This is a genomic window from Dictyobacter aurantiacus (genome assembly GCF_003967515.1).
GTDB lineage: Bacteria > Chloroflexota > Ktedonobacteria > Ktedonobacterales > Ktedonobacteraceae > Dictyobacter > Dictyobacter aurantiacus.
The window spans coordinates 1,441,791-1,557,133 of sequence record NZ_BIFQ01000001.1; the positions used below are offsets into that span (position 1 = coordinate 1,441,791).

90 protein-coding genes, 4 tRNA genes, 3 rRNA genes and 1 other annotated feature (1 of these 98 only partly in view) are annotated in these 115,343 nt (G+C 54.9%); of the genes, 52 read left to right on the forward strand and 45 right to left on the reverse strand.

Annotated elements, in window-relative coordinates; all coding sequences use genetic code 11:
- Positions 1-381: the beginning of an FAD binding domain-containing protein gene (locus KTT_RS05835; protein ID WP_160145671.1), read on the reverse strand. 588 nt of this gene lie to the left of the window's left edge; only the first 381 of its 969 coding nucleotides appear in the window; its start codon is at positions 379-381; its stop codon lies beyond the left edge, outside the window.
- Between the two features lie 5 nt (positions 382-386).
- Positions 387-2,132 (reverse strand): adenine deaminase, encoded by a 1,746-nt coding sequence (ade, locus tag KTT_RS05840; RefSeq protein WP_126595085.1) that lies wholly within the window; start codon positions 2,130-2,132, stop codon positions 387-389.
- A 345-nt stretch (positions 2,133-2,477) separates the two neighbouring features.
- On the opposite strand from ade, the gene KTT_RS36050 reads away from it, so the two are divergent.
- Both KTT_RS36050 and KTT_RS05845 read left to right on the forward strand, forming a co-directional pair.
- Entirely contained in the window at positions 2,478-2,750 is a 273-nt protein-coding gene (locus KTT_RS36050) for a hypothetical protein (RefSeq protein WP_160145672.1), read from the forward strand.
- Positions 2,751-2,754: 4 nt separating this feature from the next.
- The gene (locus tag KTT_RS05845; protein ID WP_160145673.1) at positions 2,755-3,726 is read left to right on the forward strand and encodes a uroporphyrinogen decarboxylase family protein; all 972 of its coding nucleotides are present in this window, start codon (positions 2,755-2,757) and stop codon (positions 3,724-3,726) included.
- A 195-nt stretch (positions 3,727-3,921) separates the two neighbouring features.
- On the opposite strand, the gene KTT_RS05850 is transcribed toward KTT_RS05845, so the two are convergent.
- Together KTT_RS05850 and KTT_RS05855 are read right to left on the reverse strand one after the other, a co-directional pair.
- Entirely contained in the window at positions 3,922-5,343 is a 1,422-nt protein-coding gene (locus tag KTT_RS05850; protein WP_126595087.1) for a putrescine aminotransferase, read from the reverse strand.
- A 604-nt stretch (positions 5,344-5,947) separates the two neighbouring features.
- Entirely contained in the window at positions 5,948-6,178 is a 231-nt protein-coding gene (locus KTT_RS05855; protein ID WP_126595088.1) for a hypothetical protein, read from the reverse strand.
- Between the two features lie 207 nt (positions 6,179-6,385).
- Here KTT_RS05855 and KTT_RS05860 point away from each other — a divergent pair, with 207 nt between their 5' ends.
- On the forward strand, positions 6,386-7,123 hold the full coding sequence (locus KTT_RS05860; RefSeq protein WP_160145674.1) for an alpha/beta hydrolase: 738 nt from the start codon (positions 6,386-6,388) through the stop codon (positions 7,121-7,123).
- Between the two features lie 261 nt (positions 7,124-7,384).
- Here KTT_RS05860 and argJ read toward each other — a convergent pair whose 3' ends face one another.
- Genes argJ through proS form a run of 4 tightly spaced genes read right to left on the reverse strand, consistent with a single transcriptional unit; the run spans position 7,385 to position 12,328 of the window.
- Positions 7,385-8,548 (reverse strand): bifunctional glutamate N-acetyltransferase/amino-acid acetyltransferase ArgJ, encoded by a 1,164-nt coding sequence (gene argJ / locus KTT_RS05865; RefSeq protein WP_126595090.1) that lies wholly within the window; start codon positions 8,546-8,548, stop codon positions 7,385-7,387.
- Between the two features lie 36 nt (positions 8,549-8,584).
- Positions 8,585-9,061: a GNAT family N-acetyltransferase gene (locus KTT_RS05870; protein WP_126595091.1), complete on the reverse strand. Its 477-nt coding sequence runs from the start codon at positions 9,059-9,061 to the stop codon at positions 8,585-8,587.
- 51 nt (positions 9,062-9,112) lie between these two features.
- Positions 9,113-10,858, reverse strand: a complete 1,746-nt coding sequence (locus tag KTT_RS05875) for a proline--tRNA ligase (RefSeq protein WP_126595092.1) — start codon at positions 10,856-10,858, stop codon at positions 9,113-9,115.
- 18 nt (positions 10,859-10,876) lie between these two features.
- Positions 10,877-12,328 (reverse strand): proline--tRNA ligase, encoded by a 1,452-nt coding sequence (gene proS, locus KTT_RS05880; protein ID WP_126595093.1) that lies wholly within the window; start codon positions 12,326-12,328, stop codon positions 10,877-10,879.
- A gap of 47 nt (positions 12,329-12,375) precedes the next feature.
- Positions 12,376-12,620: a binding site (T-box leader), on the reverse strand.
- Positions 12,621-12,749: 129 nt separating this feature from the next.
- On the opposite strand from proS, the gene KTT_RS05885 reads away from it, so the two are divergent.
- Entirely contained in the window at positions 12,750-13,208 is a 459-nt protein-coding gene (locus KTT_RS05885) for a cupin domain-containing protein (protein WP_126595094.1), read from the forward strand.
- Between the two features lie 18 nt (positions 13,209-13,226).
- On the opposite strand, the gene KTT_RS05890 is transcribed toward KTT_RS05885, so the two are convergent.
- Positions 13,227-13,544, reverse strand: coding sequence for a winged helix-turn-helix transcriptional regulator (locus tag KTT_RS05890; protein ID WP_126595095.1), 318 nt, complete (start codon positions 13,542-13,544; stop codon positions 13,227-13,229).
- 167 nt (positions 13,545-13,711) lie between these two features.
- On the opposite strand from KTT_RS05890, the gene KTT_RS05895 reads away from it, so the two are divergent.
- Positions 13,712-14,344, forward strand: coding sequence for a class I SAM-dependent methyltransferase (locus KTT_RS05895; RefSeq protein WP_218030839.1), 633 nt, complete (start codon positions 13,712-13,714; stop codon positions 14,342-14,344).
- Between the two features lie 190 nt (positions 14,345-14,534).
- Positions 14,535-14,915 carry a cupredoxin domain-containing protein gene (locus tag KTT_RS05900; RefSeq protein WP_126595096.1) on the forward strand — a complete coding sequence of 127 codons (381 nt, stop codon included), beginning with the start codon at positions 14,535-14,537 and terminating at the stop codon, positions 14,913-14,915.
- An 83-nt stretch (positions 14,916-14,998) separates the two neighbouring features.
- Here the strand turns inward: KTT_RS05900 and KTT_RS05905 are convergent, their stop codons facing one another.
- Positions 14,999-16,822 carry a S53 family peptidase gene (locus tag KTT_RS05905; protein WP_126595097.1) on the reverse strand — a complete coding sequence of 608 codons (1,824 nt, stop codon included), beginning with the start codon at positions 16,820-16,822 and terminating at the stop codon, positions 14,999-15,001.
- Between the two features lie 418 nt (positions 16,823-17,240).
- Between KTT_RS05905 and KTT_RS05910 the strand changes: the two genes are divergently transcribed.
- From KTT_RS05910 to KTT_RS05970, 13 genes are all read left to right on the forward strand, one after another.
- Entirely contained in the window at positions 17,241-18,251 is a 1,011-nt protein-coding gene (locus tag KTT_RS05910; protein ID WP_126595098.1) for an ABC transporter ATP-binding protein, read from the forward strand.
- Positions 18,252-18,284: 33 nt separating this feature from the next.
- Positions 18,285-18,947: an ABC transporter permease gene (locus KTT_RS05915; protein WP_126595099.1), complete on the forward strand. Its 663-nt coding sequence runs from the start codon at positions 18,285-18,287 to the stop codon at positions 18,945-18,947.
- A 12-nt stretch (positions 18,948-18,959) separates the two neighbouring features.
- Positions 18,960-19,616, forward strand: a complete 657-nt coding sequence (locus tag KTT_RS05920; RefSeq protein WP_126595100.1) for an ABC transporter permease — start codon at positions 18,960-18,962, stop codon at positions 19,614-19,616.
- 101 nt (positions 19,617-19,717) lie between these two features.
- Positions 19,718-20,695 (forward strand): glycine betaine ABC transporter substrate-binding protein, encoded by a 978-nt coding sequence (locus tag KTT_RS05925; RefSeq protein ID WP_126595101.1) that lies wholly within the window; start codon positions 19,718-19,720, stop codon positions 20,693-20,695.
- Positions 20,696-20,849: 154 nt separating this feature from the next.
- The gene (locus KTT_RS05930) at positions 20,850-21,599 is read left to right on the forward strand and encodes a sulfite exporter TauE/SafE family protein (RefSeq protein WP_126595102.1); all 750 of its coding nucleotides are present in this window, start codon (positions 20,850-20,852) and stop codon (positions 21,597-21,599) included.
- Between the two features lie 172 nt (positions 21,600-21,771).
- Positions 21,772-22,680: an LLM class F420-dependent oxidoreductase gene (locus tag KTT_RS05935; RefSeq protein WP_126595103.1), complete on the forward strand. Its 909-nt coding sequence runs from the start codon at positions 21,772-21,774 to the stop codon at positions 22,678-22,680.
- Positions 22,681-22,715: 35 nt separating this feature from the next.
- Positions 22,716-23,162 carry a TIGR03668 family PPOX class F420-dependent oxidoreductase gene (locus KTT_RS05940; RefSeq protein WP_126595104.1) on the forward strand — a complete coding sequence of 149 codons (447 nt, stop codon included), beginning with the start codon at positions 22,716-22,718 and terminating at the stop codon, positions 23,160-23,162.
- A 160-nt stretch (positions 23,163-23,322) separates the two neighbouring features.
- Positions 23,323-24,120, forward strand: coding sequence for an RNA ligase family protein (locus KTT_RS05945; RefSeq protein WP_126595105.1), 798 nt, complete (start codon positions 23,323-23,325; stop codon positions 24,118-24,120).
- 141 nt (positions 24,121-24,261) lie between these two features.
- Positions 24,262-25,443, forward strand: a complete 1,182-nt coding sequence (locus KTT_RS05950) for an AAA family ATPase (RefSeq protein ID WP_235845613.1) — start codon at positions 24,262-24,264, stop codon at positions 25,441-25,443.
- Between the two features lie 211 nt (positions 25,444-25,654).
- The gene (locus KTT_RS05955) at positions 25,655-27,361 is read left to right on the forward strand and encodes an ABC transporter substrate-binding protein (protein ID WP_126595106.1); all 1,707 of its coding nucleotides are present in this window, start codon (positions 25,655-25,657) and stop codon (positions 27,359-27,361) included.
- Positions 27,362-27,431: 70 nt separating this feature from the next.
- The gene (locus KTT_RS05960) at positions 27,432-28,394 is read left to right on the forward strand and encodes an ABC transporter permease (RefSeq protein WP_126595107.1); all 963 of its coding nucleotides are present in this window, start codon (positions 27,432-27,434) and stop codon (positions 28,392-28,394) included.
- Positions 28,395-28,412: 18 nt separating this feature from the next.
- Positions 28,413-29,345: an ABC transporter permease gene (locus tag KTT_RS05965; protein WP_126595108.1), complete on the forward strand. Its 933-nt coding sequence runs from the start codon at positions 28,413-28,415 to the stop codon at positions 29,343-29,345.
- 453 nt (positions 29,346-29,798) lie between these two features.
- Positions 29,799-31,511, forward strand: a complete 1,713-nt coding sequence (locus KTT_RS05970; protein WP_126595109.1) for a M3 family oligoendopeptidase — start codon at positions 29,799-29,801, stop codon at positions 31,509-31,511.
- Positions 31,512-31,549: 38 nt separating this feature from the next.
- Here the strand turns inward: KTT_RS05970 and KTT_RS05975 are convergent, their stop codons facing one another.
- Entirely contained in the window at positions 31,550-32,467 is a 918-nt protein-coding gene (locus KTT_RS05975) for a protein DA1 (RefSeq protein WP_126595110.1), read from the reverse strand.
- A 52-nt stretch (positions 32,468-32,519) separates the two neighbouring features.
- Positions 32,520-33,392, reverse strand: coding sequence for a GNAT family N-acetyltransferase (locus tag KTT_RS05980; RefSeq protein ID WP_126595111.1), 873 nt, complete (start codon positions 33,390-33,392; stop codon positions 32,520-32,522).
- Between the two features lie 235 nt (positions 33,393-33,627).
- Between KTT_RS05980 and KTT_RS05985 the strand changes: the two genes are divergently transcribed.
- From KTT_RS05985 to KTT_RS06000, 4 genes are all read left to right on the forward strand, one after another.
- A complete protein-coding gene (locus tag KTT_RS05985) occupies positions 33,628-34,254 on the forward strand; it encodes an IS607 family transposase (protein WP_160145675.1) in 627 nt (208 codons plus the stop codon).
- Positions 34,224-35,993: a zinc ribbon domain-containing protein gene (locus KTT_RS05990; protein ID WP_126595113.1), complete on the forward strand. Its 1,770-nt coding sequence runs from the start codon at positions 34,224-34,226 to the stop codon at positions 35,991-35,993. The genes KTT_RS05985 and KTT_RS05990 overlap by 31 nt, the downstream gene beginning before the upstream one ends.
- A gap of 52 nt (positions 35,994-36,045) precedes the next feature.
- The gene (locus tag KTT_RS05995) at positions 36,046-36,309 is read left to right on the forward strand and encodes a hypothetical protein (RefSeq protein WP_126595114.1); all 264 of its coding nucleotides are present in this window, start codon (positions 36,046-36,048) and stop codon (positions 36,307-36,309) included.
- 198 nt (positions 36,310-36,507) lie between these two features.
- Positions 36,508-37,788: an alkaline phosphatase family protein gene (locus KTT_RS06000; RefSeq protein ID WP_126595115.1), complete on the forward strand. Its 1,281-nt coding sequence runs from the start codon at positions 36,508-36,510 to the stop codon at positions 37,786-37,788.
- Between the two features lie 131 nt (positions 37,789-37,919).
- Here the strand turns inward: KTT_RS06000 and KTT_RS06005 are convergent, their stop codons facing one another.
- From KTT_RS06005 to KTT_RS06015, 3 genes are all read right to left on the reverse strand, one after another.
- A complete protein-coding gene (locus KTT_RS06005) occupies positions 37,920-40,658 on the reverse strand; it encodes an ABC transporter permease (RefSeq protein WP_126595116.1) in 2,739 nt (912 codons plus the stop codon).
- Positions 40,658-41,347 carry an ABC transporter ATP-binding protein gene (locus KTT_RS06010; protein WP_371864895.1) on the reverse strand — a complete coding sequence of 230 codons (690 nt, stop codon included), beginning with the start codon at positions 41,345-41,347 and terminating at the stop codon, positions 40,658-40,660. Before KTT_RS06010 ends, KTT_RS06005 begins: the two co-directional genes overlap by 1 nt.
- 504 nt (positions 41,348-41,851) lie before the next feature.
- Complete coding sequence (locus tag KTT_RS06015) at positions 41,852-42,418, reverse strand: RNA polymerase sigma factor (protein WP_126595118.1); 567 nt, start codon at positions 42,416-42,418, stop codon at positions 41,852-41,854.
- A gap of 304 nt (positions 42,419-42,722) precedes the next feature.
- On the opposite strand from KTT_RS06015, the gene secD reads away from it, so the two are divergent.
- The 3 genes from secD to KTT_RS06030 all read left to right on the forward strand — a co-directional run bounded on the left by secD (position 42,723) and on the right by KTT_RS06030 (position 46,502).
- On the forward strand, positions 42,723-44,117 hold the full coding sequence (secD, locus tag KTT_RS06020; RefSeq protein WP_126595119.1) for a protein translocase subunit SecD: 1,395 nt from the start codon (positions 42,723-42,725) through the stop codon (positions 44,115-44,117).
- 11 nt (positions 44,118-44,128) lie between these two features.
- Positions 44,129-45,493 carry a protein translocase subunit SecF gene (gene secF, locus KTT_RS06025; protein ID WP_126595120.1) on the forward strand — a complete coding sequence of 455 codons (1,365 nt, stop codon included), beginning with the start codon at positions 44,129-44,131 and terminating at the stop codon, positions 45,491-45,493.
- A 103-nt stretch (positions 45,494-45,596) separates the two neighbouring features.
- Positions 45,597-46,502 (forward strand): VOC family protein, encoded by a 906-nt coding sequence (locus KTT_RS06030; RefSeq protein WP_126595121.1) that lies wholly within the window; start codon positions 45,597-45,599, stop codon positions 46,500-46,502.
- Between the two features lie 38 nt (positions 46,503-46,540).
- Here the strand turns inward: KTT_RS06030 and KTT_RS06035 are convergent, their stop codons facing one another.
- The 3 genes from KTT_RS06035 to KTT_RS06045 all read right to left on the reverse strand — a co-directional run bounded on the left by KTT_RS06035 (position 46,541) and on the right by KTT_RS06045 (position 49,786).
- Complete coding sequence (locus tag KTT_RS06035; protein ID WP_160145676.1) at positions 46,541-47,182, reverse strand: HD domain-containing protein; 642 nt, start codon at positions 47,180-47,182, stop codon at positions 46,541-46,543.
- Positions 47,183-47,727: 545 nt separating this feature from the next.
- A complete protein-coding gene (locus KTT_RS37380) occupies positions 47,728-48,315 on the reverse strand; it encodes a CHAD domain-containing protein (RefSeq protein ID WP_126595123.1) in 588 nt (195 codons plus the stop codon).
- The gene (locus KTT_RS06045) at positions 48,302-49,786 is read right to left on the reverse strand and encodes a Ppx/GppA phosphatase family protein (protein WP_126595124.1); all 1,485 of its coding nucleotides are present in this window, start codon (positions 49,784-49,786) and stop codon (positions 48,302-48,304) included. The genes KTT_RS37380 and KTT_RS06045 overlap by 14 nt, the downstream gene beginning before the upstream one ends.
- A gap of 266 nt (positions 49,787-50,052) precedes the next feature.
- Here KTT_RS06045 and KTT_RS06050 point away from each other — a divergent pair.
- A tRNA-Leu gene (locus KTT_RS06050) sits at positions 50,053-50,139 on the forward strand.
- Positions 50,140-50,350: 211 nt separating this feature from the next.
- Positions 50,351-50,437 (forward strand) — tRNA-Leu (locus KTT_RS06055).
- Positions 50,438-50,517: 80 nt separating this feature from the next.
- Here the strand turns inward: KTT_RS06055 and KTT_RS06060 are convergent.
- The 3 genes from KTT_RS06060 to KTT_RS06070 form a co-directional block, all read right to left on the reverse strand.
- On the reverse strand, positions 50,518-52,050 hold the full coding sequence (locus KTT_RS06060; protein WP_126595125.1) for a serine/threonine protein kinase: 1,533 nt from the start codon (positions 52,048-52,050) through the stop codon (positions 50,518-50,520).
- Between the two features lie 419 nt (positions 52,051-52,469).
- Positions 52,470-55,434: ribosomal RNA gene (locus KTT_RS06065) — 23S ribosomal RNA — on the reverse strand.
- A gap of 419 nt (positions 55,435-55,853) precedes the next feature.
- A 16S ribosomal RNA gene (locus tag KTT_RS06070) occupies positions 55,854-57,332 on the reverse strand.
- 742 nt (positions 57,333-58,074) lie between these two features.
- Here KTT_RS06070 and rrf point away from each other — a divergent pair.
- Together rrf and KTT_RS06080 are read left to right on the forward strand one after the other, a co-directional pair.
- Positions 58,075-58,191: ribosomal RNA gene (gene rrf, locus KTT_RS06075) — 5S ribosomal RNA — on the forward strand.
- Between the two features lie 228 nt (positions 58,192-58,419).
- Positions 58,420-61,335: an ATP-dependent DNA helicase gene (locus KTT_RS06080; protein ID WP_126595126.1), complete on the forward strand. Its 2,916-nt coding sequence runs from the start codon at positions 58,420-58,422 to the stop codon at positions 61,333-61,335.
- 106 nt (positions 61,336-61,441) lie between these two features.
- On the opposite strand, the gene KTT_RS06085 is transcribed toward KTT_RS06080, so the two are convergent.
- Positions 61,442-61,900, reverse strand: a complete 459-nt coding sequence (locus KTT_RS06085) for a lipocalin-like domain-containing protein (protein WP_126595127.1) — start codon at positions 61,898-61,900, stop codon at positions 61,442-61,444.
- Between the two features lie 371 nt (positions 61,901-62,271).
- On the opposite strand from KTT_RS06085, the gene KTT_RS06090 reads away from it, so the two are divergent.
- A complete protein-coding gene (locus KTT_RS06090) occupies positions 62,272-62,796 on the forward strand; it encodes a hypothetical protein (RefSeq protein WP_126595128.1) in 525 nt (174 codons plus the stop codon).
- Positions 62,797-62,868: 72 nt separating this feature from the next.
- Here the strand turns inward: KTT_RS06090 and KTT_RS06095 are convergent, their stop codons facing one another.
- Entirely contained in the window at positions 62,869-64,224 is a 1,356-nt protein-coding gene (locus tag KTT_RS06095; RefSeq protein ID WP_235845616.1) for an MFS transporter, read from the reverse strand.
- An 850-nt stretch (positions 64,225-65,074) separates the two neighbouring features.
- Between KTT_RS06095 and KTT_RS06100 the strand changes: the two genes are divergently transcribed.
- The 3 genes from KTT_RS06100 (at position 65,075) to KTT_RS06110 (ending at position 67,341) form a co-directional block, all read left to right on the forward strand.
- Positions 65,075-65,686 carry a hypothetical protein gene (locus KTT_RS06100; protein WP_126595129.1) on the forward strand — a complete coding sequence of 204 codons (612 nt, stop codon included), beginning with the start codon at positions 65,075-65,077 and terminating at the stop codon, positions 65,684-65,686.
- 129 nt (positions 65,687-65,815) lie between these two features.
- Positions 65,816-66,226, forward strand: coding sequence for a GntR family transcriptional regulator (locus KTT_RS06105; protein WP_126595130.1), 411 nt, complete (start codon positions 65,816-65,818; stop codon positions 66,224-66,226).
- A 2-nt stretch (positions 66,227-66,228) separates the two neighbouring features.
- Positions 66,229-67,341, forward strand: coding sequence for a DUF1648 domain-containing protein (locus KTT_RS06110; protein WP_126595131.1), 1,113 nt, complete (start codon positions 66,229-66,231; stop codon positions 67,339-67,341).
- Positions 67,342-67,432: 91 nt separating this feature from the next.
- On the opposite strand, the gene KTT_RS37505 is transcribed toward KTT_RS06110, so the two are convergent.
- Complete coding sequence (locus tag KTT_RS37505) at positions 67,433-69,856, reverse strand: BclA C-terminal domain-containing protein (RefSeq protein ID WP_167838168.1); 2,424 nt, start codon at positions 69,854-69,856, stop codon at positions 67,433-67,435.
- Between the two features lie 399 nt (positions 69,857-70,255).
- Entirely contained in the window at positions 70,256-70,543 is a 288-nt protein-coding gene (locus tag KTT_RS37005; protein ID WP_503826466.1) for a hypothetical protein, read from the reverse strand.
- Between the two features lie 74 nt (positions 70,544-70,617).
- On the opposite strand from KTT_RS37005, the gene KTT_RS37390 reads away from it, so the two are divergent.
- The 6 genes from KTT_RS37390 to menB all read left to right on the forward strand — a co-directional run bounded on the left by KTT_RS37390 (position 70,618) and on the right by menB (position 78,081).
- Positions 70,618-71,142 (forward strand): hypothetical protein, encoded by a 525-nt coding sequence (locus KTT_RS37390; protein WP_268904541.1) that lies wholly within the window; start codon positions 70,618-70,620, stop codon positions 71,140-71,142.
- Positions 71,143-71,247: 105 nt separating this feature from the next.
- A complete protein-coding gene (locus KTT_RS37015) occupies positions 71,248-71,430 on the forward strand; it encodes a hypothetical protein (protein WP_235845857.1) in 183 nt (60 codons plus the stop codon).
- Positions 71,431-73,009: 1,579 nt separating this feature from the next.
- On the forward strand, positions 73,010-74,491 hold the full coding sequence (locus KTT_RS06125) for an isochorismate synthase (protein ID WP_126595132.1): 1,482 nt from the start codon (positions 73,010-73,012) through the stop codon (positions 74,489-74,491).
- A 9-nt stretch (positions 74,492-74,500) separates the two neighbouring features.
- Positions 74,501-76,339, forward strand: a complete 1,839-nt coding sequence (gene menD / locus KTT_RS06130) for a 2-succinyl-5-enolpyruvyl-6-hydroxy-3-cyclohexene-1-carboxylic-acid synthase (protein ID WP_126595133.1) — start codon at positions 74,501-74,503, stop codon at positions 76,337-76,339.
- Positions 76,340-76,346: 7 nt separating this feature from the next.
- A complete protein-coding gene (gene menH, locus KTT_RS06135; RefSeq protein ID WP_218030841.1) occupies positions 76,347-77,222 on the forward strand; it encodes a 2-succinyl-6-hydroxy-2,4-cyclohexadiene-1-carboxylate synthase in 876 nt (291 codons plus the stop codon).
- A gap of 40 nt (positions 77,223-77,262) precedes the next feature.
- On the forward strand, positions 77,263-78,081 hold the full coding sequence (menB, locus tag KTT_RS06140; protein ID WP_126595134.1) for a 1,4-dihydroxy-2-naphthoyl-CoA synthase: 819 nt from the start codon (positions 77,263-77,265) through the stop codon (positions 78,079-78,081).
- A 52-nt stretch (positions 78,082-78,133) separates the two neighbouring features.
- Here menB and KTT_RS36080 read toward each other — a convergent pair whose 3' ends face one another.
- Positions 78,134-78,298 carry a hypothetical protein gene (locus tag KTT_RS36080; protein WP_160145677.1) on the reverse strand — a complete coding sequence of 55 codons (165 nt, stop codon included), beginning with the start codon at positions 78,296-78,298 and terminating at the stop codon, positions 78,134-78,136.
- 613 nt (positions 78,299-78,911) lie between these two features.
- On the opposite strand from KTT_RS36080, the gene menC reads away from it, so the two are divergent.
- A complete protein-coding gene (gene menC / locus KTT_RS06145; RefSeq protein WP_160145678.1) occupies positions 78,912-80,075 on the forward strand; it encodes an o-succinylbenzoate synthase in 1,164 nt (387 codons plus the stop codon).
- A gap of 25 nt (positions 80,076-80,100) precedes the next feature.
- Complete coding sequence (locus KTT_RS06150) at positions 80,101-81,639, forward strand: o-succinylbenzoate--CoA ligase (RefSeq protein WP_235845618.1); 1,539 nt, start codon at positions 80,101-80,103, stop codon at positions 81,637-81,639.
- Positions 81,640-82,069: 430 nt separating this feature from the next.
- Here the strand turns inward: KTT_RS06150 and KTT_RS06155 are convergent, their stop codons facing one another.
- The gene (locus KTT_RS06155; RefSeq protein ID WP_218030842.1) at positions 82,070-82,990 is read right to left on the reverse strand and encodes an AraC family transcriptional regulator; all 921 of its coding nucleotides are present in this window, start codon (positions 82,988-82,990) and stop codon (positions 82,070-82,072) included.
- A 168-nt stretch (positions 82,991-83,158) separates the two neighbouring features.
- Between KTT_RS06155 and KTT_RS06160 the strand changes: the two genes are divergently transcribed.
- The 4 genes from KTT_RS06160 to KTT_RS06175 all read left to right on the forward strand — a co-directional run bounded on the left by KTT_RS06160 (position 83,159) and on the right by KTT_RS06175 (position 85,645).
- Positions 83,159-83,902, forward strand: a complete 744-nt coding sequence (locus KTT_RS06160) for an SDR family oxidoreductase (RefSeq protein ID WP_126595138.1) — start codon at positions 83,159-83,161, stop codon at positions 83,900-83,902.
- Between the two features lie 188 nt (positions 83,903-84,090).
- Positions 84,091-84,885, forward strand: coding sequence for an aldo/keto reductase (locus tag KTT_RS06165; protein WP_126599462.1), 795 nt, complete (start codon positions 84,091-84,093; stop codon positions 84,883-84,885).
- A 590-nt stretch (positions 84,886-85,475) separates the two neighbouring features.
- A tRNA-Ser gene (locus KTT_RS06170) sits at positions 85,476-85,565 on the forward strand.
- An 8-nt stretch (positions 85,566-85,573) separates the two neighbouring features.
- Positions 85,574-85,645, forward strand: a tRNA-Trp gene (locus KTT_RS06175).
- Positions 85,646-85,898: 253 nt separating this feature from the next.
- On the opposite strand, the gene KTT_RS06180 is transcribed toward KTT_RS06175, so the two are convergent.
- Together KTT_RS06180 and KTT_RS06185 are read right to left on the reverse strand one after the other, a co-directional pair.
- Positions 85,899-86,537: a class F sortase gene (locus tag KTT_RS06180; RefSeq protein ID WP_160145679.1), complete on the reverse strand. Its 639-nt coding sequence runs from the start codon at positions 86,535-86,537 to the stop codon at positions 85,899-85,901.
- An 88-nt stretch (positions 86,538-86,625) separates the two neighbouring features.
- The gene (locus KTT_RS06185) at positions 86,626-87,453 is read right to left on the reverse strand and encodes a DUF4397 domain-containing protein (RefSeq protein ID WP_126595140.1); all 828 of its coding nucleotides are present in this window, start codon (positions 87,451-87,453) and stop codon (positions 86,626-86,628) included.
- 410 nt (positions 87,454-87,863) lie between these two features.
- Between KTT_RS06185 and KTT_RS06190 the strand changes: the two genes are divergently transcribed.
- Complete coding sequence (locus tag KTT_RS06190; RefSeq protein ID WP_174844780.1) at positions 87,864-90,317, forward strand: DNA polymerase domain-containing protein; 2,454 nt, start codon at positions 87,864-87,866, stop codon at positions 90,315-90,317.
- A gap of 47 nt (positions 90,318-90,364) precedes the next feature.
- Here KTT_RS06190 and rbsK read toward each other — a convergent pair whose 3' ends face one another.
- From rbsK to KTT_RS06210, 4 genes are all read right to left on the reverse strand, one after another.
- Positions 90,365-91,300, reverse strand: a complete 936-nt coding sequence (rbsK, locus tag KTT_RS06195) for a ribokinase (protein WP_160145680.1) — start codon at positions 91,298-91,300, stop codon at positions 90,365-90,367.
- A gap of 302 nt (positions 91,301-91,602) precedes the next feature.
- Positions 91,603-92,145 (reverse strand): hypothetical protein, encoded by a 543-nt coding sequence (locus tag KTT_RS06200; RefSeq protein WP_174844781.1) that lies wholly within the window; start codon positions 92,143-92,145, stop codon positions 91,603-91,605.
- Positions 92,123-92,422 carry a hypothetical protein gene (locus KTT_RS06205; RefSeq protein WP_126595142.1) on the reverse strand — a complete coding sequence of 100 codons (300 nt, stop codon included), beginning with the start codon at positions 92,420-92,422 and terminating at the stop codon, positions 92,123-92,125. The genes KTT_RS06200 and KTT_RS06205 overlap by 23 nt, the downstream gene beginning before the upstream one ends.
- Before the next feature lie 8 nt (positions 92,423-92,430).
- The gene (locus KTT_RS06210; protein WP_126595143.1) at positions 92,431-93,438 is read right to left on the reverse strand and encodes a hypothetical protein; all 1,008 of its coding nucleotides are present in this window, start codon (positions 93,436-93,438) and stop codon (positions 92,431-92,433) included.
- A 567-nt stretch (positions 93,439-94,005) separates the two neighbouring features.
- Here KTT_RS06210 and KTT_RS06215 point away from each other — a divergent pair.
- Positions 94,006-96,621, forward strand: a complete 2,616-nt coding sequence (locus KTT_RS06215) for a tetratricopeptide repeat protein (protein WP_126595144.1) — start codon at positions 94,006-94,008, stop codon at positions 96,619-96,621.
- Positions 96,622-96,654: 33 nt separating this feature from the next.
- Here the strand turns inward: KTT_RS06215 and KTT_RS06220 are convergent, their stop codons facing one another.
- Entirely contained in the window at positions 96,655-96,837 is a 183-nt protein-coding gene (locus KTT_RS06220; RefSeq protein ID WP_126595145.1) for a hypothetical protein, read from the reverse strand.
- Positions 96,838-96,991: 154 nt separating this feature from the next.
- Positions 96,992-97,147, reverse strand: coding sequence for a hypothetical protein (locus tag KTT_RS36085; protein ID WP_160145681.1), 156 nt, complete (start codon positions 97,145-97,147; stop codon positions 96,992-96,994).
- A gap of 608 nt (positions 97,148-97,755) precedes the next feature.
- Here KTT_RS36085 and KTT_RS06225 point away from each other — a divergent pair.
- The gene (locus tag KTT_RS06225) at positions 97,756-98,328 is read left to right on the forward strand and encodes a dihydrofolate reductase family protein (RefSeq protein ID WP_126595146.1); all 573 of its coding nucleotides are present in this window, start codon (positions 97,756-97,758) and stop codon (positions 98,326-98,328) included.
- Between the two features lie 3 nt (positions 98,329-98,331).
- Here the strand turns inward: KTT_RS06225 and KTT_RS06230 are convergent, their stop codons facing one another.
- The 5 genes from KTT_RS06230 to KTT_RS06250 all read right to left on the reverse strand — a co-directional run bounded on the left by KTT_RS06230 (position 98,332) and on the right by KTT_RS06250 (position 106,249).
- Positions 98,332-99,402, reverse strand: coding sequence for an SGNH/GDSL hydrolase family protein (locus tag KTT_RS06230; RefSeq protein ID WP_126595147.1), 1,071 nt, complete (start codon positions 99,400-99,402; stop codon positions 98,332-98,334).
- Between the two features lie 253 nt (positions 99,403-99,655).
- Positions 99,656-100,876, reverse strand: a complete 1,221-nt coding sequence (locus KTT_RS06235) for a sensor histidine kinase (protein WP_126595148.1) — start codon at positions 100,874-100,876, stop codon at positions 99,656-99,658.
- Positions 100,877-101,016: 140 nt separating this feature from the next.
- A complete protein-coding gene (locus tag KTT_RS06240) occupies positions 101,017-102,003 on the reverse strand; it encodes an MBL fold metallo-hydrolase (protein ID WP_126595149.1) in 987 nt (328 codons plus the stop codon).
- 21 nt (positions 102,004-102,024) lie between these two features.
- Positions 102,025-103,545: a sensor histidine kinase gene (locus tag KTT_RS06245; RefSeq protein ID WP_160145682.1), complete on the reverse strand. Its 1,521-nt coding sequence runs from the start codon at positions 103,543-103,545 to the stop codon at positions 102,025-102,027.
- Between the two features lie 457 nt (positions 103,546-104,002).
- A complete protein-coding gene (locus KTT_RS06250) occupies positions 104,003-106,249 on the reverse strand; it encodes an ATP-dependent Clp protease ATP-binding subunit (RefSeq protein ID WP_126595151.1) in 2,247 nt (748 codons plus the stop codon).
- 756 nt (positions 106,250-107,005) lie between these two features.
- Here KTT_RS06250 and prfA point away from each other — a divergent pair.
- Positions 107,006-108,082 (forward strand): peptide chain release factor 1, encoded by a 1,077-nt coding sequence (gene prfA, locus KTT_RS06255; RefSeq protein ID WP_126595152.1) that lies wholly within the window; start codon positions 107,006-107,008, stop codon positions 108,080-108,082.
- A gap of 129 nt (positions 108,083-108,211) precedes the next feature.
- Here the strand turns inward: prfA and KTT_RS06260 are convergent, their stop codons facing one another.
- The 3 genes from KTT_RS06260 to KTT_RS06270 form a co-directional block, all read right to left on the reverse strand.
- Positions 108,212-109,108: a carbohydrate ABC transporter permease gene (locus KTT_RS06260; RefSeq protein ID WP_126595153.1), complete on the reverse strand. Its 897-nt coding sequence runs from the start codon at positions 109,106-109,108 to the stop codon at positions 108,212-108,214.
- Between the two features lie 104 nt (positions 109,109-109,212).
- Positions 109,213-110,148, reverse strand: a complete 936-nt coding sequence (locus tag KTT_RS06265; RefSeq protein WP_126595154.1) for a carbohydrate ABC transporter permease — start codon at positions 110,146-110,148, stop codon at positions 109,213-109,215.
- Between the two features lie 31 nt (positions 110,149-110,179).
- Positions 110,180-111,496, reverse strand: a complete 1,317-nt coding sequence (locus KTT_RS06270; protein WP_126595155.1) for an ABC transporter substrate-binding protein — start codon at positions 111,494-111,496, stop codon at positions 110,180-110,182.
- Between the two features lie 645 nt (positions 111,497-112,141).
- Between KTT_RS06270 and KTT_RS06275 the strand changes: the two genes are divergently transcribed.
- Both KTT_RS06275 and KTT_RS06280 read left to right on the forward strand, forming a co-directional pair.
- On the forward strand, positions 112,142-112,900 hold the full coding sequence (locus KTT_RS06275; protein WP_126595156.1) for an HAD family hydrolase: 759 nt from the start codon (positions 112,142-112,144) through the stop codon (positions 112,898-112,900).
- Entirely contained in the window at positions 112,887-113,573 is a 687-nt protein-coding gene (locus KTT_RS06280) for a hypothetical protein (protein ID WP_126595157.1), read from the forward strand. The genes KTT_RS06275 and KTT_RS06280 overlap by 14 nt, the downstream gene beginning before the upstream one ends.
- Here the strand turns inward: KTT_RS06280 and KTT_RS06285 are convergent, their stop codons facing one another.
- Both KTT_RS06285 and KTT_RS06290 read right to left on the reverse strand, forming a co-directional pair.
- The gene (locus KTT_RS06285; RefSeq protein WP_160145683.1) at positions 113,574-114,305 is read right to left on the reverse strand and encodes a cysteine hydrolase family protein; all 732 of its coding nucleotides are present in this window, start codon (positions 114,303-114,305) and stop codon (positions 113,574-113,576) included.
- A gap of 66 nt (positions 114,306-114,371) precedes the next feature.
- On the reverse strand, positions 114,372-115,157 hold the full coding sequence (locus KTT_RS06290) for an NUDIX hydrolase (RefSeq protein ID WP_235845620.1): 786 nt from the start codon (positions 115,155-115,157) through the stop codon (positions 114,372-114,374).
- Between the last annotated feature and the right edge of the window lie 186 nt (positions 115,158-115,343).

Here is a 115,343-nt window from a genome sequence, read left to right on the forward strand (position 1 = left end):
GGCCGTCAACAGATCAGCCTGCGAGGCTCCACCGGTCGCGATGGTCCCCCCAATGGTTGCGCTATTGCGTATCAAGCGCGAAGAGGAAGAGGCGTAGGCGGAACGAGCCAGCAGGCCGGTGGCGAAATCCCTCAACAGGGGCTCATCCACCATCTGCTGCAGCGTCGTCATGGCACCGATATGGATTCCACGGGCATCTTCAGAAATAGAGGCAAGCTCCAGGTCCCGCAGATCTACTACAGCCTCGATACTATCATCCTGTAGACCCAGCAGATAGGTTCCACCAGCCAGGGGTACCGTCTTGACATCAAGACGACCCAGTAACAGAAGAACATCGTCGATGTTCTCCGCCCAATGATATTCAATCAGCTCGGATAGCATAGGCATTACCTTTGTAGGGGGATACGAGTGAATGTTTCAACGTCAATTAACCCTTGATCTGTCAGCTTGAGCGATGGGATCACCGAAAGAGAGAGAAAGCTCAGGGTCATGCAGGGATGCTCCAATGAGCAACCGAGCTCGGCGGCCACAGCGTCCAGTGCGCGTAGTTGCTGGACCACTTCGGCGGCGGGTAGCGGCGAGACCAGGCCAGCGATCGGTAGCGGCACGCGTGCGCGCACCTGGCCATCGACGACGCATACGAAGCCTCCACCCATCTCTTCTAATGCGTACGCCGCCTGCACAATATCGTCATCGCTCGCGCCCGCAATTACAATGTTGTGAGCATCGTGCGCCACACTGGAAGCGATGGCGCCCTTGCGCAAGCCAAAGCCCTTGACGAGTCCCAGTCCAATCCTTCCACTGGCATGATGGCGCTCGATGACCGCCAGCTTCAACAGATCGCGCGCGGGATCGGCCACGATTTCACCGGCGCGCAGAGGCGCCTCCTCCCGCAGATGCGTGGTGGTGATCTGTCCCGGCTCAATGCCGATCACCTCTACCAGTCCAGGCCTGCCCGCGATGCGCAGGTCGGCCTCGCTGATGGTACCGATATGAATTGTTCCAGTGACGCCAGCAATAGCCGCGCCATCCTGAACGATCTCAGTGGCTAGTTGACCATGCTGAGCCACCAGCACGCCGCCTTTATAGACCTCAGCCACCTTGAAGGTCCGCAGGTCATCCAGCACCAGCAGGTCCGCTACGAAGCCAGGGGCGATGGCGCCCCGGTTCTGTAAACCAAAATATTGGGCCGTATTATAGGAGGCAAGGCGAATCGCTTCTACCGGCTCCAGGCCCAGTTCGATGGCACGTCGCACCATCGAATCGATGTGCCCTCGCGTCATGATATCTAAAGGATCGCGATCATCGGTAACGAAAAATACGCGCGGCGGATGCAACTCTTGCACCAGGGGCAGCAGGGCATCCAGGTTCTGGGCGGCCGAACCCTCGCGAATCATCAGCCAGAATCCCAATCGGATGCGTTGACGCGCCTCCTCGGCCGTCGTACATTCGTGATCCGATTGGATGCCGGCGGCCGCGTAGGCGTTCAGGTCGTGACCAGCGACGCCGGGGGCGTGTCCATCAACGACCAGGCGCCGCTGACGCGTAGCCTGGATCTTCGCCAGCACCTGGGGATCAGCCGCCAGCACGCCCGGGACATTCATCATCTCAGCCAGTCCCAGAACCTGCTCCTCTTCTAGCAACTGTAAGAGATCCTCGGCTAGCAACGTTCGATAGGGGCTCTCAAAGCTTGATGCGGGCACGCAGGATGAGAGCATTACATAGGAATTGAGCGGCAAGCCCCGACCCGACTCCAGCACGTAGCGAATGCCATCCAGACCCAGCACGTTTGCGAACTCATGGGGGTCCAGCATCACCGACGTTACGCCGCGTGGCACCACCTGGCGCGCGAACTCAGCCAGGGTCAACATCGTGCTCTCAATATGCATATGGCCATCGATCAAAGCGGGGGCCAGCCAGCGCCCCCCAAGATCACGCACCTCGCGCGCGGTCAGGGTTGGGAACGATCCATTCTGATGGGGCATAACACTGATAACAATATCATCCATAATCGCCACATCGGCCCGATAATATTCCCCACTACAAACATTCACCAGTTGAGCATTGCGTAGCAATAGATCCGCCGGTTCCGCGCCACGTGCCACCTGAATACGCCTTCGCAATTCATCCATTCATGTCCTCACTTTTGACTCGAAAAAAAGAGCAGCTTCAGAAATCCCAATCCTGATTATGGCATCCATTCTACGTCCCCCACACAAACGCTACAATATATTCTAACGATTGGTATGCTATCGAACTCAGTAGCAGATTTTAACACATAGATGTACTTTTCCTATAATTTCTATAGATCTGGTAACCATTATGGGTCTCTTCGGGTACTAGATCGTGTAACAGAGACATCACAAAATGCCTGTGCGCAACCCCCGCTTTCATCCTTCATACCCTCTCTAACGTATACTTGTATAGCAAATGATTGAGAGCATCGCTGTGCATGCACATGATGAAAGGAAACCTGGATGGAAAATAATAATTCTGTTGGTGGTGCAATCGTAAAGATTATGGCTTTAACCGGAGGCGCGATCGCGGGTGCCATGCTTGCTAACTGGTGCGACAAAATATTAACCAACATGATACATGAACGCGCCGAATTTGATAAGACGCGTTACTCGCAGGGTCTGGCCTCAAGAGAGTTCTCCAGCCAGGGGAAACGTTTGCCAGATACCGAGCCGCGCATCATTCGCATCGAACACGTGGAGACTCAGGAATATCCAGGGGAAGGAGACCTCTAAGACGATGCCTATAACGATGACCACCGCGCAACGGGTACGCGCCGCGTTGCGCGGAGAGCCCGTTGATCGGGTCCCCCTGTGCTTCTGGCATCACTTCCGCCCACAGGGATCGGGTGAACGACTGGCGGAAGAGACGTTTGAGTTCTTTAAGAGCAAGTTCGATCTGGATATTGTCAAAATTATGCCAGATCTACCGTATCCAGAACCAGAGGAGGCGATCAGCGATGTCTCTCAATTCCAATCGCTGCCACAGCTGGATCTGGATACGCCGGTCTTTCAAGAGCAGTTACGCTGCATTCGTACCCTACGCATGCAATTGGGCCCCGATTATCCGCTCATCCTGACCCTATTTAGCCCCTTGACCTACCTCTTCAATTTCATGGGAGAGAACTTTAGCGGCAAGCAGCGCGTCATCGAGGGAGCGCGCCAGCAGCCAGCAGCCATAGAGAAGGGGCTGGCCATCGTGGCCGCCAATTTACAGAACCTGATGCGGGCCGCCATAGAGGCAGGTGCCAGCGGTATCTTCTTCTCATGCATGGGCGCGACTAGCGCGGACTTTACTCCTGAAGAATACCGGCGCATTGCGCGCCCATACGACCTGGAAGCCCTCAAGGGAGCACAAGGGGGCTGGCTCAATATCGTCCACATCCATGCCGCTCCCAGCCAGGACGGCGATGACATCCACTTTGAACAGTTCACCGACTATCCGGTTTCAGTGCTCAGTTGGAGCGATCGCGTGACGGGTCCAGAGCTGAGCGAGGCCATGGAGCTTACGAGCAAATGCCTGATGGGCGGCTTATGGGAGCGTGGTCCCCTGACCCACGGCAGCGAAACAGAAATTGAAAATGAGATCCTCTCGGCCATTACCCAGACAAAAGGGCACCGTCTGATCCTGGCTAACGGCTGCTCGATTCCCGATGATACATCCGAAGAACCATTACATATCGTTCGCAGACTGGTCGATCAACTGAGCTAAGTGGGTTTAGCTGTGCGCCTGGTGCCTTCGGCCATGACACTACGCGCCTACAGCGCTCAGAAGATTTAAGAGAGGCGATGATGCAAACAACACGCGTGAGCGCGTGTTGTTTGCATCATCGCCTCTCTTAAAGATGAATGCGGTTGCGGATGCGCCCCCGCACGGGCGTCCGCGCCCGCAAGGGAACATCTATCCTCAGGCGACCACGTGGTCTGCGCTGGAAGCGGGAAGAGCATGCAGCGGTAGCTCTGCACCTGGGCCGGAGACGGAGGAGTGCAGGCTCTGAATGGTGTCTTCCAGTCGATTGAGAACGGTGTCGATCTCATCCCTGGTCATCACCAGTGGCGGCTCAACCCGAATGACACGCGAGTTGTTCAGGGTACCAGAGATCAGGACGCCACGCTTGAACAGGCCCGAAGCGATCTCGTAGCCGATATCGTCATTCACAAAATGCTGTCCTATTAGCAGCCCTTTACCGGTAATATCGGTGTAGATGTCGGGATGGAGAGCCGCGATACCTCTGAGATGCCGCATGAAGTACTCACCCTTCTCAGCCGCCTGCTCGACCAGGTTCTCTTCGAGCGTGACGTTGATGGCAGCGATGGCGGCGGCACAGGCCAGCGGATTGCCTCCGGTTGTCGAGGTATGGATGAATGGATTGCTGTTGAAGACGCTCCAGATTTTGGGAGTGGCCATGAAAGCTCCAACGGGCATGACACCACCGCCAAGCGCTTTGGCCGACGTAATAATATCGGGCGCCACATCCCAGTGCTCAACGCCCCACAGCTTACCGGTGCGTCCCAATCCGGTCTGCACCTCGTCGGCGATCAAAAGAACCTCGTACTCATCGCACAACTGCCGTAATCGGGGCCAGAAATCCTCTGAAGGCACTATAGCGCCGGCCTCACCCTGAATCGGCTCCATGACCACGGCCGCGATATCGTTACCCACCTCGCGCGCGATGCGCAGTTGCTGCTCGACCGCGTCGGCATCGCCAAAGGGGACATGGTAGATATTGTTATGCAGCGGCATGGCTGGACGACGGAAGACAGATTTGCCAGTCAGAGAGAGGGAGCCGGTCGTCTTGCCGTGAAAGCCGCGTACGGCCGCGATAAAGCCGCTCTTGCGCGTATAAAGCTTGGCGATCTTCATCGCGCCCTCCACCGCCTCGGTACCACTGGCGACAAAGAAACTATACTGAATATCACCAGGGGTAATCTCCGCCAGCAGGTGCGCCAGCATACCCCGCAAGGGGTCCAGCAGTTCCTGAGTTGGCAGGGGACTCTTCTGTAGTTGCGCCTGCACGGCCCCAATGACCTTTGGATGGGCCCAGCCTAAATTGAATAGGCCAAAGCCACCCAGGCAGTCTATATACTCCTTACCCATCACATCTCTGAAGGTCGCGCCACGTCCCGTCCACTCGACGGAAGCAAAATCACCCGCCTCGGACACAGACTTACGATATTCGATAAAACCACTATTATAATATTTGGCAAAATTCTCAACCGTGGTCTCGACCAACCATTCGGCTTCACTCTTCCCGAGTTGGGGTTTGTGGACAATGTCCAGATAGCGCTGGGAGTCATTAAGGGCCTTTAGTAAACCATCGGAACTCATAAAAATCCTTTCCGGCAATGCGGCATAAGCGTACTATTCCACCGGCGATCCGCATACATCGACAACACATTGATGCCCGCATATAAAGCAAGCTAGCAGTGCTTGTGGATATAGTGATACCTATCCTCATGGATAGGTGCCATGAGATTCTTCACCAATGGGCCTGACCCATCAGAAGCAAAGAAAAAAGACAGTCTGTTCCCGCGCTAATTATCAGCACTAAGCATGCAAAACAATACAAGCAACAGGTAAACAGGCGAGAGGAACGTAAAGAAGTCGGCATGTCAACAGAGCCCAGGAGCGTTGACCCTGCCAGGAGAGGGGCTCAGGGATAGCAGGTAGATAGGTGAAAGCCACGGAAGACATAGAACTTCGGGATGTAGCGGCCTTTTTGTGTGCCTGGAATCAATGTTTCTTTCATAGGACACCGTTCTTGAAGTAGAAGTCAAGTGAAGGTTTCTTCTTTCAAGTATAGCTGACAGGCTGAAATAAAGCAAGCTCTTTTTGATCAATGAGTGCCATTCAATTTTTGCGGAGAGAACGCGGCAAGGAAATATGAATGGCACCCTTGATCAATTGGATATGTTCGATGCAGATCCTATGCTCAGATGGGCTTTTTGCGCATAGCGATCCCACGCTGCGAACGCACCAATAACCAGCAACACGTCATCAAAGAGACCAGGCCAACCACAACTAAAGAGACCTCATAGGCCGGCTGTCCAGTTACAATCGCATCGAAATCGCTGGCAAATAAGACAACGGCTTCGAGAAATAAGAGCGCGGTTAGCAGTATTAATGTAAGCGAGAACCAATGGTTTTTTAATTTTGCCTGCATGGCTTACAGATACCTCTCTTCTGATTTTGGGATCACTAAAAAATGCGGGATAGAAAGGCATGCGGAGTCCTATATCGCATTTCATTATAACATAATTTCTATAAAATAACAGCCGCTTGCTTATCAATATAGATGTATGATAATGTACATACTGACGAGGTTCTCACGTTCATTTCTTTTGTCCCCGAATATATAAAAGGTACGATTATGCGCAAAGTATGGAGCAATGCTGGACGCGTGCTTCTCATTTTACTCATCCTGGGCGTCGGTTATCTGCTCTCTTATTTTAAACCTATGCCAGCAACAGAGCCCGCGTTGAGCGCGATGAAAAGTAGAAACGCGGTTACAGTCACAACGACCAGCGATGTCATCGCCTTCCAACCCGCGCAAAAAGCCACCCTCGGTTATATCTTTTATCCCGGTGCCCTGGTCGATCCGCGCGCCTATGCCTACTATATGCATAGCCTGGCCGAGCATGGGATCGCGACGTACATCGTCAAGATGCCATTTAGCTTTGCTTTCTTTGGTAACGATCGCGCTGCTAATGTGATCGCGGCCCATCCCGACATCCACAACTGGGTGCTGGGCGGTCATTCGCTGGGAGGTGTAAGCGCCAGCATCTACACCGCTACCCATCCCAATCAAATTAAAGGACTGGTGCTCTATGCCTCCTATCCGGCGGCCGATATCTCGAAGCAGATCGCCAGCATCCCGGTCCTCTCGATCTCCGGTAGCAACGACGGTCTGGCCACGCCCGCCAGCATCAGGGCTAGCAAGCCGCTGCTGCCAGCTGACACTCGATACGTGGTCATCCAGGGCGGCATCCATAGCTACTTCGGCGAATATGGCCATCAGCCCGGGGATGGAGAAGCTGGTATCTCACGCGAGAACGCCCGCGCCCAGATCCTGTCCCAGACGCTACAATTTCTCCAGAGCATCCATTGATGTTGCATGCGCACTTCCCTATAGTGTGGAATACGCATTATGCGTATGCGTATTCCACACTATAGGGAAGTGCGTCATATTTTTGCAAGGAGATAAGGCAAAAGGAAACCCTGAACCTACGGGGGACATAGGTGTACGTGGAGAGGAAATCGCCGCAAGGGCCGAACCTACGGTAGCATTTTCGTTTTATGAAGGGGGGACGCGCCCGATATATGAGCGGGCGCGTCCAGGCCTGTTTCGAGAGGTTGTGTGATAGAGGATCTATGTGGTGTATTCGCCGTTGATGCGGACGTATTCGTAGGAGAGGTCGCAGCCCCAGACGGTAGCGCGCTCGCTGCCAGTGTGCAGGGAGACGCGAATGACCACTTCTGATCCTTTGAGATAGGCCTGAAGCTGGGGCAGATTTTCCTGTCCCAGGGCGCGACCATCGTAGACCACGAGATCCCCAAAGGCGATTCTGACCTTTTCGGGCTGGATGTCGGTGTATTCGTAGCATTTGCCGATCGCCATGGCGACGCGGCCCCAGTTGGGATCGTTGCCGAAGATGGCCGCTTTGAGCAGGGGGGAGTTGACGATTGACTTGGCGACGCGTTTGGCCTGCGTGAAGGAGGCGGCGTCCTCAACGGTGACTTCGAGCAGTTTGGTGGCGCCTTCGCCGTCGCGGGCGATATCCTGGGCCAGTTCGATGGCCATCTCCTGCAAGGCGCGCTGGAAATCGACGAGGGGAACTTCACCGGCCATGCCGTTAGCCATGATGGCGACGGTATCGCTGGTGCTAGTATCGGTATCCACGCTGACCATATTAAAAGAGTGGTTGACGGCCTGGTGCAGACACTGTTTGAGCTGATCGGCAGGGACAGCCGCGTCGGTCACGAAGTAGGCCAGCATGGTAGCCATGTCCGGCTCGATCATTCCGACCCCTTTGCACATGCCGACCAGGACGGCATCGCCGATCTTACTGGCCCGCATCTTGGGTCGCGTATCGGTGGTCATGATGGCGTGGGCCGAGACATGCAGTTGTCCCTCACGCAATTCGGAGCGAACGCCCCGTATGCCATTGCGCAACTTATCCATTGGGAGCTGCCAACCGATGACGCCGGTGGAGGAAGGGAGGACGTCTCCCGGCTGGATCTCCAATTCCTCGGCCACCAGGCGCGCCACTTCACGGATGTTGGCCAGGCCCTCCTCGCCGGTAGCGACATTGGCGTTCTTGCTGTTGATGACAAATGCCTGCAATTGTCCATTGGCAACGTTCTCACGGCCAACGGTGATAGCGGCCCCACAGAAACGGCTCTGCGTAAACATGGCCGCCGCCGCCGCCGGCACATCAGAGGCGATAACTGTAAAGTCGAGCGTGTTATCTCGAATGCCAACATTTTTCGCGCACGAGCGAAATCCTCGTGGATAGAAAGGGAGTGATTGCATGGGCACCTTTCCTCTCGTTTCGGATGCTTCTCACTGCTATCTGGAGGTAGCAGGTAGGGTGAGGGAGAAGAAAGCAGCGTCGCCTAGTTCTTCCCAGCCGTGCTTGATGTAAAATTGGCGCGCATATGATTCGCGAATGCGGCGATTCATCAATATAAGACGTGTGCAGCCACGTCGGCGCGCCTCCTCTTCTATAGTGGCGAGGAGTTGACTTCCTATCCCATGTCCCGTCTGATCGGGATGGATGAACAGTTCTGAGACGTAGCCGTCACTGCCACGCATCAGATGGAAGTACCAGTGAACCGCGAGATAGCCCACAACCTGGCCCTGCTGTTCCGCCACTAAAATGGTGTGTGTCTGTTCGTTTTCTAAGCGGGCAAACCACTCTTCGATCTGCGCCTGCGTCTCCGCAAATGTCTGTTGCTGGATATGTTCTGACCAACCCAAGGCTCGCAGGATAGTGGTGATGGCGCCGCTATCCTCCAGGCGTGCTTCACGAATGGTTACCGCCATCTGTGATCGTTCCTTGATAATGTCAATGCTCCCACGAATATACTGGACAATCTACGAATAATTGAGACCGGCCGCGATCTCCTGCTGAATCACCTGAACAGCTTCAACCAGGGGCACGATGCGGCTCTCCTTCTGGCTGCGCCGTTTGAGCTCAATGCCACCATTTTTCAATGAGCGCTTGCTGACCACGGCGCGCAAGGGCAGACCGATCAGGTCGGCATCGTTAAACTTGACGCCCGCGCTCTCAAGGCGATCGTCGAAAAGCACCTCGACGCCGGCGGCCTGCAGGTCACGGTAGAGTTGCTCCGCGATCTCCCTGTTCTCCCCTTTGTCGAGATCGAGCCCGAGCAGCGAGAGGTTATAGGGGGCCATGCCAAAGGGCCAGATGATCCCCTTCTCGTCGTGGCTCTGCTCAACGGCGATGGCCATCACGCGTCCCAGGCCGATGCCGTAGCAGCCCATCAACAAGGGCTGCTCATTGCCCTGGGCATCCAGGAAGGTAGCGCCAAAGGGCACGCTGTAGCGGGTACCGAGCTTAAAGATATGGCCCAGTTCGCTGCCGTGGATCACGTGCAGATTGCCGCCGCAGTGGACACATTGCGCGCCTTCGTAGGCCGAGGCGATATCTTCCCAGGCATCCACGCGGAAGTCGCGCGGATAATTGACGTTCATTATATGATAGTCAACGCGATTGGCTCCGCCGACAAAATTGCTGCCGGTCTTGAGCGAGGTGTCGGCCAGAATAAAGATGTCCGGACTCTTCCCGATCGGCGAGGTGAAGCCGGCGACGACACCCGCCTGCTGCAGCTCCTCGGGTGTGGACATGTGCAGATCAGTGGTATTGATGCCGGCCCGGCGCAGAGCGTTGATCAGCTTGACCTCGTTGACCTCCAGGTCGCCGCGTACAGAGCCCAGGATCAGTCGGCCGCCCGAGCTGTAGAGGACCGCCTTCATGGTCTGGGAGGTCGGGATGTGCAGGAACTCGGCCAGGTCGGCGATAGTGGTGCAGCCCGGCGTGTAGACCTCTTCAAGAGGGGCCTCGGGCTGACGCTCCAGTTCGCTGCGCACAAATGTGGCCTTCTCGGTGTTGGCGGCGTAGCCGCAGCGATCACATTGAACCGCGTCGTCCTCGCCGGCGTCGGTCAGAGCGATGAACTCCTGCGAATCTTTGCCGCCGATGGCGCCACTATCGGCATCGATGACGATGAAGCGCAGGCCGCAGCGGGTAAAGATGGCCTGGTAGGCCTCGCGGACGGCGCGATAGCTCTTATCCATCGATGCTTCATCGGCATCAAAGCTGTAGAGATCCTTCATCAGGAACTCGCGGGTACGCAGCAGACCACCACGGGGACGTGGCTCGTCGCGCAGCTTGACCTGGATCTGATAGATCAACTGTGGCAGATCCCGGTAGCTGCGCACGAACTCTCTGGCCAGCAGGGTCACAATCTCCTCATGGGTTGGACCCAGCACCATATCGCGTCCCCTGCGATCCTTCAACTGGAAAAGGATATCGACGGCCTCGGCACGCGAGGGACCGCCATCGGCCGGCTTGACCTCCCAGAGGTCTCTGGGCTGAATGACGGGCATCGTCACCTCCTGCCCGCCGATCCGATTCATCTCTTCCCGGATAATGGTCGCGATCTTTTGCAAGACGCGGTTGCCCAGGGGCAGGAAGCTATAGACGCCAGAGGTCAGCTGGCGTACAAAGCCGGCCCGCACCAATAGTTCCTGATTGACCCCCTCGGCCTCGCGCGGGGCTTCACGCAAGGTGGTGGTTAAAAGCTGCGAACTGCGCATAGTTACTCCTGCATGAGACTAGTAGGCACGCGCGAAGATGGCCTCGCAGGTGGCCGGCTTGCCGGTGTAGATACACTTGCCCTGCACGCCGCCCTCTGGTTGATCAAATGGAATCACGCGCAGCGTTGCCTTGGTCTCTTCTTTGATCGCCAGCTCGGCCGCGCTATCCTCGGCCCACTTCACACGCACAAAGCCGCGCTTCTCTGCGATGATCTGCTTGAACTCGTCATAGCTGTCGGTGGTGTAGGTATTCTGCTCGCGGAACTCCAGCGCGCGCTGATAGAGGGCCTTCTGGATCTCTTCCAGCAGTTCCGGCAGGCGCTGCTCCAGGGCATCGACCGAGACCGGCTCTTTGACGCGGTTGTCGCGCCGCACCAGCATGACGTTGTTGTTCTGCACGTCACGAGGACCGATCTCCATGCGCAGCGGCACACCGCGCATCTCCCACTCGTTGTACTTCCAGCCTGGCGTGTTCTCGCTGCGATCAACCTTGACGCGCACCTTGCCCTTGAACATCTTCTCGACCCGGTTGACCAGCTCGTTAACGGCTTCCTTCTCTTTCTCTTTGCGCCAGATCGGCACGATCACAACCTGGTATGGAGCCAGGCGCGGCGGCAGGATCAGGCCCGACTTGTCGCCGTGGACCATGATCAGGGCGCCGATCATGCGTGTGCTCATGCCCCAGCTGGTGGTGTGGCAGTATTTGCGCTGGCTATCAGCATCCAGGAATTGGATATCGAAGCCACGAGCGAAGTTGTCACCCAGGTTATGGCTAGTGGCGGACTGCAGGGCCTTGCCGTCACCCATCATAGCCTCGATCGAATAGGTGCGCAGGGCGCCGGCGAACTTCTCGTTCTCGCTCTTGCGACCTGGGATGACCGGGATGGCGGCATCCTCTTCGGCGAAGGAGCGATAGACCTCAAGCATCAAACGGGTACGCTCTTCGGCCTCCTCCGGCGTACGGTGGGCGGTATGTCCCTCTTGCCACAGGAACTCCGATGTACGCAGGAAGAGCGCGGTACGCTTCTCCCAGCGCATCACGTTGGCCCACTGGTTGATCAGCAGTGGCAGATCGCGGTAGCTCTGAATCCATTTGGAGAAGCTATTGCCGATAATCGTCTCGCTGGTCGGACGGATGGCCAGTGGCTCCTCCAGTTCCTCACCGCCGCCGCGCGTCACCCAGGCTACCTCGGGCGCGAAGCCCTCAACGTGCTCGGCCTCTTTCTGCAAAAAGCTCTGCGGAATCAACAGCGGGAAGTAGGCGTTCTGCACGTCGGTCTCTTTAAAGCGTGCATCCACCTTCTGCTGCAGATTCTCCCACAGCGCGTAGCCATATGGCCGAATAATCATGCAGCCGCGCACCGGCGCATAATCGGCCAGCTCGGCCTTACGCACCACCTGGTTGTACCACTGTGAAAAATTATCGTCCTGATCGACGATATCTTCCACAAATTTCTCATCGTTGACCATATAAGTCCTTTCTATCTATAAACGAGCATAAAAAAACTCGTCCTTCTCACAAGGACGAGCAGATAACCCGTGGTACCACCTCAATTGAGCCGCGGACGCAAACGCGCACAACAGCTCCACTCATGCGGTCAACTATGAACCGCGCCTTCTGATAACGGCGAAGGGGGCCCGGTCAGGTTTTTTATACCGACGCTCTCAGGTGGGTTCAATGCCGGTTCATCGGCCGACTTGCACTATCTCGGCTCGCTGTGCGATCCCCAGAGCATTTACTGGTCCTGATCAGCGCGTTAAGGTTGTTCTTTTTAATTAAACAAAGCATACACCATCCCCCCTGGTGTGTCAAGCAATTATTTTCCCTTGACGCTCGATCATCCCGGTGCTATAATCCTGCGTCCGTCTCATTCAGGAAAGGAGCATATTCATGGGTTCTAACAATCTGGAGCAAATGCCACCAACAGGGGGAGTGCGCGTGATCAAGCCTTCCCAGTTTGATAGCAATACACCCCAGACGCCGGGGATGCAGCGCGTGGCGGCCGTTTCACGAGAGCTGGCGGGTTCACAGGGAATCTGGGCAGGCGTCACCAATGTGGGGCCTCATGTAGCCAGCGCCAAGCACCACCACGGCGAACTGGAGACCGTCATCTACGTCGTCTCTGGCCACGCACAGATCCGCTGGGGAGAGCAGCTGGAGTTCAGCGCCGATGTTGAGCCGGGCGACTTTATCTATGTACCGCCCTTTGTGCCCCATCAGGAGCTCAATCCCGGCAACGAACCGTCCCAGTGGGTCATCGTGCGCAACTCACAGGACCCGATCGTGGTCAACCTGGAACCGACCTCAACAGAGCAACAGCAGGCCAATGATACCACCCACGGCTCATAAATCGGCAAGGTCCTGAAATTAAAATTCCAGATTCCACTGCTCGCCCCAGGCATTGAACTGGCGCAGCATGGATTCGAAGCCGCGGCCCAGGTCGGTCAGCGAATATTCAACCTTTGGGGGCACCTGGTCATATACCTGCCGGTGAACCCATCCCATCTGCTCTAAATCTCGCAGCTGCAGAGTGAGCATCTGCCTACTGGCTTCTGGAAGCAGGCGCTGCAATTCACCGAAGCGCCTGCTTCCATCAAGCAAATAGTAGCAGATGCGCAGCTTTAGCCTCCCACCGACGCTGATAATGCCGGCCGGACACCTGGTAGCTTTCTTTGGCTGGATCATCTGGTTTCCTCCTTGAGGAGAACATTACGCTCTCCCTGGTCAAAATATTTTGCGTACTTGTTCGCTTTCCCACGGTCAGCTACATTGATTGTATCTAATGATATACGAGGGAAGAGACGAAATGTTCTGTTTTTCGTCTCTCTTCCAGTTCAATCAGGAGCAATACGATGCACAGTCATAAGATCGGAAACCATGAGCAGTCACGCCACTTAAGCCACCTGAACTTTCTGTTTACCGGCTGGGGGAGCCGTGTCTATGAGCACACGATGGTCCACCTGACCAGGCCCCTGTATCAACGAGTGATCAAAGATCTGGCCGCGCTTCAGCTCGATGGAGGAAAAGTGCTGGATGTAGGAACAGGACCAGGCGTGTTAGTTAGAGACATTGCCCGCGCTTTTCCCCGGCTTCAGGTTTACGGGGTCGATCTATCAACGGATATGATCCAGCTGGCGCGTGAACGAACCACACTAGAGCAGCTCAATGAACGCGTGCAATTTGATACTGGCGATGTCAGACAGTTGCCTTATCCCGATCACAGCTTTGATGTGATCGTCTCAACGATCAGCCTGCATCACTGGCAAGAGCTTGAGCAGCCTCTGCGCGAGCTCTATCGTGTGCTAAAACCAGGAGGTCGATTGTGGATCTATGATGCCCGCTTTATCAAGCCAGAAATGATAGAGAAGGCGCAGGCCAGCACGCCCCTGGTGGGCACACGCATGGAGCATCAGCTGATAAGAACCGGACGCTGGCCATTGGCGATTTACAGGCGGTTCGCATGGCACCTACATAGTTTCCCCTAGAGAAAAATCAGGTAGCCTTTTGATGTGGTTGAGCCTTATAATAGGGGGCAGCGATACCCATACCCTATAGAGTTTAATCGATAGATAAGGATACGCTGTCTTCCTGACATACAGGCAACCACGATGGTAGCGGGTGCGGCAGGGAAAACAGACCATCATCCTTACCAGCTTCAGGAGCAACCTACCGGCAATGAAAAAATTGTTTGGCGCCTTTATATTGTTCAGCCTCTTTACGGTGTTCATCTCGGCCTGCGCGATGGGTGGCAATACCGCGACCGGCCCGAATCCCGTTCATATGGATAGCACCAGCTTCACGCAATCTTCAATTACGATCAAAAAGGGTGAGATCATCACGCTGATTAATGATGATGCTCCGCCCCACGTCATAGCTAACGGCACCTGGGATGATAGTACGCCAAAACCCGCCATCGAGCCTGGCGCGCCTAAAGTCAATAATATGCAGGTTGATGGCTTCGGCAGCGGCAAACTAGGACCATTTAATACGGCTGGCACCTTCAAGCTCTATTGCACGGTCCACCCTGGCATGAAGATGACAGTAATTGTGAAATAACCTACCTGAACATTTCTATACAAACAAGAGCTCCCAACCTCTGATGAGGTTAGGAGCTCTTGTTTGTATTCAGACAGGCCGCTTCAGGGTTGGACGCTGGTAGCCGGGGATTGCACCGGCGTGGCGGTCGGCTGAGGCGTATCTGTAGGCGTGGCGGCAACGGTTGGGGTGGGAGATGGCATGGTACCGCCGGTCGCGGTGCCATTGATGCCATCGCGGGCAATGTTATAGATATCAGGCGAACCCAGGCCCGTGGTCAGGTCATAGTTGGGTCCGGCCATGTAGTGCAGATTGTTGCCGGTGGTAACGTCATGGAAGGGCGCGTAGGTCTGCTGATTACTGGCGAGCTGGTAGAGCATAGGATTGATCCAGCCGACGCGCTGCTGACCATGCTGCTGCAGGAAATCGTTGAGCAGCGCCGCGCTACCAGCCCACAGGGGCGCGGCCGCGCTGGTGCCACCCACGGTTACATCACCCGAAGTGGGGCATCCGGAAGCGGCGACGGTACAGTAGACCGCGTAGCCCGAGGCTGGATCGGCATCGGCTGCCACGTCGGGTACCTCGCGCATACCGTTGCTACTCTGGTTGTCGACGCCGGGTCCCGTCTGCCAGTCCGGCTTGCTGAAGGTATTGCTGAGTCCACCGCCGCCGCCGGCGCCATTGGGACTACGCTGGGTATCGGTCGGGCTGCTCCAGGCGGACTCGCTGCCATAGTCGCCGCCGTTGGCTAGCTGCAGATGGGTGCCACCCACACCGGTCACGTAGGGATCGCTGGCGGGCGAATCAACGGCCAGGTTCAGATCATTGCAATCATAGGCGCCCGAATCGCCCGCGGCCGCGAAGACCGAGATGCCCTGCGCGGCCGCCTGCTTGAAGATGCCATCCAGCGTCTGCAGCTCAGCCGAACCCGACTGCGCCTCGCATTCGCCCCAACTGACGGAGACGACCTGCGCCTGATTGTCGGTGACGATGCGATTATAGGTATCGTTAACGCCCTGCGTCGAGTTTGGTCCCTCATAGATTAGCTGGTGCGCCTGGGGCGCGATCTCGTTAATAACCTCGATGTCGAGCTCCGCCTCGATCGCTCCCGCGCCGGCTGCGCCATTAGCTCCATCCACCAGCACATTGGTCAGATTGGGCTGGCTAAGATGGTGCTCGGTGGCGAACTGGCTAATATCGGCGGGCTGATAGCCATCTAATTCAAACACAGCCACCGCCTGGCCGTTTCCCTGCACGCCCGCCTGGTAGAGCGGATTGATATCATAGGCACCAGCCAGCTCATTCTGGGCGTAACCAGCGCGCGGGGTCGGAACTAGAGAGGATAACGGATGGAGCTTCACGCTGTCATCCAGACCTCCGATTGAAAGGATGACGGTAGATAAAGCGGCAGGGATCATAGGCGCGCTGGCATTGGCATAGAACGTGCGCGAGCCGAGCTGGTACTTCTGCATCTGAACCTGGAAGGCTGATTCCGCCTGAGACGCCGTACCATGCGCGTTGATCAGCAAACCGTTAGATGATACGCTATCCACCGTCAGACCCTGGCTGCGCAGATAATCAACCACCTGCTGACGCTGATCGGCCGTCGGACTGAACTGGGCCTCGAATTGTTGTGGCGTCAAAAAATGATGATACTGGGTGGAATGGGGATCAGATATGTTGCGCAACAACTGTGTCAGGACATCTTGATGCTGCAGGCGCAGCCCAATCGACAGATTGAGCATCTGTCCGGCATCGATCTCCCCTGCTTTCCTGGCCTGCTTCAATAGCGGCACGGACTGTCCCGCCATCGGGACGCGCTGCTCCGCCTGAGCATGGACCGCGATCGATATACCAGCAATAGCCATTCCTATAACCACAGCAGCTACCACCCACAACCACAGGATCTGTACGAGACGATGTTTCATGCAATTCTCCCGCTAAAAACCAACTGTACATGACATGGCTACAAATAACGTCTATAGGTGTAAGCCACTGGATAAAATGGAGTACGAGTGGCTACTTATGAGAGTAAACGGGAATTGTGGTCAGGCTTCGAGTTTTCGAGGTTACCGTAGCCAAAAAGACTAGTAATTGGCTGAGTTTTAACGTACACTTGGGGTAACAATTGTTACATAGATATGGCCAGAGCGGGATAGGAGTCGGTGGTGATATGGTCGATATATACATAGAAGCGAGACGATTCATGCTAGCCCTGCGTATCATAATTATGCCATAATTGTTAAGTTAAAAGCTATGGCATGTGAGCAAAAACTTTTGCCATAACGTATAATAAAAGCTCATTGGAAGCTCATTATTTTTAATTGCGAGAGGAAAAACGGCTGCATGACAACCATCGCATTTAACAACATAACCAAACGCTACAAGGGAATGGATGCCCCGGCAGTGGATGGGGTCACCTTTGTGGTTCCCGAAGGAAGCACATGCATGCTGGTAGGCACCTCTGGTTCGGGAAAAACCACCCTGTTGCGCATGGTGAATCGCTTAATCGAGCCAACATCAGGAGAAATTCTCTTCGATAATAAAAATGTGCTGCAGGAAAACCCTATCCAGTTGCGGCGTCGCATCGGGTATGTAATTCAGCAGGTCGGCCTGTTTCCGCATATGACGATCGCGGAAAACGTGCGCGTGACCGCCGACATCGCGGGGGGCTGGAACAAGCAAAAGATCAACCAGCGGGTAGATGAACTGCTGGACCTGGTAGGATTGGACCCGGCTGATTATCGCAAGCGCTTCCCTCGTCAGCTCTCCGGAGGTCAGCAGCAGCGCGTGGGCCTGGCCCGCGCCCTGGCTACAGATCCCGCGATCCTGTTGATGGACGAACCATTTGGCGCGCTGGACGCGATTACGCGCGCGCGTATGCAGGATGAGCTCCTGCGTATTCAGCGCGATGTGCATAAAACCATTCTATTTGTCTCACACGATATTGAAGAGGCTTTCAAGCTGGGCGACCAGGTTGCCGTGATGTCACAGGGCAAACTGATTCAGATGGGATCTCCGGTTGAACTGCTGGCGAAACCTGCCGATGAGTTTGTCAGTCAACTGGTGGGAGCGGATAATATCGTGCGCCAGCTACAGTATCTACCCATTGGCAGCACACTCGACAATCGACCAGAGGCCGTATCTTCAGCGCACTGGGGAGATGTTCCCGCGATTTCAAATCAGGCAACGTTATTCGACGCCCTCTTGAAACTCCTCGAAACCAATGCTCCCGCCCTTGCCACTGAAGATCCCCAGAACCAGGAAAAAACCAGATACATCACCCTTCCCGATATTAACCAGGCGATCACGCATTTGCGCAACGATGAAAAGTCGCGTGCCGCGTCAAGCATTTAGCTATGCCTGTGGTTGATGTATTAAAGGAGATCTATGAAATACTTGCTGAGTCCCTATAACTATGATCTGACCGATCCAACAAGCATTCCATACCTGCTGCTACAGCATCTCTACCTGGTTGGATTGACGATGTTGATTTCGCTGATCATCGCTATACCGGTGGGGATCTATGTGGCGCGCAACCGCTGGCTCTATACGCCGGTCATTACCTTTACCGGCGTGCTCTATAGCATTCCAGGCATCGCCCTGCTGGCCCTGCTGATCACGATCCCGGCGATTGGTCTGAGTCTGGCGACGATCATGATTCCGCTGGTCGCCTATACCCAGCTGGTATTGATTCGCAATACAGCGGCGGCCATCAATGGCATTGATCCGCTGCTGCTGGAGGTGGGACGCGCCATGGGGATGAGCCGCTGGCAGCTTCTGCGGCGTGTGACGCTGCCGCTGGCTCTACCGGTGATTATCGCTGGCGTACGCATCGCCACCGTGACCACGGTGGGAACGGCCTCGCTGGCTTCGCTGGTGGACCAGGGAGGACTGGGGGACCTGATCTTCAAAAATCTCACCAGCGGCGATCAGCAAGCTATCATCGCGGGTGCGATCCTCATGAGCCTGTTCGCCGTTGTTGCTGATATCCTGCTGCTCGGCGTCCAGATGCTCCTGAGCCGGGGCCGTAGCGCGACCGCCGTCGCATAGAAGGGGAGAAGTATGGGCGATTTAATCAATTTTATTCAGGATCCCGGCAATGCGTTTGCCGAACATACAATCGCATATCTGCAGATCTGCGCCGTCTCTATCCTCTTTGCGATCATCATCGGGGTGGTGCTCGGTGTGGCCGTCTCGCGCAGCGCCATCCTATCATTTATCGCCGTCAATCTCAGTGGTCTGATGCGCGCCATTCCGGTGATCGCGTTCTTGATCGCGGCGCTCCCCTATCTGGGAGTCGGCTTCAAGCCAACGGTGGTAGCCTTGATCGTGCTGGGCATTCCACCGATCCTGCTCAATACCTATACGGGCATTCGCGGCATCGATCCCTCGATCATCGACGCGGCCCGTGGCATGGGCATGACGCAGTGGCAGATCATCAGCCGCATTCAGACACCATTGGTGCTGCCGATCATCGCCGCTGGCATCCGTACCGCGTCGGTACAGATCGTCGCCACCGCCACCCTGGCTGCGATTATCGGAGCTGGTGGCTATGGTGAATACATCATCGATGGATTGAATAGATTAAATAATGTCGCTATTCTGGCCGGCGCTATTCCGGTAGCGATACTGGCCATTGCCGTAGAATTATTCATGAGCTGGCTGCAGCGCGCCCTGACCCCGCAGGGTCTGCGTGCTCAGGCTCAGACAAACTCATAAATAACCCACACGAGACACAGGCCGCCTCATACAATGGGGGCACGTTCAATGTGTCTTGTATCGACCTTATACTGTAATTGTTTGATTTTTCAGGAGGAAAAATGCCTTCAGTATTCCGCTCACTACGAGCAAAGACCCTTTTCGCGTTAGCCTGCGTACCTCTGTTACTGCTCACCGCCTGCGGCGGCTCCGGCGGTAGCAGCACAACAACAGGTGGCGGCGACACTAATAAGAACGCCAATATTTCCATCACCGTTGGTGGAAAGCTTGATACAGAGTCCAAACTGCTGACCAAGCTCTACACCCTGGTGCTCAGAGACGCGGGCTTCAAGGTGAACGAGAAGCCCGCCTTTGGTAACAATACCATCGTTTTCCAGGGCATCAAGAGCGGCGCCATCGACCTGTATCCTGAGTTCACGGCCACTGGCCTGGATGCCTTGAAAAAGACATCATCGCTGAACGATCAGCAGGATTACCAGACCGTGAAGGATGGCTTCAAGCAGCAGTTCCAGATCGACTGGCTGGACTATTCGCCGCTGAACGACACCTATGCCATCTGCACCAAATCGGGCAATTCCATGGGCCTGAAAAACATCTCGGACCTGGCATCGAAAGCCAAGCAGATTACCTTTGACCTGCCCAGCGATAGCAGCTATGTGTTCGACTACCTGAAACCAAAGTATGGCCTGACCCTGGAAAGCTTCAAGGCTGTGCATAAAGTCGACTACACCATCGGTTTCAAAGAGGTTGGCGGCGGTCAGTCGGATGCCAACTTCTGCTACTCCAGCGACAACGGCATCAACGCCAACAACCTGATCGCGCTGGATGACGACAAGCACGCATTCCCGGCCTACCATCCAGCCCCTATCGTTCGCGATAGCGTGCTGCAGAAGTCTCCGGACATCGCCACTGCTCTGAACGCGCTGGCGCCAAAGATCACCACCGACGTCAGCCTGCAGCTGCAGAAAGCTGTCGCCGACAACGTCAACTCTGGCATGTCACAGTCCAAAGCCATCACCGAGGCCGCGACCAAGTGGCTGAAGGATCAGGGCTTCTGTAAGAAGAACGGTTGCCAGTAAGCCTGTCAACGCCAGTTTTCTGACCACCAACCAGGGACCGCCATCCAGCATATGCTGGGCGACGGTCCTTCTCTCATTCAGAGGAGAGATATGGTGGCATCCTTTATTCATTATTTCAAGAGTTTAGCAGCACAGCCGGAAAGGATTCTTAGTGATGACGACAGCAATCATTGTCCTGGTGGTCGCGGTGGTTTTCGCGGGGGCACTGATGCGAGCCACCTTTGGATTTGGGGAAGCGGTCATCAGCATGCCGTTGCTGGCATTACTGCCGGTCAGTCTCCATACATCGATCGCGCTGATCGGACTGGCCGGTCTCACGGTGGCCGGAATGACCATCTCTTCTGGCTGGCGCCACATCGACCGCTCCGCCTTACTCATGCTGAGCATCGCCACGATCCTGGGCATTCCAGTTGGGCTGGCGCTGGTGAAGTTCGCTCCGGCGGCTATTATCACCAAAGCGCTGGGAGTTTTTCTGATTGGCTATAGCATCTATTCATTGATACGCGATGCCATCACCCAGACGGCTACGTCCCTGTTGCCGGAAAATAGATACTGGATTCTTCCATTTGGCTTCGCCGCCGGTGCCCTGGGTAGCGCCTATAATGTGACGGGCATCCCGGTCGTTGTGTATGGCACACTGCGCCGCTGGAATCAATCCCGCTTCCATGGCACGCTGCAGGCGCACTTCCTGATTGCCGGCATCTTTGTGGTCATTGGCCAGGCCCTCGGCGGCCTCTGGACCGGCAACCTGTTTCTGCTCTACGGACTCTCGCTCCCCGCCATCATCATCGCTACCTTGCTGGGCATGTTTCTCCACCGACGCATTCCAACCGAGAAGTTCAAACAATACGTATTCGTAATCATCCTGGTCCTGGGTGCTCTACTCTTGATCAATCCGAGCTAATCGCAATATGCGTAAGTCAGGGCATCGAGCAGGCCAGCGGTACAGGTTATCCATATGCAAGAACCTGCATATCAGCATCCAGCGGTTGTATACTGATTACGAATAACGAAACAAACAACAACTGATCAGTTTATCAAAAATAGTCGAATCATGTGACATTTAAGGAGTAGCTATGCGTTTAGGAGTACAGGTGCCCAGCTTTACCTGGTCGCAGGATCAGGGATTGATTGGGGATACATTTGCTACCATCGCCGCGCGCGCCGAACGCGCCGGCCTCTATAGTCTGTGGGTAATGGACCATTTCTTTCAGATCAGCATGGTCGGCCCAGCTGAGAATGAGATGCTGGAAGGCTGGAGCGCACTGGCCTTCGCCGCCGGACACACCAACCGCATCAAACTGGGTACGATGGTGACCGGCGTTACCTATCGCCATCCAGGCTTGCTGGTCAAGACCGCCACGACGTTGGATGTGCTCTCGCACGGTCGCGCCTACTTCGGCATCGGCGCCGCCTGGAATGAAGAGGAGCACAAGGGTCTGGGCGTCCCCTTCCCTCCCCTGGCCGAGCGCTTCGAGCGGCTGGAAGAGACCCTACGGCTCGCGCACCAGATGTGGTCCGGAGATGAGAAGCCATTCAATGGCACCCATTATCACCTGGAGCGGCCCCTCAACTCACCACTATCAGTACAGAAGCCGCATCCACCAATCCTGGTTGGCGGCAGCGGCGAAAAGAAGACACTGCGCCTGGTGGCTCAATATGGTGACGCCTGCAACCTGTTCGCCCGCATGGGCAAGGATGAATTACGGCGCAAGCTCGGTATCCTGCAGGACCACTGCCAGACCCTTGGTCGTCCCTATACCGACATTGAGAAGACCACCCTGGATACGCTGCACATTACAAAAGATGGACGCAATAATACGCTCTCACCCAACGCCGCCATCGATCTCTTCGGCAACCTGGCTGAGATGGGAATCGACCAGGCGATCTTCAACATGCCCAACGTATCCGACCCGGAACCCTTCGATCTGCTGGCCACACGCATCGTGCCCGAGGTAGAGAAGATCAAAGTAGCCGGCCGCTAACCAACCGGTAGCAAGAAAGAAAGGACCATCGATCCATGGCGCCACGGACGCAATTGAGCCTGGTTGAGAAGGATTTTGTGCTGCGCCTGCGCGTGGCGCGCCTGGCCACCTCCAATGAGCAGGGGAGCCCGACGCTGGTGCCGGTCTGCTATGCCTTCGATGGTACCCATTTCTTTACGCCACTGGACGAGAAGCCGAAACGTGTACCCGGCACGCAGCTGCGCCGGGTACACAACATCGAGGCGCGCCACGAGGCCAGCCTGCTCATCGACCAGTACAGCGACGATTGGAGCCAGCTCGGCTACGTACAGGTTTACGGCCATGCCGAACTAATCTATCCTGACCATCCGCTTCACACCCCGGCTATGAAACTCCTGCGCGAACGCTACAGCCAGTATCGCGATATGGCCCTTGAACAGGCCCCATTCATTATGCTCACGCCTCGGCGCATCCGCTCCTGGGGACCCGCGCTCCAGCCATAGAGTAGCGCCAGTCCATATCGCTTTTCTGTGAAATTCCCCATATCCTCACAACTACCTCACAACAGAACGCTTTTTGCCTATTGACAGTTTAAATATATTGATGCATGATATGGAAGCTTACCGGCCAGAAGATGCTGCATTTGGAGGAGGAGGAAATGTTATGTCCGCTATCTATAAATACCCTCGTACACCCCATATTGAAGGTTCTGGCATCCAGACAGGCGATGAGGATCTATCCATCCTGCCCTTTCGTGAGCTACGCGGCAAGCGGCTGGTGGTTGAAGAGAAGGTCGATGGGGCCAATAGCGCCATTAGCTGTGACGAAACGGGTCAGGTGCTCCTGCAGAGTCGCGGGCACTATTTAACCGGCGGTCCGCGCGAAGCTCAGTTCCAGCTGTTCAAAACCTGGGCCTATAGCTATAGCTCAGAGTTTCAGCGTGTGCTGACCGACCGCTATATCCTTTACGGCGAATGGCTCTACGCCAAACATACCGTCTTCTATACTGACCTGCCACACTACTTTCTGGAGTTTGATATCTATGACAAACACACGGCGACATTTTTAAGCACCGAACGACGCCAGAGCTTCCTGCGGCAGTTACCATTTGTGGTCTCGACCAGGGTGCTCTATCAGGGCCGGCTCCAAAGGATTCAGCAGCTCCAGGCAATGCTGACACGCTCTCCCTATATCGCTGATGATCATCTGGACCGCCTGCGCGCCCTCTGCGAGGAAAAGCAACTGCGCAGCGAGCAGGCCATCAAAGAAACCGATCCCAGCAACCTGATGGAAGGTCTCTACATCAAAGTCGAAGAGGATGGCTGTGTGCGGGAACGCTGGAAGTACGTGCGTAACAGCTTCAGACAGGCTATCCAGAGCTCAGACACCCATTGGATGAATCGCCCAATCATCCCCAATCTCTTACAGCCAGGGACCTCTCTATTTTCAGAGAGTGCCTGACCCTCGTCATATAGAGAGGGGCTCGTGAGCGCCCCCACACGCGCGTCCGCTGCGCGGCCGCGCCTTTTTGGTGTGGTGGTGCAGCAGGGGCGCATTTGCGCTCCTGCTGCACCACCACACCAAGGAAGAATGAGGTGTTGAATGATATATACGCCTTATATGCAGCCGCCCGTTCAATCAGGTGAAAGTCTCTTTCCGTATTGTCCACGGCCAGACAACCAGTGGCATCTGAATTGGAAGGCCCTACAACAACAATTTTCGTGGCTACAGGCAATGGATGGCGTACCACAATATCCAGCCTACCATGCCGAGGGTGATGTGCTGATCCATACGCATATGGTCGCGGACGCGCTGGTCCAGCATGAACAGTGGCGTTCATTGCCAGTGGATGAACGCCAGCAGTTGTTTGCGGCCGCTCTCTTGCACGACGTAGGCAAACCTGCCTGCACAAAAATCGAGTCGGACGGTATGATCAGTTCGCGCGGTCATGCGCGCCGTGGCGAGTTTCTCAGTCGGCGCATCCTCTGGACCGGCAAGGAACTGACAAATCCTGTACCCTTTGCGCAGCGCGAGTATATCGCGCGCCTGGTACGCCTGCATGGCCTGCCGCTACAGTTCTTGAACCGGAGCAATCCAGAGAAGGCAGTGATTGAGGCCAGCCAGAATGTGCGTCTGGACCACCTGGCATTATTGGCCGAGGCCGATGTACGTGGTCGCATCTGCGCCGATCAAGCTGAACTACTGGAGCGCGTCGAGCTCTTCCGCCTGCTGTGCCAGGAGCAGCAGTGCTATACAGCACCACGGGCCTTTGCGTCTGATTACAGCCGCTTCGTTTATCTGCATAGTACGCAGGGCTATCCCGACTACAAAGCGTACGACGATACCGACTTTGAAGTTGTATTGCTATCAGGCTTACCGGGAGTCGGCAAAGATTACTGGCTGCGGCACCACTACGCCTCCTGGCCTACTATCTCACTGGATGCCATTCGCAAAGAGCTGAAAGTTACAGCCCTGGACGATCAGGGCCACGTCGTACAACTGGCGCGTGAACGGGCGCGCGAATACATGCGCCAGAAGCAGTCCTTCGTCTGGAACGCTACCAATACCACCCGCTTATTACGACAGCAACTAATCGATTTTTTCATTTCTTATAAAGCTCGCACCCATATCGTATATTTAAATGCCCCTTACGACGTCATACTAAAGAGGAATGGTGAAAGGAGCACCAGCATCCCTGTAGCCGTTATTGATAAGCTTTTAGACAAACTGGAGGTGCCTGACGTCACAGAGGCCCACCAGGTTGAGTGGATCAACAACCACTGACTAGAGAGGAGCGCATCCGCCAGCTATCCTGAACAGACAGTAAAATCAGGACAAATATCCCAACATGTATCCCTATCGCAGTGAGAGTTGAGGAAAGGTTATTTCCCGCAACAATCCCGGGTCAAACAGGCATCGATATGGTCGCTGTTATTTATAGCTATTTTGCAGCGAACCTGCTCACCTGGCGATCCGTATCTTCGAGGAGTTCAACATGTTCGCGAACATCCGACACCGCTATCGGTTCATAACACTCATCCTTTCTGGCGTCACAATATTGACGCTCATAATGAGCGCCTGTACGCCGGCTGGCACAGCGAATAAACCATCTCAGACCAACAATACAGCCGTTACCAATGGGGGAACCTGGATCGACGATCTGGTCAATGAACCAGACTCGTTTATCCCCAACGCAACGGTACAGACCTTCGCCCAGATGGTGATGCAGGCCCTGTATACACCGCTCTTCATCGGCGATGCCCAGGGGCAGATTCATCCAGGGCTGGCCACGCGCATACCGACAGTCGCCAATGGTGATATCAGTCAGGACCAGAAAACCTGGACCTTCCATCTACGTCCCAACCTGGTCTGGTCCGATGGACAACCACTGAACGCCGATGATGTGTTATTTACCTGGCAGCTCTGGAAAAATCCCAAATTTGCCGCATCAAATACCAATGTCATCAATCATATTCAATCGGCCGAGGTCTCATCCGATAAGCTGTCGATCACTTTCCATCTTAAAGATGCCTTTGCTCCATTCTTGACCGCCTGGACCGATGGTGGCTATGCACCCATCCCCAAACATCATTTTGAAAGCATTCCACCGGACCAGATCAAGAAGTCGGCCGATAACCGCTTCCCTAGCGTGGTGAGTGGACCATTTATGATGTCAGAAAGCAAGCCCGGCGACCACTACACCGTTGTACGCAATCCCAAATATTATCGCGCCTCCGAGCATCTACCGCACCTGAACAAGGTTATCTTCCGAGCCGTTGGCAACCAGTCTACGGTCCTGGAGGACCTGAAGTCGGGGGCAATCGATTCGGCCTGGTTCCTGGATGCCTCAAAGATCCCTGCCTATAAGAAGCTCAGCAACTACCAGTTGATCCAGACGACTTCGGCCGGCTACGAGGCGATCCATTTTAATGAGAACAATCCGGCGCTGAAGGATGTCAATGTGCGGCAGGCGGTGGCGATGGCCATAGACCAGAAGCAGTTGATCCAGGTAGCGCGCCTGGGGGCGGCCCAGCCCATCTGCACCGATCACAGTGCGGCCTACAAACCCGGCTATCAGGAAGACGCGAAATGTCCCGCGCTTAATGTCGACGGCGCCAACCAGCTGCTGGATAAAGCGGGCTGGAAGATGGGAGCGGATAAGGTGCGGCAGAAAAATGGTCTGCGCCTGGAGTTCCAGTATTCTACCACCGCTAATAACGCCTGGCGTGAAGAGGATGAGACGATCATCCAGTCCGATCTGCAGAAGATCGGCATCAAGATAGATATTCATAACTATCCAGCCTCAACCTTCTTCAGCACCTTCTTACAGAGTGGCAAAGCGGGCAGCTATGACATGGCGGAGTGGACCAGTAGCTATAACTATGATGCCAATGATGCGGCTAACTATGCCTGCGATCAGATCGGCAAATCGAACTTCAACTGGTACTGCAATCCAGCACTGGATGCCCTGTTCAGCAAAGAGCAGCAGACAACCGATGCCAATGCACGCCAGCAGGTCTTTAACCAGATTCATGATATCCTGTTGAAGGATTATCCAACCGTAACCCTGTTTAGTGCCAATGACCTTTCCGTCGCGATCAATGGTACCCACAACTACAAGCCGGGTCCGTTCGTAGCCTCGGAGACGGTTGGTATCATGGATTGGTGGTGCGATAACGGGAATTGTCCCGCCAAAGGCTAGTAGAGTTGTGAAGGTTGTGGCGTCATGACGCCACAACCTTCACAATACCAATAAAAGAAGGAAGCTGTCTATGGGACAATACTTGATACGGCGGCTGCTACAGGCTATTCCGTTGTTGATTTTGACCTCAATCTTGATGTTCCTGCTGATCCACGCCATACCGGGTGGGCCGGATGCTGTGTATGATAATCCAAATCTGGACCCGGCGGGTCGGCAGGCGTTGCGCGCCAGCTTTGGCCTCAACGATCCGCTGCCGGTACAGTATCTGAAGTGGATCGGCAACGCGCTGCACGGCAACTTTGGCAACTCGCTCTACACCAGCCAGCCAGTCAACGAGGTACTGGCCCAGCGCTTTCCGGCCACACTGGAGCTGTTCGTCACCGCCTTTGTGCTTTCACTCATCCTGACAGTTCTGCTGGGCACCCTCTCGGCTGCCCATCAAGGCAGATCGACGGATTATACTATCACGACCCTGGCTTATTTTGGGATCTCAATGCCCATCTTCTTACTTGGACTGATCATGCAGGATGTATTTGCCTCAACCTTGAACTGGCTGCCGCCATCGGGAACGGCGACCCTGGGCTATACGTTTAGTCCGTTCAACGCCTTTCTGGATCACCTGATGCACCTGGTAATGCCGATGATCGTGCTGGCCGTTACCTTTACAGCGCGCTGGAGCCGCTACCTGCGCACCAGTATGATCGATGTGTCCCGGCAAGATTATATGCGGACGGGGCGCGCGAAAGGAGTGGCTCCGGGCAGGCTGCTGCTGCAGCACGCGCTACGCAACGCTGTCATTCCCCTGATCACGATCGTGGCTATCGATTTCGGCTCGGTCGCGGGCGGGGCCGCCATTACCGAAGGCGTTTTCGCCTGGCCGGGCATGGGACAGCTCTTCATCGATTCGCTGAATCGGCGCGATTATCCGGTCCTGTTGACAGCCTTGCTGTTAAGCGCGATCTTCGTCATTATCTTTAACTTGATCGCCGATATTCTCTACGGCGTGATGGACCCACGCATCCGCTATGCATAATTGAAAGGCAGGTCCACCATGGATACATCTGAACAGGTCCAGATACCCGAGGAAGATTTTGAACTGCCGCAGGAGATGACAGCCGAGCTCACCCAGCAGAGGCGCAGCCAGGGAAGGATCATCTTTGATCGCTTTGTGCGCAACCGCGTGGCCACAATTGGCGCGGTCTTTCTGATCATCCTGGTCATCTGCTGCCTCTTCATACCGCTCATACCAGGACATGACAGTCCCAACGCGGTGGGGCAGACCACGCCGTTCGCCGGCGTTTCCTGGCAATATCCCTTCGGGGCCGACAATCTGGGACGTGATACCTTCGCACGCGCCATGATCGGTGGGCGCATCTCGCTACTGGTCGCCTTGAGCTCCATGCTTATCTCGATTCTGCTGGGTACGCTGATCGGGGCGCTGGCCGGCTACTATGGGGGCTGGATCGACAATATCCTGATGCGTCTGACCGACACCATCCTCACCATTCCACTCTACCTGCTACTCTTCGTGCTCTCGGCAACCTTCGCTGATGGGACCCCGACCAGCGTGATCTTCCTGATCGCCATCTTTGGCTGGACCACCTCGGCGCGCCTGGTACGTGGTGAATTCCTGGCCTTGAAGCAGAGAGAATTTGTGCAGGCGGCCGCCACCATTGGAGCGCGCGGTTCCCGGCTGATGTTCTATCATATCCTGCCTAACGCGGCGGGACCCATCATCGTCAACGCCACCTTGCTGGTGGGCAGCAACATCATCCTGGAATCGGTACTCAGCTTTTTCGGCTTCGGCGTCAGCATCCCGATCGCCAGTTGGGGCAGCATGATCAATCAGGGACGCGACTACTTTGACTCATCGCCGCTCTTGATCCTGATCCCTGGCATCCTGATCTTTCTCACGGTGCTTAGCTGCAACCTGGTCGGAGATGGCCTGCGCGACGCCCTTGATCCACATATGACCGAGCGATAAATATGGTGCCCCCTTTATGGTTAAAGCCTGCCATCACTCCTGAGGGGGCATACCCACATTTTTAAGGAAAACCAGGCATATTGTAAAATGGAGGGTACAATGGTATACTCATTGCATTGATCGTCGTCCCTTATGGTTGAAAGGAGGTGTGCTGGATGAACAGATTTCTCGTTTCGATGGGGTTATGCACCTCAGCAACTATGGGGGTAGCAGGTGGCTCATATTCTAAGAAGCAGGACTTGTTAAACTAACAGCAGATCGTTCCATTGCTGTGTAGCGCTCAAAAACTCGATGCTTCTTTTTGCCTGATAAACTGGTGATTCTCCCTCTGTCTCTGCGAAGTGCATAACCAACCTCTCTCATGAATTGGCTCTCAGGAGCTATCTTCAACCATTCAAATCTCTTCCAGGGGTAGTTTTTGCCCGATAACCAGGTAAGAAACGAGAAATAGCAATGAACAGACAGTATAGTCCTCTTCCCCAAAGCAGTGAGACATTTGAGCAGTTACAGTGGACACAAATCGAACCATGGTATCGTGAGCTGATAGCAACGCCACTGTCAGATGAAACGCTGGAAGCGTGGCTGAAGCAGTGGTCGCTGTTGAGTGCGCTGGTCAGCGAAACAAATACCTGGTTGGAAATCGCAACCACTCGCGATACAGCCGATGAAACAGTCTCACAGCGCAGGCAGCGCTTTCTGGATGAAATCTTTACATATGTGCAACCCTTTGAGCAACAGATCAAACAGCAATTACTGGATAGTGGTCTGCACCCCGCGGAACTCACCATCCCTCTTAGCAAACTACGCGCGGACGCGCAACTTTTCCGCTCGGATAATATACCTCTACTAAATGAGGAGAAGAAACTCGGCGAAACATATATGAGCATCAATGGATCTCAGATAGCACAATGGGAAGGGAAAGAGGTTCCCATCTCTTCGCTTCTTTCTATCATCCAGAGTCCCGATCGCGAACGACGCAAGCAGGCATGGAAAACATTCCAGGCACGCAAGAGCGAGGATTATGTGGCCATCAATGAGGTCTGGCGGCAAAGCGTGCAGATTCGTCAGCAGATAGCACGCAATGCAGGCTACAACAACTATCGAGATTACCGCTGGCAACAACTCTATCGTTTCGATTACACTCCTACCGACTGCAAAATGCTGCACGAAGCGGTTGAGCGCGTCGTTGTTCCGCTGGCCGTCCGGTTAGCAGAAAAAAGGCGCCAGTTACTGGGAGTCGAGACCCTACGTCCCTGGGACCTTACCGTCAACGCGCGAACCAGCGCCGAGCCGCGCACAATTAGAGATATTGAGAAGCACCTGCGTCAATGCGCTCGTATGTTTGGGCAGATCGACCCGGCGCTAGGCAGCTATTTTACTAACATGATTAAAGAGCGCTGCTTCGATCTGGATGAGCGGCCTGACAAAGCACCCGGTGGATATAATGCGATCCTGGATGTCAAACAACTACCATTCATTTTTGGTCATGCGATGAATATTCAGGATATCTTATACCTGTGCTGTCACGAGGCGGGGCATGCCTTCCACGCATTTGAGGCGCGCCACCTACCCTATCTGCACCAGCGCAGCGAAACAATGATTCCGATCGAGTTTGGAGAGGTAGCCTCAACCAGTATGGAATATATTGGCGCCATGCACCTGGCTTCTTCCGGAATATGTACAGAGCAAGAAGCACACGCTATCCGCTTGCAGCATCTAGAAGAAACGATAAGAGATCTCACAAGAATGATGCGTGGCGACGCCTTTCAGCATTGGGTGTATGAGTATCCAGAACAGGCAGTAGAACCTGAAGCGGTCGGCCAAAAGTGGGTAGAGCTAGGCAGGCGCTTTGAGCCCTACCTCGATTGGCGCGAGTTGGAAAGCTTCAACAGCCACGGCTGGCAGCATACGCTGCACTTCTTTCTAGTGCCATTCTATTATATCGTGTATGCATTCGCCACCATTGGTGCGCTTCAGGTCTGGCGCAACTACATACGTGATCCCAAAGCCGCTATCAGACGCTATCGCTATGCTCTGTCGCTAGGTGCTACGCACTCACTCCCTGATCTGTACACAGCCGCAGGCGCAAAGTTTGCCTTCGACACGGAAACCCTGCAAGATGTGGTGCAGTTCATCACAGCGCAAATCACAGAACTGGAAATGTAAAACAACCTGTACATGTGCCTTTGAGGGCACATGTACATTTAAAAGGCGGGCAGGCGTTTGGTGGTGCGCAACGTCTCAATCAGAGTGGGGAAGCCAACGCGATCGGCCAGGGCGCGCATGCGCCGAAAGCCATCGCCATAAATAGGGTCGGTGTTGCGCTCTTTGCTCAGGCTATGGTAGCGGCCCTCGTGGGTATTGGTTTCCTGGTAGTAGCGATAGGAGAGTAGTTCGCAGAAGCCTTCTTCAGCCCAGGATGGCAGCTGGTGGATGCCGTTCACAATCAGCCAGACATGGCCGAGCTCGTGGATGGTCACCCCCTGAAAAAGGATCGCGGGCAGGCCCTGGAGCACGGCGATCCCGTTGATCTCGGTGCGGATCAGGCGTCCATTCTGGGTATACATGGCGCTGGTCGTCGCGCCCAGGGAATGTCCGATGTTGCCTTCGCGCAGCAGGTCGTTCAGATGGGCGCGCCCGCATAGGTCCAGGCTGAGGCGCAGATTGTTATACATCAAGCCCTGGCTGTTCATCCAGCGGATGACGCGCGAGAAGAGTGGTTTAGCTTCGGTCGAGCCCTCAATGGCGCTACTGCGGCATACGGAACAGCGAATGGCCTCGGCGCCGGGCTCCTGCTGCTGCGGTGGAACCAGGCGACCACAATAGGCGCAGTGGGGGAACTGCTGCTCGTGCTCGCGACAAAATTTCTGGCCCCAGTAGTCAACCAGAAATTCGCCCACCAGGGGCCTGTGGCAGTAAACGCAGCGAGGTGCGATCTGGCGATTGTAGCACTCGCTATGATAAGGAGCCCCCTGGTGAACCTGGAAAGTACTCCCCTGGATTATCTGACCACAGCCCGCACAGATAAAGTGCTCAGGATGCCAGGTCGCCCCCAGAGCCCTGAGGTAATTGCTCCAGATCGGCTGTCCACAGCCCTTACAAACTGGTTGTACTGCGCCCATGTTGCCTGCTTCCTACTGCAGATAATGTAGCTTGACTCTGCTTCGCCTGCCCTTATATTGGCAGACGGTAATAATCGTAACGGCTCAGTTGCACGAAGCCACAGGAGGTATAAAGACCCAGCGCATGCTCGTTTTCAACCGCCACCTCTAACACGATATTTATCGGCCCGATTTTCAAGATCTCATGCAACGCGTAGATCAGCATCTGCCGCCCATAACCGCGCTTCTGATACCGGGGCAGTACACCGACGCCCGCGATATAAGCCTCGCGTTCACTTCTAAACACATCAATCTTACCAACCACCACACCATCGACGCTGGCCAGATAGAAAGCGCGCTGCTCATCGGTCAGCAGCCTGGTCGAGTACCAGTCAACTTCATCCTCCGGCATCGCAAACGCGGCTGCGGTAATCAGCTTCAAGGTGGCACGATCAGCCAGACCGGCGCGGCGAAATTGGAGCGGAGAAGAGGCTGACAGATCCGGTGGCTGTGGCGCTTGAAAAGCCATCTTATACTCAGAATGATCATATTGTGGCTGCAGTGCTGCTACAAAGGCCTGTCCAGATGCGGATTGATGTTCGACGATAAACAGCAGCGAGGGCAATTGCCGTCTCTGACATTCTTTACGCGCGGCCTCAAGCAAGGTTGCAAAAATGCCACGGCGGCGCCAGGCGGGCGCAACCATGCCGCTGACCTCGGCCTCCTGGCTATTAAAACAAAAGATCGGCAGGTAGCCAACCAGTTTGCCCTCTTCATAGTACAAAAAATCATTACTCTCATCCTGCGGGCGCTTCTGCAGGCTATTCCAATTCAATTTGAGATCTAAATGCTCATACGCGTTACATTCGTCGGCCAGATTACGGATCGCGCTCAGTTCATCCTGACTTAATCCTTGCGCGATATACAGACCCTGTTTACTACTCATTCAGCTATGTCTATTCTTTCTCTATTCATACTAACCATCGCATTGCCCCAACATCATCTATATACTATGCATCATACAATGAAAGCGAAAAAAAGTATAGAAAAAGCTGCACCCTTTACCGGAATAATGGGTAGATCTCGAAGAATACCGCTCATAAATAGGGTATTTGACAGTTGCCAAAAATCTGTAATTATGTTATGCTATCTATAAATATCTGTAGGTGGTTTTCAATCCAGTGAAAGAAGAAGAACCGAAGCTGTTGCGAGTCAGCCGTGCGGCTCACGAGTTGGGATTACATCCTTTCACCGTGCGCAAATGGGTGAAAGCTGGCAAAATCCAGGCGATCCGTGTGGGAAACGAAGCGCGTATCCCTCGGTCGGAAATCGAGCGACTGGTGGGGAAAATTGATGGCCGTCTGCTCGTCCTCTATGGGCGTGTGAGCGGGCATGGACAAAAAGACGACTTGGACATTCAACTCCAGCGTCTTCACGTGTGGGCAGCAAACGAACGTCGTGGACAGGAACTGTTGGTGCTCTCCGATATTGGCTCAGGACTCTCCGCCTCCCGCAAGCAGTTGCGGCGGCTTCTCACGTTGGTCTGTGAAGACAAAGTGAGGGAAGTCGCTATCACCTACGAAGATCGCTTAACACGCTTTGGGCAAGAATACCTGGAAACGCTTTTTGCCTCCTTCGGCGTCACCCTCACGGTGTTGGAACCAGGAGAAGAGAAAACGCCAGAGCAAGAACTGACGGATGATCTGCTGGCCGTAATCGCCTCGTTTTCAGGGCGACTGTATGGCATGCGTTCTCACAAACAGAAAGAGCTCTTGAAGTGCGCACAGGCCGTGATCAACAATCCCTGAGCTATCCGCTGCGTCTGCCGGATGAGATCCAGGCGGATGCACTGCGACTCCTCGATACGTCCCGTGAGGTGATCAATCTCACGGTTACGGCTCTATGGGAGCGCCTTGACGAGTTTGCCACGCGCAGCAACAGGTACGCCTACAAACAGATTGAGGAGATGATGGCTCCCCCCCTTGCTCATGGTCATCGGCAATGGCGTTGCGAGGCTGAGCAAGCAGGAAGGATTCTTCGGGGGCAAGCCGAGCGCAAACAGCAGTTCGCGCTGGTTCTCCCTCTGCTCGAACAAGGAATGATCCAGCCCAAAACAGAGACGAAACGGGCTGGAAAGAAGCGGAAGGTTATCAAGCAAGCATTGACCGATCTGTGTGAGATCAATTCAGATGGAGGAAACGCGGTCGAACTGCAAAGCCTGATCGAGCAGGCGTGCAACTTTTACCTGGCAAACGGCTGTTTCCCCAGCACCTACGAAGAGATGCAACCGATTCCCGTGCTCAAAGCAAGCATCTTACCGTATGCTGGCGACGATGGACCAGAGATGGGGCAAACCTATCGCATGAGCTATGATCTTGATCAGAAGCGTCTCACACTTGCCTTGCGTACTCCCGATGTGCAGGGAACATGGGGACGGAATTGGCGCGAGAAGGCCGTTCAGATGAAGCTGCCTGACTTCGTGGTGGGGCGAGCAAAAGCTGGGCATCCACTCGCTCCCACGTTGCGAGAAATCGTCGAGGCTGATGGCGTTCGCTCCGCCGTGCTGGATTTCATCATCGAGGTTCCGGTGGACGAGTCGGCCCCCTTTGCAGAAATTCAGACGGTCCTGGGCTTCGATTGGGGCGTCAGGGTGCTGGTGACCGCCAGCGTGGTCGATCTCGACGGCCACCAGATCGGGCGTCCGTTCTTTCTCAACACCGGCCCGTTTGATGGCCGACAAGCTCGTTTGCGTCGCCAAATCGACCAACTCAAAGCCAATGTGGCCCGACTGGAACAGCAACGGGATCGATATCCCTCTGGCGATCCCAGGCGCAAACCCTCAGAGGAAGCGCTTTCCATCGTGCGCCGGGAGATCAGTCGGTGCTGGCGGAAGTACGAAGCCAGAAATAACGACCTGGCGCACCTGGCAGCCAATATCCTGCTGGTGTTGGCAACTGCCTTTGATTGTCGGCTGATCGCCGGAGAATCCCTGAAATCGATGAAGTCAGCTGGACGCGGGCGCGGAGCAAAAGGGCGCTGGAGAAACTGGCGCAATAACTCCCAGGTGCGTGGGGAACTGTGGCGGGTGCTACGCTACAAATGTTTCCTTGCTGGGATACGTCTCGAATGGCAGCAGCCTCGCCATACTTCGCACACCTGTCCTCGCTGTGGCAGCCCCGCCAACACCTTTCGTTCCCCTGAACATCGCTCATCCGTGAGCGAGTGGGGAGCCTGGCTCTCCTGCTCCCATCCACAATGCCTCTGGAATGGTTCCAGAGATTATGCCGCTTCCGTAAATATCGCCCGCTTGGGCGCAGCCTTGATTCGTCATGCATACACCACCGGACGGGTAAAACACCTGGTCATCACGAACCCGTCGGTTCAACCCGTTTCCTACATGGGAATGTGGGCGGCGCTACGGTTACCGCCGCTGGTCCTTCGGGACCACCTGATGCACTCAGGACGAATCTACTGCAATGGGTGGAAAGTATCCGTGAAGCTCCGTTCGTCGTATGCCACACCCATCATGCTTCGATTCTGTGGCTAAGGCAAACAAAAGTTAAGGATAACAGCACTTAATAGTAGATTTTAGTAACGGTATGAAGCCGGTATCGGGGTCGATTCGTGTCAAAGGTGTGTACGGTAAGCAGGCTATCAGCCAGTTAGTTTTCGACATTCAGGAGGACAAAAAGATGCCTGAGAAGAAACCGCTTAAGGGTGTAGGCCCCAAGGAAGAACGCGAGTACGAGCACATCAAAGAATCGGCAAAGAAGAGTGGTCGCTACGGCGATCGTGCCGAGGAGGTAGCGGCCCGCACCGTCATGAAACATCATAAAGAAGAGCACCACAAAAAAGGTGAATAGTAGATTGGACACAAAAAAGCAGGAGCATATACATGCTTCTGCTTTTTTGTGTCCAATCTACTTTACTGCTAAGTTAAAAAAGACTAGCTGCATCTTGCAGGTTCCGTGATATACTGTTGGAGAGATATCCAGTACAATATATTTATAGGACGCCCATAGCCAGAAGATGATCTCCTATTATAGGAAGCAGGAATACGCATGCTCAATTTGGCATCAGTCAAGGCAGTCAATAGCTCACGTTTTGCCCAGCGCTTCATCCGTCCGCGTTACGATTCCTATTGCTTCTCCAATCTTCCCGCGACGATTCAGTTTCTGCTGACAGGAGAAGGGCAGAGCGCACTGCCCCTTGATGTCTTTGGCGACCTACCTACCCGTTACGATACGGTGGTGCTCTTCTTTATCGATGCCTTTGGCTGGCGCTTCTTCGAAAAATACGTGGATAAATATGAGTTGCTGAAAACGTTTATGGCGGACGGTATGGTCTCAAAGATGACATCACAGTTTCCGTCGACGACGGCGGCTCACGTTACCTGCATCCATACCGGCCTCAACGTTGGTCAGAGCGGCGTCTATGAGTGGAACTATTATGAGCCCCTGGTCAACGATATCATCTCGCCACTGACGTTTTCGTTCGCGGGCGATAAGCTAGCGCGCGATACCATCAAGAGCTCTGGCATCGCGCCAACGGCCTTCTTCCCGCGCCAAACCTTCTACCAGACACTGAAAGAGAAGGGCATTGATTCACATATCCTGCAGTACCAGGCCTATACCCCATCAACCTATTCAGATATCGTTTTTCGCGGGGCCGAGGTTCATCCATACAACCTGATATCCGACGCTTTTAGCAACCTGAGCGACATGCTCAAACGCCCACACAAGAATCCCAGCTACTACTTCCTCTATTTCGATCGCATCGATACCACCTGTCACAATTACGGTCCTACATCCAAACAATTGGACGAGGCAATCGACCACTGCCTGAAGCAGATGAATGAGCTCTTCTTGCAGAGCACACGGCACAGCAGCGGCAAGACCCTGTTTATGATGACAGCAGACCATGGACAGGTAGAGGTCAGTCCGTACAACACCTATTACGTCAATCAACAGATGCCGATTATCAATCGCTACCTCAAGACCAATAGTCGCGGCCACGTGCTGGCGCCGGCCGGCTCGGCGCGCGATATGTTCTTACATATAAAAGAGGAATACCTGGAGGTTGCGGTGAACGAGCTGCGGCAGAGGCTGACGAACAAGGCCGATGTCTATCTGACGCGAGATCTGCTGGCCCAGAACTTCTTTGGCCTGCAGAAGCCTTCGCGCACCTTCATGGATCGCGTGGGCAACGTGGTTATTCTCCCCTACAAACGTGAGACCGCCTGGTGGTATGAGGAGAACAAGTTCAGCATGCACTTCCTGGGCCATCACGGTGGCCTGACGCCCGAGGAGATGGAGATTCCACTAATGCTGATGGCGCTTTAACTAAGACTCTCCACATCGATTGTTACCATCTTATGTACATTTCCTTGGGCCGAGGAGGAAGCGCCCGCAAGGGGCGCACCTACGATGTTTATCTGGGAGGGAAGCGCCCGTGGGGGGCGCTTCCCTTGCGTTTATTCGTAGCGCAGGACCTCCAGGGGGCGCACGCGTACGGCGCTCCAGGCGACGCAGACGGCGATGAACATCGAGAGGACCACGGAACCCAGGACGAGCGCCAGCACGATGGTAGTGTCGACGACGAAGGTGGCGTTAAAGGCAAATTTGCCGAGCATCCAGGTGATAAGGGAGGCCAGGACCATAGCGACCAGGGCACCCATGCCACCAACGAGACCATTTTCTAGCATGACCTCGCCCAGGATAGTGCGGCTGGTATAGCCGACCGATTTGAGGATGCCCAGTTCGCGCCTCCGCTCCAGCATGGCCAGAGCCACGGCATTGGCGATGATGATGATGCCCGCCAGCAATGTCAGCGAGGCGATCGTGGTCAGGGTCAGCAGAATATCGTTGAGCAGCTGGTTGATAAAATCGGTCAGGCTGGCCAGGTTGAGCAAGAAGGCCTTGGGGACCGTCTGCCCGATCAGGTCGACCGCGCTATTCAGCTTGTTGGGATCGATCTTCATGTAGAAGACGGTTTGATCAAATCCGGATGGGGTCAGGGCTTTGACCGTGTCGGTGGTGCCCAGGATCGGCTCGAAGTTGGCACCCAGCGTCTTCTGATCGTAGAAGCCTACCACGGTAACGGTCTTAGTGCTGACCTGGTCAACCCCGACCAGGGTAATCTTGTCGCCAACCTTAAGCTTTACGCCGTTTAAGCGGGAGAGTGACGAGCGAACCAGCACGTTATTGGTACCCGCGTCATTGAGGCTCAGGTTGCGTCCCGTCGTAATATCGATAAAGTTGAGCGAGGGCAGCTGATTGTTGCCGACGTTGTACCCCTCGACGCCATTGGTGAGCGAGAGCAGCTGGCGACGCGCCTGCGTTCCACTGGAACCAGTGACAAACGAGGCGAACGGCTTGCCATTGATGGTCGCCGGAACCGTCGAGGCCAGCGTATGCTCCTGATATGTGCTCAGTCCGTTCAAGCGCGGCAGAACTCCATTGAGCTTCTGGGTATCATCGTTTGAAGTAATGGCATAGACGTTATAGTTCAGCGTATGGGCGATCACCTCGTTGACCTGCGTGCGCAGATTCTGTCCCAGTGCCAGGATCAGGCCGATAGTGAAGATGCCCACGAACAGGGCGACCATGGTGGTGGTAGTGCGCGCCCGCTGGCGACCAAGGTTGCGCAGAGCCATCTTGGTCGAAGCCTTCAGGGTGCGCGGGACGAACATGATCAGGAAGCCGAGCAGCGCGAAGCCCATGAATATCAGGCCATAGGGTGGCGCGACGCGATAGAGTCCGTAGGCGATGGCACCCACAGCCAGCACCAGCAGGATCTGCCAGAAGCTGAAGCGCTCCGGCACCGGCAGGCGGCTAACCAGCACGATCATCAGGCTCAAGACCAGGCTGAGCAGACCCAGGAAGATGAAGATGCCATAGACCGAGATCGCTCCCAGGCGCACATCGCCGTTGAGGATCACGATTGAAAGGATGCAGAACAGAACTGAGAGCACGAGTAGCAGAATGACGGTCAGAGCCTTGCTACCCACGCCGCGCCCCTCGGGCATTTCACGAATCACGTTCAGGGGACGAATATTGGCGGCCTGTACGATCGGCAACAGGCCAAAGATGAGGGAGGTCGATACGCCGATCACCACGCCCCCGATGATTGTAAACCAGTCCAGCACAAAAGGCACATTCAGACCAAAGTTCTGCTCGACAAAGTTGCGCACCAGGTAGCTGATGCCGGTGGCCGCAGCGGCTCCCAGCAATCCGCCAACCAGACCCAGCAGGGCCGCCTCCAATCCAAATAACAGATAGAGGTCCAGACGGCGATAGCCAGTCGTTTTGAGCATGGCGATCTCGGTACGCCGACGAGAGAGCAAGACCTGCATGGTATTGACGATACCGACACCACCGATCAGCAGAGCCAGTAGTCCGGCGATCTCCAGAAACTTACGAATATTATCGATGATCGTCTGCTGCTGCTTCAGTACATCGGCCGCCGTCTGCGTGGTCGCGATCGGGAACTGCTGCTGAATCTTCTTGACGGCGGGGTCAATCTTGGACTGCTCGGCCGTCACATCGACGGTATCGTAGGTCACAGGAGATTTAGGGGCGGCAGCGGTATAATCGCTCTGCGAGACCAGGACCACGCTGCCCGACTGGGCCAGCACCCCGGTCTCGGAGGCGATTCCCACGATCTTCGCGTGGATCACGCGTCCGGCCTGTCCTCGGCTGCCGCCACCCACGGTGATGTCCAGCTTATCACCCAGCTTACCTTTAAATTGATCGATGAAGGGCTGCGTCACCACCACGCCGTTATTCTTTAACAGGCTATCCAGACTGCCATGGGCGGGACTGGTAAAGGTGGGCGGCGTGACGGTCGCGGCCGGATAGTGCGCAGGATCAACGACGCGAATGCTAAACGTCTGGCGCTTCGAAGCCTGAGCGCCCGCGGAACCCAGCGAGGTAATCACCGGCGTATAATCGGTGATCGAGCCATCCTTTTTCCAGCTGTCGAAATGCTTCAGATCGTTCTGGCTGAAAGGCTGCTGCGAGCGAATAGCGATATCGCCTCCATTGGCGTCGCGCACATTGCCGGTGAAGGCATTGTTGATCATGATGCCGACCAACTGCAGCGCCACGATCGCCATCACGCCCACGGCCACGCAGAAGATAGCCAGCAGTGTACGCTGTCCACCGCGAAAGAGGGAGCGCGAGGTATAGTTGAAGTACATCGAGGCTTTCATTATTGGGTGATTCTCCCGCCGGTGGTATCCAGATCCCCGATCAATCCATCCACGATGCGGATCGCGTGATCGGCGTGGCCAGCCACCGTTGGATCGTGGGTGGCGATGATAAAGGTCTTACCCGTCTTCGCGCGCAGATCAGCGATCAGCTTCAGGACGTTCTCGCCGTTGCGCGCATCCAGGTTGCCGGTCGGCTCATCGGCGATCACGATAGCGGGATCGGTCGAGAGGGCACGGGCGATGGCGACGCGCTGCTGCTCACCACCTGAAAGCTGGCTGGGACGATGGCCCAGGCGATGGGAGAGTCCTACCAGTTCCAGCAGTTCCCTGGCGCGAGCGGAGGGCGATCCTTTATGCTTGCCCACGTACAGCGGCACCTCGACATTCTCCTGCGCCGTCAGGGTAGGAATCAGATTAAAGGCCTGAAAGACCATCCCGATCTTCTGATTGCGTACCGCCGCCAGCTTCCCCTCGCTCATGCGGGCGATATCGATGCCATCCACCAGCACCTGTCCACTGCTCGGATTATCCAGACCAGCAATAATGCCCAGCAGGGTACTCTTACCCGAGCCAGAAGGACCAACGATTGAGACAAACTCACCGCTCAGAATCTGAAAACTAATGCCTTTAAGGATATCTATGCGTTCGCGCCCCAGAGGGAGACTTTTCTTAATGTCCCGCACATCCATCACAACTTTAGGTGGCTCGGAAACGGCTGCTTTGGTAGCATCCGTTGCATGCTGCGTCACTATTTCGTCCATGGAAGCATCCGCTCCTTTTATAACCATATTCAAATGTATATAATAAAGCAATATGAATAAAGACGATATATCTTTTCTATACAAGTGACACTAGAGCCCACAGATTCGGGTCAGGGAGCATGCACTTGTTTCGGGGGTAGTCAACTCTGAGTACCACTGCGTAGCATAGCACGTATCACGTGAGAAGAATAGATTTCTGCCCCTGGCATGCTGGCCAGAAAAATCTTCACCCTCACGCGACTGATGCCTTTCTTACAGAGATACGAAGCAGGGTAGTTTTAGGTTCTATATCGGTGTGATTGTGTGTCTTACTTTTGTCGCCCTGGGGGCACGTGATAGCCCCCGCACTCGCGTCCGCTACGCGGCCGCGCTGGTTTTTTAAGTTGGTACAGCGCGTGCGCTATCCGCGCACGCGCTGTACCAACTTAAATGTTATGGATGCGTACGCGATGTACCAATATAAAAACTATGGCTACCATGGGACGTTGAAGCTTTAGGAGCGGACAGCTTGCGTGGATGGTTGCCGGCAAGTACCTGCGCGATCTCTTTCCAACCCGGGCCAGCATAGAAACGTAATGATATAGTACTCCGGTACTCTTCTGCTATGGTGTCCAGAGCAAGAGAAATAATTTGCCCCTGCTCATCAGAAAGTGCGGCATCTTCGGGTCCTGGAGCCGGATCATACACTGTGAGTAGAATCTCATCCGTGGCATCCGCCCCGTGTTTGACCTGCGCAGACTTAAAATAATCGCGTATAATGTTTGTAGCTATAGTATAGAGCCATGGCTTAAAGGGGTGGCCGGTCTGATATCCACCGCGTTGCAACATGCGTAAAAATGTTTCTTGTACGGCGTCTTCAGCAAGTTGTCGGTCGCCGTGAACGAGGCGATAGAGATAGCCGAGCAGCGGCCCATAGTGCCGCTTGATCAGTATATTAAGGGCACCCTGATCGCCTGCCAGCGCATCCGACATCAGTTGCTCATCACGTAGCGCTTCCACAATACTCTTTCTTCTGTATAATACAAATAGAGTTCACATACATAGTGACTACGACACACGCGCCTTAAAGGTTCGCTAATGTCCACAAAACCTGTCCAAAAAGCCATCATATGCAGGTATAAATAAATGAACAGGATATGCAACAGTGGTCAACTATGCTATACTGCACAAAAATAGTGTGGCGCATACCGTGTTCCTACCCAGAAACGCTCTAATTGATGCGCCTGATGGGAAGAAAATGGGGGCGCTGCCAGGGCGCTCCTAGCCAAGATTTCGAACTAACCCAGTTGAGAGGATTTTATTTATGCGGCGAGGAACATTACTACTCCTCTTCTTAATTATTCTGTTAGCCGCGGGCGCATCATTTGTCGTCTTCTGGCCCCATGTCGACAGTGGTAAGCCCCTTTACGGCGTCAACAATCCGTTCACGACAGTACTCGGCCTGGACCTGCAGGGTGGTGTGCGTGTCCAGCTTGAGCCCAAGCCAGGCCAGGCTAACATCAACCACGACAATATGGAGGTCACACGCCAGTTGATCGAGACCCGTGTCAATAGTGGTCTTGGCGTTAAAGAGCCCAGCGTGCGCCTGCAAGAGGGCGCCGGCGCCTCCAGCATTGTAGTCGAGCTGCCTAATTTTAGTGGTAACCAGCAGGATGCGCTCAATACGCTGCTGAAAACTGGTAAGCTGGAGTTCTGGGACACCGGCACCAGCGGTGGACTGCAGCAGGGAGCACCATTTGATCCCAGCCAGTATACCCAGTACAATCCCGGCGGCAAGCCATTGTTCACCGGTAATGATCTGGACCCCAATAGCCTGAGCGTAGGTCAGGATCCGCAGACCAATGCCTTCCTGATCAACTTCCAGATGAAGAACAACGGTGCCTCGACACGCTTTGGTACCTTCACCGCCAACAACGTCGGCCACTATCTGACCGTGACACTGGACCGCCAGGTCGTAACGTCGCCTGTGATCAATAGCGCCATCACCGGTCCTGGTACCATCCAGGGTAAATTCACCCAGACCGAAGCGCAACAGACCGTCAATATCCTGAAGGTCGGCGCGCTGCCTGTGGCCCTGCAGCAGACCAGTTCAGAGCAGATCAGCGGTACCCTGGGTGCCGAGACTATTACCCACAGCATTCTGGCCGGCATCATCGGCCTGAGCATCGTCGCCCTGTTTATGCTGCTCTACTATCGTCTGCCCGGCTTCCTGGCCGACGTCGCCCTGGTACTCTACGCCGTTATCACCTTCGCCATCTTTAAGATGATCGGCGTCACCATGTCCCTGGCCGGTATCGCCGGTTTCATTCTGTCAATTGGTATGGCGGTAGACGCCAACGTGCTGATCTTTGAACGCGTGAAGGAAGAGCTACGCGCTGGCCGCCTGCTGGCCTCGGCCATCGAGATCGGCTGGAAGCGCGCCTGGCCTTCGATCCGCGACTCAAACATCTCGACAATGATCACCTGCGCGGTCCTGTACGCCTTTGGTAGCAACTTTGGCGCCACCATCATCGTTGGTTTCGCCACCACCCTGTTCCTGGGCGTTGTCATTAGTATGTTTACCGCCGTGGTCGTCACTCGCACGTTCTTGAACCTGCTTGTGCCAACTGGCGTCATCAATCACCCTGCACTGTTCGGATTACCTGCCGATGTACGGCCCAGCGTAAAAGTTGCGGCTCGGCGCAATAGCACGGTGTAGAGGAGGCTGCAGTGTTAAACCTAGTCAAATATCGCAAACTGTTTCTGCTAATCTCGCTGATCGTGATCATCCCGGGAACGATCTCGCTGCTCATCTTCGGTCTGAATGTGGGTATCGATTTCGCGGGTGGCACCAACATTACGCTACGGCCCCAACATACCATTGCGGATGCCGATACGGTCAGAAATCTACTCGCTCCCTTCAAGCTGGAGAGTGAGCAGATCGTCCTGGGTAAAGATACCAAAGGCGCGACCAACGCCGCCTGGATCCGCTTTGATGGCCAGGTCGACAAGTCTGTTACCGATAACGTCCAGAAAACACTGGACAAGAAATACAATCAGGCTCTGGGTTATGATACGGCAACAATGTCTGGTAGTAAGCCCTATACCCTGGTAACCGTAACCAAGTTTACCAGCACCCCCAAAGCCGATGATATCAAGGCGGCTCTGAGTAATCTATCGACGACCAGCAGTACGCCCACCGTTGGCAGCGCCACACCCACGGCAACCCCAACCGCGAGCGCCAAGAGTACCCCAACCGCGACCAACACGCAGAATGGGAGCGCCACAACCACTCCTGTGAAGATCGCGGATGTGCAGACCGGTGATAGCGCCCAGACCATCAATATCCTGACCAAGACCTCAATTTCCCCGGTTTCCAGCGTGACACCAGCCGCCATCCAGAGCGCCTTCCTGCAGCATGGTGGCCCCTACTTCATGGTCCAGAGCAACGCACAGGTCGGCCCTTCGGTCGCCGGGCGTACGGTCACGATGGCTATCCTGGCCGTGATAGCAGCTTCGCTCCTGATCCTGTTGTACGTCTGGTTCTCGTTCCGCAAGGTGCCGAAAGCGCTGCGCTATGGCGTCTGCGCCATCGTGGCCTTGCTGCACGACGCCCTGGTCGTACTGGGTATCTTCTCGATCCTGGGCAAGTTCTTCGGCATGCAGATCGACTCATTGTTCATCACCGCCCTGCTAACTGTAATTGGTTTCTCGGTCCACGACACCATCGTGGTGTTTGACCGCGTGCGTGAGAACATGCAGCGCCGCACCGTCGAGACCTTCGAGGAGGTCGTCAATGCCAGCCTGGTCCAGACCCTGGCCCGCTCATTGAACACCTCGTTGACCGTGCTCTTTACCCTGTTGACGCTGACGCTCTTCACCGGTATCGGCACCGACATCCATACCTTTACCCTGGCCCTGCTGATCGGTATCTTCAGCGGTACCTACTCCTCCATCTTCAATGCCAGCATGATGCTGGTCATCTGGGAGAAGGGCGAGCTGGGTATGAAGTACCTGCAAGGCAAGCGCGACGAGAAACCATACGCCCGCAAGCGCGACCGCGAGGTGCGTGAGCTGGCGGAGACCCGTAGCTAACCTCCTCTCACCTAGATAGGCCAGAGAGCCGTTTGACAGCATTGATCCTTACGATGGACAATGAAGTCAAACGGCTCTTTTTTTATGTAGAGAAGGATGGAGTATGTTAACAGCACTTGATCATATCATTATCGGCGTGCACGATCTGCCACAGGCGGACCAGACCTTTAACCAGCACCTGGGACTGGTCAGCAGCGCCGGCGGCAACCATCCCAGCGGCGGCACGGCCAATCGCATCATCGTGATTGGGGATACCTACCTGGAGTTGATCGCGGTACGGGCGCCTGAGGAGGCGCAGCAGAGTATGCTCGATCGGCTGAAGCAAGGGGATGGCTATCTGAACTGCGTGCTGGCTTCCGATGATATCAAGGCGGATAGCCAGGCCATGTTTCAGCGCGGCGTATCCGTTATTGGACCCAATCAGGGATCGCTGAAGAGCGCGGACGGCGTTTCGCGTGGCTGGCTGCGCACCGATGTTGAGCGACCAGATCTAACACAACACTATCCATTCATCATCCAGCACGACAGCAGCGGTGAGGAGCGGCGCAGACGCCTGGCAGGGGGCCAGACACCACCAGCTCATCCACTGGGCGTACAGCGCGTTGTCAGCGCCACCCTGGCGGTTGAGAATCTAACGGAGGCCAGTCAGCGCTTTCAACATATCTATGGCCTGCAGCCTTCGGAGGCGCGCAACCATGAGCCGTGGGGAGCCAGAGTTGTCACGTTCGCATTGGGGGCGGGAACACAGAGCCTGGAGCTCGCGGAACCATCATCAGCGTCCGGTGCGTCGTTGCCACAGGACGCCTTGCTCTCAACACATCTCCATCAATTGGGGGAAAGCCTTTATCGCATCACACTGGCGGTCGTAGACCTGCGCGTTGTCAGGCACTACCTGGATGCTCATAAGGTAAGCTATACCGTGCTGGAAGACGGGCAGCCGACATTATGGATACATCCAAACCAGGCCAATGGCGCACTGATCGTGTTAAGCGAAGAAAAAGTGTATTAACATACACCTATCAAATAAGCATAGCTGTCACTTCGTGGCTAATCGTGGGTAACGAAGTGCAGCTTGCGATCAAAGACCTTTTCAAACAGGTCAGCCTTCTCCTGGGCATGTTCTAATTCAAGGTCTAAATCGGCCAGCGGACGTACCCACAGGCGCAGGGTCCAACGCTTATCATCGCAGTGCGCTGGATCAGCAGCCACGTTGAGCACACGGCCATCATGATCGTAATCGAGGGCATCCGCGATACGCAGCAGGGCGGAAAGCGTAGAGACACGTTTGCGCGCATTGGGAGAGAGGGCCGCGTATTCCTCATGATCCGTGCTTGGCAGGGCCCTGCGATGATAGCGAGCAATACAGGCGATCTCATGGCGCTGCTTATCCGAAAAGTCGGGCAGGGGCGTCTCCTTGATCAAGCGATACGAATGCTTATGATGGCGACGTGCCTCCACCATCATTCCCGTATTATGCAGGAAAGCCGCCCGCTCTAATAAACGCAATCCACGTTGGCCGTACCCGTGCAAAGGACGGGTAGCCTCAAATAACTGGATGGAGAGACGCATTACCTGACGAGCGTGGGGCCAATCTTCGACCAGCAAGCCACCGCTCAACTGCAGCTCTTCCGCCGTCGGTTCATCTTTTCTGCCTCCATCTAACTCTTTAATCGAATCTTGCATCATCATGCGCTTGTACCTCCAAGGACACAGTATACATCCAGGCATCCATATGGTCGATGAGAAATATCGCCACCCAAGCCTCATATCCCTGTTTCTTTCATTACACGAAATAGATAATACAAATAGATAAACTTCAAAATTTCCCTCACCGAGGGAAAAGGGTTTGTAAAAATATAGGTTGTAGGCTGTCCTGGCTTAAGCGCCCGCATGGGGCGCAGCTACTGTGGAGCCGCCTGCGGCGGCACGGAGAGAGGAGAGGAGGAGGTGGGGGCACAGCCCCCACACCCCCAGTCAAGGGGTTGCCACCCCTTGCATCCCCGCTCATTCCACGAACAAGAAAAGAAACGCCCCGTAGGTGCCGGGCTTGCCCCGGCTTTGGAGCCGCCAGACAACCCCGTTCTCATTCCACAAACAAGAGAAGAAGCGCCCCGTAGGTGCCGGGCTTGCCCCGGCTTTGTCGCGCAGCGACCCCTTCCCCCACGTATATATTCCACCAACGCGGCAAACCTGCTCGGGGTTGCCGCTCGGCAGCCACATGGCCCAGCAGGATTTTATTCGTTGTCGGCAAGCATGTTGAGCACTTTGCGCTGGAAGTTCTGCTGCTTGAGCTGATACCAGTGCTGGTAAAACGCTGTGTACTGGCGCTCGCGTCGTTGCTGCAGGTTGCGCAGCAACAGTTCCAGGCCTTCACGCTGCTCGGCACCAAGGGGCCGGGAAGGTTGTAACAGATGCTTCACCAATGCTGGATTAACCGCCGGAGCCTTTTGTTGATCCTGGCTGCTAGCGGCCAGTAGTGCCTGCTCATAAGCCGCGCCACTATCCTGTGCACCCAGGCTCAGCCTTAACAAGGCAATTATAACATCGTCATCGTGTAATGAACCCAGTTCTTCCTGGATCTGTTCTACTTCCTTGATGATCGAGGCACATTCATCGGGGAATGTCTCCTCAAAAATTTCCAGGGTATAGCGTAGACGTTTGGCGGCAATGCGTAGATTGTGCAGGTTCTTGACCGCGTAAGGATCATCTACATATGTTTCCCAGCCAAACATCTCGGTCAGCCGCACCCTGGCTATGGCTCGCGCATTCTTGCCGGTTGAAGCATGCCGATCCAGATCGGTTACCACACTAGCCTTTGCCATTGGTCACCTCCTCTTCTGGCAGACATGCCATCACTCGACGTAGAAACGCCTTATCGTTCAACGGTTGTAAGTATTGTTCTATCTGGCGCTGATGCTCCTGGCGATAAGCGCTCAATTGTTCCATAAGCCACTCGGCCCCCTGTTGCTCCGCCAGCGAGGTGTTCTCGGACTGCTTACGCAGATTTTCAATCATCACATCTGTATCACGGGCCAGACCCAGGGTATCGGCGAGCTCTTTGACCTGGCGATAGACGGCTTTAAACTTTTTGGGGTCACAGATCGACTGATAAGCATCCATGACGGCACGCAGACGGCGCGAGGCCACGCGCATTTTATGGACCGCCTCTATATCATCGTGGCGCAGAACGTCGTCGCGCCAGTCCAGCATGGTTTGCGCACGCTCCTGAAACAGGCGCCGACCGGTGGAGATAAAGTCATCATGGTAGGTAATTGTGGAGTCCATGAACTCATTATCGGTAATCAGCTGTTGGGAGGACTGTTCGGATGCCTCGGCCTGCTGTTGCGCGCGCTGCAACCACTGCTCACCCTCGCGGCAGTAAGCCATGGCCAGCCCTTCTCGAATGCCAAAAGTGCTGATGTGGATCTCTTTCAAGTGGAAGACTTCGAAGATCGCCACCAGGATCAACGCTCCGGCGGTAATGATGCGAGCCCGCTGCACATCCAGATCGTAGCGACTGGCTACCTCTTCCGCTGGCAGGGCCCACAACAGACCCTCACAGCGCAGTAGATCTTCATACGTCAGCACATCCACGCTTTCATCCAGCTTAAACGCTCGCTGCGAGAGCAACAACAGGGTGTTCGCGCTCCCACCAGTCACAAAGAGGACGGATGGGAAAGACTTGATGTTTAACCCGGCCAGGTATGTACGCAGAAACGTTCTGGCCGTCGTTTGATCGGCCATCGTTGGTGGATCAGATTGTAGATATCGATCGTGCAGCCAGCCAGAGCCGATTGGTAGCGACGTATGCCAGGTGATGCGCGCGTCTTTCGCCAGGACCAGCTCGGTACTACCACCGCCCATATCCATCACCCCGAACTGATCAGGTGGCTGCGGCAGCTTATTCACGGCATAGGCCGCTCCATAGAAGGTAAGCGTCGCCTCGACATCACCGCCGATGCAATGGACCTCGATGCCGGTTTCCCGCTGGATAGCCTCCAGGAAATCCGCACGATTGCTAGCCTTGCGAATAGCTTCCGTGGCAATGGCCAGCGTTGTCTGTGACTCACATTCTTTAGCGATCCCTTGAAACTTTTTAAGGGTAGAAACCGCAAGTTCTTGTTTCTCTGGTGAGATCGCGCCCGTGGCGTTAACGCTTTCGCCAATGCGCACCACAGCCTCATCCGCGGCCAGAATCTCAAAGTCTGTAGCGGAACAACGAGCAACCACCATACGCAAGGTATTACTACCAATGTCGATAGCCGTGCACACGGATGCGGTTTGCTCAGGCATGTACTACTCCAAATTCTATTTCTTCGATGCGCAGTTCTAAAAAACATGAAGATCAACAAGGGTATGTTTAGCAATAGTATCAAGTGCAACATACCTCAGATTTATTCCTTCGGGGACACTAGTGTTATTATAACATGAATTTTGAGATATGAATGAACGGCTGATCAAAAATAAAAATTCCAGCCTCAAATCTGGAAATCGCGCCTCTAAACCTATTGACAGAAGCGGCCAGATCCTGTATCATGAACGCATCCTGAACGAGACAAGCCGAAGTGGTGAAATTGGTAGACACGCAACGTTCAGGGCGTTGTGCTCGCAAGGGCATGGGGGTTCGAGTCCCCCCTTCGGCACCAGCACCCGCCTCCTCTTGAGTGATCAAGGGGAGGCGGTTTTGTTTTGCCTGGATTCTGCGCAGAATAGGCGCGTCAGGCCAGGATGAGGCCATATATAGAGCATATGCAGGACATTATAAAAAATAGGGACAAAAACTACTTAAATACCCGAAATATCTCGTTGACAAGCCGATCGGAATCCTGTATGATATACCCATCCTGAACGGGACAAGCCGAAGTGGTGAAATTGGTAGACACGCAACGTTCAGGGCGTTGTGCTCGCAAGGGCATGGGGGTTCGAGTCCCCCCTTCGGCACCAGCATCCGCCTCCCCTTGAATGATCAAGGGGAGGCGGTTTTGTTTTATCTGCCCCAGCAGGCATATCCGAAGGCGGCATGCTTAGATATAATCAGGGGATGGAGCAATAGTGAGGGTAATCTGCTCTATCTTCCAGGAACCATCTGGTTGCCGATCGATTACACCGGACCAGCGATAATGATGCATGAGTGTCCCCTGTGGAACTTTCTCCTGCGTCTGAAGCTGCATTAGCATATCTACCTCCGAGGGTGAACGCACAATAAACTGCTTGAATGATATATCATTGTGCGCCAGAGATTGATAGCTGCTGATGAAGCGCTCATAGCTTGTGTGCCGCTGAAAATCTGGACTGCACAGGGCATAGGCCGCGTGATAGTTGTGTTGATTGAGGTCATCGTAATACAGGCTCACAACCAGGCGAGCCTGTTCAGATGGTGGTATAGAAGAGGTCGCGAAGGCTCCCAGGATATGCAGTAAAGCCAGTGTAACAATGCCAACCATAGCAAATAGCGGCAGGCATTTTAAGACAAAGTATCTAACCAGGTCTGGCTTACGTGCGATGGTCGAGGGCAATGGCATAACCTGTTCATGGGTATATGAAAAACCAAAATCGGCGGTTCGTGGAGCTTCGTCACTGGTCGCACGGACTGATTGAAGCTGTCCTCGCGAAGGGGGCGCCACGAGGTGGGGAGATACTGGTGCAACAACAAACTCCATGTTGTCCGGTTCGTCACTGGCTACATGGGACACAGGAAAATGAAGGTGATGTGCCAGTGATTGTCGCGGTCTGTCCATCATAGCAATAGCTCCCGCAAAAGCCTGAGCCAGTTCACCCACCGATTTATAGCGCTCAGAGGGATATCTAGCGGTCGCTTTCTGCAGCACCCGATCCAACGTCAACGGCAGATCAGGGGTAAGCGCGGCCACCGAAGGAATCGTCTCCCGCAGATGCTGGCGCATCAGGGCGTATGTGCTCTCCCCTTTAAAGGGCAGGTGACCGGATAGCATTTGAAAGAGCAGGATCCCCAGTTGATAGATATCTGAGTAATGGGTAAGCGGCTCGCCGCGCACCATTTCCGGGGACATATAGAGCGCGGCCTCCATATCGACATCCGCCCTACTTTCGAACAGGTGAGCCAGGGCAAAATCGGTCAGCATCAGCCGGCCCTCGGCGTTAATCAGAACATTCGTCGGCCTCAAATCTCCGTGAATGGCATGCAGGGAATGCGCATAGTCTAGCGCAGATGCGATCTGCAAGAGATAGGCCAGAATCTGCTGCGGCGCCAGCTTGCCCTCACGTTTTAATACCTGCTCCAGGTTTCCGCTGCCAATATAGGGCATCACCATGTACGCCAGCTGATCATGTTCTTCGTAATCTAGCAAGGGGAGAATGTGAGGATGATCCAGGCGAGCAATATTCGTTACTTCGCGTCGAAAACGCAGAAAAAAATCATCCCGCCGGGGTACCTGTGCCTGTACAACCTTGACCGCAACCAGACGTCCGGGATGGAACTGCCTGGCCAGGTACATAGTGCTGAACTGGCTATGGCCTATCATCTTTTCAAGCGTATAATTTCCCAGGACTGTTCCAACAAGATCATCATTCACTTTCACGGCGCACCGCCCCCCTGGCTAAGGTGTTAGAATGTGTCTTTCTTTCGTCTTTCTGGTGTACGTAAGCGCCCCCGCACGGGCGTCCGCTGTGCGGCGCACCGTTTTTTAGTAGGTGGTGTAACGCAGGTGCGAAAAAGCATGCAGGCGATGAGCATGAGATCAAGACACATTCTTACTGACGTAAAGTAGATCGATATACTATAATGACTCAAATGTCTGAAGAGAAATAAATGAGAAACAATAACCCCGTAAAATTGAGCATAAAAAAAGATCCGTTATATATATAACGAATCTTGGAAGCTTTTTTATTTGCTTGAATAACTGGAAATAGTATTCCCTCAATTTTGCCGAGCGCGCTGCCAACCAGCGTGAAGCAGAGGACGCGCACTGCATGCGTCCACGATGAAGATACACAATGGTGAAACAAGCCGTACGATCATTAGGGCGACTTCGCTCCGCCTGTTACCAGGTGTCCACGTGTCGTCTATCGACCAGGTCGTCTTCCTGGGATCTTGACTCTTCAAGAGAGTGGGAGAACTCGTCTTGGGTGCGGCTTCGCGCTTAGATGCTTTCAGCGCTTATCCCTTCTCGACATAGCTATCCAGCTCTGGCCCGGGCAGGCCAACTGGCACACCAGCGGTCGAGCCATCTCGGTCCTCTCGTACTGGAGATGACGCCCCTCAATTCTCCTACGCCCACGACGGATAGAGACCGAACTGTCTCGCGACGTTCTGAACCCAGCTCGCGTGCCGCTTTCATGGGCGAACAGCCCAACCCTTGGGACCTACTCCAGCCCCAGGATGCGACGAGCCGACATCGAGGTGCCAAACCTTGCCGTCGATGTGAACTCTTGGGCAAGATAAGCCTGTTATCCCCGGGGTAGCTTTTATCCGTTGAGCCACACTCCTTCCACTCGGGAATGTGGGATCACTAAGCCCGACTTTCGTCCCTGCTCGACCTGTCCGTCTTGCAGTCAAGCTCCCTTGTGCCTTTACACTCTTGTGGGTGATGTCCATCCACCCTGAGGGAACCTTTGGGCGCCTCCGTTACTCTTTGGGAGGCGACCGCCCCAGTCAAACTACCCGCCTGATCCTGTCCACGTCCCGGCTCACGGTGACGTGTGAGAAACAAAACACAACGAGAGTGGTATTTCATTGCCGTCTCCCCTACCCCCACAAGGATAGGTTCTCCGACTCCCACCTATGCTACGCACGCTCTGCCTCGTTTCGAGGTCAAGGTGTAGTAAAGCTCCACGGGGTCTTTTTGTCCTGTCGTGGGTAACCCGTATCTTCACGGGTACTTCAATTTCGCCGAGTCCTCTGTCGAGACAGTGCTCAACTCGTTACTCCTTTCGTGCGGGTCGGAACTTACCCGACAAGGAATTTCGCTACCTTAGGACCGTTATAGTTACGGCCGCCGTTCACCGGGGCTTAGATTCGCAGCTACGATCACCGCTCCTCGTAACCTTCCGGCACTGGGCAGGAGTCAGCCCCTATACTTCCGCTTTCGCGTTCGCAGAGACCTGTGTTTTTGGTAAACAGTCGGTTGAGCCAATTTCTTGCAACCCCCTCACGCTCCTGGCAAGCCAGTCTCGCTACTAGGGCACCCCTTCTTCCGAAGGTACGGGGTCAATTTGCCGAGTTCCTTAACAGAGGGTCGCTCGATCACCTGGGGAGTGTTCCCCCTGCCTACCAGTGTCGGTTTGCGGTACGGGCGGAGATGACTCTGGCGAGAGGCTTTTCTTGGCGGCCTAGGGGCCGATGACTTCCGCGGACTGACGTCCGCTCGCTGCACGTGTCATGCACAGGAAACCGGGATTTGCCTCGGCTTCGCACTTCACCGCACAGACCCATCCTGTCCAATCGATGGGCTCACCTTCCTTACCGCGTCCCCCCATTGCTCATCACGAGCATCTCCGGTGCAGGAATCTCTGACCTGCTTTCCATCGCCTACGGCTATGACGCCCTCGGCTTAGGACCCGACTCACCCTGGGACGTTTGACGGTGCCCAGGAACCCTCAGGCATTCGGTGTGTCTGGTTATCACAGACATGACGCTACTCATTCCGGCATTCTCACTTCTCTTCGCTCCACCAGTCCTTGCGGTCTGGCTTCTCTGCTGGAGAACGCTCCCCTACCAACCTCTCTTCAAGAGAGAGGTTCCATGGCTTCGGTAATCCGCTTCAGCCTCGATACGTTGTCGGTGCCACGACACTCGACCAGTGAGCTATTACGCACTCTTTAAATGGTGGCTGCTTCTAAGCCAACATCCTGGCTGTTTGGGCGTTGTGACCCCCTTTTACACTCAGCGGATACTTGGAGACCTTAGCCGATGGTCTGGGCTGTTTCCCTTTTGACGACGAAGCTTAGCCCCCGCCGTCTCACTTGCATGCATGCTGTCCTGGCATTCGCAGTTTGCTTGGGTTTGGTAACCTGCACGAGGCCCCTAGCCCATTCAGAGCTCTACCTCCAGGATAGTGTGTCATACAGCTGTACCTCAATACATTTCGGGGAGAACCAGCTATCTCCGTGTTCGATTGGAATTTCTCCCCTATCCACAAGTCATCCCCCAGTTTTGCAACACTGGTGGGTGCGAGCCTCGACGGACTGTCACATCCGCTTCACTCTGCTCATGGATAGCTCACACGGTTTCGGGTCGCATCGCCGCAACGTTCGCCCTGTTCAGACTCGGTTGCCCTGGGGCTCCCCAGCTTTAGCGCTGGTTAACCAGGCTACGACGATGCACTCGCCGGATCATTCTACAAAAGGCACGCCATTAGCCCTTGGTTCCTCCTGGAACAGTGGCCTCTGACTGCTGGTGAGTACGTGGTTTCAGGGTCTCTTTCATCCCCCTCTCGGGGTGCTTTTCACCTTTCCCTCACGGTACTTGTTCGCTATCGGTCGCTAAAGATGTGTAGCCTTGGAGGGTGGTCCCCCCAGCTTCCCACAAGATTGCACGTGTCTCGTGGTACTCAGGATCCCGACCCACGTTAACAAACCGTCCTTTACGGGACTGTCACCCGCTCTGGTCGCGCTTTCCAACGCGTTCAAGTAGTTCGTCATTGTTTGTTGTCGGTCCTACAACCCCGATGGACCCGAGGGTTCATCGGTTTGGGCTCCTCCCGGTTCGCTCGCCACTACTACGGGAATCTCGGTTGATTTCTCTTCGTCGGGTTACTGAGATGTTTCAGTTCACCCACTGCCCCCCGTCACTGCCTATGTGTTCAGCAGGCGGTCTCCAGACATCACTCTGGAGGAGTTGCCTCATTCGGATTCTCGGGGTTCATCGCTTGTATGCAGCTCCCCCCGAACGTTTCGCCGGTCTCCGCGTCCTTCTTCGGTCTTTAGCGCCAAGGCATCCACCTCGTACTCTGTGTAGCTTGTTCTCTACGTCTCTTCATCATGGTCTATGAATGCTTTGACTTATTCTTTGCGAGAATAAATCGATCCTCTGCTTCAACTCTGGCTGGCAATACATTCGCTCAGCAAAATTGAAGGAATACTATCTTCAGTTGTTCAGGTGCACTGTTGTGGTGGCTCTCGCCACACGCTTGCCGCCTGCGGCGGCGCGCGGTAGAGGGAGAAGATCCTGGGGGACACCCCCAGACCCCTGGCATGGGGACTGCCGTCCCCCTGCACCCCCTGGTGCGCATGCTGCGTGTTGCGGTGGTTGTACCCCAACAGCTCAAGAGTGGAAACCAGCGTCGCTTCTGGCAACACGCCATTTCACCAATGTCCTGGTCGACCTGGAAGTGGGATGAAACTGTGTGTTCTTCTGTGAAGAACGTTCATCCAAGCTCCCTAGAAAGGAGGTGATCCAGCCGCACCTTCCGGTACGGCTACCTTGTTACGACTTCACCCCAATCACTGACCCCACCCTCGACGCTTGCCTCCCCGAAGGGTTAGCCCAGCGGCTTCAAGTGTTGCCAACTTTCGTGGTGTGACGGGCGGTGTGTACAAGACCCGGGAACGTATTCACCGTAGTGTGCTGACCTACGGTTACTAGCAACTCCAACTTCATGGAGGCGGGTTGCAGCCTCCAATCTGAACTGAGGCCAGGTTTGACGAGATTAGCTCCCCCTCGCGGGTTCGCAACTCTTTGTCCTGACCATTGTAGCGTGTGTGTCGCCCAAAGCGTAAGGGCCGTGCTGACTTGACGTCATCCCCGCCTTCCTCCGTCTTATAACGGCAGTTTCGCTAGAAAAATCCAACTAACGACAGGGGTTGCGCTCGTTGCGGGACTTAACCCAACATCTCACGACACGAGCTGACGACAGCCATGCAGCACCTGTGAACCCGCCCCGAAGGGACAGCCCGTTACGGCTGGTGCAAGTTCATGTCAAGCCTTGGTAAGGTTCTTCGCGTTGCATCGAATTAAACCACACGCTCCGCTGCTTGTGCGGGTCCCCGTCAATTCCTTTGAGTTTTAATCTTGCGACCGTACTCCCCAGGCGGACCACTTATTGTGTTAACTGCGACACTGAAGGGGTCGATACCCCCAACGTCTAGTGGTCATCGTTTACGGCTAGGACTACCAGGGTATCTAATCCTGTTCGCTCCCCTAGCTTTCGCACCTGAGCGTCAGGTACTTCCCAGGACACTGCCTTCGCCTTTGGTGTTCCTCCGGATATCTACGCATTTCACCACTCCACCCGGAATTCCGTGTCCCTCTGAAGCCCTCAAGTCAGACAGTTTCCATAGTACTTCGTCAGTTGAGCCGACGACTGTCACCACAGACTTACCTGACCGCCTGCGTGCGCTTTACGCCCAGTAACTCCGGACAACGCTCGCCTCCTACGTATTACCGCGGCTGCTGGCACGTAGTTAGCCGAGGCTGATTCCTCTGGTACCGTCCGTTCTCGTCCCAGAGAAAAGCAGTTTACGATCCGAAAACCTTCTTCCTGCACGCGGCGTTGCTCGTTCAGGGTTGCCCCCATTGACGAAAATTCCTCACTGCTGCCCCCCGTAGGAGTCTGGGCCGTTCTCAATCCCAGTGTGGCTGATCGTCCTCTCAGACCAGCTATCGATCGCGGTCTTGGTAGGCCATTACCCCACCAACCAACTAATCGAGCGCAGGCTCATCCTCGGGCGCCGTTTCCGGCTTTCTTCTTACGAAGCTATGCGGTATTGTCGGCGATTTCTCGCCGGTATTCCTCACCCCAGGGCAGATGACCCACGTGTTCCTCACCCGTCCGCCACTCCCTACTTGCGTAGGGCGTTCGACTTGCATGTGTTAGGCACGCCGCCAGCGTTTATCCTGAGCCAGGATCAAACTCGCCATCCAATTGTATATCTGAACATCGCGCTCAGCGAGCGGATGTGCAATTGCATGTGAATTGCGATCATGGCCAAGTTACATTAACATTGGCTTATTTCGCAGATTATGTGGATGCTCAATGGAAAAACCATCAAGCCTCCGAATTGACAGGAACTGGTTCGTTGTGTGTTGTTGTTCCAGTTGCTGTTCTGCTTTCCACTCTTCAGTTGTCAAGGTACTGAGTTGACAGAACCTTCATTCTGCCAGGAGACAGGCGCTTGATGTTTTTTCGCTTGCTTGTCTCACGTGCTGTAGTATCGCATATTCGTTGTGCTTTGTCAAGCGGTTTTAGGACCACTTTTGCGAGCCGTCCGAAATCTCGTTGTGCGCCCCGGTTCCGCTGGGAACCGCCGTCAAAAACGGCCTGACACAGCCACAAAAGCAGTTATCCTGCGTGGTGTGTCTTCAAGGGGGAGAAGTTGATCCCGGAGAGGCTACCTTACCGTAGCACAGCTGATGCGAACGAACAGGAGCACCCATGCTCATCAAACCAGGTGATTGTTTCGTTTGTTGACAGCTCGATGATTATGCCACAGTGCCAATCATCTGTCAAGCATTTTTCAGACATATTTGTCCTCAGCCATAAAATTGGCGAAACATAGGGAGCGAGGAAACATTCATCCAAATTCATGTCAAAAAGGGGTTGACAGGGATTGAACTCTGTAGTAGTATTCCCTCTGTCAGAAAAACCACTTGCATGTGCAGGTGAGCTGGTGACAATAGCGAAGAGGGCACACCCGTTCCCATCCCGAACACGGAAGTTAAGCTCTTCCTCCCCGATGATACTGCGTGGGCAACTGCGTGGGAAAATAGGAAGTCGCCGTCTCACCCGCCCATACGGGTGGTTTTTTGTTGCTCCAAAGCGCCCGCAAGGGGCGCACCTACGATGACCACGATTTATTCACCCGTATTACCTATTGGGCTGGTTTCGTCAAAAAAAGCTGATTGCGCTGCGTATATCTATACATGAGAAACCTCGATTGTTGTTGCTATGGGCGAACTGGCTGGCCTGGTGCAGCGGTTGGCTCCCCCTGTATAGAAAGCATGTCGATTGATGATAGAGACCGGTGGTGCTATTTCCCCTCTATTAATTTCCCACTACGAGATGAATGATGATCAGCGGGCTATCGTGGCCCACAAACAGGGGCCGCTGCGCGTGATCGCGGGTCCCGGTTCCGGCAAGACTTATAGCCTGACGTTGCTGGCGATGAATCTGCTTCTCTGCGGAGATACGCCCCCCGAGGGCATGATACTGTGCACCTATACTCAGAAGGCCGCTTATGAGATGCAGGACCGGCTGTACGAGATCGCGCGCAAGATCGGTTATACAGAGGACCTGTCACAGATCAAGGTCGGAACTATCCATAGCATCTGTAAGCAGTTTTTGATCCGTCATCTGAACCATACACCGCTGGGCAATAATTTTGAGACGCTGGACCAGTTTTCACAGCAGATGCTGATCTACCGTCACCTGGATGAGTTGTGTAGTCCGGGGATGCTGCGCTTTCTGAGTGAGCAGTGGGGAAGCGGCTGGCAGATCGCCAAAAAACTGCGGTTTCTGTGTGACAAGATTGCCGAAGAATTGATCGTCGATAGGTTGCTGCAAGAATTTCCCCATCCGTACCTGGATGCCAGCAGCGATCAGCGTACCCTGACCAGTATGCTGCCACACATCTATCGGAAGTATGCCGCGCTCCTGCGTGACGCTAATTATGTTGACTTCGCGCACCTGCAAAAATATGCCTATGACCTGCTCCAGCAGCCAACGGTCTTTCAAAGTATCGCTCAACATATTCGTTATGTGCTGGTCGATGAATATCAGGATACCAACTATATCCAGGAACAGATCCTGTCTAAATTGGCTCTGGCAAATGGTGAGCGCAATCTTTGTGTGGTCGGGGATGAGGATCAGGCCCTCTACCGCTTTCGCGGCGCCACGGTACGCAATATTCTTGAGTTCGCACAGACATTTCCCGACTGCAAACAGGTGCAGTTGACTCTCAATTATCGCTCACACGCGGCTATTATCGCTACCTGCAACCGGTGGATGGAGAGTCTACATGCCTCCTTCCCGCAGGCACCCACCTATCTGTCCGGTATCTTCCGTACCAAAAAAACGATCCGCTCGGCTCTATCTCCCGCTGAGACGGCACATTATCCAGCCGTAATCACGCTGGAAGCTCGGGATCACAACGATGAGGCGGAACAGTTCGCGCGCCTGATCTATGAGCTAAAGCAGGAGGGACGCATCCAGGATTATAGCCAGGTCGCCATCCTGCTGCATAGCGTACGTTCGTCGTACAGCCAGCCATACATCGATGCACTCGAAAAATACCATATCACGACCCATTGTCCGCGAGCGCGCAACTATTTCAATCAACCGGAAATTCAACTGCTGCTGGGATGCTTTGCTCAGTTGCTTCATCTGCAGGAGGCCAACTTTACACCCGAGCAGGAAAATTTTCTGCTCTATCTCCAGTCATGTCGGGAACTACTGACCCTGACCTGTCAGCGCCATCGCGACCTGACCAGCGAGCTGCATGCGATCCAGGAGGAGATCTGGACGACCAGCGAGTGGTCTGAGACCGCCGAAAAACAGCTGGCGGATTATTTCTATCGCTTCATTTTTACGTCTGCCTTCGATACCTACCGAGCGGATAAGCAGGCCCTGGCCAGCCTGGTTATCTTCTCGCAACACCTCAAGGCGTTTTTAACCAGCTTTCAACACACCCATCTCAGTACCAGAAATCTGGCCGCCATTCAATACGATTTCTTTCACACCTTCCTCTACTTTCTCCATCTGGACGGGGTTAATCAATTCGAGAATCCAGATGAACTGGTGCCGCTGGATCATGTACAGATCATGACAATCCACCAGGCAAAGGGGCTGGAGTTTCCGGTGGTCATCGTGGGGCGACTGGATAAGGCGCCTCCCCAGGGTGGCAATGAGGACCGGGCGTTGCGGCCATACTACCAGCGGGCAGCGGTCGAGCCCGAGAAATATATTCCGGCCTTCGATACCCGGCGCCTGTTCTATGTGGCTTTCTCCCGCGCCCGGCAGGTGCTGATCCTGAGCGCGCCTCTGAAGCCGCATAGCCAGTTTAGCTTGCTCTGGTACAATACACAGGCATTAGAGTATCACTATCGCGAGCTGATGCTCCAGATGCCACCCGCGGAAGAGGTGCAACCGCATGAGCCGCCTAAGCGCCGCTTAAGCCTGACCGGCCATATCACGCTCTACGATACCTGTCCCCGGCAATTCGAGTACCTGCGCGAACACAACTTCAGTCCAGCCCACACCGCCAATACTTTTTATGGCCAGCTCATTCACCAGACGTTAGAGGGTATCCATCGTCTCGCTCTGGAGCAGCCTCTGAACAGCGTCCATGAGCATTTGATTCTGGAACTGTTTGAACGAACCTTTTATTTCCTGACCTGTAGTGGCATGACTCCCCTGGATCAGGCCAGTAAACAGAAGGCGCTGGCGCAGATCCTGCGCTACTTTGATCAGAATCAGGATCTACTTGACCAGGTGTACGACGCCGAGTATAGCTTCCAGGTTGAGAAGGATCAGTATCTGTTGACGGGCAAGATGGATCTGCTGGTACGGGGACAGCAGGGATTGGAGATCATCGATTTCAAGTCCGGGACCCGGCCTGAAGAGGACGCGGCGATCGTGGCAGCCTATAAGCAGCAGCTCTATCTGTACGCCCATGCTTTGGAGCGTCGCACACGTCAGTTGCCCGCGCGCCTGGCGCTCTATTGGACAGCCGAGCCCAATAAGCGGGATGCATTGATGGAGATTCCTTTTCACAAGGAGGACCTGGAGCAGGTCGATAGCTATTTTGATACCATCAGTCACAAGATTTTGAATAAGCAGTTTGAAGTGATCACGCCTCCTCCACGCGAGGTCTGCCAGCGCTGTGATATCCGCTATCTCTGCTCGAAACAGGGAACCATCTCGTTGTAAGATACGCCGCACGCGCGGCCGCACTGTTTTTTGTGTATTGGTGCATGTGGGGCGCTGATGCGCCCCACATGCACCAATAACAATGGACTGGTAGACTACCAGCCGGTTAGCTATCAATCCCTGGCGCATACTTGTGCCAGGTCAGATAACTGGTCCCCTGCTTACCGTTGGCCAGGATGGGCACGGAACGCAGGATTAGCTGTCGGTCGTCCACCATCTCGATGTAGCGTAGTTGTGCCTGGCCAACCCAGTTGGGAAATAAGCTGACCTCAACATGATAGGTGACCTCATTGCCGTGCAGCTCATATGGTCCCCCATAGGAGACATAGGATCGGGCGGCCCGGGCCTGCTCTTCCAGACTGCCGGCTAAAATATCTTCCGTCGCGAACAGCGGTCGATCGTCGGTGGCGATGACCGCCGACATGTAACCATCAGAGGAATACACCAGGTGCCCCCTGGCATGCGTTCCCCAGGGATAGCGAATATCCCCATCACTATAGCGCATCTCTACTGAAGCCAACTTCCATGTGCCGATTAAATCGGCCGGAGCGATAATTTGTTCCATCAGTGGCCGTCCTTTTCAGCTTGTAAGCTACTTATCTGCGCAACTTCTACAGTTGCTAACGCGCTACGCAAAATTCATACTCTTGTTTTATATAATGTTACCGTCTCCATATTTACACACAGTGCCCGTATAGCTGTCAAATAATGCGCAGCACTGACGGTACAACTTTTCGCGCAACTGCTACGTGTAGAAAGAGTAGTATGCCTAATTTGTAGCAGAAAATTAACATAAACATGACGATTATTGCGCAGATCTTAGTCCTGGTCGCCACTATGGCAGATCTACATGTAGACCCTGGTGCGCCAAATGGTTTCTTTCAGACGTGTAGGATAGAAGCAAGGAGGTCTGTGTAATAGAAAGGTTGAAGCAAGATGACTGCTATACATAAAGAGAATAATAAGACCCATATCGAGTTTCCCTCAATTACTTTTACGCGTCCAGCTACCAGTTCCATCGCGGTCGAGGATATAAATAAGGCTTCCTGGCTGGGGATCGCGGCCGGCCTGCGCTCTATGACACCGATCGCGGTGTTGACCGCGACCAGTGGAGAGAGCTCGTCGACATTCAAAACAGTAACAACCTTTCTAGCGGTTGGCGAAGCTATTGGAGATAAATTGCCTGTTATTCCCAGTCGTATCTCAAAGGGCCCTTTTCTGGGCCGCATTGTGATTGGGGCATTGTCGGGAGCGGTGCTTAACAAGCGGATAGGGCAGCCACCACTGATGGGCGCGATGCGCGGTGCGCTGGGCGCGGCCCTGGGAACGGTAGCTGGCTATACCATCCGTACCTTTGCTCCCAACACAACTGGTATACCCGACATCATCTGGGCCCTGGCCGAAGATGGCGTAGCTCTAACGCTGGCCATCAAAGCTACAGAACCACAACGCCAACTGTAGCAACAGCTTGACACAGCAGAATCTTTTTCTATGCGCCGTCAGGAACCATGAAACTGCATAACGGGCTTGAGATCAGTGATCTTGATCAGGTTGCTTCTCAGTCTCGCGCAGCGTTCCTAGACGGCGCATTTCGGGCCAGCAGAGGGCAACGCAGATTACGACCAGGATGGTACCAATGCCACCGGCGACGACAGAGAGGATAGGAGTGAATAGTTGCGCAGTCAGTCCCGATTCAAAGCCCCCCAGTTCATTTGATGCCCCCACAAAAAGTGAGTTGACCGCCGAGACACGTCCCCTCATCTCGTTGGGCGTCCGGGTCAGCAGCAGCGAGCTGCGAATGACGACGCTCACATCATCCAGGGCTCCCAACAGAAAGAGCATGGCCAGCGAGAGCCAGAACGAGCGCGAGAGTCCGAAGACGATGGTGGCAAGACCAAAGCCGGCCACAGCGATCAGCAGGGTTGGTCCGGCACGCTTGAAGGGCGGGCGATGGGTAAGGATCAGTACCACGCACAGGGCTCCAATCGAGGGGGCCGCGCGCAACCAGCCGAGTCCAGTTGGACCTACATGAAGAATGTCACGCGCAAAGATCGGTAACAGGGTCGTAGCCCCACCCAGCAGAACGGCGAAGAGATCCAGCGTGATCGCCGCCAGCAACACCGGGGTGCGCCGCAGAAAATGCACGCCCTCAAAAACCTCTCTCCAGCTGGTCTCCGCTTTCTCTTTTTGCGCCTCTGCTTTGACGACCTGGTGGCGCGCCTTGATGAAAATCAAGAGAATGACAAAGGTAAAAGCGGCCAGCGCGTTCAGGACGTAGACCAGGGTGGCGCTATGGAAGAGACCGACCAGCGTGCCACCCAGGCCCGGCCCCATTACAGAGGCAAGCTGCCAGGAGCTACTACTCCAGGTGGCGGAGTTCTCAAAGTGCTCCTCAGGGATTGTCTGGGCCGACAGAGCGGAACTGGCTGGATTCAGGAACGCTGTGGCGGTACCGATGACGAACAGGCAGGCATAAATCAGGATAAGCGAACCATGAAAGAGGGAGAAGGCGGCCAGCCCCAGTGAAGCTATGACCAGCACGCTCTGTGAAATAAGCATGATCGCTTTACGGTTCACGCGATCGGCGATATGTCCGGCGGGCAACGATAATAAGATTACTGGAATAATTAAAACCAGTCCAACACCACCCAGGACCAGGGCAGAGTTGGTACGATCGTACAGATCCCATCCTAACGCGACCTCTAGCATCCTTTCACCCATCGAGACGATGAACGATCCAATCAGCAATAAGCGGAAATCACGCGAACGCATGGCGGCGTAAGGATCGTGGATGGGTGGTGGTGGGGCTGAACTAATTTCAGAAGCGGGCGGCGAAGTGTTAGAGAGCGCAAACTCAGACTGCTGATCATCCCTGTTGACAAGACTCACGTATGTACCTCTTTAACTAGCTCACGAGTCCATTGTGGGTTGGTGCATGGGGTGCGCATCCGCGCTCCATGCACCAACCCACAAAACCAGCGCGGTTGCGCAGCGGACGCGCGTGCGGGGGCTATCACCCCTTACAGGTATAGGTTTTTGGGAGCGGGGTCCAGGGGCCGCAGCCCCTGGCGGGGTTTCAGGGGTGTCCCCTGATTTACTCTCACCTTGGGCCGCCGTCAGGCGGCACAGGCGCGCTCAAAGGGCAAGGCCCTTGAAAACCTATACTTGAAAGGGCTATCACCCACCCCCTGGGGTGGCAAAAGTTAGACACATGCAAAAAAATATCTTTACTGGTAACTATACCATATAATCGGCCAGCGATTTGCCCGTCCCAATACGAAAATAAATATTAATGTTTTGTGTCATTAAATACTAGCATAGACCAAAAGATATTATTGCAGCCGTATAAAGGACACATATATGATCCATCCTTTATAACTAAAAGTCCTGATGGCTCCTCTTTCAAAAAGATTATGTTACAATACTCATACATGGAATCATGTGCGACCGTATACGTTGACTATATTCCTCCAGCCTTGTTCTAATAGGTCCGATTCCTGCTCTTTCTTTATCAATTACATGGGCTTTAATGTTTACAGTATTACAGTACTGAGAGAAAAGCCCCTCACTTATAGCGTCGGCAATTTATCTTTACAATGTCACTGGACAATAGAGTTTCTATTGATTCTTATGCATACATCATCAAGACTATATGCAATAAACCATGGAGACACACTTTGGCTTATCGAGAGAGAGGGATACCCCTCTATAAGAAAAGCGTTTAATCGAGAGGTGCGCGGTGTATAGGATCGGTCAGTCAACCCTCTTCCAGGTAATGCAAAGATATCAGCAGAACGGGCGTCTGCGGGCACAGTTACCACCAGGCACACTCGGGCTGGACAATAGCTATGTCTTTGTTGATATGGTCCAGGGCAGCATCGTCTCGTGCTATATCGTCAATGCTCAGGGTCAGCTGCTCACGTCTGGTCGGTCGGCCCTCAATACGATCGCCTACGTCGGTGTATTAGATTGGACGGTGATGCAAGAGTATGTGCAGACCAGTCCACGCCTGCCCGCCGTGCGCACCAATACAACGGGACAGATTCCAGCTATTCCTCAACACGCCGGGCATAACACGGCACAGATTCCAGCTATTCCCCAGTACGCCGGGCATAACGCAGGACCCCATCCCGCTACCAACTTTATCCCCCAGAGAAGTATACCGCTCGATTCAACGCTTCTAACACGCTTTCCACGTCACTTGAAGCGTGTCCTGGTACTGGCAGATGGTACGCGGACTGTGGGAAAGATTGCTTCTATCCTTTCACCACACGAGGATCGTATCCGCGAGGTGCTGCAGATCCTGCGCGACCTTGAGGACATGGGCATCCTGAGCATTAAGCGCTCGTAGCTTTCTCGTTCCTTTCCCCTTTTTGTTACCGACACATCACAATCTCTACCTTTCCTTTTATAGCATATTGCAATTCTTTGTTCTATTTGTTATAGTATATATATTACAAAGTAGCGAAAGGCTTACGCCATGTTTTTGATGATAGAGATCGATAGCGAGAAACCTATCTATATGCAGATTCGCGACCAGATCATTGAGGGGATTGCCAGCGGGCAGTTGCCGGCAGGCACGGGTCTACCATCTATCAGGCAATTGGCCTCCGACTTTGGCATCAATCTGCATACGGTCAATAAAGCCTATGATCTGCTGGAGCGCGAGGGCTTTATTCAGCTCAGGCGTAAGACGGGGGCCGTCATTCAGGTGACGCCTCCTCTATCAACTACCTGGCAGGAGCGGCAGAAGACGCTGCTGGCCGAGGCCTACGCTAAAAATGTTTCTTCTGAAGAGATTTTGCGACAGTGCCATGCCATCTTAAAAGAGTTTGAAGAGGCTGCTTTACAGCATCAAGAGAATAGTAGTAATCCACAGAATTGGAGCTAACAATGGGTACCCTCTATGTACTTATGAGCATCATTTCTCTCGTCCTGGTTGTGTCCGCGTGGTTGTGGACGCGCGTTATGCCTCCTACGCTACCCTTTGGGGTACGTATTCCGCCTGATCGCGTGGATGCACCGATTATCGCGCATGCGCGACGCGACTATCATACCGGTCTGATCGTGATCGCTCTCCTGGTAGGGGCCGCCAGCTGGTTCTTCGCGCAGTATAACTCTTTGATCTATACCAACGTGGCCGGCATCCTGGTGACGACAATATTGATCTACTTCAATTATTATAGCGCGCATAAACGCATCGCGCATGTGAAGGAGGGCGAAGGTTGGTACAACGGTCTGCGCCAGGTGGTCATGGCGGAGGTTGGCACGACGAGATCGGAGGTGGGCCGTCCTTCGTTGCTCTGGTTGCTGCCATCTCTGCTGATCCTGGCCGCGATCATCGCCATCGGTATCGTGCGCTATCCAGCGCTGCCAGCAATGATCCCAACCCACTTTGGAGCCGATGGACAGCCCAATCAGTGGACCGATAAGGCGGTGGCACTGTGGACGCTACCGTTACCTGTGATCCTGGTTAGCGGCCTGCTCTATATCCTGGCCTACTACCTGCCCTATACGCGCCAGCAGATCGATCCGGCCAATCCTGAGGCGGACCATGAGCGCCAGCGCTTGCTGCGCCAGGGCACTAGCAGGCTGCTCCTGGTGATAACGACGATGACCAACCTCATCTTTCTGTTTACTGCTTTGCTGGTATTCGGTGTCCTGCCGCCCAGCAGCTCTGTGACCATTGTGCCTATCGTGACCACGATCACGATTCTGATACTGGTCGGGACCATCGCCTATCTGACACGCCTGATGAGCCGTGCCAGTCAGACTCAGCGCACGCAGGTCAATATCAACAAGCAGTTCGTGGCCCGCGATGATGATCGCTACTGGATTGGTGGCATACTCTATTATAATCCTGAAGATCCGGCCCTATGGGTCGAGAAGCGTATGGGGCTTGGCATGACCATCAACTTTGGCAACCCCACAGGCAAGATCATTACGGTCGCCTTTATCGTCATCATCCTCATCTCATCGCTATTGCCAATCATCCTCGGTCATTAACATGGCCAAAACAAAGACGTATGCATGTAGCGCAATGCTACATGCATACGTCCTTCAAACTAGTCCAGCATCCTTCGAGCTGGTTCTGTTATTACCAGAACGGAGGAGGTGGTGGAATATTCAACGTTACATTACAAGTCCTATACGGATACGATGGGCAGGTCCCCGTCCCGGCCGAGGGCGGTTGGTTACCACCAGAGCTTCCGGAGGAAGGCGGACGGTTGGTGCTTATTCCGGATGAACCTGAAGGCAGGTTGTCATACTTGTGGATGTTCAAACTGGCGTTAACCGTCGTTTGTGAGCCACCAGCTGTGGTTAGCAGTGTGACATCAGTGGCTGACGTATCATTAACCACTGTAATCACATCATTTACGTTTAGAGAAACGATCACTTCTCCATGTGTAAGCTGCGAACCACTGGATTTTCCAAACCTGCTGCCTGGAACCGGTACACCATTGATATCAATGCTGAACTGACTGGCCTCGTTCGTCTGGATGTCCGTCCTGATGCTATAAATGCCAGCATCAGTCACAGTCACACTAGAACCCCTAGCCTCATGCTGGATACCCGAGGAGATCACGCCATTTGTATCGAAAGTTATTGCACTTCCAACTGTTACGGTCTCCTCAGATGTATTGTAAATGTTCGCGTACTCCTGAGTAATCGTCGCGCCAGCCGGGCCCTGGGGACCTGATGGACCCTGTGGGCCAGCCGGGCCTTGCGGGCCTGATGGGCCTTCCGGACCGACCGGGCCCATGTCACCCTGTAGGCCCTGCGGGCCTGATGGCCCTTCTGGTCCTGCTGGGCCAATATCTCCCTGCGGACCTGATGGCCCTTCCGGACCGACCGGGCCCATGTCACCCTGTAGACCCTGCGGGCCTGATGGCCCTTCCGGACCGACCGGGCCCATGTCACCCTGTAGACCCTGCGGACCTGATGGACCTGATGGCCCTTCTGGTCCTGCTGGGCCAATATCTCCCTGCGGACCTGATGGCCCTTCCGGACCGACCGGGCCCATGTCACCCTGTAGACCCTGCGGGCCCTGAGGACCTGATGGGCCTTCTGGTCCTGCTGGGCCAATATCTCCCTGCGGGCCTGATGGGCCTGATGGGCCGACTGGACCCATGTCACCCTGCAGTCCCTGCGGACCCTGCGGGCCTGATGGCCCTTCCGGACCGACTGGGCCAACATCTCCTTGCGGACCTGATGGGCCTTCCGGACCGACTGGACCCATGTCACCCTGTAGGCCCTGCGGACCCTGCGGGCCTGATGGGCCTTCTGGTCCTGCTGGGCCAATATCTCCCTGCGGGCCTGATGGCCCTTCCGGACCGACTGGACCCATGTCACCCTGTAGGCCCTGCGGACCCTGCGGGCCTGATGGCCCTTCCGGACCGACTGGACCCATGTCACCCTGTAGACCCTGCGGGCCCTGAGGACCTGATGGCCCTTCCGGACCGACTGGGCCAACATCTCCTTGCGGACCTGATGGCCCTTCCGGACCGACTGGACCCATGTCACCCTGTAGGCCCTGCGGACCCTGCGGGCCTGATGGGCCTTCTGGTCCTGCTGGGCCAATATCTCCCTGCGGGCCTGATGGCCCTTCCGGACCGACTGGACCCATGTCACCCTGTAGGCCCTGCGGACCCTGCGGGCCTGATGGCCCTTCCGGACCGACCGGGCCCATGTCACCCTGTAGGCCCTGCGGGCCTGATGGGCCTTCTGGTCCTGCTGGGCCAATATCTCCCTGCGGACCTGATGGACCCTCTGGACCAACCGGGCCCATGTCACCCTGTAGGCCCTGCGGACCCTGCGGACCTGATGGCCCTTCTGGTCCTGCTGGGCCAACATCTCCTTGCGGACCTGATGGCCCTTCTGGACCGACTGGACCCATGTCACCCTGTAGACCCTGCGAACCTGATGGCCCTTCTGGACCGGCTGGTCCGGTGGAACCAGCTGGTCCAATAGGACCCTGAGGTCCTGTAGGACCGGGATTGCCTTGTGGACCTGTGGGACCTGTAGATCCTTGCGGTCCTAGCGGTCCCTGTGGGCCTTGTGGACCCTGGGGACCCTGAGGTCCTTGTGGGCCTTGCGGGCCCGGAGGTCCCTGTGTTCCCCAGGGGCAGCAACAGCAACATCCACCTTGTGTGGGATTTGAGGAGCTTTGTAGTCCTGATGGTGTTGACTGTACTACGGGAGTTGCTGCTCGAATGAGATTTTTGCTCAAGCTGGTCTTAGCCTGAACAGGCGTACAAGTACATAGGGCTTTTTTGTCTGTTTTTACAGGATTTCCTGTTTTTACAGAATTACTAATAGGGGGTTGATTTACCGATGGGCTAGACGTAGCGCGAGTGAGGGAATGCTCATGGCTGCTTTGCAATGCCTTCACCGCACTTGCATGGGTGCCAGTCACAGACAGCGTGAACAGGATAATGGCGGCCACAAATGTGCCGCCCAGGCGCCTGCGCATGCTGGGACATTTGCGTGGAAGCCAGTGGTGGCGGTCCACCTTTTCCATAGATGCTATTCCTTCCTTGATGAAGCATTGATCGCACGTGAACAATCAACGCCTGCCGAACGGAATACAAACAGATAAGAGGTTTTAATAAGATTTTTCAGCATTCAGATAATTAGCCTACTAAAAGCTTTACCTCCTCTATTAAATATAATTAGTTCACCAAATGGATATTTTATATAAATAACTTTATATGCATATAATACCAACAAAATTTTGTATTTTAAGTAGAACAATAAGGTATTCATAAGATCTAAAAGCAACTTTTCCTTTTATCGTGCATACAGAACTTTATTATCAGAAGAAAAAGGGCGTATGTGTGTATGGTGTTACACACATACGCCCTCGCGGTACCCTGATTATCTGGCATCATAGTTACCAGTATCCTACTTTGCCAGGCAATCAGTCATTTTCCCTCTGCAGAGTCATGGATGCGTTGACCGCGGCCTCCGTACCACCCGGATTAACCTGAAGTTGAACAGCATCCAGCGATGCATGGTTGACAAGAGTAACCACATCGCCTGCTTGCAGGCTAACGAACGATGCACCATGCGTTATCGATGTGCCAGAGAAAGAGCCAAATGTAGTACCTGGGACAAGCGCGCCATTGACATAGATGGAGAACTGGCTGGGTTGTGCCGTCTGGACATTCACCTCTATTTTGTAGACGCCAGGTGTCTGTATGACCACATCAGAACTTCCTGGAGTATGAGTAATCCCTGAAGTTATGATTCCATTCTGGTCATAAGATACGGCACCCTCCAATGGTATCGTTTGCGCGGTGGTGCTATACACTTCACCATATACATCCGATACCGCTGTTCCAGGAGGTCCAGATGGGCCTTCCGGTCCTGACGGGCCTTGGGGACCGGTATCTCCCTGTGGGCCTGGTGGGCCTGATGGGCCTTCTGGGCCCATTTCACCTGGCAGCCCTTGTGGGCCAGTATCTCCCTGTGGGCCTGATGGACCTGATGGGCCTTCCGGTCCTTGTGGGCCGACATCACCTTGTGGTCCCGATGGACCTACGTCACCTTGTGGTCCCGATGGACCTACGTCACCTTGTGGTCCTGATGGACCTACGTCACCTTGTGGTCCTGATGGACCTACGTCACCCGGTAGCCCTTGGGGACCGGTATCTCCCTGTGGGCCTGATGGACCGGACGGGCCTTCTGGACCAGCCGGGCCCATATCACCCTGTAGACCCTGGGGGCCTGATGGACCTGATGGCCCTTCTGGGCCAGCCGGGCCCATATCACCCTGTAAACCCTGGGGGCCTGATGGACCGGTGAAACCCCGAGGTCCTCTAGGTCCAGAGGGACCTCTTGGACCAACAGGGCCTCTTGCTCCAGTTGGTCCGGTGAGCCCCTGGATTCCCTGAGGACCCGCAGGACCTTGTGGTCCCTGGAGACCCTGCGGTCCAACCGGACCAACAGCTCCAGCAGGGCCAGCAGGTCCTGCTGGCCCTGCTGGACCAAGGGGACCTTGTGGTCCTGGAGGTCCCGATGGCCCTGAGGGCCCGGATGGTCCCGATGGCCCTATCTGCTCCACATAATCCGGACTTGAGGTGTGATGTTTGACCCCGGAAGCACCACTATGGAGATCCACATTTGCTTGTACGAAGCCGGAGACGTGTTGAGGATCTACCAGTGTAGAAACCATGGTGTGGGTGCGAGCATGTTCATAGCTGTGGTCTGATGTCCTTGTCGCATCTGCATGGGCGCCCATCATGGGTAGTGTAAACAGGGCTCCGGCCATGAGAAACGAACTGGCCAGGTGTATGCCAATGCGGGGACATTTGTATGGGGACCTGCGGTGGCGATCCACCTTTTTCATAGATGCTATTCCTTCCTTGATGAAGCATTGATCGCACATGAACAATCAATACTTGCCGAACGGAATACAAACAGATGAGAGGCTTTAATGATTTTTCAGCATAAGATAACATACTGTTAAAAGCTCCACCTCCTATATAAAATATACATATTATGAAAAGAGAGTGTTTTAGATTTATATGAAATTTCTATGGTATAAGTCATTTAACGAGATCTATTTAATTTAAAAATTTTTTGGCTAAAGAAAAGACTGAAAAGCAAAAATATGCTGAGGATGATATACCCCCAAGTGGGCTAGCCCATTTGACTCGAACCAATATACAACTTATTCGATCTATGGGCCTGTATAAAGCAATTAGAATGGCATATCAGTGTCATGCTCACCGGGAGACCCTTCGACTAAAATGGGAGACCCATTACCAGCCAGGGCGTTTCTTAACCGTTCGTACACCTTGCGCAAATGAAGACCCGTCAAAAAAATGGGAGACCCGTCGGCTAATTTGGGAGACCTGAACTTTTCGCAATGGGAGACCCGTCGGCTAATTTGGGAGACCTGACTTTTCAAAAGGAGACCCGTCGCTTAAATGGGGGACCTATCGGGCAGTTCTTTGCCATCAAAAAGGAGGTTTTTCGAGCTCAATGGGAGACCCGTCGCATGAAATGGGAGACCTGAAGACCCGGATGGGAGACTTGAGTCTCCTTCCCTATCGATATCGATATCGTAATATATATTTAATTATTATATTTTTATTAACTTTAGCGATTACGATAATCGATAACCGTTACCCCGCCGCTAGCTTCTCAACCACAAAAAAAATATTATGTCGCTATCTGCTGCTTATTTTGCAGCTATTGACTTTCCAGTCTTCTCGTGCTATCCTACCACCAGATCACGCGGCACCATCACTCGATCGTCCGACACTTGCAGCAAGGATGAGTCCGCTTCGCTGAAGAAATATTTCTCCACATTTCCCTCTTTGGTTTGTTTTTCAATGACGTGCTATAATACTACAGGCGCTGCTTTGGCTTCGGCTTCTCTACCACCGCAGTATGTCGCCCCATTCGGTCATACCTCTGCTATCTCTAGAAATACTTATGTTGCTGGTCCCTTTGGGTGTGACTGCTATGCGGCCCGGTGGCTAGATCGAGAGTTGTCAACGGTGGTATGGATATGCGGAGGATCAGAAACAAGCTGTGTGATCCTGCTGTTCTCTCTCCCTCTCCATCTCCCAGCCCACACCGTCTGGCTCATAGATGAGTATATTCTACTATGGTCGCATGGTCTCTTTCGATATAATAATCAGTGATACTTCTGGTGAGTTGAATGGATATAACTTTTACTGATAATGCGTATAACACAAAACATGCGGGGTCCCCTCTCTACGACCGAGACCATTTGCTAACGACGTTCCAACAGGCCAGGGAGCGCGCGAGCCAGCTAGAACGTCAGATTCTGGTCAGCATTACCCTTCCCATGACCGCCCACGATCCACAGGTGGTGTTTCGCATGTTCCAGCATCTTGACCTGGGCAATCGCTTCTTCTGGGCGCGCGCGGCCGATAAGCGAGCACTGGTCGGTATTGGAGAGGCAACAGTGATTGAAACGGCCGGTCCCGAACGGGTAACGACGGCGGCCACCGCCTGGCGCGAGCTACGCCAGCACGCGATTATCGAGAAAATTTCGTCCGATCTGCCTCCCTATACCTCGGGCCCTGTGCTGCTGGGCGGCTTTATGTTTGACACCCTGACACCCCATACCGATCTATGGGAAGGTTTCCCGGATGGCCTGCTGATCCTCCCCCACTTGCTCTTCCATGCTGATGAAGATAAAGCTGCCCTGACCATCAATGCGTTGATCGACGCGGACGATGACGTTGAGCAGCGTACCGATAGGGTAGTGGAAACGGTACGCTGCCTGGCCCAGGCTCTGCAAAGCGGAATCGATCAGCCTGTGGAAGAGGCGGCGCAGCGGTCCGGCGAGATGAGGACACAGGATATACTGCCGGCCGAGCGGTGGAAAGAACAGGTGGCGCAGGCGGTAAAGAAGATCCGCGCGGGCGCCTTTGAGAAGGTGGTACTGGCCCGTGGCGTGCAAGTGGAGCAGGAAGAGAAGTTTGATATCGATGGCACGCTGCGACGCCTGAGCCAATCCTATCCCAGCGCCTATGTGTTCGCCATCCAGCGGGGCACGCGCTACTTTATGGGCGCGACCCCCGAGCGGCTGGTATGCAGCGAGGATGGAGAGATTCAGACGATGGCGCTGGCCGGTTCAGCTCCACGCGGGACTTCCGAGGAAGAGGATCGCCGCTTTGGTGAGGAACTGCTCAAGAGCGAGAAGAATCAGGGTGAGCATAATTTTGTGGTGACAACGATCCGCGATGCCCTCTCTTCCCTCTGTTCGCGCGTCTGGGTAGCAGATGCTCCACGCCTGCTGAAGCTCAAAAATATCCAGCACCTGGAGACGCCGATCATGGGGAATCTGAAGCCGGGACACAGCATCCTGGAGGCTATCGAGGATCTCCACCCGACTCCGGCGGTCGGTGGCTATCCACGCCTGCCAGCGCTGGACGCCATTCGTGAAGATGAGCAGTTGGATCGCGGCTGGTACGCGGGCCCGATCGGGTGGATCGGGACCGGCGGTAATGGCGAGTTCGCGGTGGCGCTACGCTCAGGGTTGGTCGATGGCAAGCGGGCCACGCTCTTCGCGGGCTGTGGTATCGTGGCCGATTCCGATCCCGAGAGCGAGTATCAGGAGTCTTGCCTGAAGCTGCAGGTAATGCTACGTGGTCTCGGAGGAGAATTGTGAGAAAGTTCTATGGTACAGCTACAAACAAGTAGCGATCCGCTCCTGGCAGCGAATCCTACGTATGCTTATGTCAATGCATTTATCGACGAATTACAGCGTTCGGGGGTCCACAATATTGTGATCTGCCCGGGCTCGCGCTCTACACCGCTGGCGATGGCGATCGCGGCCCATCCTTCTCTCAAGGCCTGGATGCATGTGGATGAGCGCTCGGCGGCCTTCTTCGCGCTGGGCATGGCAAAACAATTAAAGCGTCCGGTGGGGCTGGTCTGCACCTCGGGAACGGCGGCGGCCAACTTTCTGCCGGCCATCGCCGAGGCGAAGTTGACCCACGTACCACTGCTGGTCCTGACCGCCGATCGTCCTCATGAGCTACGCGAGACCGGCGCTCCGCAGGCCATCGATCAGAATCGCCTCTATGGGACGCACGTCAAGTGGTTCGTTGAGGTGGCCCTGCCTGAGGCCAGCAACGAGGCGCTACGCTATATCCGTACGCTGGCCGACAGGGTCGCGGCGCTGGCCAGCGCGGTACCAGCCGGACCGGTCCATCTCAATCTGCCGTTCCGCGAGCCGCTGACACCCGCCGCCCTGCCCGATCAGCCCCTGCCACCCGTTGAGAAGCGCGATCCCATCCTCTGGCAGGGCCGGCCCGACAACGCACCCTATATCCGTGTCAACGATGCCCTCCCGGGTGGTATCCCGGCCGCAGAGATGGAGCGAATCGCCGAGCAAGCCAGTTCCATCTCCCATGGACTGATCGTGGTCGGACCATCATTTGATCCCTCTCTGACGCAGCCTCTGCTTGCACTGGCGCGCATCCTGCGCTATCCGATCCTGGCCGATCCACTGTCGCAGCTGCGCGGTGGCGCGCACGAGCAGGATCTGATCATCAGCAGCTATGACGCCTTCCTGCGCCTTGAGTCCTTTACGCGGCGCTTCGTACCAGAGCTGATCATCCGCTTCGGCGCGATGCCGGTCGCCAAACCGTTCCTGCTCTATCTGAAGCGCTATGCCGACTGTCCTCAGATCATCGTCGATGGACTGGGGGAGTGGAACGAGCCGACGCAACTGGCCTCGCAACTGATTCATACCCATCCGGCTACCTTCTGCGCAGAGCTAACAGCGCTCCTGGCACAGCGGAAACAGGATCGCCCGGTACATGACGATAGCTGGCTATCGAGCTGGCTGCGCACCGATCGCGTGACGCGCCAGACCCTGCGGGCCGCCATCCAGGATTTCCAGGCCCCCTTTGAGGGACGCGTCTTTACCGAGCTGGCCGATCTGCTGCCCGAGGACTCAACCCTCTTCGCCGGCAACAGCATGCCGATCCGCGATATGGATACATTCTACTGGGGCGGCCCACAGAGCGTCGCCACGCTTGGCAATCGTGGCGCCAACGGCATCGACGGCGTCATCTCCAGCGCCCTGGGGGTTAGTGCGGGCAAACAATCCTCTACCCCCACGGTACTGGTCATCGGCGATCTGTCCTTCTTCCACGATCTCAACGGATTGCTGGCGGCGCGATTACACCAATTGGACCTGGTGATCATCTTAATCAATAATGATGGTGGTGGCATCTTCTCATTCCTACCACAGGCCGCCTATCCAGATCACTTTGAACAGTTGTTTGGTACCCCGACCGGGCTCGACTTTCAGCCGGTCGTACAGATGTATGGGGGGACCTATCAGCGGCCAGCGGACTGGAGCGCCTTCCGCCAGGCCTTTCAGCATGGCATCGCCGCGCGTGGGCTGCATGTGATTGAGCTGCGCACCGAGCGCGCCAGCAATGTAGCTATGCATCGCCAGCTATGGCAGGCGGTCGAAAGTGCGCTCCGTAATCAGGAGGACTAAGCAAACAATGGGAATGCAACGCCCCGATCTTCAAGTAGCTGGTGTGCAGCAGATTGAGGTCAATGGAATACATATGGGTTGCCTCCAGATGGACCGGCACGAGGGTGAAGGCTCCGGGCAACCGACGGTGGTCTTTATCCATGGTTTCACCGGGTGCGCGACCAACTGGGGCCTCCTGCTAAAACATTTAGCCGAGCGCGGCATGCATGTCATCTCCCTGGAGATGCTCGGGCATGGCTGTTCCAGTGTGCCCGATGACCCCCATCGTTATTCCATAGAGCATTGTCAGGAAGATATTGTGGCAGCCCTGCGCACCCTTGGAATCGGCGCGGAACAGGCGGTCCTGGTTGGCTACTCAATGGGTGGCCGCATCGCCCTCTATACGGCTCTCTCGGGCTATTTCAGGGCCTTGCTGCTGGAAAGTGCATCACCAGGACTATCCTCCCCTGAGGAACGCGAGCAGCGCCGTCGTAGCGACGAGGCGCTCGCCAATTGCATCGAAGATTATGGGATCGAGGCGTTTGTGAATTATTGGGAGCGTCGCCCGATCTTCGCCACCCAGGGGAAACTGCCATACAGGGTACGCGAGGCCCTGCGTCAACAGCGCCTGCGCAATAGTCCACGTGGATTGGCCAATAGCCTGCGCGGTGTAGGTACCGGCGCGCAGCCGGCCATCCACGATCGCCTGGGGACCATTACGGTCCCGGTCCTCCTGCTTACCGGTGAGGAGGATCAAAAGTTCTGCGCCGTCGCTCGCGATATGGTCGAGCGCTTTCCCCAGGCCCGGCACCACATCGTCCCGGGCGCCGGTCATACCATACACATGGAGCAACCCGAGGAATTCGAGCAGCTTGTCTACACATTCTGTCGCTCTGTGCCATAATAGGAGAGAAGATAAATTTAGAATTAAGGAGACTATGATCATGTCAGTTGAATGGCAAAAAGTTCGTGATTATCAAGATATTATTTTTGAAAAGGCCGAGGGGATGGGCAAAATCACCATCAATCGTCCTGAGGTGCGCAACGCATTTCGCCCGGAAACGCTGGATGAGCTGATCGATGCCTTCATCCTCTGCCGCGAGGACGCGGAGATCGGCGTGGTTATCTTCACAGGCCAGGGTGAGAAGGCATTCTGTTCCGGTGGTGACCAGCGCGTACGTGGCGAGGGCGGCTATGTCGGCGGCGACGGCGTGCCTCGTCTGAATGCCCTTGAGCTGCAGAAGGTAATCAAATACCTGCCCAAACCCGTTATCGCCATGGTCGCGGGCTACGCGATCGGCGGCGGCCACGTCCTGCAACTGCTCTGCGACCTGACGATCGCGGCCGACAACGCTCGCTTCGGTCAGACCGGTCCCCGCGTGGGCAGCTTCGACGCTGGTTGGGGCGCCACCTACATGGCCCGCGTGGTTGGTCATAAAAAAGCCCGCGAGATCTGGTACCTCTGCCGCCAGTACGACGCCCAGCAGGCGCTGGATATGGGACTGATTAACACCGTCGTCCCCCTGGACCAGCTGGAAGAAGAGACCGTGAAATGGGCCAAAGAGATCCTGGAGAAGAGCCCGATCGCTATCCGCTTCCTGAAGTCCGCCTTCAATGCCGATACCGATGGCCTGGCAGGTATCCAGGAGCTGGCCGGCAACGCTACCATGCTCTTCTACATGACCGAAGAAGGCAAAGAAGGCAAGAATGCCTTCCTGGAGAAGCGCAAACCCGACTTCTCAAAATTCCCACGCCTCCCATAATAAGGCAAAACGAAGGGGCAAGCGAGCGCTTGCCCCTTTACCCAACAGTGGATCAGTGATGGAAGTAGAGGAAGATACAATAACACAGGCCCAGAAATCCCAGCAACATAAGCGAAGCGCCCAACAACACCCCCAGCAATCTTTGAATATTAAGTGGCTGAATGGTGGGTCGCTGGGGAACGACTCCTGGCCTCCTGTGCGGTGGCATATTTCGCATACAATCTACCTCCTACTTTCCAACATCTCTCTCTTTGTTATATAACGAACACAACTCAATACATTATCATGACAATGTAAGCCAATTGCGCACCCATAACGTCATCGGGGGAAAGAGATCCCGTAGGTTCGGCCCTTGCGGCCAATTTCTCCTCAACCGATTGATTACGCTTCTTAAAATGTGTCTGACTTCCGTCATGTTGGGGGTGCATGCGCGCCCCCGCACTCGCGTCCGCTACGCGGCCGCACCGGTTTTATGAGTTGGTGCAGCTGGCGCGCCTCCGCGCGCCAGCTGCACCAACTCATAAAGGAATTCTGAGCACCGGAGGCGCGAAAACCCATGCAGGCCGCAGGCCATCAGCATGAGAGTCAGACACGTTCTTAAACATATAATATTCGTCGGTATTATTGTGCACGGAGAGGCAATCGGCCGCAAGGGCCAATACGTTCAACATACCACGCTGGCGCCTTTTTGAGAGGGAAGGTGGTCCCGTTGGTGGGAATGTTCGCGTCGGGGCACGGGGCCGCTTCGCGGCAATCGGCCGCAAGGGCCGAACCTACGGGATTGGGCTTTTGAAATGTTGCAGGCATGGCAAAATACAAAGGGGAATAAATTGAGCACGCCCAGGCAACCAACCGTTGAGAGGATGAGATGGACGCCGTACCGGGTACCTCTGCACGGCAGCTTTAGCAGCGCGCATGAGCGCCTGGTAACGCGTGCCGGGATCATCGTTGAGCTACATACGAGCTCAGGTACGGTCGGGATCGGCGAGTGCGCCCCTCTGCCTGAGTTCAGCGGGGGAACACTGCAGGATGTGATGGATTGTCTGCCGCTCGTCGCTCCGCGTCTGCAGGGACTGGTACTGTCAGATGCCCTGGCGCTGCTCGATCAACTGCAAGATACGCTTCCTACGGCGGCACGCTGCGGATTAGAGACGGCCGTGCTGGATGCGCTGGGTCAGCACTATCAGTGCTCGCTGACGACCCTGCTCGCCCTTCCCGATCTTATAGAGCCGCCTTCCACACAGGACCTGGAACGGGCCGCCTCTCAGGTACGCACGAGCGTACCAGTCAATACAGTCATCGGCGCGCAGGATGTTGCGGCGGCGGTCGCTCAGGCCCGACAGGCGGTCGCTCAGGGTTTCACCTGCATCAAGCTCAAGGTGGGGCCACAGCTGCGGCAGACCGTTGAGTTGCTGACGGCCGTACGGGCCGCGCTGGGTCCCTCTATCCACCTGCGCCTGGATGCCAATGAGTCCTGGGATTTTGAACTGGCACGCTCGATTCTATCTTCATGTGAATTCTGGAGCATCCAGTATGTAGAGCAGCCGTTGCCAAGAACGGACCTGGCCGGAATGGCGGCCCTGCGCCGTGTGGTACCAATCTCTATCGCCGCCGACGAGGTGCTCTCTGATCTGGCAAGCGCCAGGCGTGTCCTGGCCAGGAACGCGGCCGGGATCTTTGTGATCAAACCTCAACTCGCCGGAGGTCCGCGCCAGAGCCAGCGCATGGTGCGCGAGGCGACTGCCCATGGCGTGCGCTGCGTGATTACCAGCACCATCGAGACCGGCATCGGCGTCGTCATGGCCCTGCACCTGGCGGCGGCCATGCCCGAGATCACACTGGAATGTGGACTGGCCACTCTGCCGCTGCTGACCGATGATCTCATTCAGGAAGCGCTCCCGATCCAGAACGGTCACATGGAGCCTCCCGCCACTCCCGGCCTGGGTATACACCTGGATCAGGCAACCCTGGCAAGATACGCCGGATCACATTAGTTATTTACAAGGTAGAGGCATAAAAGTGAATAGCACACACCTTCCCAACTGGCTACAGCGCTGCGCGGACAATACACCACGCAAGCTGGCCATCAGTACACCGGAAATAGCATGGACCTTCGCGGAATTGAATCTGCAGGCGCTGCAGCTGGCCCAACAGCTGGCGGCGCTGGGCATCAAGCAAGGCAGCCGCGTGGCGCTGCTAGCCAGCAATGGCGTCCCCTTCGTGGTCTGCGTGCACGCCCTGATCCGCCTGGGCGCGATCCTGGTCCCGCTTAACGTCCGTCTGACCCTGGAGGAACAGCTCTGGCTGCTGCGCGACGTGGAGGCTATGGCGCTGCTCAGCGATAGCACCTACACGGAGCGGGCCGCCGCTATTCAGCAAGCGCTGCCAACCCTGACCAGGGCCCGGCTCCAGCTAGAGACAGCTACGCGCCACGTGTCACTGCACAACGTCACCCCCGATCAGCACGCGCCCCTGCTCGACGAGATCGATCTGGAGGCCACGCACGCCATCATGTATACATCAGGCACGACCGGCATCCCCAAGGGCGTGATCATTACCTACAAGATGCAGTGGTGGAACGCCGTCGGCTCGGCCCTCAATCTAGGACACCAGGGCGAGAGCGATTGCTGGCTGCTGTGCATGCCGCTGTTCCATATCGGCGGGCTCTCCATTTTGATGAAAAACGTCATCTATGGCATTCGTATCATCGTGTATGAGAAGTTTGATGCCGCGCTCGTCAACCAGGCGATTCGAGAGCAGGGGGTCAGCATCATCTCGGTGGTGGCTGTCATGCTGCAGCGCATGCTGGCGGAACTGGACGCCAGCCATCAGCGCTATCCCTCTACGCTGCGCTGTGTGCTACTGGGTGGCGGACCCGCTCCCCGGCCGCTGCTGGAGGATTGCGCCAGCCGCGACATACCGGTGGTCCAGACCTATGGCCTGACCGAGTCCTGCTCGCAGGCGGTCACACTCTCGCCCGCCGACGCTCTGCGCAAGCTCGGCTCGGCCGGACGTCCCCTGCTGCCCGTGCAGTTGCGCATCGTCGACGAAAGCGTGGTGGTGGGACCCAACCAGCCCGGAGTCATCTGCCTGAAGGGCCCCAGCATCACGGCTGGCTACGACCACCGTCCCGACGCCACAGCGACCACCATTCAGGACGGCTGGCTGGCAACCGGCGATATCGGCTACCTGGATGAAGAAGGCTATCTCTATGTACTCGACCGGCGCAGCGACCTGATCATCTCGGGTGGTGAAAATATCTATCCAGCTGAGATCGAAGCCGCCCTCCTGACCCATCCAGATGTCGCGGAGGCGGGCGTCTGCGGCCAATCTGATCCCCAATGGGGACAGGTCCCCATCGCCTTCGTCCACCTGCATCCCGGCAGCACCCTGACCCCAACTGAGCTGATCGCCTATGCCACCCAACACCTGGCCCGCTACAAGGTCCCCCGCGCCATCTACCTCACCCCACCGCTCCCCCGCAACTCCTCCGGCAAGCTCCTGCGCCGCGAGCTCCCTACCCTCCTCTCAAGAGGAACACAACGCAAATCGTCGTAGATGCCGGGCTTGCCCCGGCTTTCCGTCCCCCCACGATTTGGACGCCCATCCGTAGGTGCCGGGCTTGCCCCGGCTTTCCGTCCCCCCACGATTTGGACGCCCATCCGTAGATGCCGAGCTTGCCCCGGCTTTCCGGGGCAAGCCCGGCATCTACGGAAGCATTTTCATTTTTCTTGTTGCCTTTCTTTCTCTTTGCAAAAAATATAAATGGCACCCGATTCGATCAACCTCCTGTACTGCACGCTAATCTTGTAGCATACTCTAAACCCACGAGATGCGCAACGAACTGGCAGCAAGCAAACGGTGAAGAGCATGTTCAGACAAAAAGGAAAAACAGAACAAAACAGACGTGATCGCCACCACTAGTAATCATGTCACTTGCTGCTAAGCTGTTACAGAGGGAGCGTGGTAAAAGGAATGTGAACTGGCTCTAAAAGACCGTTTCCCTGGCATGCAACCCATCGCGAAGACGCTGGATATCTCTGATCGGGGGCAGACCGAACATACGGGCGTATTCGCGACTAAAGTGCGAGGGACTTTCATAGCCCACCTGGAACGCGGCATCTGCCGCTTCTAGTTGGGCGGAGAGGAGCAGGCGGCGCGCCTCTCGCAGTCTGAACTGTTTCTGATACTGTATCGGACTCATCCCCGTGACTTCCTTGAAGTAATAATACAGGGACGAGGCGCTCATCTGAGCCTCTGCGGCTAATTCTTCAATATGCAGGGGCAACGCGAAATCATGGCGAAGCCGCTTCATCACCTTCCCAATCCGGTGCGCATGGCTACCGCGCAAAGCGAACTGCTTGATGACATCGCCCTGTTCGTTGTGGAGGACTCGATAAATGATCTCACGGACCGCATATGGCGCAAGCACGGGAATATCCTGCGGCGCATCCAGCAGCCGGACAAGTCGTAGCGCGGCATCGTAGAGTGTCTCGTTCATGCGGCTTATCACCAGGCCGCGCCCAGATTCAGAGCCGGGCTTCACTGGTTGGTCGGAGGCCTGGAGAACATCGAGAATTTGGTCCATGTCAAATCGTAAATACAGGCATAAATAGGGTGTTTCCGACGAAGCCTCTACGACCTGCCCTATAACCGGCAACTGGACAGAAGCCACCAGATAGTTCGTGACATCATACCGGTAGCTCTCCTGTCCCAGCGTGACAACCTTCGAGCCTTGCGCCACAATACACAGGGTGGGTTCATAGACGGTATGGATTGGCCCAGATATTTGGGACATACGAACAATGCGTAAAGCAGGAATCGCCGTCTCATGCATACCATCCTGTTTCGCGAACCGCTCGACCACCTGTGCCAGGCTTCCCCCCCATTGCACCGACCTTTCATCCATGCCTATCATCTCCCATTTTCTGATTTCATGATCTTCATCATATGATCTTTTGGAGGATTAGGCAAGAACACTGGATCATTCAGCTACCGCCTTGCTTCCAAATGGCACTATCATGGATGTGTCTTAAGCAGTTAACCTATCATTCCTGGAAAAAGAAAGAGAGAGAACATGTCTAGTATTCAAGGAAAAGTTGTGGTCATTACGGGTGCAAGCAGCGGAATCGGCGAAGCGACGGCACGTCTGCTGGCCAGCCAGGGCGCTCATGTGGTGATCGGAGCCAGACGCCTGGAGAGATTGGAAGCCGTAGCATCCGTCATACGTTCAGAAGGAGGATCGGTTGTTTCTCACAGGCTCGATGTGACGGAGCTTGAACAGGTGCAGGAGATCATCCAGCTGGCAATGAGCCAGTTCGGACGCCTTGATGTCGTCGTGAACAATGCCGGTGTGATGCCGCTATCCCCCCTTGCGGCATTGAAGATCGATGAATGGAACCGCATGATTGATGTCAATATTCGCGGCGTCCTGCATGGTATTGCCGCCGGGCTTCCCATCATGACGGAGCAAGGGTTCGGTCACGTTGTGAATATAGCTTCCACCGCAGCCTATACCGCAGGCCCAACGACTGCGGTGTACAGCGCGACCAAATATGCTGTCAGAGCGATCACCGGAGCATTGCGACAGGAGGTTGGGCAACAACATATTCGCGTCACACTCGTCTCCCCAGGTGTCACGGAATCCGAACTTGCCGAGAACATTTCGGACGAGGCAACGAAACAATACGTGGTGAATGAGTATCGTCGCCAGATCATTCCGGCGTCTGCTATCGCTGGTGCCATCGCGTATGCCATCGCACAGCCAGATGATGTGGATGTGAACGAACTCGTTATCGGGCCGACCGCTCACATCTCGTGATGTGCTTCTCCCACTCAGCTCCCCTCTACCCATTCTCAGCGTAAGCGGAAAATGGGTAGAGGGGCTGCTATGATAGGCAACGCACCAGAGGGCACACAAACAACATGGCTGAAAGCACTGATTGGGCGTTCCAACAAGCAAGCGAAACAGCATCTGGAGAGAAAAACAGCACAATGGTGGAGGAAACCATGAGAGAAACAGTCACCTTGAATAACCAGGTAGAAATGCCCATATTGGGATATGGTGTGTATCAAATACCCACTGGTGATACCAGGCGATGTGTGCTGGACGCGTTCCAGGCAGGCTATCGCCTCATCGACACCGCCCAGCATTATGGCAATGAAGCAGGCGTCGGCGAGGCTGTCCTGGCGTCTGGTCTTCCAAGAGAGGACATCTTTCTAACGACGAAGCTTCAAAGCAACAGAAATGTTGCCGGTTTGATCGAAGCGTCTTTACAAAAGCTGCGGACAGATTACATCGATTTGCTTCTGATCCATTGGGTCATGGGAAATGACCTGGCGACGTACCGAGTCATGGAGGACTATTACAAGCAGGGTAAAGTGCGGGCCATAGGACTCAGCAATTTTTACGGTCGCGATTTTGAGCAGATTATCAATCATTGTGAGATTATGCCTGCGGTAAGTCAGTTGGAAACCCATGTGTTTTATCAGCAGAAAGATGCACGTGCTTTCTATAAGAAGCATGGTGTCTATTTAGAGTCATGGTCTCCCTTTGGCGAGGGAAAGGCCAATATATTTCAAAATCCAATGTTAACGAGCATTGCAAAGAACTATGGCAAAACAATTGCTCAGATTATATTACGGTTTTTCATACAGAATGATATTATTGTCATTCCCAAATCGTCGTGGAAAGAGAGAATGAGGGAAAACAGAGAGGTATTTGACTTCTCTTTAAGCGATGAAGATATGAGAAACATCGAAGCCATGGATACCAACAAAAGCCTCTTTGGCTGGCCTTATTAAATACGCAAGGAAAAAGATCGGCTTGCTTGCTACCGGACTGTACGCCTTGCCGCTGCCTGTCGTGATTGCTGCGCTGTTGCTGGTGGCGTCTGGTGTGGCGACAACGATGCCACCAGCAACCTCGCTTGCACTTCCCAGATGCCTTCTGCTCTCCAAACTCTCTTTATTGATATCTCTCTGTGTATTACCTTTTTTCTCTTCTTCATCGCTTTTTCTTTTGAGCGATGTTCCTGTCTGTTTTCTGCTTGCTTGTTGCTAGCTCGTTGCGCATCTCGTGGGCTAAACCAGGCCAAGACCTTCTAGCTCCTCTACAGTTCTCGAAGTTGACCTCTCCGAGACATGAGTGAGTGAGACAGTTGTTGCGAACTCCGAAGTAGCTTGACCACGCTGTCTGACCAACAGCAGGACTAGTACCTGAAAGCTCTGCTCTCGGGTAGTCTTTCTTTTTGCCTTGTTGGGGTGTTGACAGAACAGTTGCGGTGTGGTATATTCTCTCTTGCAAGCAGCGGTTTTCCCGGTTGCGTGCGGCGGTTTAGCAGATTAGATTGAAAGAGCGTCTATAGCTGGAGCCGCCTGAGAAGCGAAAGCACGGAGAGGTCGCATAGTGGCCTAGTGCGGCGGTTTGCTAAACCGCTGAAGGGGCAACCCTTCCGAGAGTTCGAATCTCTCCCTCTCCGCCATACTCCATAGGGGAGTAGCTCAATGGTAGAGTCCACGTCTCCAAAACGTGTTGTTGCAGGTTCGAGTCCTGTCTCCCCTGCCCCTTAAAGAAGGCTTCGGCAAGTGTTTGCTGGAGTCTTCTTTTTTATGTCCCTCGGCGTTGCGCGCCTTCGGCCCCTGACACTACGCACCTACGGTGCTCAAAGGTTTTTTAGAGTGGTGCAATACAACAGGTGGGTGCATTCGCACCCACCTGTTGTATTGCACCACTCTAAAAAACAATGCGGCCGCGCAGCGGACGCCTGTGCGGGGGCGCTCAAGTTCCCCAATAATATGATATGGGCCTGCGGCCATCAGGCCAGCTTTGTGTAAACAACCAGGCGTAACGAGGTCTGCCCCTGGCTGGGAATCCAGACGCCGGCGCAGGTAATCAGATTAAGATAGGTGCCACTGCTATCACCAAAGATGCCTTGCAGGTGAATGGGATCGGGCGGGATAGCCTCGCTCCTGATGGTACGAAAGTGGAGCTGCTGGCCGTTACTGGTGGTGATGATAACTTCGTCACCAGGCTTCATGTATTGCAGGTTCCAGAAGACGGCTGGACTGCCTCCATCCCGGTCGACATGCCCATCAATGACGGCGCTCCCCTTCTCACCAGGGCGGGGACCGCTTTCGTACCAACCTGTTCCATCCCATTTGTTCCTGTGCGGGGTATCGAGGTTGCCACTGGCTAACACCCCTACCGGCTCAACCTCGGTGTCAACACCGATGGCTGGAATGCGGATATGCACTGGCTCGGCTACACGCACAACCGGCACAGGCGTCGGTGTCGGTGGCATAGGCGTGGGAGTCGGCGCCACCGTTGGTCGGGGTGTTGGCCGGACCACCTGAGCCTGAACCGTGCTCCCTCCGCAGGCGCTCAAAATACAGAGCAGGCCGATATACATAAAAACCATCATTGCGACATACAACAGACGATTGACACGCACCATCACGAACACCTTTCTGTAGCAGATCCTCCATAAAGTGATACGCATCTATCCTTTGATTGGATGCGTATCACTCTTCTTTTCTAGCAGATTAGCGTCGGGCGCGGGCGTAGCGCACGGTGTAGCCAGCGGCTCCTGCGATGATCAGGGCGACGGCTCCAAGGAACCAGGGCAGTGTAGCATTGCTGGAAGCCGGGGCAACGGTATGGGGATTACCGCTGGTCTGCGGCATGCCAGGTACACCGGTGGCGACACCAACTACGAACTTGAGGGCGGGATCACCCTGATAGAGGCCGATAGCGAACACGCTATTGACGGTGTTGCTATTTAAGGTGGCGCTCACAGGTACGGTAGCATTGGCCTGGGTCGCCGTCACATTGAAGGTATAGGAAGCTGGCGGTACCGACAGATAATCGCTGGCATTTTTATACGTCAGGCCGGTGATGACGGTCTTGCCACCGGTCGCGACGTTGACTGGACCAGCATTGGGTGAGAGGTGATAGACACGTACTTTAGCCATACCACCAGACAACATGTTGTCATCTACAAAAGCCTGCAGGCCAAAGCCAGTATCCTTTGTGCCAATAGCGGCAACGGTGTAGGCCATCCCAGACTGGACAGAAACACTCTGGTTGATGACAGCGGCATCAGCGCCCTTGCCAGCAGGCGCGACCTGAATTTTATGCGAGCCAGCCGGTACGGCCACATAATCGGTCACAGTACCAAAGGTGAAGTTGGGCAGCAATTTATTGCCGTCAACAAAAACATCGACCGTACCGGCCGCAGGAGAGGCATGCACTACACGCACATAGGCATTATCGGCCGGAGCCGCGAACGCACTGGCCGAAGAGAAGAGAACCAGGGCCAGCATTCCCATTAACGCAGCAGAGATAGATAGGCATCGTTGCAAAATCTTCATTGTTTCCCTCTTTCATTTCATAAATGTAAAACAGACATACGTATGACAAGTCAGGATGTCGACATCCTTAAACAAGGCCGTAGGTGCTGGGCTTGCCCCAGCTTTGTAGGTGCTGGGCTTGCCCCAGCTTTGTAGCGCGACACGAAATACATAGGACCATTCTATCTTGCTCACTCAAATCCATTACCAGTTAGCAGGTGGCGTGGTGTATGTATTTCGTGTGAACATAGTAATGACGGCACCACGCCCGAGATTCTGTAAAATTATTTAACCACCCGCAGAAATTCATGCAAATCTATTCATATTGCAGCGGAGAAGGTGAGCCAGGACTTGTTATTCATGGTCAACTCATGTATGATTAGAACAAACGTTTTCTTCGCATGATATAGACCAGGAGCGTGCAGTCGGCTATGCAAACACAAACTGATCCTACGCCTATCCCAATCGAAGATGAATACCTCTTTGGCTGGAATCCGACTCCGGGCATTGTTTCGGTCTGGGCCCATCGCGATGGTCGGGCACTGATCTGGCGACGGGTGAATGGCACCATTGTGCGTTCGGCTGAATACTATCGTCCCTGGCTCCTGGCTACTTCTCTGCAGGACGTTAAGTATCTGGGAGACGCGCTGCAGCCTTATAACGAGCATGCCAGCCACAAGGTCGTCCTGCGCTATCGCAAGCTGAATGGGCCGGCCTCCTCCTACAAATATCTGTTGTTTGCGCGCGATAATCGCCTGTTGGAGAGAACGATTCTGGAGGGGGCTGGTCATCGTCTGCGCCGGCCGTTCAATACGCTAAATGAACTGGGCGATGCCTATTATCGCGTGGGGCCGGTCGAGCAGTATCTGATGAGCACTGGCAAGGTTTATTTTCGCGGCATGACCTACCAGGATCTTCACCGGCTGCAGTTTGACCTGGAGACGACCGCGTTGGACCCGCATCGTGGTCGTATCTTTCTGGTGGCGGTCCGCGACAATCGTGGCTTTGAGCAGGTGTTGGAGGCAGCCACACCTGAAGAGGAGGCCCGCCTGATCTATGAGCTGTGCGCCCTGATCCGTGAGCGCGATCCGGATGTAATTGAGAACCACAACCTGTTCGCCTTTGATCTGTCCTTTCTGGAGCATCGCGCCATTGTGAATAAGGTGCCGCTGGAGATCGGGCGTCCCGGAGGTCCGGCGGTGTTGGAGAGCTACTTCGAGACGCTGGCCGTTGGGCCCGAGGCCCGCAAGCGCAAACGCTTCAGCGTGGCGGGCCGCGAACTGATCGATACGCTGGACGCGGTGCGGCGCCATGATTTCGTGGTGCGCGATATCCCCAGCTATGGCCTGAAAGATGTGGCCAAATATTTTCGCATCGCCTCACCTCAACGCGTCTACATCGAGGGTAGCGATATCTTTGAGACCTATCAGAAAGATCCTGAGCTGGTGCGCCGCTATGCCATGGATGACGTTACGGAAGTCGATGGCCTCTCGCAACGATTGCTGGGGGCGCCCTTCGCCCTGGCCGGCATGGCACCCCGCCGCTACGAGCGACTGGCCTCGGCTGGTCCGGCCATGGGCATCCTGGAGCCGATCCTGGTGCGCAGCTACCTGCGCCGGGACGCGGCACCACCGTATCGGGCGGCCCAGCAGAGCGCCGAGGATGGGCTGCACGAAGGCGGAGCGGTCCACCTGTTCGCCTCCGGCATCGCCGAGCAGGTCGTCAAGGCCGACGTCGCCTCGCTGTATCCCTCGCTAATGCGCACCTTCCGCATCGGACCCTCCTGCGATCGCCTGGGAATCTTCCTCAACATCCTGGGACGCCTGACCGATCTGCGCCTGGAACATAAGGAGATGGCGCGTCAGAGCAAGCGTCACTCGGTCGAGAGCAATCACCATGCCGCCACTCAGGCGGCGATGAAGATCTTGATCAATGCCGCCTATGGCTATATGGGGGCGGGCAAGATGGCGCTGTTCGCGGACGGCAAGGCGGCCGGAGAGGTGACACGGCGCGGTCGGGCCATTCTCAACTCGATCCTGGATGCCCTGCGCCAGCGCGGCATGGCGCTGATCGAGGCCGATACAGATGGCGTCTATTTCGCGGTCCCCAGGGGATGGAGCGCGGCCCAGGAAAAAGAGCTGGTCAATTCAATCGCCTCGGAACTGCCCGCTGGCATTCGCCTGGAGTATGAGGGCCGCTACCGGGCCATGCTCAGCCATGAGGTCAAGAACTACGCCCTGCTAACCTATGATAATCGCCTGCTGGTTCATGGCGTCGCCCTGCGCTCCAGCCGGGCCGAACCCTTTGGTGAACGCTTCCTGCGTAAGGCCCTGCACTGCGCCATGGTGGGAGACGTCGTCGGCGTTCGCAACCTCTACCTGGAAACCGTCTCCGATCTGCGCAATCGCCGCCTGCCGGCCTCGGACCTGGCTACGCGAGTCAGGCTCACCAAGGAACCCGACACCTATATGGAGACGCGCAACAACCACCAGGAACCTGCCTACGAGGCCCTGCTCAGCGCCGGACGCACCCACTGGACCGTCGGGGAACGCGTCCGCTTCTATCGCACGCGCAAGGGCTATGTCTGGCTGCCCGACGAGACCGAGGAGGCCCCCATCGTCACCGACTGGCGCGAACAGGCCGACGGCAAGGTGGCCCCCCAGACAAAGACCTCGCTCGTCACCTATCAGGACATCGCCGATCGCCGCGACTACGACGTCGAGCACTACGTCCAGGTGCTGCGCAACTCATACGCCGCCCGGCTAAGCAAGGCCTTCAGCAAAGAAGCCTTCGAGCAACTCTTCCGCGCCGAGCAACAGCCCAGTCTCTTCGACGTCGACCCGCCCATCGAATGCATCCAGCCGCTCTGGATTCGCCACAACTAACCCGTACGTGCCAGGCTTGCTGCGAAGCGGCCCGTGCCCTCGCGATTCTATTCTCCCACGTCGGAGCGCCTGGGGAGGCCGGATTGGGCCCCGAAACGGGTCACCTTGATGGAACTGGCGCGAATGGCGAAGCGCAGAGCATCGGTCGGCGTTTGACCTTCAGCAAGAGCGACGGTGAGCGCGCCGACAAAGCAATCCCCGGCGGCGGTGGTATCAACAACGTTGACTCGGGGCGCCTGCTGATACATGACATTAGTCTGCCCCCGCTCGTCCGCGTTAATCAGGACGGCTCCCTGAGCGCCCAGGGTAATTACGACGGTAGGGATGCCATGCTCATGGAGGATAGCGCCGACGTGCCGGGCATCGTCCAGACTCTCCACTGGCTGTCCACTGAGCAGGCTGGCCTCTGTCTCATTCACGACCAGCACGGAGAGCTTGCTCAGCGTCTCCCTGCGTAGTGGATAGGCTGGCGCCAGGTTGAGGATGACGGGAACGTGCAGACTATAGGCCCGCTCCACCAGACGTTCCACGGTCTCATGTGGAATCTCCATCTGCATTACCAGGGCCTGAGCCTGCGCCAGCGCGTCAAAAATATGCTCCATCTGCCGCTGGTCTTTGCCGACGTTGCCATTGGCACCCGAGGAGACGACGATGGCGTTCTCGCCCTGCTCATTCAAGAAAATAAAGGCCGAGCCGCTGGCCGCCTCCGCGTCGCTGACCAGCAGGCTGGTATCGATCTGATCGCCCTCCAGGGCGGCCTTCAATTGCTGACCAAAGGGATCCTGCCCGACGCGCCCGGCCATCTGAACCGGGGCCCCCAGGCGCGCCATAGCCACCGCCTGGTTGGCCCCTTTGCCACCGGGCACAAAAGTAATCGAGCTCGCCCCCAGCAAGGTCTCGCCCATCACAGGCAGACGCGGCACGCGCACCACCTGGTCCATATTCAAGCTCCCCACCACGAGCACAGGTTTTGATGCAGGCATAACAACGCTCACTTTCTTATACATAGCGATCGTGCTTTCGGTACCTACATCATAACGTAGCAGGCTCCTGGCCGCAAATAAATCTATCCACATGCTCCGATCAGCCCCATCGAATGCGGCCCTCATCATAAGTTCGGACCTTGCGTCCGATTATCCCTCACGTCCGATTATTTCCCAAAAAGAAGAGCGGGGCCGATCCATTGTGGGATATGGATCGGCCCCGCCTTCACAACCAGAAAGCACAGGGAGGACATAGTAGGTTCGGGCTTTACGCCCGATTTATAGTCTGGGGTGCTGACCCGCTAGCGCCGTCCCGCGACGACCGCCTTGCGGGGCTCTGCGTATTCTTCTTCTTCGTCTGGCTGACCCGAGATGAGCAGGATGTAGCCGGTGGCCAGGATCGATGAGATATCGACGTTGAATGAGCGCATCTTCAGGCGCGTACGCGAAAGGGCGCAGCGCACCGGGCGCATCTCTTGATCCCAGTTACCCTCTTCCATCGCCTCTTCCAGGTGCTCGCGGGCCCGTGTGATATCGGCCTCGCTGGCCTTGCCACCGCTATAGAAATTGGCGTAGAGCACTTCATAAGGACAATAATAGGGGAACAGCTCCAGGAGAGGTAGCAAAACGTTCATCTCGGTATTGGTGAACTGCTCCTGCTTCAGGAGGCGCGGAATATGCAATTCATCGCAGGCCAGGTAGGACAGCGTCCCAAAGGTCGTGTTAAGGACCATGATGTGGCCCGCAGGCAACGAATCCTGAAGTGAGAAGTGCAATATTTTATTCGCCTGCTGGTTTGTATAGTCTGCTGTTGCTTTAGGTTTACGCAGGTAGACTTTCTGCATGGTGATACTCCTTCATAGTAGACGCATATTTCGGGTCTACCACTCTCAACCGCATCGCCACTGTCCCGCGTACACCAACCGTGGCCGCCTCTCGGCTGGCGGTATGCAGCCCCTGCTCTTGCGAGGCCATCAGGTGCGGGAACGCAACAACGGCACCGTAGGTACCGGTCGGCGCATCCACACAGGATACCGCAGCCGTGACGACAAAGCGCACAGCGATGATTAACCGGGTGTTGATAGGACGATTTAGATGAATACGCTGTACATAAGTTGCCATAGACTCGACTATATCCCCCAGATTGTATGTAGTAACGAGGCTGGCGTCTGTAGCGCCGGGTTGGCACGTGCGACCTCAAGCAGGTAGCCGAAGCCAACACCACCCACAATACCCAGAACAACCAGTGCCACGAGAATAAGCAGTAATTTGTCCTGTTTAAGGCGCGCAACGTGTGTGCTAAAGGATGATGGCTGCTCCAGTACCTCGGGCGCGTACGCTACCTCGGCAACTGGCTGGACCATCTTCTCAGGCGCCTGCATGTCCTGCGTAGCTATATTTAAAGAGAACTCCACCCCGGACAAAAATGGGGCTTCCTCCTCTTTTTCAAGTAGTTCCGCAGGGCTCAGCACACGTGTCTTGCGTACCCTTTCCCCACCTTGAAATGACCCATACGAGGGTAAGTCGGATAACGGTTCGGTCACACGAGTCGCCGTAATACGCCTGACGGCCACTACGGGGGCCGTATCAAGCATCTCAAGCGTCTCTGATGAGCCGAATTGACCAGAAGGTTCGCGTAAGTCAGCAACGGCCACGCTGCTCGACAGAGATGTGCGGTACGTTTCCCCCTGCGTACCTGTAGCATGGCTGTCATAGCGATTCCAGGGACCAGTAAAACTGGTAACTGGAGACTGCTCAATTACCGTACTCAACTCGGGTTGGGCCGGTAATCCATCGAACATGGAGGGCCAGGAGGGCGGAAACCCCGGTTGGAGTAACGCCTTCTGGCAGGTCTCTATCGTCGAGAAGACGGTAAAGCCATGTCGACGCGCCCATAAACGCAGTCGTTCGTTCCCCTCTATGACCAGAACCAGCTGAGCATCCTGTCGGGTCGCGACCTGTTGCAGCTCACGCAAATCTCCCGGACGCCGGAACACGGCATCTTGCGGCAATACGACGACGATGGGCTGGCGATAATACTGGCCCAGGTGATGGAACAGCCAGTTGACTACAGATGTGCGCTCGTCGCTCGATTCAACCACCAGGGTACTGATGTCGTTTAGCTTCTCGTATCTCATATGCCGTCCGTATCTTTGCTTGTTTTCCCTGAGAGCATTTAAAAGCGAGGTCCAGAGGCGGCAGCCCCTTGCGGGGTGTGGGGTGTCCCCACCCTCTCCTTCCCCCCGCCGCCAAAGCCGAAGCTTAGCGGGGTCCAGGGGCGGCAGCCCCTTGCGAGGTGTGGGGTGTCCCCACCTCTCCTTCCCCCCGCCGCCAAAGCCGAAGCCTAGCGGGGTCCAGGGGCGGCTAGCCCCTTGCGGGGTGTGGGGTGTCCCCACCTCTCCTTCCCCCCGCCGCCAAAGCCGAAGCTTAGCGGGGTCCAGGGGCGGCAGCCCCTTGCGGGGTGTGGGCGAGCATGCCGGGGGCATGATCAAGTCCCCACCCTCTCCTTCCCCCCGCCGCCGAAGGCGGCAACAATACTTTTAAATGGCCCTGCCATTTTCTTACTACAAACTTTTTCTATGCTAATTATGTATTAAAATAAGGTATACTTTTAATGACAGATTTATCAAAAGCATTTATCATTTTTATCATTCTGGCGCTACTTATCACATTCATGCACACAATCTAGGAAGAATGGTGAACGGATGCCGACCTCAGAGACGCCCCATCAGCCCCGTGTACGTTTAACTGAAGCACGTGTCAGCTACAACCTTTCGCAGCAGGAGGTCGCGGACGAGATCGGCACGACCTATGTCAATGTCAGTCGGTGGGAACGTGGAATCACCAGGCCTAACCCCTATTTTCGGCGCAAGTTATGCGCGCTGTTCAATAAGAGCGAGGAGGAGCTAGATCTGCTGCAGACGCGGTCTGAACGCGGCAAAGGTGGCCGCTCCTCTGCGCCCAATGCACCCACCACAGTCGCGGCCCCGGTTGCCCCACGCGTCATCTATGATCCAGCCATCCCGCTGCTACCAGCCATCCCGCTGGTGGGACGCGAAAAGGATCTGGCCGTGATCAGGCAGCGCCTCAAGGGTAGCGGTAATATGGCCCTGACCGCCCTGAACGGGCTGCCCGGCGTAGGCAAGACCGCGCTGTCGGTGGCACTGGCCCACGATGGCGCACTGCGCGAATTCTTCAAGGATGGTATCCTCTGGGCCGGCCTGGGACCACAACCCAACCTGCCCGGCATCTTTAGCCGCTGGGGCAATCTGCTGGGCATCTCGTTCGCCGAGATGACCAAGCTGGGCAGCGACGAGGCGCGCGCCAAAGCCATTCGCAACGCCATCGGCGATCGCGCCATGCTGATTATTATCGATGATGCCTGGAAGCTGGAGGAGGCGCTGGCCTTCCGTGTCGGAGGCAGCCACTGCGCCCACCTGGTAACCACACGCTTCCCCAACATCGCCTCCCACATGGCGCTGGGCAACGCCATCAACATTCGTGAGCTGGGCGAGAACGAGAGTATCAGCCTGCTCAACCTGCTGGCCCCACAGGTCATCTACCGCGAGCAGCAGAAAGTTCACGACCTCGTGCAGGCCGTCGGCGGACTCCCGCTGGCCCTGACCCTGATCGGCAACTACCTGCGCAAGCAGGCCTACAGTGGTCCCGCACGCCGCATCACCTCGGCCCTCGAACGTCTGAGCAACGCCGAAGTGCGCCTCAAACTCAAAGAACCACACATCCCAGCCGAGAGCCACCCCAGCCTGCCCAACGAACAATCGCTCTCCATCCAATCCATCATCGCCGTCACCGACCAGCTGCTCGACGAAGAGACGCGCCGTGCCCTCTACGCCCTCTCCGTCTTCCCGCCCAAACCCAACACCTTCTCAGAAGAGGCCGCCATGGCCGTCGCCGCCTGCTGCACCGACGAACTCGACGCCCTCTCCGACGCCGGCATGCTCGAAAGCAACGGCGAACGCTACCTCCTCCACCAGGTCATATCCGACTATGCCCTGCTTCAGATCTCCGACGAACAGCTCACCACCGCCCAGGAAAGGCTAGTAACTTACTATACTAATTATGTTGAAGAACATAAAAAAGACTACGAATTACTGGAAGAAGAGAGCGATACCATTTTCTCAGCATTGGAAACAGCGCTAGAGCAAGATCAAAGGACCGAATTAGTTAAAGGAATCTATGCTTTTGCTCCATTCCTGATATTGCGCGGCCTCTATGCAAAGGCTCAATACTATTTAGAGCGTGCAAATGAGCTAGCCATCGAAGAAAATAACGTCCCAGGAATCATCGGTACCTATTCATACCTCGGCGAAGTACAGCAAAAGCAAGGTAATTATGTACAGGCAGAGATGTATTACCAAAAAGGACTTGAACTGGCCCGTCAAAATAACCAATATGAACAAGTTTGCTCGTTGCTTACCGGCTTAGGTGGCGTCACCCTCCGCAGGGGCGAGTTTGTTAAAGCAGAAGCCTATTTACAAGAAGGCTTAACTATAGCCCGGCAAATTCAACATCAAGAACATCTTTACACATTGCTTAAAATTTTAGGGCCTGTTACTTTCAGCCAGGGAAACTATGTACAAGCCGAAATTTATTTACAAGAAGGCTTGAAATTAGCTCAACAAATTGGTGATCGTGAACAAATTTGTTTTTTACTTACTAATCTAGGAGTGGCATCCGGGCTACAAGGTAAAAGAGAACAAGCAGAAAAATACTTCCTCGAAGCATTGAAGATTGCTCGCCAAATTGGGCACAATGAACAGGTCTGTGTACTGTTGATTAATTTGGGTGAAAAATCTATTGAAGACGGAGATTATAATCAAGCGAAAGTATATTTCCAAGAAGGACTCACTTTATCTAAAAGTATCAAACACCGGGAATGGACAAGCGTTATATTAGGTAATTTAGGAAATGTGGAGGAAAAGCAAGGCAATTATTCAGAAGCGCAACATTACTTACGAGAAGGTTTAGAACTGGCCTATCAAGTTAGGAGACCTCAAATTACGGGTACTATCTTGTATCACTTTGGCAATCTTTACATTGGTCAGCAACAAATTGATCAAGCAGAAAAAGCTTTTCATGAGATGATTTCAACTGTCCCATTAGAGGATAAAGAGCTTCATGCACTAGCACAATACGGGATAGCTCGTGTTCTAGCTTTAAGAAATAATTATATTGAGGCTTTAAAGCTTGGTGAAGACAGTTTTAAAACACTAAGTACAATATCTAACCGTCATACTGATGAAGTTGGTAATTGGTTAACATCGCTGAGGCTATCTCACTTAAGCGGAAATAACACCTAAATCTATGGGTGTTATTTCCGCTTAAATAATTATTTACCAATTGAACCAATAGTTTGGAGTAACTGTATTCGATGGGGTGGAAGTTGCTGTAGAAGTTGGTGCCACGGTTTTCACGCCGGCGGCATGGCTCATAATGGCGGGGCCGATGACGAGGATGGTAGCCATAATTAAGAGTACGAGAACGGGTACGATCCAGCGAAGATACTGTTTACGCATGATGCTTCCTTTCCTTGCCCCAGGAGAGCAGAGCCGCTTCCGAACGGTCGCTCTTACCGTCTTGCCTGGTCTCCGAGGCTGCTACTGTTTTGAATACACGTGTTTCGCTTGAAGCTACATCATCTTTGTTGCTCTACGGCAGCTGCTCCAACCTCTACAAGGCCCGCGTTTGCAGAGGCTGGGTCACTGCCGCCATATGCAGCTTCCCGTTTGCCATCCCATCCAGGAAGTACCAGTATGTTGACCCTTTGTCGGGTATTCCGTATACCCCTGGTTGGTGCCGGTTCAACGTCTTTTCGGTAGAAGACATCCTGTCGTTCTCTTTGACATCTGCTGCGCGCCCGGTCGTCATGTCTTATACCGAATGGATAGCACCGACAAGATGTAAGGTATAAGATTTTTTTCGATTCATCATTTTTGCCCTCAAGTGGTACTAAAAAAGTACTAAGTGGGTAGCAGCACCGATGTCTACAGCATGAATGAGCCTGTAGAGGGCGGTCATGCTTCGTGTTAAAACGCCAATTCACGTAAGAGCAGGTGAATTAGCCAGAAATATTGCCGTTAAGATTGCGTAAAGATTACTGAAATTGGTTTGTAGTCCAAAAAGAGAGGTATTTACCACCAAAATTGCTCAGGGGTTTTAAAACACCCACTACAAGTGATATACTTCAAATTGGTAGCTGGGCAGGCGGCTTGAGATGTGTTGCCAGACCCTGGCTACCCTGGTCCTTCAACTTCTATCCTGTCTTCTTCCTCCCTCTTCTATGCCCACCAGTACAGCCCAACATGATCACCCATATGGGTGGCAAAGTTGAAGCTTTCAATATCATTTCCGATTATGCTCCTGTTATCTAGAAAAAGAGAGTAACTATTATTTGACAGCAAATCAGACATGAGGGGAATAAGGAGAAGCAGCGCATGAGAAAGATCATCAGCACCATGTGGGTTACTCTTGACGGTTTCGTTGCCGGACCAGACGACGAGATGGATTGGGTCGGAGAATGCTTCGACGAAGCTATGGGCAAATATGAAGGCGAGTTCTTCTACGCGGCCGATACGCTCTTGCTGGGACGCGTCACCTATCAAAGCTTCGCCGGCTCCTGGCCATACGTGCCCGATAATCCCAATGTCTCTGAGGAAGAGAAAGAGTACGCGCGCAGGCTGAACGCGATGCAGAAAATCGTCTTCTCCAGAACACTCGCAAGCGCCGATTGGAACAACACCCGGCTGCTAAGAGAGATCGATCCGGCGGAGATCGAGCGCCTGAAGAGTGAGTCGGGCCGCGACATCATCATCTCTGGCAGCCCCGGCCTGGTCCAATCCCTGACCAACCTCGGGCTGATCGATGAATACCAGGTTCTGGTCTATCCGCTCATTCTGGGCGCCGGCAAACCCTTCCTGCAAAACATCAAGGACCGCGTCAGGCTCAAGCTGGTCGATAGCAAAACGCTTCCGTCAGGTGTAATGATCCTCTATTACCAGCCGAAGTAGCAGCTATACCTCTCCCTTGTGGCGGTAGCGCAAGATAGGCACAAGTTGAGCCGCGACCTTGCGCTGCCCAATATCACTGGGATGGAGAGCATCGCTGAAGTCGGGCGGCCCCGGAGTCAGCCAGCCGGTGGTATCGACATAAAAGACATTGTGGTCGCCGGATGCATTGAGCGCGTAGACCGCCGATCGCGTCGGCGCTGCCATATAACCAGCGAAGGTTCTGAGGGCGTAGATGGGCGTGTCAGGATAGTGCTGGCGCAACCTGCGGAGAAACGCCTGGTAGGTTAGTTCAAAGACCTGGGCCGATTGTCCATGATTATAGTCATTGGTCCCCAGGTTGATGACCAGCGCAGCGGGCGTATAGCGACTGGTGTCCCACATAGGAGAGTCGGGATACTGTAAGGTCTGCAACTTAAAATACTGGGTATCCATGCCCGCACAGGAGGGTGCAGTCGAGCTCAGGCAGATGCCCGAAGTCGCTATCTCAGTATGCTCGGCCCCCAGTTGTTCCGCCGTCAGCCAGGCATAGGTAGAGAGATCCTTCATGCTATCAGAGTAGCCAGCCGTAATCGAATCTCCAATAAACTCTATGATGTCTGATGAAACCTGGGGAGCAAGCGCACTGGCGCCGCCATCCAGCAGCAGGCCCTGAAAATGCATGCTCGACCACTCTGACGCGATGGTCACGCGTAGCGAATGATCGCCACCCTGCAACGCCACCGGGGTAAGATTCAGCAGACCCCGGATGCCATGATAGAGCACATCAGGTTCCCGATCGATGCTCACATAAACGTCAGATGCCTCACCCAGCCGTAGCTCGACATGTTGTCCACTGAAGGCCGTCTTAAAATAAGCTCCGCCCCAATAACTCACATATTCACGGCTATTGGTGGTATCCCAGCGCCCATAATATTTGATATCCGCATTATCTGGAGCAATCTGTACCGACGGCTTCTTCACCAACGGCGTCTCACGGTGTTGCCATGGCCACGCATAGAGCAGATACACGGTCGCCGCCATCAGGGCTAACAGCACCAGCCCCACAATCGCATAGCGTTTTATGGATCCAATCAAAACCAACCTCCCCGGCGCTCCAGGCGCATACACATCTCTCTTTTTATTTCATTATACAATCTCCCACCTTTTATATATACATGAGCATAAATAATGCGATTAGAGAAAACGCCCCCGCGTGGGTTCGGGGCTTGGCCCCGATTTCTTCTTCACGCACAAAAACGCCTATTAAAAACGATAATAGCTCTTCGAGCATTACGTGTTTAAAGGACATGGTTATATGGGGGAGGAAAATCGGTCGCGAGGGCCGAACCTACGGCGAGGGTGACACGGGGAGCTCCACATAGAAGGTGCTGCCTTTTTTGAGCTCGGATTCGCACCAGATGCGGCCATTGTGGCGCTCAACGATGTCTTTGGTGATGGCCAGGCCCAGGCCCAGGCCACGTTTAGAAGAGGTTTGGGCGTCCGGAGTGCGATAAAAGGTTTCAAAGACACGCTCTTGCTGATCTTTGGCGATGCCACGACCATGGTCCCGCACCGAGAAGAGGACGCAACGGGCGCCGGGTTTGATGCTGACCTCAACGGGGGTGTCGTCGGGTGAGTATTTGATGGCGTTGCTGACCAGGTTGGTCATGACTTGAGAGAAGCGGTCAACGTCCAGCTTGAGGGTAACTGGTTCGGGAGGCGCATCCAGCAAAACCATACGCTCGGTAAGCAGGCGCTGGTCCTCCACCACTTCACGGCAGAGCGCGGTAACGTTGCACAGGCGTCGATTCAATGCCGCCTTCCCGGTCCGTATACTACTGACATCCAGCAGTTCATCGATCAATGTGGTCAGACGGCCGGTCTGATCATTGATGCGCTCAAGGGTAGTGGCGACACCGTCCATGTGTTCAAGATCCTTATGCCTGGAGATACGACGCAGCATCAACTGGGCCTGTCCCCGAATGGTGGTGACCGGAGTCTTCAGTTCATGCGAAGCGATCGAAAGGAAACGATCTTTCATTTGATTGGCATCTTCCAGGCGCCGGTTGGTCTCTTCAAGCTCCTGGGCATATGATTGCAGTTCAAGTTCGGTAGCCATAGCCTGGAAGCGCGCGCGTTCACGCTGCGCCGTAATCAGGGCGATCACCAGTCCCGAGCCGATAAACGGTAATAATTGCAGAGCATCGCGCCAGTTTGAATAATCATATGAGCTTAGAGGCAAGATGAAGATATAGTACAGGACGGCCGCGTTCAATAAAATAGACCAGATGGCCGGGCCAGCTCCCCAGAACAGGGCTGCTACCACAATCACAATAATGCTAAAAGTGCTGGGGAAGAAGAATTGCCCGAACATTTTTGTGACATAAATGGTGCATAGCGACACGATCACTGTGGCAGGGATCGCTACTAGATAGCCAATCAACGGGTGGCGCCACTTCGGCACATTGCTCATATAATCCTTGCGCAACTGTGAGCGCTGCTCAAGACTTATGCGCCGATAACGCCGGCCCCGCTTATCTGTATATATGTTACCATGAGCTAATCTCATGCTTTATCCCACTCCCTCTTACAACCCGACCGGAAGCAATACATAAATAGCCATGCCTCGATTCCTGTATACACCCAGGCCTTCCGCCTTACCCTTTATCACCATAGGAGAAGCTTTCTCCATGGAGATAAAGGGCGCATCTATACTATCTGGGCATTGAGCCGTTTTTGCTCGGCGGTCATAAATGCTTCTTGCATCCGCGCATCATGCATACCAATAACAGCTACCTCTGGATGCTGGCGCGCGAAATGATGTAGATCGATCAGCGTTTGTCGCGCCGTCGCATCATCGCTGGTCACCATGGACCAGAGTACGGGATGCATGGTCGTTGGAACTGTATAGTTATCCGAGAGCCACGCGGCATCCCCAACAAGGAAGACGCGTGGACCATGGGCGCGATTAATAAACATGCCCATCTGACCCGGCGTATGGCCCGGCAACGGTACCAGTATGATCGATCCATCTCCAAATACATCGTGGCTGCAGCGAAAGCCTTCATAGGCTGGCCCCGCAAAGTCTAACAGTTGCATAGGATTATTCGACAATAAACGCCTTACCAATCCCTGATTCTTTTCCAGCAAGCCCTGGGTGGCAAAATCATATTCTACCTGATTCACCTGCAGAAGTACACCGGGCAGATCGGGGATACCCGACACATGGTCCCAGTGGAGATGGGACAACAGCACAAAATCCAGGTCTTTTGGCTCCATGTGCAGGTGTTCCAGATGCTGGCACAGCGGCCGCTCCATGTTGAAACGTCCAAGCGTGTTCGAAAAAAGGAATGACTGGTCCATTAAAAATAATGGAGTATCAGCGCATAAGCCGCTATCATAGAGAAATGTTCCCCGGGGGTGCTTGATGAGCACGGCGCTATAGGCAATGGTGCGCGCCGTCAGAGAGAACGAGCCACGTACCGCGATGCATTCTGGAACCGCTACGCTGCCACAACGCAGAAAGGTGATATCGATATCGGGCCAGTCTTCTTTGGCCAGGCTCGCTGACTCCGATGCACGCTCAAAGAGCTGGTCCGTCACAAAGGGGTGCGGCAAAAAGCTATTGATGGCGCTTGCTACCCCGATAGAACCAAGCGTAAAGCCCCCCAAAGTTAGCCAGTTACGTAGCTTCATAAGCTTTCCTCGTACATGTTACTAGTTCTCAGTCGCCACTTGTTCCCCTTCCACCTGCGCCAGAGGCAGGGTAAACCAGAATGCCGATCCTTCGTCCAGCGCACTGGTGACGCCAACCTGACCACCCTGTCGCTCGATAAGTATCTGACTGATATACAGGCCCAGGCCCATACCAACACCTGATCCACTGCCCCCCTTGATGGTTGGCGACTGATAAAAACATTCCCAGACGCGCGCCTGCTCTTCAGGAGCGATACCCGGCCCTTTATCTTGCACGATCACTCGTACCTGGGAACCACCAGTTCCAGCTAGCGGTTCAAGCTGGACATTCACCTCAATCGGCTGCTGCGCCTCAGAATATTTTAGCGCATTCAGCAAATAATTGCTGAGTACCTGCCGGAGGCGATCGGGATCGGCTATGACCAGGATAGGCTCATCGCCAGGGAACTGTACATTAATAGCACGTTCTGGTAGAGCTTTGTGTTGCTCACGCACGGCAGCTTCAATGATCGGTCGCAGGTCGCATGGCTCCTGGCGCACATGTATCTGCAGGCGATTGCCCTGGATACGCGAAACATCCAGCATATCACCAACCAGGCAATTGAGTACGCCGATCTGGCGCTCGACGCGCTCCAGCATCTCTATTGAGGCCCGAACCTTGCCGTCTGCTCCTTCTAGCAGCAGTTCTGGACGCTGAATGACGCTTCTCAGGCGTCGCATGGCGAGCTGGGTATTAGCCTTGATGGTTGTAAGTGGCGTGCGCAGTTCATGACTGGCCAGGCTCAGGAAATCTTCCATCTTCATTGCGGCCTCGCGCAGGGTTGCCACTTGTGCTAAAGCATCAGCACGTTCAGCTAGCGCATAGTCTAACACATTACGCGTTAAGTTCGCCAATTCATGACCGAGGGTCCTGATTTCAGATTGCTCGTCGAGGGCAGAAAGTCGCAGTTTCAACCGCTCCAGTTCGGGCAGCAACTGCTCCTGGATCACCTCCGCTGGCTCGGACTGAGCTAACGGGGACGCGGATGCAAACGATGATGGCTCTGGCTCTGGAAGTTCTGCCGCCTGGTCCGACTCGTCTTTAACGATGATAGGAAGCGCGTGCGTATTGCGCGTGGCAGGGTCAGTCGCGGACTGACTCTCTTCACCGAGTGCTTCAACAAAGCCCACTATGGCATAGTTCCGGCTCGCGCGCTGACCCGAGGTGGAAAAGGTAACCCTTACGCGCGCTGGAGATCCATCGCGTCGCAGACAACGCGTTACAAGACTGGCGGTGGTCAGTTCTCCAGTCGCGAGGCGATGCAATAAATCCATGCAGGCCGCCCGATCCTCGGCATTCACGATCTGTGGGAAGGACTGCTTCCATAATTCTCCCCGGCTATAGTCGAGCAGTTGGCAAAACGTTTCATTTGCCTGCAGCCAGCGGCCACCGGTGCTGAGCGCGATAATGCCCAACGCGGATTGTTCAAACAACACCTGATAGGGCATTTCGTAGTCCTGCTTCCAGGGCACGACATGCTTCTTCTCATTCTGTTTACCCATAGGGTTCCACACATTTCCAAAGGCGATAGTATTTTTATTTTCCATCTTTATTTACACCAACCGCTCCCGTCATCGTCGTGGTTTCGGATCTTGCGACCGATTTTTCCGCCCTCCACGATCACGTTCAACTGGCCAAGCGAGTTACAATCATCAATCCACCCACAATGAACATAACCTGTAGTATTTTCATTGGAGTTGGTTAGAGCTAGCGAACGGCATGCCACACTGGCGTAGCGCCAAAAATCACATGTAATCGCTCGATGTCGATCAAAGCTCTAGTATTTTACACGATTGATCGTACCAAATAGATGAGGGGTCAGAGAGAGTCTTGCATATAGAAGCACCAGGGGCGCGGATGCGCCCCTGGTGCTTCTATATGCAAAGAGTATGAGGGGAGTGCCAGCATTCTCTGGATCCAGGGCATTGGCGCCCCTGCCGAGGGAATCCTGCATCCCTGTTAGGAATTGAGGGGCTGGTGTTGCTGGGCCTCAACCACAATCTTGCCGTCGACCAGTGTGAGCATGGCTGCCTGGCCGCTGCTGATGTCGTTGGCCAGCAAGGCGTCCGCCAGAGGATCATCAACGTAGGTCTGGATGGCGCGGCGCAATGGACGCGCTCCATACTCTTCGTCAAATCCTTCCTTCAAGAGGAAGTCACGCACCTCATCGCTGATAACCAGTTCGATGTTCTGCTCGGCCAGACGACCACGCACCTGGTTGAGGAGCATATCTACGATCTGATACAGCTCGGTTTTACCCAGTGAGTGGAAGACCACCACCTGGTCGATGCGGTTGATGAACTCTGGTCGGAAGACCTTCTTGAGTCCCTCCATGGCCTTTGAGCGCATGACTTCGTGCTCTTCGGCGCGCGCATCGTCACCTTTCTTGTTCACAAAGCCCATGTTCACAGCCCGGCGCAGATCCGCGCTACCCGCGTTACTGGTCATGATGACCACAGTGTTTTTGAAGTCCACGGTCCGGCCCTGACCATCGGTCAGGCGACCATCGTCCATAATCTGCAGCAGCGAGTTAAAGACTTCGGGATGAGCCTTTTCGACCTCGTCCAGCAGGATGACGCTGTATGGACGGCGGCGCACCTGCTCGGTGAGCTGACCGCCATCGTCATGTCCGACATATCCGGGAGGGCTACCAAACAGTCTTGAGACGGTATGCGGCTCCATATATTCGGACATATCCAGGCGAATCAGGTTATCTTCACCACCAAACAGTTCCGCGGCCAGGGATTTGGCCAGCTCGGTTTTACCGACACCAGTGGGACCCAGGAAAAGGAAGGAACCGATCGGACGGCGCGGATCTTTGAGCCCCGCTCGTGAGCGACGGATGGCGCGGGCTACCGCGCTGATCGCCTCGTCCTGTCCGATGACGCGCTTGCGCAGGTCGCCTTCCAGGGAGCGTAGATTCTGGCGCTCACTCTCCAGCATCTGGCTGACGGGCACGCTCGTCCAGGTCTCAACGACGCGGGCGATGTGCTCGGGCGTCACGATCAGGGAGACATGGTTGTTCTTGTCGGAGCGCGCGCGCTCCAGGTTGCCCAGCACCAGCAATTCCTGCTGACGCATCATGGCCGCCCGCTCATAGTCTTCGGCGTTGGCGGCGGCCTCCTTCTGCGCCTGAATCCCGGCCAGCTCTTTCTCAAGATCTGAGATAGTGGTGGGACTGATGATCCCCTTCTCGGTAGCCTCTAAACGCAGGGCTGAACCCGCCTCGTCCATCACGTCGATGGCTTTATCCGGCAGGAAGCGATCGTTGATGTAGCGATCCGACAGCTTGACGGCGGCATCAATGGCCTCGTCGGTAATCGAGACGCCGTGGTGCGCTTCATAATTTGGACGCACGATACGCAACATGTCTATCGCCTCTTCAATCGAAGGCTCATCAACCAGGATGGGTTGGAAGCGGCGCTCCAGGGCGGCATCCTTCTCGACGTGCTTGCGATATTCATCCAGGGTGGTGGCTCCGATACAACGCAGCTCGCCACGGGCCAGCGCGGGTTTGATCATATCCGCCGCGCCGACCGCGCCTTCAGCCGCGCCCGCGCCGACCACCGTATGCAGCTCATCAATAAAGACGATGACTTCAGGCGCCTGGCGCAGCTCTTCCAGAATCGATTTGATGCGCTGCTCAAACTGGCCTCGAAACATGGCGCCCGCCACCATACCACCAATGTTCAAAGTGACGATACGTTTGCCGCGCAGGGTCGCGGGCACATCGTTGGCGTAGATCTTACGCGCCAGGCCCTCGACGATCGCCGTCTTACCCACACCAGGCTCACCAATCAAGACAGGGTTATTCTTCTGGCGCCGTCCCAGCACCGTAATCAGGCGACGCAGTTCACGCGCCCGCCCGGCAGCCGGGTCCAGTTTCCCCTCCGCCGCCTCGTCAGTCAGATCACGACCATACTGGTCCAGCGTCGGAGTCTTGCTATGCTTTTTGTTCTGACGCTCAGCAGTCGCGGTATTCAGATTTCCAGTATTAGAGGAAAATTTATTATTGCTGGTATTATTTGCTGAAAAACCAAAGGGAGCACCAGTCGGACCCTGTCCGTCCGCGTCACCAGGCTGACCGATGGCATTCATCATTTCATCAACACAGGACTGGCAGAGAAAGTGGGATTCACGACGGCCATCAATCATCTGTTCCACGCGTACGCGAGCAGGGTTCTTCTGACAACGTTCGCATTTCATGTCTTGTATGCTCCTCACGCTATTTGCAATCTAGCACGCTTTTTTTCAATCGGTTGTACGCACTTTTGTTATCGATTCGGGAACGAAATATCATTCTTGATGTCTTTACACTTGCGTGCTTTACGCGTATTTCACATAAAATGTTCTAGCAAAATTATTTGTAGACTGCTAACATCGATTATAACACATGAGCTTTTTGGCTGTCTAGCACTCATGCTTTATGATTGCTAGCGCACCTATTACAACATAGAGGACTGGCCTCTTATTCCACTACTTTCCCCGCCACACGAGAGGATTCCGTCCCTTCGCATTCCTATAATTATTACGATTGAGTTCGCCACCCTGTTTTAAATATAGCCAACTCTCCCATTTTAAGTGTGGGTGTGCTATAATGGAAGCGTGAAACTATATCTGCCTGTTACAACCAGTATACAGAGGTTCATAACCGCCCACGCATGTGCCTTGCATTCTACACGCCATGCGACGACTGCACGTTACCTGCTCACCGCCGGGTAGCGGCGCTTAAATACGCCCCTGAACTTCCTCCACCGGCACGGCCGCGCGCTCGTGCTCTATGTGTAAAGATAACTTCTATCTTTATACGAACTGGAGGACCTATTCATAGATGTTTGATATCAAGAGACTACCCGCGTATGCCGCCCCTCTGTGTTTACAACCATATATGGCGCTAACCTGGCCATCCTGGATACACGACCAATTCCGGGCGGATCGTGAGATATAGGGAGAGAAAATAGCATGGATTTTATGGGAAAACTTGCCAGCCTGGCTAAGCGTTACGAAGAACTGAACTCGCTGCTGGCGCAACAGGATGTGCTCAATGACCTTGATCTGCTCCAGAGATACGGTCGCGAACACGCGGAGTTGGAGGATGTCGTTCATAAATATAATGAACTGAAAACGACCGACCAGCAGCTCGCCGAGGCACAGGAGCTCTACGAGAGCGACGATCCCGAGATGCGCGACATGGCCTACGAGGAGATGGAGCGTCTGAAAGCCTACAAAGAGCAGCTGCTTGAAGAGGTCAAGGTCGCCCTGCTGCCAAAGGATATTATGGATGAGAAGAATGCTATCGTGACCATCCAGGGCGGCGCCGGTGGCGACGAGGCGGCCCTCTTCGCCGGTGAGCTCTATCGTATGTATACCCGCTACGCCGACAATCACCGCTGGAAGATCGAGGTCCTCGACGTCAACGATACCGAACAGGGCGGCATTAAAGACATTACCTTTGTCGTCAAAGGCAAGGGCGCCTATAGCCGCATGAAGTACGAGGGGGGCACCCACCGCGTGCAGCGCGTACCGGTCACCGAAGCCAATGGCCGCATCCACACCTCAACCGCCAAGGTCATCGTCCTGCCAGAGGCCGACGATGACATCAATATCGACATTAAAGATAGCGATATCCGCGTCGACGTCTATCGCTCGACCGGCCACGGCGGACAGAGCGTGAACACCACCGACTCGGCGGTGCGTATCACCCACCTGCCAACCGGCCTGGTCGTCACCTGTCAGGACGAGAAATCGCAGTTGAAGAACAAGACCAAGGCCCTGGGCGTCCTGAAGGCGCGCCTATGGGACCTCGAAGAGGCCAAAAGGCAGGAGGAGCTGAGCAAGAACCGCCGCTCCCAGGTGCAGACCGGCGATCGCAGCGAGAAGATCCGCACCTACAATTTCCCACAGGACCGCGTCACCGACCACCGCATCGGCCTCACGCGCCACAACCTGCCCGGAGTCATGAACGGCGACCTCGACGAGTTCCTCAACAACCTCATCGCCGTCGACCAGGCCGACAAGCTCCAAAGCACGTTCGCGTAATTTCGAACCTCGCCCCCCGACAACGCCGCCCATAGGTTCGGACCTCGCGTCCGATTTCACCCTGGCCCCCAACAACGCCGCGCATGTGTTCGGCGTTATCGGGGACCAGGGTGAAAACCGCCCCAAAGATTATTTGAGCGCTCCTTCGGTCAATCCTTGCAGGAATTGTTTCTGGAAGAAGAAGAATATGATGATCAGGGGCAGCGCGGCCAGCACAGCGCCTGAGAGCAGGATGCCATACTGGTAATCATACGGACCGACCAGTGATGAGATGCCCAGGTTCATGACGAACATGCTGGGATCAGTCGTGACCACCAGCGGCCACAGGTAGTCGTTCCATAGTCCCGTGAAAGAAAGAATCGCCACCACGGCCAGCCCCGGTCGTACCAGCGGCACGATCACACGCCACCAGATGCTGAACTCAGTGGCGCCATCGACGCGGGCCGCGTCCAGCAACTCATCTGGCACACTCAAGGTGTACTGGCGCATCAGGAAGATGGTGAAGGCGCTCACCGCGCGAGGGATGATCAACGCCTGGTAGGTATTAAACCAGTGCAGGACGCGAATAACCTCGAACTGCGGTACCAGCGTCACCTGTCCGGGAATCAACATGGTGGCCAGCAGAATGCCGAAGAGTACATTCTTAAACGGGAAGTTGTATTTAGCGAAGGCAAAGCCCGCCAGCGATCCCAGCACCAGCGAGGTCAGGGTACCCAGGACCGCTACGACCGCCGTATTAAAGGCCCAGCGCGCGAAGGGAAAATTGGTCAGCAGATCTTGCATGTTCGCCATCGTGAAGTGCACCGGGATCAAAGTCAGCGGCGTCCCAAAGATCTCTGAGTTCGGTTTGAACGCGCTGCTGATCATATAGATGAAGGGGATCACTGTCAAAACCAGCAGGATTAACAGGATGGCGTTGATGACGGTCGATCCGATATAAAAGCGCGTCTTATACGCGTTATATCTACGGTTCCGTACCGTACTGCTCCCGGTTGTTTCTGGAGCGGTCAGATTGACATTGGCCATGGTGCATTGTCCTCTCTTCTTGTTTTACCAGTACATGTCTTCTCAGCTATCACCGCGTCGCAGGAGCGCGCTGGTTACAGACAGATAGCTAATCCTCAACTGGCTTAATCACCCACTCCCTTAAATCCGAAGAGCTTGATGTTTAAGAGCGATAATACTAACAGGACAGCGGTCATTGAATAGGCGATCGCGCTGGCGTACCCTACGTTAAACGCCTGGAAGCCCTGGTTGTACACGTACACCGAGATGAAGAGCGAGGCATCGGATGGACCACCACCGGTCAGCAGGAACGGTTCAGCGAAGACGTTGTAGGAGCCGATCAGGGCCTGGATAGTGACCAGCAACATGATTGGACGCAGCAGTGGCACGGTCACATAGAAGAAGTTTTGCAGTCGTCCAGCCCCATCGATGGAGGCGGCTTCGTTGAGCTCGCGGTTAATGCTGTTCAGCCCGGCCAGCCAGAACAGGGTATTGATACCGATATAGTTCCACACGGCCAGAATCATAAATCCGATCAGGACCACATTGGTATCGGTCAGCCAGCCGATCGGTTGGATGCCGAACCAGCCCAGCATGGCGTTGAGCAGGCCATAATTGGTATCCAGTACACGCGAGAAGATCACCGAGATGATTACCGCCGAGGTCACCGTGGGCAGGAAGAAACCCGTCTTGTACAGACCCTTCCAGCGCACAAATGTGGAGTTGATCGCCAGCGCGACCAGCAGGGCCAGCGGAGACAGAATAAAGATACTGAAGAAGGCGAAGCGCGTCGTCACCCAGACCGCGTTGATGTAACGCGGATCTTGAAACATGTGGATATAGTTACCCAGCCCGAAGAAGGCCTTCTGCTCAAAGCCAAATCCCTTGAAGAAACTTAACCAGAAAGAATAGACGATAGGATAGAGGCCAAAGACCAGGAAGATCAGGTAGAAGGGGGCAATAAACAGAAATGGCGCCAGCTTGCGCTGATGGCGGCGCCACCAGTTGCCTGAACTGGTGGTCTGCGGCCGGGCCGTTACCTGTGTCTGTGTGACAGCCATGGTAAAACACCTCCCTGTAAACTAGGTAACCTTAGGCGGATTCAAAGCTAATGATACTCTGAGACTGTCTCTGTGCCTCTGCCAGGGCGGCCTCGGCCGAAACATCAGATTTTTGAATGGCCGGCGTAAGACCATAGTTGACACACGCACTGGTCGTCTCGGGCCAGAACGGCGAGTTATACCATTTATTGATCTCCGGCGAAACCTCTTTGATGAGATTGCCGACCCGCTGATTATCAAAGAAGGCCAGTGGCTCATTGAGGGCAGAATTGTTTAACGCGGGCTTGTAAGTCGGCCAGACCTGGCGGATATTGAAATCATTGAGCAGAGCCTCAACACTGGTATGCTCAAAAAGCACAAAGTCCATCGCTTCCTCGACACTGCTCGACGTCTTCAAAACCGTCACGCCGGTTCCACCCCAGGTCGCTGTGCGCGATCCTCCATCCTCCCAGGCCGGCACCGGCATGAGATGCCACTTCCCCTTGGTATCCGGCAGGCTCTGCTGCGTAAAACCGCTGAAGTTCCAGGACGGTCCCAGCACGGTCGAGATGCTACCCTGATCCAGGGCGGTATTGTATGCCTGCCCGATGGGACGTACGGTCCCCCAACCCTCCTTGATCGCATTCTTCTGGTACTGGAGCGCCTTGATGTTCTCGGGGCTATTCAGCGAGGGCACCCCCTGCGCGTTGAAGAAACCACCTTTGTTTTGCAGGGCCATAACCCACCAGTAGCCCCAGTCATTAAAGGGGAAATCGAGCAGATAATTTTTGGTATCGGTATGATATTTGCGCGCCGCTTCCGCGAACGCGTCCCAGGTGGGGATGGTGGTTGTGACACCGGCCTTTTTCCAGATATCCCAGCGATAACAGAGCAAACAGGTGTTTAATTCATTGCCGATGCCGTAGATCTTGCCCTTCCAGCTCCAGGGGTCGGTGGCCGAGGGAAGATAGAACTGGTCCAGAACCCCCATCTGCTGCAGCTTGGGCGTCATTTCGGCAAAAATAATATCTCCTTTGATATAGCGAGAAAACTGGCTGATCTCGATATCGGCGATATCCGGGCCACCCGATCCAGCCTGCGAGGTGACCAGCACCTGGTCGTGCATCTGCGTGTAGGGGAAGACCAGCCAGTTGATCTCAAAATCGGGCTTTTTCTGCTGCTTGTACATCTCCCAGGCTTTCTTCTGCCACGCGATACGCGTGTCCGAAAAGGCCCAGAAGTTGAGGGTTTTCTTGGCGCCAGTGTTAAACGCGGGCGCGCAACCGCCGAGAAATAAGGAACTGCCAACAGCTAATCCAGCGGCAGTTTTGAGGAAGGAACGTCGACTTGGTGACGTAATGGTAGGCATCTCTCCTCCTTAAGAGTATCATGATGAGTGCGGGTCCGCTAAAGAATTCGACATTGAACCAGCCAGACCAATACCTGGACTCTTCGTGTACATCTTGCCTATGAAGAAAAGATAACTGCAATATATATGAATTGTCAAGGTTATACACGTACAATTTATTAAAATTTATTTGTATATGCCGCGGGCAGCCTATCAACTCATAAATTAGCTATAATTAGATATATCTGGATATATTTTTATATATAATTTATGAAAATATCTGAAAGGTCAGGTGCCTCTTATCACGGTGTGTGGGCGCCCCCATACGGGCAAACATAAGGGGTACAGGGTCCTCCCTGCCGGGGTGCGGGCGAGCATGCTGGGAGCATGCTCAAGTCCCCGCCTTATTCTCTTCTTTCTCCTCTTTCGCCGCCTGCGGCGGCGCGAAAAAAGAGAGAAAGAGGTTTGCGGGGACACCCCGCACCCCGGCAGGAGGGCTAGCCGCCCTCCTGCACCTCCCGCCAGTGCGGGGGCCTCCATGCACGCTGGTTTGACATACAGCCAGCATGCATGCTAGACTTTCTTATACTACCAATACATGCAGATATATATGATGCAAATAATCATCTATGTATCTGGCTTGATCTTCAGATAAGGTAACGCGACATGAAGTTAGAACAGCCACAATCGATGCGTACCGTGTTTTTCGATGCCGGCTTTACCTTACTCCAACCCCATCCTTCAGTGGCGGAAATCTGTCACCAGGTCTGTCAACAGCTTTCCCTGCATATTCATCTGGAGCAGCTTCAAGATCAAATTGAGGTTGCTGAGGATTTCTATTTTCGGCACGTTCGTTCACATCCCCATATATGGGCGGATAACCAGGATATCGATGATTTCTGGATTGAATACTATGCCCATCTGCTGCGGCCATTTATAGAGGAGCACGATGAGCAGCGTCTCTATCAACTGGCGAGGACCATTAATACCGAGTTTGAAAAGCATACCAGCTGGCGGCTTTATCCCGATGTTCATGAGACGCTAGGGGCGCTGCATGCGCGTGGCTATAGTCTGGGTGTGATTTCAGATTGGGGCATTTCACTGGGACCTATTTTGCGCCAGTTAGAGTTGACCCGTTATTTCGATTGCGTCTTGATCTCGGCGGCCACGCGACATGCCAAGCCGTCCCCGGCTCTGTACGACCTGGCTTTGCAGCGGGCCAACGCAATCCCTGATTATACAATCCATATCGGCGATTCCTACATAAATGATGTGTTGGGAGCACGCACGGTCGGTATTACACCGGTCTTGCTGGACCGGGCACATCGCGTTACAGAACAAACGCTCGATTGTCTATTAGTTCATTCACTCACAGAGTTACTTGATATCTTGGAGGTTGAACGACTTGAAGGTGAGTACAAATAAACAGCAATTATTCATTATAGCTGGCGCATTGATCGGTACAGTGGCAGGCGCGACGTCGCTGCTCGTCCATTACGTACGGCAGGAGATTGAGAGACGTGGCTATCCGAGCTGGCACGAGTGCCGCTGCGAATTTAAGACCCAGGAGACGATCTTTCAGGTCTGGCATAGCCACCATGAGCAGCGAGGTGAGACGATTATCGCGCAGGAATGGGGCACCTACCTGGTGAAACCGCCGCTCTGGCTGCGCTCTTTCCTCCACTATGCCACACAAACACTGGCGGTGCTCAATCCCTTTGGACGCTACATCGAGCGGGTTACGTTGAGCCCACAGCAGTCCTACCAGTTCGCGGCCATCCTGCATGCCAGCACCACCAACGAAGATCTCCCCGAGCCCACTTACCAGGATGACCTCTATGTGATCTGGCGGCGCGAGGTGCTGCACTTCCCGCGCTACCTCTTTGATGCGTACCTGCGCCGTCTCTATCCGGTTAATGTTCCAGAGGACCGCCTGACGCAAGAGGAGGGTCTGCCGGCGCTGTGGGACCCCGCCAGCAATCTGCCCCTTCCCAATGAGGGTTCCTTGCTGGAGACCCCCGTTGGGACGCGCATCGACTGCATCGGCTGGGCCCCGGCTCAGATCTCTTATTGCACCGCGCGTTCGCTACACAGCTAGTTAGCGCTGAATATTTCGTACGACCTCGATGCCGTTTAGGGCCATATGGTACAGGAAGATGAGGTTGAGTACATCGCCGTCGTGGGGCAAGATGCCCAGCTGTTGGGCCGCGGCGACGGGCGTATCATACGTCTGAACGGCATTGGCGGGTACAATGACGCGTAGCGGCAGGTTGTGAGCATTGGCGTGCAACTTCAGGTGCATGGCCATCTGGTAGATACAGAGATCTGTGCAATCTCCCACGATAATGGCAGCTTGCAGGTCACGCTGCTCCTCCAGCCAGCTATCGAGCCCGGTACCATGGAAGCCACTGAGCGAGTTCTTCTGGACGGTGGTATAGAGATCGGCGAACGGTAGCCGCGCCAGTTCGGGGATGTTGTCGGCCTCAGACGTTTCACGAATGCAGTGGGGTGGGAACTGCGCGAATTCGGTGGCGTCGGGCGTATGAGCATCCTGGGCCAGGATAAACTGGCGCACACCCGCCTCGTAGGCCCCCTCAAACACATCGACGACCGCCGGGATAATACCCTTGACGCGTGGACTCGACAGGGCTCCCTCGTGGCAGAAGCCGTTGATCATATCGACACTAAACACCACCACCTGCCCATCCCGAGCTGGCCCCGCCAGATTCTGCCAGCTTAAACTTGCTAACTGCTGCTCCCAATCATGCAAAGCACGCAAAAAGAGATCGGCCTGCGCCAGAAACTGCGCCGACAAAGGTGAAGTTGTCATACGATCCATGCTCCCATCTGCCAGTCTGACTGGTCATCTGTCATCCGTTATCCGTTGATTAAACAGCTATAACTTGTGTTCCGCCGCCGGATTAAAGCGGTATAGGCGCGCCGGTCGGTGTGTCCCCTCCATCTTTTTGGCGCCCGTATCCTCCAGAATGTTGGTTGAGAGGATCTTTTTGCGGAAGTTGCGCTTGTCCAGGCGTCGATGCAGGATAATCTCGTAGACGCGCTGCAGCTCGCGCAGCGTAAATTGTTCGGGCAATAGGTTGAAGGCAATGGTGGTGTACTCAAGCTTGTTGCGCAAGCGATTGAGGGCGTAGTCCACGATCTCCTGGTGGTCGAACGCTAGCTGCGGCAGTTCATAAACCGAGAACCAGCCCACGTCGGCCGCGTCGCTGGCCGCGCGCACCTGCAGGCGCTCCGAGTCGAGCAAGGCAAAATAGACCACGGTAATCACACGCGTGCGCGGATCGCGTCCGGGATCGCCAAAGGTATAGAGTTGCTCCAGATAGACATCCTGTACACCGGTCTCCTCCTGCAGCTCACGCTTGGCGGCCGACTCCAGAGACTCGTTCATGTTAATGAAGCCACCAGGAATAGCCCACATGCCCTCGTATGGCCAGGCGCGCCGCTTGATCAGCAAGATCTGTAGATCGCGCTGCCGCAAGCTCATCATCAGCACATCAACCGTCACCGATGGCCGCTCATACTTGTTCACATCATACTGATGCGCCTCACCGTTGCCTACCTGCTCGGAAACCTGAACCCCGGCATGCTGCTCAGGCTTCTCCTCACGCCGACTTTCGCGGCCATTGATACCGCTACCCATCGCTTCGCTTTGCTCTTCCATACTCGTTGCCTTCTTTATCTCGCCATACAACTACTGAAGTATTTCTTGCCCACTACATTTTACCTATTCCGCTACTCGACAACTATAGGTGTGAGAGGGTATGATATTCTTAACAACGGCACCCGTACCTATCCTTCCCTACTTAGTGTACACGATACACTATTTATACCCTATATCCCCCCTCCT

Coding starts and splice junctions, on each gene's coding strand:
- KTT_RS05910 (WP_126595098.1), top strand. CDS start 17,241: ATGACAACCATCGCATTTAACAACATAACCAAACGCTACAAGGGAATG.
- KTT_RS05975 (WP_126595110.1), bottom strand. CDS start 32,467: ATGGGCGCAGTACAACCAGTTTGTAAGGGCTGTGGACAGCCGATCTGG.
- KTT_RS06155 (WP_218030842.1), bottom strand. CDS start 82,990: ATGGATGAAAGGTCGGTGCAATGGGGGGGAAGCCTGGCACAGGTGGTC.
- KTT_RS06085 (WP_126595127.1), bottom strand. CDS start 61,900: ATGGAACAAATTATCGCTCCGGCCGATTTAATCGGCACATGGAAGTTG.
- KTT_RS05915 (WP_126595099.1), top strand. CDS start 18,285: ATGAAATACTTGCTGAGTCCCTATAACTATGATCTGACCGATCCAACA.
- KTT_RS05905 (WP_126595097.1), bottom strand. CDS start 16,822: ATGAAACATCGTCTCGTACAGATCCTGTGGTTGTGGGTGGTAGCTGCT.
- KTT_RS06265 (WP_126595154.1), bottom strand. CDS start 110,148: ATGGCTGTCACACAGACACAGGTAACGGCCCGGCCGCAGACCACCAGT.
- KTT_RS06045 (WP_126595124.1), bottom strand. CDS start 49,786: ATGCCTGAGCAAACCGCATCCGTGTGCACGGCTATCGACATTGGTAGT.
- KTT_RS06110 (WP_126595131.1), top strand. CDS start 66,229: ATGGGTACCCTCTATGTACTTATGAGCATCATTTCTCTCGTCCTGGTT.
- KTT_RS06105 (WP_126595130.1), top strand. CDS start 65,816: ATGTTTTTGATGATAGAGATCGATAGCGAGAAACCTATCTATATGCAG.
- KTT_RS06000 (WP_126595115.1), top strand. CDS start 36,508: ATGCTCAATTTGGCATCAGTCAAGGCAGTCAATAGCTCACGTTTTGCC.
- KTT_RS05845 (WP_160145673.1), top strand. CDS start 2,755: ATGCCTATAACGATGACCACCGCGCAACGGGTACGCGCCGCGTTGCGC.
- KTT_RS06220 (WP_126595145.1), bottom strand. CDS start 96,837: ATGCGTAAACAGTATCTTCGCTGGATCGTACCCGTTCTCGTACTCTTA.
- KTT_RS05930 (WP_126595102.1), top strand. CDS start 20,850: ATGACGACAGCAATCATTGTCCTGGTGGTCGCGGTGGTTTTCGCGGGG.
- KTT_RS36085 (WP_160145681.1), bottom strand. CDS start 97,147: ATGTCTTCTACCGAAAAGACGTTGAACCGGCACCAACCAGGGGTATAC.
- KTT_RS05995 (WP_126595114.1), top strand. CDS start 36,046: ATGAAGCCGGTATCGGGGTCGATTCGTGTCAAAGGTGTGTACGGTAAG.
- KTT_RS06090 (WP_126595128.1), top strand. CDS start 62,272: ATGACTGCTATACATAAAGAGAATAATAAGACCCATATCGAGTTTCCC.
- KTT_RS06080 (WP_126595126.1), top strand. CDS start 58,420: ATGATAGAGACCGGTGGTGCTATTTCCCCTCTATTAATTTCCCACTAC.
- KTT_RS06290 (WP_235845620.1), bottom strand. CDS start 115,157: ATGGAAGAGCAAAGCGAAGCGATGGGTAGCGGTATCAATGGCCGCGAA.
- KTT_RS37505 (WP_167838168.1), bottom strand. CDS start 69,856: ATGGAAAAGGTGGACCGCCACCACTGGCTTCCACGCAAATGTCCCAGC.
- menH (WP_218030841.1), top strand. CDS start 76,347: ATGGGAATGCAACGCCCCGATCTTCAAGTAGCTGGTGTGCAGCAGATT.
- KTT_RS05870 (WP_126595091.1), bottom strand. CDS start 9,061: ATGGCGGTAACCATTCGTGAAGCACGCCTGGAGGATAGCGGCGCCATC.
- KTT_RS05980 (WP_126595111.1), bottom strand. CDS start 33,392: ATGAGTAGTAAACAGGGTCTGTATATCGCGCAAGGATTAAGTCAGGAT.
- KTT_RS06270 (WP_126595155.1), bottom strand. CDS start 111,496: ATGCCTACCATTACGTCACCAAGTCGACGTTCCTTCCTCAAAACTGCC.
- KTT_RS05950 (WP_235845613.1), top strand. CDS start 24,262: ATGATATATACGCCTTATATGCAGCCGCCCGTTCAATCAGGTGAAAGT.
- prfA (WP_126595152.1), top strand. CDS start 107,006: ATGGATTTTATGGGAAAACTTGCCAGCCTGGCTAAGCGTTACGAAGAA.
- KTT_RS06030 (WP_126595121.1), top strand. CDS start 45,597: ATGTTAACAGCACTTGATCATATCATTATCGGCGTGCACGATCTGCCA.
- KTT_RS06210 (WP_126595143.1), bottom strand. CDS start 93,438: ATGAGATACGAGAAGCTAAACGACATCAGTACCCTGGTGGTTGAATCG.
- KTT_RS37380 (WP_126595123.1), bottom strand. CDS start 48,315: ATGGCAAAGGCTAGTGTGGTAACCGATCTGGATCGGCATGCTTCAACC.
- rbsK (WP_160145680.1), bottom strand. CDS start 91,300: ATGCCTGCATCAAAACCTGTGCTCGTGGTGGGGAGCTTGAATATGGAC.
- KTT_RS36050 (WP_160145672.1), top strand. CDS start 2,478: ATGGAAAATAATAATTCTGTTGGTGGTGCAATCGTAAAGATTATGGCT.
- KTT_RS06160 (WP_126595138.1), top strand. CDS start 83,159: ATGTCTAGTATTCAAGGAAAAGTTGTGGTCATTACGGGTGCAAGCAGC.
- KTT_RS05890 (WP_126595095.1), bottom strand. CDS start 13,544: ATGATCCAGCCAAAGAAAGCTACCAGGTGTCCGGCCGGCATTATCAGC.
- KTT_RS05900 (WP_126595096.1), top strand. CDS start 14,535: ATGAAAAAATTGTTTGGCGCCTTTATATTGTTCAGCCTCTTTACGGTG.
- KTT_RS05955 (WP_126595106.1), top strand. CDS start 25,655: ATGTTCGCGAACATCCGACACCGCTATCGGTTCATAACACTCATCCTT.
- KTT_RS06260 (WP_126595153.1), bottom strand. CDS start 109,108: ATGGCCAATGTCAATCTGACCGCTCCAGAAACAACCGGGAGCAGTACG.
- KTT_RS06250 (WP_126595151.1), bottom strand. CDS start 106,249: ATGAAATGCGAACGTTGTCAGAAGAACCCTGCTCGCGTACGCGTGGAA.
- KTT_RS06185 (WP_126595140.1), bottom strand. CDS start 87,453: ATGAAGATTTTGCAACGATGCCTATCTATCTCTGCTGCGTTAATGGGA.
- KTT_RS06005 (WP_126595116.1), bottom strand. CDS start 40,658: ATGAAAGCCTCGATGTACTTCAACTATACCTCGCGCTCCCTCTTTCGC.
- KTT_RS06010 (WP_371864895.1), bottom strand. CDS start 41,347: ATGGATGTGCGGGACATTAAGAAAAGTCTCCCTCTGGGGCGCGAACGC.
- KTT_RS05860 (WP_160145674.1), top strand. CDS start 6,386: ATGCGCAAAGTATGGAGCAATGCTGGACGCGTGCTTCTCATTTTACTC.
- argJ (WP_126595090.1), bottom strand. CDS start 8,548: ATGCAATCACTCCCTTTCTATCCACGAGGATTTCGCTCGTGCGCGAAA.
- KTT_RS06035 (WP_160145676.1), bottom strand. CDS start 47,182: ATGATGATGCAAGATTCGATTAAAGAGTTAGATGGAGGCAGAAAAGAT.
- KTT_RS06205 (WP_126595142.1), bottom strand. CDS start 92,422: ATGGCAACTTATGTACAGCGTATTCATCTAAATCGTCCTATCAACACC.
- KTT_RS06240 (WP_126595149.1), bottom strand. CDS start 102,003: ATGAAGCTACGTAACTGGCTAACTTTGGGGGGCTTTACGCTTGGTTCT.
- KTT_RS06180 (WP_160145679.1), bottom strand. CDS start 86,537: ATGGTGCGTGTCAATCGTCTGTTGTATGTCGCAATGATGGTTTTTATG.
- KTT_RS05940 (WP_126595104.1), top strand. CDS start 22,716: ATGGCGCCACGGACGCAATTGAGCCTGGTTGAGAAGGATTTTGTGCTG.
- KTT_RS05895 (WP_218030839.1), top strand. CDS start 13,712: ATGCACAGTCATAAGATCGGAAACCATGAGCAGTCACGCCACTTAAGC.
- KTT_RS05855 (WP_126595088.1), bottom strand. CDS start 6,178: ATGCAGGCAAAATTAAAAAACCATTGGTTCTCGCTTACATTAATACTG.
- KTT_RS05885 (WP_126595094.1), top strand. CDS start 12,750: ATGGGTTCTAACAATCTGGAGCAAATGCCACCAACAGGGGGAGTGCGC.
- menD (WP_126595133.1), top strand. CDS start 74,501: ATGGTACAGCTACAAACAAGTAGCGATCCGCTCCTGGCAGCGAATCCT.
- menB (WP_126595134.1), top strand. CDS start 77,263: ATGTCAGTTGAATGGCAAAAAGTTCGTGATTATCAAGATATTATTTTT.
- KTT_RS05960 (WP_126595107.1), top strand. CDS start 27,432: ATGGGACAATACTTGATACGGCGGCTGCTACAGGCTATTCCGTTGTTG.
- KTT_RS05970 (WP_126595109.1), top strand. CDS start 29,799: ATGAACAGACAGTATAGTCCTCTTCCCCAAAGCAGTGAGACATTTGAG.
- KTT_RS37390 (WP_268904541.1), top strand. CDS start 70,618: ATGGTATCGTTTGCGCGGTGGTGCTATACACTTCACCATATACATCCG.
- KTT_RS06200 (WP_174844781.1), bottom strand. CDS start 92,145: ATGCAGAAAGTCTACCTGCGTAAACCTAAAGCAACAGCAGACTATACA.
- KTT_RS06190 (WP_174844780.1), top strand. CDS start 87,864: ATGCAAACACAAACTGATCCTACGCCTATCCCAATCGAAGATGAATAC.
- KTT_RS06165 (WP_126599462.1), top strand. CDS start 84,091: ATGAGAGAAACAGTCACCTTGAATAACCAGGTAGAAATGCCCATATTG.
- KTT_RS06235 (WP_126595148.1), bottom strand. CDS start 100,876: ATGAGATTAGCTCATGGTAACATATATACAGATAAGCGGGGCCGGCGT.
- KTT_RS06225 (WP_126595146.1), top strand. CDS start 97,756: ATGAGAAAGATCATCAGCACCATGTGGGTTACTCTTGACGGTTTCGTT.
- KTT_RS05935 (WP_126595103.1), top strand. CDS start 21,772: ATGCGTTTAGGAGTACAGGTGCCCAGCTTTACCTGGTCGCAGGATCAG.
- KTT_RS06245 (WP_160145682.1), bottom strand. CDS start 103,545: ATGGGTAAACAGAATGAGAAGAAGCATGTCGTGCCCTGGAAGCAGGAC.
- KTT_RS06125 (WP_126595132.1), top strand. CDS start 73,010: ATGGATATAACTTTTACTGATAATGCGTATAACACAAAACATGCGGGG.
- KTT_RS05850 (WP_126595087.1), bottom strand. CDS start 5,343: ATGAGTTCCGATGGTTTACTAAAGGCCCTTAATGACTCCCAGCGCTAT.
- secD (WP_126595119.1), top strand. CDS start 42,723: ATGCGGCGAGGAACATTACTACTCCTCTTCTTAATTATTCTGTTAGCC.
- KTT_RS05920 (WP_126595100.1), top strand. CDS start 18,960: ATGGGCGATTTAATCAATTTTATTCAGGATCCCGGCAATGCGTTTGCC.
- ade (WP_126595085.1), bottom strand. CDS start 2,132: ATGGATGAATTGCGAAGGCGTATTCAGGTGGCACGTGGCGCGGAACCG.
- KTT_RS05875 (WP_126595092.1), bottom strand. CDS start 10,858: ATGCGCAGTTCGCAGCTTTTAACCACCACCTTGCGTGAAGCCCCGCGC.
- KTT_RS06275 (WP_126595156.1), top strand. CDS start 112,142: ATGAAGTTAGAACAGCCACAATCGATGCGTACCGTGTTTTTCGATGCC.
- KTT_RS05925 (WP_126595101.1), top strand. CDS start 19,718: ATGCCTTCAGTATTCCGCTCACTACGAGCAAAGACCCTTTTCGCGTTA.
- KTT_RS06285 (WP_160145683.1), bottom strand. CDS start 114,305: ATGACAACTTCACCTTTGTCGGCGCAGTTTCTGGCGCAGGCCGATCTC.
- proS (WP_126595093.1), bottom strand. CDS start 12,328: ATGGTCAACGATGAGAAATTTGTGGAAGATATCGTCGATCAGGACGAT.
- KTT_RS05945 (WP_126595105.1), top strand. CDS start 23,323: ATGTCCGCTATCTATAAATACCCTCGTACACCCCATATTGAAGGTTCT.
- KTT_RS05965 (WP_126595108.1), top strand. CDS start 28,413: ATGGATACATCTGAACAGGTCCAGATACCCGAGGAAGATTTTGAACTG.
- KTT_RS36080 (WP_160145677.1), bottom strand. CDS start 78,298: ATGCGAAATATGCCACCGCACAGGAGGCCAGGAGTCGTTCCCCAGCGA.
- KTT_RS06215 (WP_126595144.1), top strand. CDS start 94,006: ATGCCGACCTCAGAGACGCCCCATCAGCCCCGTGTACGTTTAACTGAA.